The organism is Rhodovulum iodosum (assembly GCF_041020385.1).
GTDB lineage: Bacteria > Pseudomonadota > Alphaproteobacteria > Rhodobacterales > Rhodobacteraceae > Rhodovulum > Rhodovulum iodosum.
Genome location: NZ_JBEHHI010000001.1, coordinates 883869 through 993980, shown reverse-complemented (window position 1 = coordinate 993980; position 110112 = coordinate 883869). Strand labels below are relative to the sequence as shown.

At 67.7% G+C, this 110112-nt stretch carries 105 protein-coding genes, 1 tRNA gene and 3 pseudogenes (2 of these 109 running past the window's edge); 60 read left to right on the top strand and 49 right to left on the bottom strand.

Annotation, left to right across the window (positions count from 1 at the left end):
- From Ga0609869_RS04875 to Ga0609869_RS04820, 12 genes are all read left to right on the top strand, one after another.
- Positions 1 to 478: the end of a chlorophyllide a reductase iron protein subunit X gene (locus Ga0609869_RS04875; RefSeq protein ID WP_125406161.1), read on the top strand. The gene continues 527 nt to the left of window position 1, outside the view; 478 of the gene's 1005 nt are visible here — the last part of the coding sequence; its start codon lies off the left edge, out of view; the stop codon is at positions 476 to 478.
- On the top strand, positions 471 to 605 hold the full coding sequence (locus Ga0609869_RS04870) for a hypothetical protein (protein WP_281273283.1): 135 nt from the start codon (positions 471 to 473) through the stop codon (positions 603 to 605). The genes Ga0609869_RS04875 and Ga0609869_RS04870 overlap by 8 nt, the downstream gene beginning before the upstream one ends.
- Complete coding sequence (gene bchY / locus Ga0609869_RS04865) at positions 602 to 2182, top strand: chlorophyllide a reductase subunit Y (RefSeq protein WP_125406164.1); 1581 nt, start codon at positions 602 to 604, stop codon at positions 2180 to 2182. Before Ga0609869_RS04870 ends, bchY begins: the two co-directional genes overlap by 4 nt.
- Positions 2182 to 3666: a chlorophyllide a reductase subunit Z gene (bchZ, locus tag Ga0609869_RS04860; protein ID WP_125406167.1), complete on the top strand. Its 1485-nt coding sequence runs from the start codon at positions 2182 to 2184 to the stop codon at positions 3664 to 3666. The genes bchY and bchZ overlap by 1 nt, the downstream gene beginning before the upstream one ends.
- Entirely contained in the window at positions 3663 to 3884 is a 222-nt protein-coding gene (pufQ, locus tag Ga0609869_RS04855; RefSeq protein WP_125406170.1) for a cytochrome PufQ, read from the top strand. The genes bchZ and pufQ overlap by 4 nt, the downstream gene beginning before the upstream one ends.
- Before the next feature lie 129 nt (positions 3885 to 4013).
- On the top strand, positions 4014 to 4160 hold the full coding sequence (gene pufB / locus Ga0609869_RS04850) for a light-harvesting antenna LH1, beta subunit (protein WP_125406173.1): 147 nt from the start codon (positions 4014 to 4016) through the stop codon (positions 4158 to 4160).
- Positions 4161 to 4174: 14 nt separating this feature from the next.
- On the top strand, positions 4175 to 4336 hold the full coding sequence (pufA, locus tag Ga0609869_RS04845) for a light-harvesting antenna LH1, alpha subunit (protein WP_125406176.1): 162 nt from the start codon (positions 4175 to 4177) through the stop codon (positions 4334 to 4336).
- Between the two features lie 145 nt (positions 4337 to 4481).
- The gene (gene pufL / locus Ga0609869_RS04840; RefSeq protein WP_125406179.1) at positions 4482 to 5330 is read left to right on the top strand and encodes a photosynthetic reaction center subunit L; all 849 of its coding nucleotides are present in this window, start codon (positions 4482 to 4484) and stop codon (positions 5328 to 5330) included.
- Between the two features lie 2 nt (positions 5331 to 5332).
- Positions 5333 to 6301, top strand: a complete 969-nt coding sequence (pufM, locus tag Ga0609869_RS04835; protein ID WP_125406182.1) for a photosynthetic reaction center subunit M — start codon at positions 5333 to 5335, stop codon at positions 6299 to 6301.
- Position 6302: 1 nt separating this feature from the next.
- The gene (pufC, locus tag Ga0609869_RS04830; protein WP_125406185.1) at positions 6303 to 7391 is read left to right on the top strand and encodes a photosynthetic reaction center cytochrome PufC; all 1089 of its coding nucleotides are present in this window, start codon (positions 6303 to 6305) and stop codon (positions 7389 to 7391) included.
- A gap of 172 nt (positions 7392 to 7563) precedes the next feature.
- The gene (gene dxs, locus Ga0609869_RS04825) at positions 7564 to 9483 is read left to right on the top strand and encodes a 1-deoxy-D-xylulose-5-phosphate synthase (RefSeq protein ID WP_125406188.1); all 1920 of its coding nucleotides are present in this window, start codon (positions 7564 to 7566) and stop codon (positions 9481 to 9483) included.
- A 129-nt stretch (positions 9484 to 9612) separates the two neighbouring features.
- The gene (locus Ga0609869_RS04820; protein ID WP_211336810.1) at positions 9613 to 11376 is read left to right on the top strand and encodes a SulP family inorganic anion transporter; all 1764 of its coding nucleotides are present in this window, start codon (positions 9613 to 9615) and stop codon (positions 11374 to 11376) included.
- Here the strand turns inward: Ga0609869_RS04820 and Ga0609869_RS04815 are convergent.
- The 7 genes from Ga0609869_RS04815 to leuC all read right to left on the bottom strand — a co-directional run bounded on the left by Ga0609869_RS04815 (position 11373) and on the right by leuC (position 17570).
- Positions 11373 to 11981, bottom strand: coding sequence for an AAA family ATPase (locus tag Ga0609869_RS04815; RefSeq protein WP_125406191.1), 609 nt, complete (start codon positions 11979 to 11981; stop codon positions 11373 to 11375). The genes Ga0609869_RS04820 and Ga0609869_RS04815 overlap by 4 nt on opposite strands.
- A gap of 48 nt (positions 11982 to 12029) precedes the next feature.
- A tRNA-Pro gene (locus Ga0609869_RS04810) sits at positions 12030 to 12106 on the bottom strand.
- A gap of 66 nt (positions 12107 to 12172) precedes the next feature.
- Positions 12173 to 13279, bottom strand: coding sequence for a 3-isopropylmalate dehydrogenase (leuB, locus tag Ga0609869_RS04805; RefSeq protein ID WP_125406193.1), 1107 nt, complete (start codon positions 13277 to 13279; stop codon positions 12173 to 12175).
- A gap of 57 nt (positions 13280 to 13336) precedes the next feature.
- Positions 13337 to 14356 carry an endonuclease/exonuclease/phosphatase family protein gene (locus tag Ga0609869_RS04800; protein ID WP_245972294.1) on the bottom strand — a complete coding sequence of 340 codons (1020 nt, stop codon included), beginning with the start codon at positions 14354 to 14356 and terminating at the stop codon, positions 13337 to 13339.
- Between the two features lie 65 nt (positions 14357 to 14421).
- On the bottom strand, positions 14422 to 15228 hold the full coding sequence (locus Ga0609869_RS04795) for a hypothetical protein (protein ID WP_342772236.1): 807 nt from the start codon (positions 15226 to 15228) through the stop codon (positions 14422 to 14424).
- Between the two features lie 305 nt (positions 15229 to 15533).
- Positions 15534 to 16139, bottom strand: coding sequence for a 3-isopropylmalate dehydratase small subunit (gene leuD, locus Ga0609869_RS04790; protein WP_125406197.1), 606 nt, complete (start codon positions 16137 to 16139; stop codon positions 15534 to 15536).
- Between the two features lie 12 nt (positions 16140 to 16151).
- The gene (leuC, locus tag Ga0609869_RS04785) at positions 16152 to 17570 is read right to left on the bottom strand and encodes a 3-isopropylmalate dehydratase large subunit (protein WP_125406199.1); all 1419 of its coding nucleotides are present in this window, start codon (positions 17568 to 17570) and stop codon (positions 16152 to 16154) included.
- Between the two features lie 235 nt (positions 17571 to 17805).
- On the opposite strand from leuC, the gene Ga0609869_RS04780 reads away from it, so the two are divergent.
- The 10 genes from Ga0609869_RS04780 to Ga0609869_RS04735 all read left to right on the top strand — a co-directional run bounded on the left by Ga0609869_RS04780 (position 17806) and on the right by Ga0609869_RS04735 (position 29564).
- Positions 17806 to 19122, top strand: a complete 1317-nt coding sequence (locus Ga0609869_RS04780) for a mechanosensitive ion channel family protein (RefSeq protein ID WP_125406201.1) — start codon at positions 17806 to 17808, stop codon at positions 19120 to 19122.
- A gap of 60 nt (positions 19123 to 19182) precedes the next feature.
- Complete coding sequence (locus Ga0609869_RS04775; protein ID WP_125406202.1) at positions 19183 to 19797, top strand: SOUL family heme-binding protein; 615 nt, start codon at positions 19183 to 19185, stop codon at positions 19795 to 19797.
- A 150-nt stretch (positions 19798 to 19947) separates the two neighbouring features.
- A complete protein-coding gene (gene rsfS, locus Ga0609869_RS04770; protein ID WP_125406204.1) occupies positions 19948 to 20334 on the top strand; it encodes a ribosome silencing factor in 387 nt (128 codons plus the stop codon).
- Positions 20335 to 20805 carry a 23S rRNA (pseudouridine(1915)-N(3))-methyltransferase RlmH gene (gene rlmH, locus Ga0609869_RS04765; protein WP_125406206.1) on the top strand — a complete coding sequence of 157 codons (471 nt, stop codon included), beginning with the start codon at positions 20335 to 20337 and terminating at the stop codon, positions 20803 to 20805.
- A 148-nt stretch (positions 20806 to 20953) separates the two neighbouring features.
- On the top strand, positions 20954 to 22474 hold the full coding sequence (gpmI, locus tag Ga0609869_RS04760; RefSeq protein WP_125406208.1) for a 2,3-bisphosphoglycerate-independent phosphoglycerate mutase: 1521 nt from the start codon (positions 20954 to 20956) through the stop codon (positions 22472 to 22474).
- Positions 22471 to 23598, top strand: a complete 1128-nt coding sequence (locus Ga0609869_RS04755) for a murein hydrolase activator EnvC family protein (protein WP_125406210.1) — start codon at positions 22471 to 22473, stop codon at positions 23596 to 23598. The genes gpmI and Ga0609869_RS04755 overlap by 4 nt, the downstream gene beginning before the upstream one ends.
- A gap of 7 nt (positions 23599 to 23605) precedes the next feature.
- On the top strand, positions 23606 to 24946 hold the full coding sequence (locus tag Ga0609869_RS04750) for a S41 family peptidase (RefSeq protein ID WP_125406212.1): 1341 nt from the start codon (positions 23606 to 23608) through the stop codon (positions 24944 to 24946).
- Positions 24947 to 24986: 40 nt separating this feature from the next.
- Complete coding sequence (locus Ga0609869_RS04745; protein ID WP_125406214.1) at positions 24987 to 25481, top strand: RNA pyrophosphohydrolase; 495 nt, start codon at positions 24987 to 24989, stop codon at positions 25479 to 25481.
- Between the two features lie 191 nt (positions 25482 to 25672).
- Positions 25673 to 26218, top strand: a complete 546-nt coding sequence (locus Ga0609869_RS04740; RefSeq protein WP_125406216.1) for a PhnA domain-containing protein — start codon at positions 25673 to 25675, stop codon at positions 26216 to 26218.
- 397 nt (positions 26219 to 26615) lie between these two features.
- A complete protein-coding gene (locus Ga0609869_RS04735) occupies positions 26616 to 29564 on the top strand; it encodes an error-prone DNA polymerase (RefSeq protein WP_125406218.1) in 2949 nt (982 codons plus the stop codon).
- Between the two features lie 223 nt (positions 29565 to 29787).
- Here the strand turns inward: Ga0609869_RS04735 and Ga0609869_RS04730 are convergent, their stop codons facing one another.
- The 3 genes from Ga0609869_RS04730 to dapE form a co-directional block, all read right to left on the bottom strand.
- Entirely contained in the window at positions 29788 to 31053 is a 1266-nt protein-coding gene (locus Ga0609869_RS04730; RefSeq protein ID WP_125406220.1) for a lytic murein transglycosylase, read from the bottom strand.
- Between the two features lie 99 nt (positions 31054 to 31152).
- Positions 31153 to 33408, bottom strand: coding sequence for a ribonuclease R (gene rnr, locus Ga0609869_RS04725; RefSeq protein WP_125406222.1), 2256 nt, complete (start codon positions 33406 to 33408; stop codon positions 31153 to 31155).
- 31 nt (positions 33409 to 33439) lie between these two features.
- Positions 33440 to 34609, bottom strand: coding sequence for a succinyl-diaminopimelate desuccinylase (gene dapE, locus Ga0609869_RS04720; protein WP_245972298.1), 1170 nt, complete (start codon positions 34607 to 34609; stop codon positions 33440 to 33442).
- A 266-nt stretch (positions 34610 to 34875) separates the two neighbouring features.
- Between dapE and Ga0609869_RS04715 the strand changes: the two genes are divergently transcribed.
- Positions 34876 to 35961 carry a Hint domain-containing protein gene (locus tag Ga0609869_RS04715; RefSeq protein ID WP_125406226.1) on the top strand — a complete coding sequence of 362 codons (1086 nt, stop codon included), beginning with the start codon at positions 34876 to 34878 and terminating at the stop codon, positions 35959 to 35961.
- Positions 35962 to 35974: 13 nt separating this feature from the next.
- Here the strand turns inward: Ga0609869_RS04715 and Ga0609869_RS04710 are convergent, their stop codons facing one another.
- The 7 genes from Ga0609869_RS04710 to serB all read right to left on the bottom strand — a co-directional run bounded on the left by Ga0609869_RS04710 (position 35975) and on the right by serB (position 43616).
- Positions 35975 to 36616, bottom strand: coding sequence for an ABC-type transport auxiliary lipoprotein family protein (locus Ga0609869_RS04710; protein ID WP_369022838.1), 642 nt, complete (start codon positions 36614 to 36616; stop codon positions 35975 to 35977).
- Between the two features lie 2 nt (positions 36617 to 36618).
- Positions 36619 to 38358 (bottom strand): MlaD family protein, encoded by a 1740-nt coding sequence (locus Ga0609869_RS04705; protein WP_125406230.1) that lies wholly within the window; start codon positions 38356 to 38358, stop codon positions 36619 to 36621.
- A 9-nt stretch (positions 38359 to 38367) separates the two neighbouring features.
- Positions 38368 to 39153, bottom strand: coding sequence for an ABC transporter ATP-binding protein (locus Ga0609869_RS04700; protein WP_125406232.1), 786 nt, complete (start codon positions 39151 to 39153; stop codon positions 38368 to 38370).
- A 2-nt stretch (positions 39154 to 39155) separates the two neighbouring features.
- Positions 39156 to 40313 (bottom strand): MlaE family lipid ABC transporter permease subunit, encoded by a 1158-nt coding sequence (locus tag Ga0609869_RS04695; RefSeq protein ID WP_245972301.1) that lies wholly within the window; start codon positions 40311 to 40313, stop codon positions 39156 to 39158.
- Between the two features lie 279 nt (positions 40314 to 40592).
- Complete coding sequence (gene rlmN, locus Ga0609869_RS04690) at positions 40593 to 41825, bottom strand: dual-specificity RNA methyltransferase RlmN (protein ID WP_125406234.1); 1233 nt, start codon at positions 41823 to 41825, stop codon at positions 40593 to 40595.
- Between the two features lie 112 nt (positions 41826 to 41937).
- Complete coding sequence (locus tag Ga0609869_RS04685; protein WP_438826872.1) at positions 41938 to 42426, bottom strand: invasion associated locus B family protein; 489 nt, start codon at positions 42424 to 42426, stop codon at positions 41938 to 41940.
- 314 nt (positions 42427 to 42740) lie between these two features.
- Positions 42741 to 43616 (bottom strand): phosphoserine phosphatase SerB, encoded by an 876-nt coding sequence (serB, locus tag Ga0609869_RS04680; RefSeq protein ID WP_125406235.1) that lies wholly within the window; start codon positions 43614 to 43616, stop codon positions 42741 to 42743.
- A 597-nt stretch (positions 43617 to 44213) separates the two neighbouring features.
- On the opposite strand from serB, the gene Ga0609869_RS04675 reads away from it, so the two are divergent.
- The 4 genes from Ga0609869_RS04675 (at position 44214) to Ga0609869_RS04660 (ending at position 48388) form a co-directional block, all read left to right on the top strand.
- Positions 44214 to 44564: a CPBP family glutamic-type intramembrane protease gene (locus tag Ga0609869_RS04675; RefSeq protein ID WP_281273286.1), complete on the top strand. Its 351-nt coding sequence runs from the start codon at positions 44214 to 44216 to the stop codon at positions 44562 to 44564.
- A 153-nt stretch (positions 44565 to 44717) separates the two neighbouring features.
- Complete coding sequence (locus tag Ga0609869_RS04670) at positions 44718 to 45872, top strand: phosphoserine transaminase (RefSeq protein WP_125406236.1); 1155 nt, start codon at positions 44718 to 44720, stop codon at positions 45870 to 45872.
- 98 nt (positions 45873 to 45970) lie between these two features.
- A complete protein-coding gene (gene serA, locus Ga0609869_RS04665; RefSeq protein ID WP_125406237.1) occupies positions 45971 to 47566 on the top strand; it encodes a phosphoglycerate dehydrogenase in 1596 nt (531 codons plus the stop codon).
- An 81-nt stretch (positions 47567 to 47647) separates the two neighbouring features.
- On the top strand, positions 47648 to 48388 hold the full coding sequence (locus Ga0609869_RS04660) for a metallophosphoesterase (protein ID WP_125406238.1): 741 nt from the start codon (positions 47648 to 47650) through the stop codon (positions 48386 to 48388).
- 13 nt (positions 48389 to 48401) lie between these two features.
- Here Ga0609869_RS04660 and Ga0609869_RS04655 read toward each other — a convergent pair whose 3' ends face one another.
- From Ga0609869_RS04655 to lgt, 4 genes are all read right to left on the bottom strand, one after another.
- A complete protein-coding gene (locus Ga0609869_RS04655; protein ID WP_125406239.1) occupies positions 48402 to 49196 on the bottom strand; it encodes a Hint domain-containing protein in 795 nt (264 codons plus the stop codon).
- 535 nt (positions 49197 to 49731) lie between these two features.
- Positions 49732 to 50487: a peptidoglycan editing factor PgeF gene (pgeF, locus tag Ga0609869_RS04650; protein WP_125406240.1), complete on the bottom strand. Its 756-nt coding sequence runs from the start codon at positions 50485 to 50487 to the stop codon at positions 49732 to 49734.
- Positions 50484 to 51548 (bottom strand): class I SAM-dependent methyltransferase, encoded by a 1065-nt coding sequence (locus tag Ga0609869_RS04645; RefSeq protein ID WP_125406241.1) that lies wholly within the window; start codon positions 51546 to 51548, stop codon positions 50484 to 50486. The genes pgeF and Ga0609869_RS04645 overlap by 4 nt, the downstream gene beginning before the upstream one ends.
- On the bottom strand, positions 51545 to 52432 hold the full coding sequence (gene lgt / locus Ga0609869_RS04640; RefSeq protein ID WP_125406242.1) for a prolipoprotein diacylglyceryl transferase: 888 nt from the start codon (positions 52430 to 52432) through the stop codon (positions 51545 to 51547). The genes Ga0609869_RS04645 and lgt overlap by 4 nt, the downstream gene beginning before the upstream one ends.
- Positions 52433 to 52529: 97 nt before the next feature.
- Here lgt and Ga0609869_RS04635 point away from each other — a divergent pair, with 97 nt between their 5' ends.
- The 5 genes from Ga0609869_RS04635 to Ga0609869_RS04615 all read left to right on the top strand — a co-directional run bounded on the left by Ga0609869_RS04635 (position 52530) and on the right by Ga0609869_RS04615 (position 55759).
- The gene (locus Ga0609869_RS04635) at positions 52530 to 52775 is read left to right on the top strand and encodes an accessory factor UbiK family protein (protein WP_125406243.1); all 246 of its coding nucleotides are present in this window, start codon (positions 52530 to 52532) and stop codon (positions 52773 to 52775) included.
- A gap of 339 nt (positions 52776 to 53114) precedes the next feature.
- Positions 53115 to 53618 carry a type III secretion system chaperone family protein gene (locus tag Ga0609869_RS04630; protein ID WP_125406244.1) on the top strand — a complete coding sequence of 168 codons (504 nt, stop codon included), beginning with the start codon at positions 53115 to 53117 and terminating at the stop codon, positions 53616 to 53618.
- A 31-nt stretch (positions 53619 to 53649) separates the two neighbouring features.
- Complete coding sequence (gene proC, locus Ga0609869_RS04625; protein ID WP_125406245.1) at positions 53650 to 54471, top strand: pyrroline-5-carboxylate reductase; 822 nt, start codon at positions 53650 to 53652, stop codon at positions 54469 to 54471.
- Positions 54468 to 54806, top strand: coding sequence for a tRNA-binding protein (locus Ga0609869_RS04620; protein ID WP_125406246.1), 339 nt, complete (start codon positions 54468 to 54470; stop codon positions 54804 to 54806). The genes proC and Ga0609869_RS04620 overlap by 4 nt, the downstream gene beginning before the upstream one ends.
- Entirely contained in the window at positions 54806 to 55759 is a 954-nt protein-coding gene (locus tag Ga0609869_RS04615; protein WP_125406247.1) for a 2-hydroxyacid dehydrogenase, read from the top strand. The genes Ga0609869_RS04620 and Ga0609869_RS04615 overlap by 1 nt, the downstream gene beginning before the upstream one ends.
- Before the next feature lie 116 nt (positions 55760 to 55875).
- Here the strand turns inward: Ga0609869_RS04615 and Ga0609869_RS04610 are convergent, their stop codons facing one another.
- The 4 genes from Ga0609869_RS04610 to Ga0609869_RS04595 all read right to left on the bottom strand — a co-directional run bounded on the left by Ga0609869_RS04610 (position 55876) and on the right by Ga0609869_RS04595 (position 62128).
- Positions 55876 to 56586: a MipA/OmpV family protein gene (locus Ga0609869_RS04610; protein ID WP_170168823.1), complete on the bottom strand. Its 711-nt coding sequence runs from the start codon at positions 56584 to 56586 to the stop codon at positions 55876 to 55878.
- Positions 56587 to 56911: 325 nt separating this feature from the next.
- Entirely contained in the window at positions 56912 to 57493 is a 582-nt protein-coding gene (locus tag Ga0609869_RS04605) for a thymidine kinase (RefSeq protein WP_125406249.1), read from the bottom strand.
- A 4-nt stretch (positions 57494 to 57497) separates the two neighbouring features.
- Positions 57498 to 60725, bottom strand: coding sequence for a carbamoyl-phosphate synthase large subunit (gene carB / locus Ga0609869_RS04600; RefSeq protein ID WP_125406250.1), 3228 nt, complete (start codon positions 60723 to 60725; stop codon positions 57498 to 57500).
- 83 nt (positions 60726 to 60808) lie between these two features.
- Positions 60809 to 62128, bottom strand: coding sequence for a glycosyltransferase 87 family protein (locus Ga0609869_RS04595; protein WP_125406251.1), 1320 nt, complete (start codon positions 62126 to 62128; stop codon positions 60809 to 60811).
- 109 nt (positions 62129 to 62237) lie between these two features.
- Between Ga0609869_RS04595 and Ga0609869_RS04590 the strand changes: the two genes are divergently transcribed.
- The 3 genes from Ga0609869_RS04590 (at position 62238) to bchJ (ending at position 65281) form a co-directional block, all read left to right on the top strand.
- Positions 62238 to 62918 (top strand): CPBP family intramembrane glutamic endopeptidase, encoded by a 681-nt coding sequence (locus Ga0609869_RS04590; protein WP_125406252.1) that lies wholly within the window; start codon positions 62238 to 62240, stop codon positions 62916 to 62918.
- Positions 62919 to 63023: 105 nt separating this feature from the next.
- Positions 63024 to 64685, top strand: coding sequence for a magnesium-protoporphyrin IX monomethyl ester anaerobic oxidative cyclase (gene bchE, locus Ga0609869_RS04585; RefSeq protein WP_125406253.1), 1662 nt, complete (start codon positions 63024 to 63026; stop codon positions 64683 to 64685).
- Positions 64685 to 65281, top strand: coding sequence for a bacteriochlorophyll 4-vinyl reductase (bchJ, locus tag Ga0609869_RS04580; protein ID WP_125406254.1), 597 nt, complete (start codon positions 64685 to 64687; stop codon positions 65279 to 65281). Before bchE ends, bchJ begins: the two co-directional genes overlap by 1 nt.
- A 1-nt stretch (position 65282) precedes the next feature.
- On the opposite strand, the gene Ga0609869_RS04575 is transcribed toward bchJ, so the two are convergent.
- Positions 65283 to 66485: a class I SAM-dependent methyltransferase gene (locus Ga0609869_RS04575; protein WP_342772238.1), complete on the bottom strand. Its 1203-nt coding sequence runs from the start codon at positions 66483 to 66485 to the stop codon at positions 65283 to 65285.
- Positions 66486 to 66668: 183 nt separating this feature from the next.
- Between Ga0609869_RS04575 and aspS the strand changes: the two genes are divergently transcribed.
- Positions 66669 to 68444: an aspartate--tRNA ligase gene (gene aspS, locus Ga0609869_RS04570; protein WP_125406258.1), complete on the top strand. Its 1776-nt coding sequence runs from the start codon at positions 66669 to 66671 to the stop codon at positions 68442 to 68444.
- Positions 68445 to 68788: 344 nt separating this feature from the next.
- On the opposite strand, the gene Ga0609869_RS04565 is transcribed toward aspS, so the two are convergent.
- From Ga0609869_RS04565 to Ga0609869_RS04555, 3 genes and pseudogenes are all read right to left on the bottom strand, one after another.
- Positions 68789 to 69958 carry a CaiB/BaiF CoA transferase family protein gene (locus tag Ga0609869_RS04565; protein WP_125406261.1) on the bottom strand — a complete coding sequence of 390 codons (1170 nt, stop codon included), beginning with the start codon at positions 69956 to 69958 and terminating at the stop codon, positions 68789 to 68791.
- The gene (locus tag Ga0609869_RS04560; protein ID WP_170168827.1) at positions 69955 to 71169 is read right to left on the bottom strand and encodes an acyl-CoA dehydrogenase; all 1215 of its coding nucleotides are present in this window, start codon (positions 71167 to 71169) and stop codon (positions 69955 to 69957) included. The genes Ga0609869_RS04565 and Ga0609869_RS04560 overlap by 4 nt, the downstream gene beginning before the upstream one ends.
- A gap of 117 nt (positions 71170 to 71286) precedes the next feature.
- Positions 71287 to 71631: pseudogene (locus tag Ga0609869_RS04555) on the bottom strand (FAD-binding protein); the annotation flags it as partial.
- Between Ga0609869_RS04555 and Ga0609869_RS04550 the strand changes: the two are divergent.
- Positions 71588 to 71827: pseudogene (locus Ga0609869_RS04550) on the top strand (TRAP transporter large permease subunit); the annotation flags it as partial. The pseudogenes Ga0609869_RS04555 and Ga0609869_RS04550 overlap by 44 nt on opposite strands.
- A 42-nt stretch (positions 71828 to 71869) precedes the next feature.
- Here the strand turns inward: Ga0609869_RS04550 and Ga0609869_RS04545 are convergent.
- A complete protein-coding gene (locus Ga0609869_RS04545) occupies positions 71870 to 72052 on the bottom strand; it encodes a hypothetical protein (protein ID WP_125406270.1) in 183 nt (60 codons plus the stop codon).
- Between the two features lie 156 nt (positions 72053 to 72208).
- On the opposite strand from Ga0609869_RS04545, the gene Ga0609869_RS04540 reads away from it, so the two are divergent.
- From Ga0609869_RS04540 to Ga0609869_RS04530, 3 genes are all read left to right on the top strand, one after another.
- The gene (locus tag Ga0609869_RS04540) at positions 72209 to 72925 is read left to right on the top strand and encodes a GNAT family N-acetyltransferase (protein WP_125406273.1); all 717 of its coding nucleotides are present in this window, start codon (positions 72209 to 72211) and stop codon (positions 72923 to 72925) included.
- Positions 72926 to 73267: 342 nt separating this feature from the next.
- Complete coding sequence (mce, locus tag Ga0609869_RS04535) at positions 73268 to 73672, top strand: methylmalonyl-CoA epimerase (RefSeq protein WP_125406275.1); 405 nt, start codon at positions 73268 to 73270, stop codon at positions 73670 to 73672.
- Complete coding sequence (locus Ga0609869_RS04530) at positions 73672 to 73965, top strand: DUF1467 family protein (RefSeq protein WP_125406278.1); 294 nt, start codon at positions 73672 to 73674, stop codon at positions 73963 to 73965. Before mce ends, Ga0609869_RS04530 begins: the two co-directional genes overlap by 1 nt.
- Here the strand turns inward: Ga0609869_RS04530 and Ga0609869_RS04525 are convergent.
- Entirely contained in the window at positions 73922 to 74620 is a 699-nt protein-coding gene (locus tag Ga0609869_RS04525) for an EI24 domain-containing protein (RefSeq protein WP_125406281.1), read from the bottom strand. The genes Ga0609869_RS04530 and Ga0609869_RS04525 overlap by 44 nt on opposite strands.
- Positions 74617 to 75195, bottom strand: coding sequence for a nitroreductase family protein (locus tag Ga0609869_RS04520; RefSeq protein ID WP_125406284.1), 579 nt, complete (start codon positions 75193 to 75195; stop codon positions 74617 to 74619). Before Ga0609869_RS04520 ends, Ga0609869_RS04525 begins: the two co-directional genes overlap by 4 nt.
- Positions 75196 to 75293: 98 nt before the next feature.
- Here Ga0609869_RS04520 and Ga0609869_RS04515 point away from each other — a divergent pair, with 98 nt between their 5' ends.
- A complete protein-coding gene (locus tag Ga0609869_RS04515) occupies positions 75294 to 75551 on the top strand; it encodes a DUF167 domain-containing protein (protein ID WP_125406286.1) in 258 nt (85 codons plus the stop codon).
- Between the two features lie 186 nt (positions 75552 to 75737).
- On the opposite strand, the gene Ga0609869_RS04510 is transcribed toward Ga0609869_RS04515, so the two are convergent.
- Both Ga0609869_RS04510 and Ga0609869_RS04505 read right to left on the bottom strand, forming a co-directional pair.
- Complete coding sequence (locus Ga0609869_RS04510) at positions 75738 to 75977, bottom strand: DUF8831 family protein (protein WP_125406289.1); 240 nt, start codon at positions 75975 to 75977, stop codon at positions 75738 to 75740.
- 31 nt (positions 75978 to 76008) lie between these two features.
- Positions 76009 to 76380 (bottom strand): thiol-disulfide oxidoreductase DCC family protein, encoded by a 372-nt coding sequence (locus tag Ga0609869_RS04505; protein WP_125406292.1) that lies wholly within the window; start codon positions 76378 to 76380, stop codon positions 76009 to 76011.
- A gap of 135 nt (positions 76381 to 76515) precedes the next feature.
- Here Ga0609869_RS04505 and Ga0609869_RS04500 point away from each other — a divergent pair, with 135 nt between their 5' ends.
- Both Ga0609869_RS04500 and Ga0609869_RS04495 read left to right on the top strand, forming a co-directional pair.
- Positions 76516 to 76788 carry a DUF6455 family protein gene (locus tag Ga0609869_RS04500; RefSeq protein WP_125406295.1) on the top strand — a complete coding sequence of 91 codons (273 nt, stop codon included), beginning with the start codon at positions 76516 to 76518 and terminating at the stop codon, positions 76786 to 76788.
- 3 nt (positions 76789 to 76791) lie between these two features.
- Positions 76792 to 77052, top strand: a complete 261-nt coding sequence (locus tag Ga0609869_RS04495) for a DUF6455 family protein (RefSeq protein WP_125406298.1) — start codon at positions 76792 to 76794, stop codon at positions 77050 to 77052.
- Positions 77053 to 77056: 4 nt separating this feature from the next.
- Here the strand turns inward: Ga0609869_RS04495 and Ga0609869_RS04490 are convergent, their stop codons facing one another.
- Positions 77057 to 77560, bottom strand: a complete 504-nt coding sequence (locus Ga0609869_RS04490) for a DUF4405 domain-containing protein (protein WP_125406301.1) — start codon at positions 77558 to 77560, stop codon at positions 77057 to 77059.
- 153 nt (positions 77561 to 77713) lie between these two features.
- Here Ga0609869_RS04490 and Ga0609869_RS04485 point away from each other — a divergent pair, with 153 nt between their 5' ends.
- Entirely contained in the window at positions 77714 to 78958 is a 1245-nt protein-coding gene (locus Ga0609869_RS04485) for a glycosyltransferase family 87 protein (RefSeq protein WP_125406304.1), read from the top strand.
- On the opposite strand, the gene cutA is transcribed toward Ga0609869_RS04485, so the two are convergent.
- The 4 genes from cutA to Ga0609869_RS04465 form a co-directional block, all read right to left on the bottom strand.
- A complete protein-coding gene (gene cutA, locus Ga0609869_RS04480) occupies positions 78877 to 79182 on the bottom strand; it encodes a divalent-cation tolerance protein CutA (RefSeq protein ID WP_125406307.1) in 306 nt (101 codons plus the stop codon). The genes Ga0609869_RS04485 and cutA overlap by 82 nt on opposite strands.
- Before the next feature lie 217 nt (positions 79183 to 79399).
- The gene (gene rimO / locus Ga0609869_RS04475; protein ID WP_125406309.1) at positions 79400 to 80779 is read right to left on the bottom strand and encodes a 30S ribosomal protein S12 methylthiotransferase RimO; all 1380 of its coding nucleotides are present in this window, start codon (positions 80777 to 80779) and stop codon (positions 79400 to 79402) included.
- Between the two features lie 45 nt (positions 80780 to 80824).
- Positions 80825 to 81994, bottom strand: a complete 1170-nt coding sequence (locus Ga0609869_RS04470; protein ID WP_125406312.1) for a cation:proton antiporter — start codon at positions 81992 to 81994, stop codon at positions 80825 to 80827.
- Positions 81995 to 82018: 24 nt separating this feature from the next.
- Positions 82019 to 82615, bottom strand: coding sequence for a GcrA family cell cycle regulator (locus Ga0609869_RS04465; protein WP_125406314.1), 597 nt, complete (start codon positions 82613 to 82615; stop codon positions 82019 to 82021).
- Positions 82616 to 82762: 147 nt separating this feature from the next.
- Here Ga0609869_RS04465 and Ga0609869_RS04460 point away from each other — a divergent pair, with 147 nt between their 5' ends.
- The 4 genes from Ga0609869_RS04460 (at position 82763) to Ga0609869_RS04445 (ending at position 87666) form a co-directional block, all read left to right on the top strand.
- Complete coding sequence (locus Ga0609869_RS04460; RefSeq protein ID WP_245972305.1) at positions 82763 to 83566, top strand: ABC transporter permease; 804 nt, start codon at positions 82763 to 82765, stop codon at positions 83564 to 83566.
- A 198-nt stretch (positions 83567 to 83764) separates the two neighbouring features.
- Entirely contained in the window at positions 83765 to 84958 is a 1194-nt protein-coding gene (locus Ga0609869_RS04455; protein WP_125406317.1) for an aspartate aminotransferase family protein, read from the top strand.
- An 84-nt stretch (positions 84959 to 85042) separates the two neighbouring features.
- Entirely contained in the window at positions 85043 to 85969 is a 927-nt protein-coding gene (gene argF, locus Ga0609869_RS04450) for an ornithine carbamoyltransferase (protein ID WP_125406320.1), read from the top strand.
- Positions 85970 to 86052: 83 nt separating this feature from the next.
- Positions 86053 to 87666 (top strand): GMC family oxidoreductase, encoded by a 1614-nt coding sequence (locus Ga0609869_RS04445; RefSeq protein ID WP_125406322.1) that lies wholly within the window; start codon positions 86053 to 86055, stop codon positions 87664 to 87666.
- A gap of 3 nt (positions 87667 to 87669) precedes the next feature.
- Here the strand turns inward: Ga0609869_RS04445 and Ga0609869_RS04440 are convergent, their stop codons facing one another.
- The 3 genes from Ga0609869_RS04440 to Ga0609869_RS04430 form a co-directional block, all read right to left on the bottom strand.
- Positions 87670 to 88662 carry a fatty acid desaturase gene (locus tag Ga0609869_RS04440; RefSeq protein WP_125406325.1) on the bottom strand — a complete coding sequence of 331 codons (993 nt, stop codon included), beginning with the start codon at positions 88660 to 88662 and terminating at the stop codon, positions 87670 to 87672.
- 107 nt (positions 88663 to 88769) lie between these two features.
- The gene (gene hrpB, locus Ga0609869_RS04435) at positions 88770 to 91205 is read right to left on the bottom strand and encodes an ATP-dependent helicase HrpB (RefSeq protein ID WP_369022837.1); all 2436 of its coding nucleotides are present in this window, start codon (positions 91203 to 91205) and stop codon (positions 88770 to 88772) included.
- A gap of 351 nt (positions 91206 to 91556) precedes the next feature.
- Positions 91557 to 92567 (bottom strand): GlxA family transcriptional regulator, encoded by a 1011-nt coding sequence (locus Ga0609869_RS04430; RefSeq protein WP_125403098.1) that lies wholly within the window; start codon positions 92565 to 92567, stop codon positions 91557 to 91559.
- Between the two features lie 141 nt (positions 92568 to 92708).
- On the opposite strand from Ga0609869_RS04430, the gene Ga0609869_RS04425 reads away from it, so the two are divergent.
- The 6 genes from Ga0609869_RS04425 to gstA all read left to right on the top strand — a co-directional run bounded on the left by Ga0609869_RS04425 (position 92709) and on the right by gstA (position 98043).
- Positions 92709 to 93686: a homocysteine S-methyltransferase family protein gene (locus Ga0609869_RS04425; RefSeq protein ID WP_125403099.1), complete on the top strand. Its 978-nt coding sequence runs from the start codon at positions 92709 to 92711 to the stop codon at positions 93684 to 93686.
- A 207-nt stretch (positions 93687 to 93893) separates the two neighbouring features.
- Positions 93894 to 94109, top strand: coding sequence for a hypothetical protein (locus Ga0609869_RS04420; RefSeq protein WP_125403100.1), 216 nt, complete (start codon positions 93894 to 93896; stop codon positions 94107 to 94109).
- A 19-nt stretch (positions 94110 to 94128) separates the two neighbouring features.
- Positions 94129 to 95352 carry a flavin-containing monooxygenase gene (locus Ga0609869_RS04415; RefSeq protein WP_125403101.1) on the top strand — a complete coding sequence of 408 codons (1224 nt, stop codon included), beginning with the start codon at positions 94129 to 94131 and terminating at the stop codon, positions 95350 to 95352.
- Between the two features lie 22 nt (positions 95353 to 95374).
- Positions 95375 to 96004 carry a hypothetical protein gene (locus Ga0609869_RS04410; protein WP_125403102.1) on the top strand — a complete coding sequence of 210 codons (630 nt, stop codon included), beginning with the start codon at positions 95375 to 95377 and terminating at the stop codon, positions 96002 to 96004.
- 69 nt (positions 96005 to 96073) lie between these two features.
- On the top strand, positions 96074 to 97444 hold the full coding sequence (locus Ga0609869_RS04405; protein WP_125403103.1) for an MATE family efflux transporter: 1371 nt from the start codon (positions 96074 to 96076) through the stop codon (positions 97442 to 97444).
- The gene (gene gstA / locus Ga0609869_RS04400; protein WP_125403104.1) at positions 97441 to 98043 is read left to right on the top strand and encodes a glutathione transferase GstA; all 603 of its coding nucleotides are present in this window, start codon (positions 97441 to 97443) and stop codon (positions 98041 to 98043) included. Before Ga0609869_RS04405 ends, gstA begins: the two co-directional genes overlap by 4 nt.
- Before the next feature lie 59 nt (positions 98044 to 98102).
- Here the strand turns inward: gstA and Ga0609869_RS04395 are convergent.
- A pseudogene (locus Ga0609869_RS04395) lies at positions 98103 to 98417 on the bottom strand (methyltransferase domain-containing protein); the annotation flags it as partial.
- Between the two features lie 265 nt (positions 98418 to 98682).
- Between Ga0609869_RS04395 and Ga0609869_RS04390 the strand changes: the two are divergent.
- Together Ga0609869_RS04390 and Ga0609869_RS04385 are read left to right on the top strand one after the other, a co-directional pair.
- The gene (locus Ga0609869_RS04390; RefSeq protein WP_125403105.1) at positions 98683 to 99780 is read left to right on the top strand and encodes an alpha/beta fold hydrolase; all 1098 of its coding nucleotides are present in this window, start codon (positions 98683 to 98685) and stop codon (positions 99778 to 99780) included.
- 100 nt (positions 99781 to 99880) lie between these two features.
- On the top strand, positions 99881 to 100774 hold the full coding sequence (locus Ga0609869_RS04385; protein WP_125403106.1) for a DMT family transporter: 894 nt from the start codon (positions 99881 to 99883) through the stop codon (positions 100772 to 100774).
- Between the two features lie 248 nt (positions 100775 to 101022).
- Here Ga0609869_RS04385 and Ga0609869_RS04380 read toward each other — a convergent pair whose 3' ends face one another.
- From Ga0609869_RS04380 to Ga0609869_RS04360, 5 genes are all read right to left on the bottom strand, one after another.
- Positions 101023 to 101481, bottom strand: a complete 459-nt coding sequence (locus Ga0609869_RS04380; RefSeq protein ID WP_125403107.1) for a GNAT family N-acetyltransferase — start codon at positions 101479 to 101481, stop codon at positions 101023 to 101025.
- Positions 101482 to 101606: 125 nt separating this feature from the next.
- Positions 101607 to 102116, bottom strand: a complete 510-nt coding sequence (locus Ga0609869_RS04375) for an anthrone oxygenase family protein (RefSeq protein WP_125403108.1) — start codon at positions 102114 to 102116, stop codon at positions 101607 to 101609.
- 63 nt (positions 102117 to 102179) lie between these two features.
- Complete coding sequence (locus tag Ga0609869_RS04370; RefSeq protein WP_125403109.1) at positions 102180 to 102608, bottom strand: DUF4345 domain-containing protein; 429 nt, start codon at positions 102606 to 102608, stop codon at positions 102180 to 102182.
- Positions 102609 to 102633: 25 nt separating this feature from the next.
- The gene (locus Ga0609869_RS04365; protein WP_125403110.1) at positions 102634 to 103461 is read right to left on the bottom strand and encodes a Rossmann-fold NAD(P)-binding domain-containing protein; all 828 of its coding nucleotides are present in this window, start codon (positions 103459 to 103461) and stop codon (positions 102634 to 102636) included.
- 108 nt (positions 103462 to 103569) lie between these two features.
- Complete coding sequence (locus Ga0609869_RS04360; RefSeq protein WP_125403111.1) at positions 103570 to 104574, bottom strand: AraC family transcriptional regulator; 1005 nt, start codon at positions 104572 to 104574, stop codon at positions 103570 to 103572.
- 348 nt (positions 104575 to 104922) lie between these two features.
- On the opposite strand from Ga0609869_RS04360, the gene meaB reads away from it, so the two are divergent.
- From meaB to Ga0609869_RS04340, 4 genes are all read left to right on the top strand, one after another.
- A complete protein-coding gene (gene meaB, locus Ga0609869_RS04355) occupies positions 104923 to 105909 on the top strand; it encodes a methylmalonyl Co-A mutase-associated GTPase MeaB (protein WP_125403112.1) in 987 nt (328 codons plus the stop codon).
- 103 nt (positions 105910 to 106012) lie between these two features.
- Positions 106013 to 106303: a 50S ribosomal protein L28 gene (gene rpmB, locus Ga0609869_RS04350; RefSeq protein WP_125403113.1), complete on the top strand. Its 291-nt coding sequence runs from the start codon at positions 106013 to 106015 to the stop codon at positions 106301 to 106303.
- A gap of 205 nt (positions 106304 to 106508) precedes the next feature.
- Positions 106509 to 108524, top strand: coding sequence for an NADPH-dependent 2,4-dienoyl-CoA reductase (locus tag Ga0609869_RS04345; RefSeq protein ID WP_125403114.1), 2016 nt, complete (start codon positions 106509 to 106511; stop codon positions 108522 to 108524).
- Between the two features lie 172 nt (positions 108525 to 108696).
- On the top strand, positions 108697 to 109602 hold the full coding sequence (locus tag Ga0609869_RS04340) for a LysR family transcriptional regulator (RefSeq protein ID WP_125403115.1): 906 nt from the start codon (positions 108697 to 108699) through the stop codon (positions 109600 to 109602).
- A 268-nt stretch (positions 109603 to 109870) separates the two neighbouring features.
- On the opposite strand, the gene Ga0609869_RS04335 is transcribed toward Ga0609869_RS04340, so the two are convergent.
- On the bottom strand, positions 109871 to 110112 hold the end of the coding sequence (locus tag Ga0609869_RS04335) for an OmpA family protein (protein ID WP_125403116.1). 694 nt of this gene lie beyond the right edge of the window; only the last 242 of its 936 coding nucleotides appear in the window; its start codon lies off the right edge, out of view; its stop codon occupies positions 109871 to 109873.

Here is a 110112-nt window from a genome sequence, read left to right as displayed (position 1 = left end):
CATGGCGCAAAAGGTGATCCTGGTCGGATCGAACGACCTGCAATCGCTCTACGTGGCCAACAACGTCTGCTCGGCGGTCGAATATTTCCGCAAGCTCGGCGGCAATGTCGGCGTCGCGGGCCTGGTGATCAACAAGGATGACGGCACCGGAGAGGCGCAGGCCTTTGCCGATGCGGTGAACATCCCCGTTCTCGCCGCGATCCCGCAGGACGAGGACCTGCGCCGGAAATCCGCGAACTACCAGATCGTCGGAAGCTCTGAAAGCAAATGGGGCGATCTGTTTGCCGGGCTGGCCAGCGCGGTTGCCGAGGCGCCGCCGATCCGGCCTGCGCCGCTCGACCAGGACGGCCTTCTTGGCCTTTTCTCGCCCGAGGAAACCGGCGCCGGGTTCGAGTTGCAGCCCGCCTCCGACGAGGACATGCGCGGCAAGAACGCCAAGCCCAAGAAATCGCTGGAAGTGGTCTACGACGATGTTTGACCTCAAAGAGCTTTCCCGCTGGGACGCGGCGCTGGAGCGCCTTGCGCAGGACAAGACCCCCGCACCCGAGGCCCAAAAGGCGCCCGAAAAGGCGCCGGCGCCCGTGCGGGAGATGGAGGACGCATGACCGAAGAGGTCAAATACGATGAGGCCCACACCGCCGAGGTGATCGAGGGCGCCCCGCGCGCGGCCGAAGGCCAGCGCGACGGGGCCGACCCCGCCCTTGGCGACGGGATGGGCTGCCATGCCGGTGCCGCCGAGATGGACAAGGCCGCGCGCGCCGCCGGGAAATCCGAAATTCTCGATCAATACGCCAAGGACTACCCGCAGGGGCCCCATGACCGGCCGCAAAGCATGTGCCCGGCCTTCGGAAGCTTGCGCGTGGGCCTGCGGATGCGCCGCGTGGCGACCGTACTGTCGGGCTCGGCCTGCTGTGTCTACGGGCTGACCTTCGTCAGCCATTTCTACGGCGCACGGCGGTCGGTGGGCTACGTGCCCTTCAGCTCGGAAACGCTGGTCACCGGCAAGCTGTTCGAGGACATCCGCGACAGTGTGCACGAACTGGCCGATCCTGACCGGTTCGACGCCATCGTGGTCACCAACCTGTGCGTGCCCACCGCCTCTGGCGTGCCGCTGCGGCTGCTGCCGACCGAGATCAACGGCGTGCGGATCGTGGGTATCGACGTGCCGGGCTTTGGCGTACCGACCCATGCCGAAGCCAAGGACGTGCTGGCCGGCGCGATGCTGAACTACGCCCGGGCCGAGGCCGAGGCGGGCCCGGTGGCCGCGCCCGAGGGCGGCGTGTCCGACCGACCCACCGTCACGCTGCTGGGCGAGATGTTCCCGGCCGACCCGGTAATGATCGGCCGTATGCTCGACCCGCTCGGGCTTGCCGTCGGCCCCGTCGTGCCCTGCCGCGAATGGCGCGAGCTTTACGCCGCGCTCGACTGCGGCGCGGTTGCGGCGATCCATCCGTTCTACACCGCCTCGATGCGCGAATTCGAAGCCGCCGGCCGGCCCATCGTGGGCTCTGCCCCCGTGGGCCATGACGGCACCGCCGACTGGCTGGCAAATATCGGCGACGCCTTCGGCCTGCCGGCCGACAAGGTGGCCGCGGCGCAAAACGCCGTGCTGCCCGCCATCAAGGGCGCGCTGGCCGGTGCCCCCATCGACGGCACGATCACCCTGTCGGGCTACGAGGGATCGGAGCTTTTGGTTGCGCGCCTGCTGATCGAAAGCGGGGCGGATGTGCCCTATGTCGGCACCGCCTGTGCACGAACCAAGCAGTCCGAGGCCGACCGCGACTGGCTGGAGGCCCGCGGCGTCAAGGTCGTCTACCGCGCCTCGCTGGAAGACGACAAGGCGGCGATGGAAGCGATCAAGCCCGACCTTGCCATCGGTACCACACCCGTGGTGCAGGCGGCCAAGGAGTTGGCGATCCCGTCGCTTTACTTCACCAACCTGATCTCGGCGCGGCCCCTTATGGGCCCGGCCGGGGCCGGCAGCCTGGCGCAGGTCGTCAACGCCGCCATCGCCAACAAGGCCCGCATGGAGCACATGCGCGAGTTCTTCGAGGGCGTCGGCGCGGGCGACACCGCCGGCGTCTGGGAGGGCGACCCGAATCTGCACCCCGAGTTCCGCGCGGCTCACCAGAAGAAGCTGGACAAAAAACGCCGCGCCGAAAAGGCGCAGGAGATGATCTGATGCTGATCCAGGATCATGACAGGGCCGGGGGCTACTGGGGCGCGGTCTACGCGTTCACCGCCGTCAAGGGCCTGCAGGTCGTCATCGACGGGCCGGTCGGGTGTGAAAACCTGCCGGTGACCTCTGTCCTGCATTACACCGACGCGCTGCCGCCGCACGAGCTGCCCATCGTCGTCACCGGCCTGGGCGAGGAAGAGTTGGGCCGCGACGGCACCGAGGGCGCGATGAAGCGCGCCTGGAAAACGCTCGACCCGGCGCTGCCAGCGGTGGTCGTCACCGGCTCCATCGCCGAGATGATCGGCGGCGGCGTCACGCCGCAGGGCACCAATATCCAGCGCTTCCTGCCGCGCACCATCGACGAAGATCAATGGGAAGCGGCCGACCGGGCGATGACCTGGCTCTTCACCGAGTTCGGCATGACCAAGGGCCGGATGCCCCCCGAGAAAAAGCGCGAAGAAGGCGCAAAGCCGCGGGTCAATATCCTTGGGCCGATGTATGGCGTGTTCAACATGCCCTCGGACCTGGCCGAGATCCGCCGGCTGGTCGAAGGCATCGGCGCCGAGGTCAACATGGTGCTGCCCCTGGGCGCGCACCTGGCCGAGATGCGCAACCTGGTGAATGCCGACGCCAATATCGTGATGTATCGCGAGTTCGGACGCGGCCTCGCCGAGGTGCTGGGCAAGCCCTACCTGCAGGCGCCGGTGGGCATCGACTCGACCACCAAGTTCCTGCGCAAGCTGGGCGAGATGCTGGGCCTCGACCCCGAGCCCTTCATCACCCGCGAAAAGCATTCGACGATCAAACCCGTTTGGGACCTGTGGCGTTCCGTCACGCAGGATTTCTTTGCCACGGCCAGCTTCGCCATCGTGGCGAACGAGACCTATGCCCGCGGCATCCGGCACTTCCTGGAAACCGACATGGGCCTGCCCTGCGCCTTTGCCGTGGCCCGCAAAGCGGGCGCAAAGACCAACAACAACGAGGTTCGCGCGCTGATGGCACAGCATCGGCCGCTCGTCGTCTTCGGCTCGATCAACGAGAAAATGTACCTTGCCGAGCTCTCGGCGGGGCACGGTCCGAAGCCTGCGTTCATCCCCGCGGGCTTCCCTGGTGCAGCGATCCGCCGCGCGACCGGCACGCCTTTTATGGGCTACGGTGGGGCCACTTATCTGGTTCAGGAAGTCTGTAATGCGTTGTTCGACGCGCTTTTCCATATCCTGCCGCTCGGAGCCGAAATGGACTCTGCCGCGGCCACGCCGACAAAGCTGCGGCGCGACTTCCCGTGGGACGAGGACGCCCAGGCGCTTCTCGACAAGATCGTTGCCGAACACCCCATTCTCACCCGCATCTCTGCCGCCAAATCCCTGCGTGACGCCGCCGAGCGCGCCGCGCTGGAACAGGGTGCCGAGCGCGTGGTGCGGGAAACCGTCGAAGCCCTCAGGACCGGCGGAATCGAAAAGCTTTCAACAGGAGGACGGACATCATGACCGATCAGACTTCCGACATGCACATGGTGCGCACGCACCGTGCGCCCAGGGCGGAATTCACCGTCTATTTCGCCATCATCTTCTTGGCCGCTTTGCCCTTGGCGGTGATCGCCTGGGCGCTGGCGCTGGTCAAGCAGGGCGACCTGAACACCAAGGGGCCGATCTCGCGGGCATGGAGCCAGGCGCGGATCATCACGCCCATGATTTTCTCCGCCTGACCAAGGTCATGCGGACAAACGAAATTCGCCCATCCCCCCGGTTGGGCGAATACTGGCAGGGCACGAGGCTCTGTCGGAACCCGGCCGCCGGGGTGCGCGGCATCAGTCTGACGATCCGGAGGAAAGTTAATGGCTGAATCTGACGTGTCGTTCACCGGTCTGACCGACGAGCAGGCGCAGGAAATCCACGCTGTCTACATGAGCGGGCTTTGGTTGTTCGCAGCCGTTGCCGGTGTCGCTCACCTGGCAGTGTACATCTGGCGTCCGTGGCTCTGAGGAGGACCTGAGAAATGGCAAAATTCTACAAGATCTGGATGATCTTCGATCCGCGCCGTGTGCTCGTGGTGCAAGGCGTGTTTCTCATGCTGCTGGCGGTGATGATTCACCTCTTCGTGCTCAGCAACCCCTACTTCAACTGGCTGACCGTCGCTGCCGAGAAGGCCGCGGGCTAAACGCCCCGTCCTTAACGGCACCGGCATGGCCAGGTGACAAGAAAAATGCTGCGGGCGGGAGCCCCGATCTTCCGCCCGCAGCGATCTCAAGGACAAGGACGGCTGAGGCCCGGACGGACACGGCCGCCATTTGCGGAGACAGACGATGGCACTGCTCAGTTTTGAGAAGAAGTATCGCGTCCGTGGAGGGACGCTCATCGGTGGCGATCTGTTCGACTTTTGGGTGGGGCCTTACTATGTAGGCTTCTTCGGAGTAACGACAGTTTTCTTCGCTACCCTCGGTACCCTGCTTATCCTCTACGGCGCGTCCATGCAGGGGACTTTCAACCCGTGGGTGATTCATATCGCCCCCCCCGACCTCAGCTACGGTCTGGGGATCGCACCGCTCGCCGACGGCGGGCTATGGCAATTCATCACGGCGTGCGCCCTTGGCGCATTCATCAGCTGGGCCCTGCGCGAGGTGGAAATCTGCCGCAAGCTCGGGCTTGGTTATCATGTGCCGATCGCGTTCGGCTTCGCGATCCTGGCCTATATGACGCTGGTCGTCTTCCGCCCGTTGCTGATGGGCGCCTGGGGGCACGGCTTCCCGTACGGCATCTTCAGTCACCTCGACTGGGTGTCAAACACCGGCTACGCCTACCTGCACTTCCACTACAACCCGGCGCACATGCTGGCCATCTCGTTGTTCTTCGCAACGGCGATGTTCCTGGCGCTGCACGGCGCGCTGGTGCTCAGCGCCTGTAACCCCGAGGAAGGCGAAGAGGCGAAGACGCCCGACCATGAAGACGCGTTCTTCCGCGACTTCATCGGCTACTCGGTCGGCACGCTGGGGATTCACCGGGTCGGCTTCCTGCTGGCCATCAACGCGGTTTTCTTCTCCGCCGTCTGCATCATCATCTCGGGTCCGCTCTGGACCGAGGGGTGGCCTGAATGGTGGACCTGGTGGACCGACCTGCCGATCTGGCCGGATGCTGCCGCCGCTGGAGGGATGTAAAAATGGCTGAGTATCAGAACATCTTCACCCAGGTTCAGGTCCAGGGCCCGCCCGACTGGGGCATGGACAACGACAACAACATGATGGAGGAGCGCGTCGGCGGCATCGGCCATGTCGGGTTGCTCGGCTGGTTCGGAAACGCCCAGCTCGGTCCGATCTATCTTGGCTGGACCGGCATCGTCGGGCTGCTCTCGGGCTTCATGGCCATCTTCATCGTCGGGCTCAACATGCTCGCTCAGGTGAACTGGTCGCTGGTCGAGTTGCTGCGCCAGGGCTTCTGGCTCGCGCTCGAGCCTCCGGGGCCGGAATACGGTCTCGGCGTCCCGCCGCTGAGCGAAGGCGGCTGGTATCTGATCGCCAGCTTCTTCCTTCTGGTCTCGGTGATGACCTGGTGGCTGCGCGCCTATCTGCTCGCCCGCGAGCACAAGATGGGCAAGCACATTGCCTGGGCTTTCGCCGCGGCGATCTGGCTGTTCCTGGTGCTGGGCCTCATCCGCCCGCTCATGATGGGCAGCTGGTCGGAAATGGTGCCCTACGGCATCTTCCCGCACCTCGACTGGACCACGGCCTTCTCGATCCGCTACGGCAACCTCTACTACAACCCGTTCCACGCGCTCTCGATCGCGTTCCTCTACGGTTCTGCGCTGCTCTTTGCGATGCACGGCGGTACGATCCTGTCGGGCGCCCGCTTCGGTGCCGAACGCGAGCTGGAGCAGATCTACGACCGGGGCACGGCGGCCGAGCGGACGGCGCTGTTCTGGCGCTGGACGATGGGCTTCAACGCCACGATCGAAGGCATCCATCGCTGGGCGTGGTGGTTCGCGGTGCTGACCCCGATTACCGGCGGCATCGGCATCCTGTTGTCGGGCACCGTGGTCGACAACTGGTTCATCTGGGCCCAGGAGCATCACTTCGCGCCTGAGTATATCGCACCCTACGGCTACGAAGCCTATACTGGGCAAGGAGGCTGACATGCTGAGAATCCCCAAATGGTACAAACAATGGTCCGCGGATAATCCGACCAAGCTTTACGGCCCGGGGATCGTTGTCGGTACGATTGGCTTTGCGGTGATCGTCGCGGTGTCTGCGGTGGTCTTCACCAACCCCTACAAGACGACCGACTTCCAGACCGGTCCGCGGGGCATCGGGATGGCCGTGTCCAAGTTCGTCAAGGACAACCCGCAGGACGATCCCTACGCTGCGCAATACGTTGCCTACGAGCGTGTCGAGGTGCCGGAAGGCACCCCGACCGCGGCCGAGGCCTACGGTGACAGCGTGGTCGCCTTCGGTGACATGGACCAGGCCAACTTCGACCAACTCACCAAGGCTATGAGCGAGTGGACCGGTGCCGATATCGTGCTTTACGATAACGGCGAGGTTGACGCGAACATGCTCGAGGTGACCCAGAACTGCATCGAGCTGACGCAGTACCTGAACACCGACTGGGACGGTCACAACCTGGCCTCTGACGGGCGTGGCGTGAACTGCTACACCTGCCACCGGGGCGAGCCGATCCCGCCGCAGTCGTGGTTCAAGGCCGGTGCCGTGAACGCTTCGGCGACGGGCTGGGCGGCGATCCAGAACCGGGTGATGCTCGACAACAAATACACCCAGAGCGAGTTCACCTCGCTGCCGGTGGATGCCGTCGAAAAGTTCCTGCTCGATGGCGAGAGCATCAAGGTGCACGACCTGGAATCGAGGGTCAACACGTTGCCCGGCGATCCCACCTGGCAGAATGCCGAGCGTACCTTCTCGTTGATGAACCATCAGTCCAACTCGCTGGACGTGGGCTGTGTCTACTGCCACAACACCCGTGCCTTCTACGACGGCACCCAGGTGACGCCGCAGTGGTCCAGCACCATCACAGCGCAGCAGATGCTGATCGACATCAACCAGTATTACCTGGAACCGCGCGCCGAGCTTCTGCCGGCCTCGAGCCTGGGTGACGAGGGCGATGCCGGCAAGGCCAACTGCGCCACCTGCCACATGGGTGTCGTCAGCCCGCTGAACGGCCGGAACATGGTCGCCGAGTGGCCGGAACTGGCCGCGCCGCTCGAGTAAACGAACACGGCCGGGCGCGGGTTTCCGCCCCGGCCATATTCCATCGGGCCCTTAACGGGGTCCGATATTCGGGGCCTCCACACCCCGGTTCCCTTCCTGTCAGACACAGGACACTGGCGCCGTGTGGAGATACAAAACCACACGGCGCTTTTTTTATCGCGGGAGAAGAGAAATGAACACACCGCTGACCCCCACCCTGGACCGCGTCGCCGGTCCGGCCGACCTTCGCTCGATGAACCTGGGCGAGCTCTCCACGCTCGCCCGCGAGTTGCGACAAGAGGTGATTTCGGTGGTCAGCGAAACCGGCGGGCATCTGGGCTCGTCGCTGGGTGTGGTCGAGTTGACCGTGGCGCTGCACGCGGTCTTCAACACGCCCTTCGACAAGCTCGTCTGGGACGTCAGCCACCAGTGCTATCCGCACAAGATCCTGACCGGGCGGCGCGACCGTATGCACACCCTGCGTCAGGGCGGCGGCCTGGCGGGGTTCTGCAAGCGCACCGAAAGCGAGTTCGACCCGTTCGGCGCCGGCCACAGCTCGACCTCGATCTCGGCCGCGCTGGGCTTTGCCGTCGGCCGCGACATGGGCCTGCCCACAGGCGATTCCATCGCGGTGATCGGCGACGGTTCGATCAGCGCCGGCATGGCCTACGAGGCGCTGAACAACGCCGGCCACGAAAACCGCCGGCTGTTCGTGATCCTCAACGACAACGAGATGTCGATCGCCCCGCCCGTGGGTGCGATGTCGAAATATCTCTCGGGCCTTTACGCCGACACGCCGCTGGGCAAGCTGAAGGACATGGCCGAAGATTTCGAGGCCGCCCTTCCCGGCCCGATCCGCGAAGGCGCGCGCCGCGCGCGCCAGCTCGTCACCGGGTTCCCCGGCGGCGGCACGCTGTTCGAGGAACTGGGGTTCGACTATATCGGCCCGATCGACGGGCATGACATGAGCCAGCTCATGGCCGTGATGCGCGCCGCGCGGGCGCGCGCCGCGGGGCCGGTGCTGATCCATGTCTGCACCGTCAAGGGCAAGGGCTACCGCCCCGCCGAGACCGCGGCCGACAAGTATCACGGCGTGTCGAAATTCGACGTCGTCTCGGGCGCGCAGAAAAAATCGAAGGGCAACGCGCCCTCCTACACCTCGGTTTTCGGACAGACCCTGACAGACGAGGCCGCGCGCGAGTCGCGGGTGGTCGCGGTCACCGCGGCGATGCCCTCGGGGACCGGGCTGAACATCATGCAGGACCGGTTCCCGGCGCGCGTCTTCGACGTGGGTATCGCCGAACAGCACGCTGTGACCTTTGCCGGCGGCATGGCCGCGTCGGGGCTAAAGCCGTTCTGCGCGATCTACTCGACCTTCCTGCAGCGCGGGTACGACCAGTTGGTGCATGACGTCGTGCTGCAAAAGCTGCCGGTCCGCTTTGCCATCGACCGCGCGGGGCTGGTGGGCGCGGACGGATCGACCCATGCGGGTGCCTTCGACCTCAGCTATCTTTGCTGTCTGCCCGGTCTCACGGTGATGGCCGCGGGCGACGAGGCGGAACTCAAGCACATGGTCGCCACCGCCGCGGCCTATGACGAGGGGCCCATCGCCTTCCGCTACCCGCGGGGCGAAGGGCTGGGCGTCGAGATGCCCGAGCGGGGCGAGGTCCTCGAGATCGGCAAGGGGCGCATCCTGCGCGAGGGCAGCCAGGTCGCGCTGCTGTCGCTGGGCGCGCCGCTGGGCGACGCGCTTAAGGCGGCCGAGGCGCTGGAGGCGCGCGGCATCTCGGTTACCGTGGCCGATGCACGTTTCGCCAAGCCGATGGATACCGACCTGATTGCCCAACTGGTCGCTCATCATGCGGCGCTGATCACCATCGAGCACGGCTCGGAGGGTGGGTTCGGTGCGCAGGTGCTGCACTGGCTGGCACGCACCGGACGGCTGGACAAGGGGCTGGCGGTGCGCACCATGACCCTGCCCGATACCTTTATAGAGCAGGCCAGCCCGGCGGCGATGTATGCCGAGGCGAAACTGACCGCCGACGACATTGCCGACACCGCGCTCTCGGCGCTCGGCGTGGCCCCGGCCCAGTTCGGCACGGCCCGCGCCTGAGCCGCGCCACAGCCGAAAACGACCTCAACGGCGGGCCCCGGGGGCCCGCCGTTTTGTTGCCTGCCTCTTGTTTAATCGCTTCGCTCGCCTTAGTCGTATTTTAAATCGTGAATGTGAAAGCCCTGCGCCGTGCGCCTGCCCGCCTTCAAATCCGTCGCCCGCTACCTGCCGATTCTGGACTGGGGCCGCCACTACGGCATCGGACCGCTGACCAACGACATGGTCGCCGCGGTGATCGTGACGATCATGCTGATCCCGCAATCGCTGGCCTACGCGTTGCTGGCCGGTCTGCCGGCCGAGATGGGCCTTTATGCATCGATCCTGCCGCTCGTCGCTTACGCGATTTTCGGCACGTCGCGGGCGCTGGCGGTGGGCCCGGTGGCCGTGGTGTCGCTGATGACCGCCGCGGCGGTGGGCAACCTGGCATTGCAGGGCACGGCGGAATACGCGGCCGCGGCCATCGCGCTGGCCTTTCTGTCGGGGCTTTTCCTGATCCTGCTCGGTGTTTTCAGGCTGGGGTTTCTGGCCAATTTCCTCAGCCACCCGGTAATCGCGGGGTTCATCACCGCAAGCGGCATCATCATCGCCACCAGCCAGCTCAAGCACATCCTGGGAATCCCGGCCTCGGGCCATACCCTGCTCACGCTTCTCGGCTCGATCATGGGCAATCTCGGCCAGATCAACATCTGGACGGCGATCATCGGCATCGGCGCCACGGCGTTCCTGTTCTGGGTGCGCAAGGGGCTGAAACCGAAACTGCTGAAGGCGGGCCTGCCGCCGCGCCTGGCCGAGGTTCTGGCCAAGGCCGGGCCGGTGGCGGCTGTGGTCGTGACCACCTTCGTCACCTGGGCGCTGGGGCTCGGCAACCGGGGCGTGGCCATCGTCGGCGAGGTGCCGCAGGGCCTGCCGCCGCTCACCTTCCCCAGCTTCGACGCCGACCTGTGGACCAGCCTGATCGGCTCGGCCGTGCTGATCTCGATCATCGGCTTCGTCGAATCCGTCTCGGTCGCCCAGACGCTGGCCGCCAAGAAACGCCAGCGCATCGTGCCCGACCAGGAGCTGATCGGGCTGGGCGCGTCGAACATCGCCGCATCGGTCTCGGGCGGCTACCCGGTGACGGGGGGGTTCGCCCGTTCGGTGGTCAATTTCGATGCCGGTGCCGAGACGCCAGCGGCGGGCGCCTTTACCGCCATCGGCATCGCGGTCGCGGCCATGGCGCTGACGCCGTTGCTGTTCTTCCTGCCCAAGGCGACCCTGGCGGCGACCATTATCGTGGCGGTGCTCAGCCTCGTCGATTTCTCGATCCTGCGCACCACCTGGGGCTATTCCAAGGCCGATTTCGCCGCCGTCGCCGCGACGATCCTGCTGACGCTGGGATACGGGGTGGAAATCGGTGTCTCGGCGGGGGTCGCGATCTCGGTGGCGCTGTATCTCTACCGCACCTCACGCCCGCATATCGCCGAGGTGGGCGTGGTGCCGGGGACCGAGCATTTCCGCAACATCCACCGCCACGCGGTCGAGACCGACCCGGCTATCCTGACGATCCGCGTCGATGAAAACCTCTATTTCGCCAATGCCCGCTTCCTTGAGGATTACCTCTACGACCGGGTGGTGGGCGACGAGGCTGTCAAGCACGTCATCCTCATGTGCTCGGCGGTGAACGAGATCGACACCAGCGCGCTGGAATCGCTCGAGGCGGTCAATCACCGGCTGGGCGACATGGGGCTAAAGCTGCACCTGTCCGAGGTGAAGGGGCCGGTCATGGACCGCCTGAAAAAGACCCATTTCCTGCTGGACCTGACCGGCGACGTCTACATCTCGCAATACCAGGCATTCCGCGACCTCAGCCGCGTGCGCGAAAAGGCCGCCGAGGCCAAGGACGCCCCGGCCTAGTTGGTCACCACCAGATCGGCAGGCAGGCGGCGCGCATCCACCAGCCGCGCGTTGGCCATGTCGTTGCCTTCGGCCCGCGCGGCGGCCTCTTCGGGGGGCAGCCCATGGTCCAGCCAGCGCGCGGTGAGGCGGTGGCGCAGCGCCGCCTCGGGCACCGACAGGTAGACCGCGACGTCCCAAAAGGGCCTCAGGTCGCGCCAGACCGGCGCATCGAACAGCAGGTAGTTGCCTTCCAGAACCACGGTTCGGCACGCGGCCCCGACGCAGCCTGCCCCGGCAATGGCGATGTCGCGCGCGCGGTCGAAGACCGGGAAATAAACGTCCTCGGGCTCATGCAGCGCGCCGACCAGCCGCAGAAAGCCGCCCGCGTCGAAAGTTTCGGGCGCGCCCTTGCGCGGCAACAGGCCCCGTGCCGTCAGGATGCGGTTGTCGAGGTGAAACCCGTCCATCGGCACCACGCTCGCGCCAAGCGCCTCTGCCAGTGCCGAGGCCAGCGTCGATTTCCCGCTGCCGGGTGCGCCGGCAAGGGCGATCAGGCGGCGGGTCGCACATGGGGCGGGCAGCGCTGCCATGATCTGCCGCAGGGCACTGGTGTCCGGCGTCATGTCCAGGCCTCCCGAAGGGCTGCGAGGGGTGGGGAATTTGCGGCCAATTGGTCGGAGTGAGAGGATTCGAACCTCCGGCCCCTGCCTCCCGAAGACAGTGCTCTACCAGGCTGAGCTACACTCCGACCGAGTGCACGCCGATTACAGCGGCGTGCATTGATTTGCAAGGGGGCATTCGCCCCCTCGCGCCCTCAGAGGCTGGCGTCGAGCGCGGCCAGCACGGCATCGCCCATTTGGCGGGTCGAGGCGGGCGCGCCGCCCTCGGCCTGCATCAGGTCTGCGGTGCGCACGCCGTCGGCCAGCACCGTTTCCACGGCCTTTTCCAGCCGCGTCGCCTCGTCGCCCTGGTCGAAGGAATAGCGCAGCGCCATGGCGAAGCTGAGGATGCAGGCGCAGGGGTTGGCCTTGCCCTGGCCGGCGATATCGGGCGCCGAGCCATGCACGGGTTCATAGAGCGCCTTGGGCCGGCCGTTGGCCATAGGCGCGCCGAGGCTGGCCGAGGGCAACATGCCCAAAGAACCCGTCAGCATCGCCGCCACGTCCGACAACAGATCGCCGAACAGGTTGTCGGTGACGATCACGTCGAACTGCTTGGGCCAGCGGCAAAGCTGCATGCCGCCCGCATCGGCATACATGTGCGACAGCTCGACCTCGGGATAGCTTTCGTCATGGACCTTCTGCACCACCTCGCGCCAGAGGATGCCCGATTCCATCACGTTGGCCTTCTCCATCGAGCAGACCTTGCCCGCGCGTTTCTTCGCCAGCTCGAAGGCAGCCCGCGCCACGCGGTCGATCTCGGACTCGGTGTAGCGCTGCGTGTTGATGCCGACCCGTTCGTTGCCCTCTTCGAAGATGCCGCGCGGCTCTCCGAAATAGACGCCGGAGGTCAGCTCGCGCACGATCATGATGTCGAGGCCCGCGACGACCTCGGGCTTGAGCGAGCTGAAATCGGCCAGCGCGTCAAAGCACTGGGCGGGGCGGAGGTTGGCGAAAAGGTCCATCTCCTTGCGCAGGCGCAACAGGCCGCGCTCGGGCTTCAGGCTGAAATCGAGAGTGTCGTATTGCGGCCCGCCCACGGCGCCCAGCAGCACCGCGTCGACCTCTTGTGCCTTGGCCATGGTCTCGTCTGACAGCGGCACGCCGTGCACATCGTAGGCCGCGCCGCCGACAAGGTCTTCGGTGACGTCGAAGGCAAGGCCGCGCTTGGCGCCGAACCAGTCGATGATGCGGCGCACCTCGGCCATCACCTCGGGGCCGATCCCGTCGCCGGGCAGGATGAGAAGGGTGGGGTTGGTCATGGGCGGTGTCCTCGGCTGAAAGGCTGCACGAGGGCGTATCCGCTCGGCCCCGAGGGGTCAAGGCAGGGCGATGTCGACCCAGACCAGCCGGTGGCGCGAGGCGCGCGCGGCCTCCTCGGCCGCCGGTCCGTCGGCGGGCCAATGGACCCCGGCACCCAGCACGCGGAACGCGGCATCGGGCAAGACATAATCGACACGCAGGTTGCCCGGCCCGTCTTCGGGCCAGTCGACCGTGTCATGCGCCGGCTCGCCCCGCTGCCCGTCGCCCGCGCCGGCCTGCCGGGCGCCGTCGCTGCCGGGTAGCGGGTCCTGAAGGCGCGGATGGGCCAGCAGCGCGGCAATCGCCCCATGGCGGCCCGCGCCGTCGGCCGGGTCCAGGTTGGCATCGCCCATCAGCACCACGGGCCCCGCGGGCGCAGGCGCGCCGGGCAGTGCCCCGTCGAGATAAAGCGACCAGAGGCGCAGCTCGTCGCGGTTGCGCAGGCCGTTACGGTCCTCCGGCCCGTCAAAGACCGGGGGCGTGGCATGAAAGGCGAGGATGTGCAGCACCGTGCCGGCCACCTGCACCGGCACGTCCCAATGCGCGGTATTCGACAGGCGTTGCACCGACTGCGCCCCGGCGCTGGGAAAGGGCCGCCCGTCGAGCACGGGCAGGGTGGCGCCGGGCAGGTCGGCCCACAGGAGCGATGAGAAATCGCGCACCGCGCGCGGATCGACCGGATAGCGCGACAACAGCGCCAGCCCCCCCTGGCCGGGAAAATGCCCAAAGCCCTGCGCGTCGCCCGGCCCATGGCGCTGGCCATCGCCGTCGAGATCGGCGCCGCTGGGCTGTCCGCTGTTGGGAGGTCGCGCAAAGCGGTGAGCGTAGGGCGCGCCCTGCGCCGCCAGACGGTCGGCCAGTGCGTTCAGCGCGGCGCCGTCATGATCGTAATCGACCCCCTGCAGCAGCAGGATATCGGGGTCGGCCCGCGCGATCACCGCGGCGAGGGCGGCGACCTGCGCATCGTCGCCCGCGGCGATGTCGGCCAGCATGAGGCCGGGGCCGCGTCGGGAAAGCTCGGTGTTGTAACTTGCCACCCGCAGCGTGTCGGCAGCCGCTGGACCCAGCGCCAGCGCAAGCGCCAGCGCCAGCGCGGTGGCGCTCAGGCTGGCACGAAGGTGCCCTTTTCGTCGTCCTTCGCAGGCTCGGCCCGGCGGCGCTGATCCTCGATCAGTTCCGCGATGCGGCCGATGGCGATGCCGCGCATGAACAGGCTTGCGGGGAGAAGGGCCCATGCCGACACCGTCCAGATCATGGTCTGCGCACTGGTCAGCGTCACCGGGCTGAAGAGGTAGGACGACGCCTTGAACGCGACCGGGATCAGGAATGGCAGCAAAAACCCTAACGCCACGTTAAAACGGGCGTCGCGTGCCAGCCGCTTGACCACATCGCCGCCGGCGGTGGGGTCGAACGTGGGCAGGTTGACCCAGACGTTGAAGGTCATCTTGTGCGAGGGCCAGTGGCGCGCCCGTGCCAGGGCCACGAAGATGGCCAGCGAGAGCAGGGAAATCAGGTAAGCCAGGCCCGCGGCGGTGCGCACCAGCATCACCTGGTGGGCTTCGGTCCCCGGCGGCAACGCCAGCACCAGAAGCCGCACGGGGCTGTAGGGGAAGTCGGTGGCCTGCGCCACCAGGGCGCCGATGGCGGCCACGAATTCGGTAAAGGGCGTGGGCATGGATTGCCCGCGCGTGATGACGGACAACAGGAAGACCGTCAGGAACATCGTGACGAATCTGATCCGGTTGAACGGGGGCGCATCGCGGAATTCCACAAGGACCGGCGACTCGGCGGAGTATTCGAAGATCGTAAGGGCGGCCGCGAAGATCGCGACCAGGGCGACGACCTGCGTCGCATCGGCGGTGACGCCCGGCAATAGCAACGAGGGCGTGGCGATGAGCCAAACGACCAATGTTGCGCGCACAATTGTGCCTATCAGCTGACTGATCATTGCTCTGCCTCTCCGTCCTTGCCGGACGCGGACAGGCGCCACGTCGCGGCTTTCAGACGTGTTATTGAATTATGGCGCGTCGCCTTATCTTTGCCCACTTTTTGCCTTCTTTCATCTCTTCCAGCAAGACACGGGCTAAGGTTAACGATTCCAATCGGGCAATTTCGTGGAGAAACTGTCGCCGCTTTGCATCAATTCATGCACCAAAAAGGGGCTGCCCTGCAGGACAGCCCCTCTGGCCACATCATCTTGTGGTTGTTTGGAAATCAGACCCAAGGACGCTGTTGACCGGCCTGGGACTCGTAGGAATCGATGGAGGCGGCCTTTTCCAGGGTCAGCCCGATATCGTCGAGACCGTTAATCAGGCAATGCTTGCGGAACGGGTCGACCTCAAACGAAATGACCTCGCCATCCGACGTGGTGATGGTCTGCGCCTCAAGATCGACGGTCATCCGGGCATTGGCGCCCTTCTCGGCATCCTTCATCAGGATATCCACCTTCTCCTGCGGCAGCGGGATCGGCAGGATGCCGTTCTTGAAGCAGTTGTTGAAAAAGATGTCGGCAAAGCTGGGCGCGATGACGCAGCGGATGCCGAAATCCTTGATCGCCCACGGCGCATGTTCGCGCGACGAGCCGCAGCCGAAATTCTCGCCCGAGACGAGGATCTCGGCCTCGCGGTAGGCCGGCTGGTTCAGCACGAAATCGGGTTTTTCGTTGCCCTGTTCATCATAGCGCATCTCGTCGAAGAGGTTCACGCCCAGCCCGGTGCGCTTGATCGTCTTGAGGTACTGCTTGGGGATGATCATGTCGGTGTCGACATTGACCTGCGGCAGCGGTGCGGCGATGCCGGTGAGTTTCTCGAACTTGTCCATCGTTGCGTTTCCTTACACCGTTTCCGCCGTCAACTCGCGCACATCCGTCAGATGCCCCGTCACCGCAGCCGCCGCGGCCATGACCGGGCTCATCAGATGGGTGCGCCCGCCGCGGCCCATGCGGCCCTCGAAATTGCGGTTGGAGGTCGCCGCGCAGCGTTCGCCCGGGGCCAGTTGGTCGGGGTTCATGCCCAGGCACATCGAACAGCCCGCAAGCCGCCATTCGAAGCCAGCGTCCGTGAAGATGACGTCCAGCCCCTCTTCCTCGGCCTTGGCGCGGACAAGGCCCGACCCCGGCACGACCATGCCGCGCACGCCGTCGGCCAGCTTGCGGCCCTTCAGAACCTCGGCCGCGGCGCGCAGATCCTCGATGCGCCCGTTGGTGCACGACCCGATGAAGACCGCGCCGATCTTGATGTCCTGCAAGGGCGTGCCGGGGGTCAGCCCCATGTAGTCGAGCGAGCGCCGCACCGCATCGACCTTGCCGCCCGCGAAATCCTCGGGCGCGGGCACCTTTTCGGTGATCGGCAGCACGTCTTCGGGCGAGGTGCCCCAGGTGACCACCGGCGCGATATCCTCGCCGCGGATGGTGACGACCTTGTCCCAATGCGCGTCGTCGTCGGAATAAAGCGTCTTCCACCACGACAGCGCGGCCTCCCACTGCGCGCCCTTGGGCGCGTGAGGCCGGCCCTTCACATACTCGAAGGTCTTTTCGTCCGGCGCGATCAGACCCGCGCGCGCGCCGCCCTCGATCGCCATGTTGCAGACGGTCATCCGCCCTTCCATCGACAGCGCGCGGATCGCCTCGCCGCAATACTCGATCACGTAGCCGGTGCCGCCGGCGGTGCCGGTCTTGCCGATGACCGAGAGCGTGATGTCCTTCGCGGTCACGCCGGGCGGCAGTTGCCCGGTGATCTCGACCTTCATGTTCTTGGACTTGCTCTGGATCAGCGTCTGCGTGGCCAGCACATGCTCCACCTCGCTGGTGCCGATGCCGTGGGCTAGCGCGCCGAAGGCGCCGTGGGTGGCGGTGTGGCTGTCGCCGCAGACCACGGTCATGCCCGGCAGGGTCCAGCCCTGTTCGGGGCCGACGATATGCACGATGCCCTGACGGATGTCGGAGACCGGGTAGTAATTGATCCCGAAATCGCGCGCGTTCTTGTCCAGCGCCTCGACCTGGATGCGGCTTTCCTCGGTCATGTTGGCCACGATCTCGCGGCCTTGCGTGGTGGGCACGTTATGGTCGGGCACGGCGATGGTCTTTTCCGGCGCGCGCACCTGCCGGCCGGCCATGCGCAGCCCCTCGAAGGCCTGCGGGCTGGTCACCTCGTGCACCAGGTGGCGGTCGATATAGATCAGGCAGGTGCCGTCCTCGGCGTGATCTACCAGGTGGGCGTCCCAGATTTTGTCGTAAAGTGTCTTGCCGGTCATGGATGTCTCCGCGGCTTGTCTTCGGTCATTGGGTCATGTCGGGGTGTGCACCGCCTCATAGGCGGGCCAGCACCGAATGCGTCGCGCCGAAAAAGCGCCAGGGCAGGCGCGCGCGGTCGTCCATGTCAAAGATGCGTTTCATGTCCGATCAGATACGCCTTTGCCCGTTGCCGATCAAGGGCGCGCGCTTGTCGTGCCCGCGCCCGCCATGCGATGCTGCGCCAAAGGACACCGGATGGAAATCGACCCGACCCCCATTCTCGATCAGCTCATGGCGTTCGCCGACCAGGCCAGCGCATTCGCCGACAGCCTCACGCGCCCCGGTTGGCGCCTCTATCAGATCGCGATTGTCGTGGGGCTGGCGGCGCTCGCGCAGGGCCTTGCCTGGGCGCTGCAGACCCCCGCGCATGAATGGCTGCGCAGCCGCGAGGGCTGGCCCAGGTGGCGGCTGCGCGTCGCCCTGATCCTGCTCAGGCGACTTCGGCTGATCCTGTTCGTGGGCCTGGCCTGGATGCTGGTCTGGATCATGCGCGAGGTGACATGGCCCTCGCGCAGCTACCTGGTCGGCATCGCCGCGACGCTGGCCGCGGCCTGGCTTGGCGTCGGGCTCGCCGCGCGGCTGGTGGTCAACCCGGTGCTCCGGCGGATCGTCACCTGGGGGCTGTGGGTCTATGTGACGTTCTACGTTCTCGGCATTACCGAAAACGCCGCCTCGGTGCTTGAAAACCTCGCGGTGGATCTCGGCGGCACCCGCCTCTCGGCGCTGACGCTCTTGAAAGCGGCGGTCCTTACCGGGCTGCTGTTCACCGCCGCCCGGCTGATCGCACGCAATTCGGCCGCGCGCATCCGCGCCGACGAGACGATCTCGCCCTCCATGCAGGTGCTGATCGTCAAGGTGATGCAGGTCTCGCTCTATGCCGCGGCGGTGTTCCTCGGGCTCGAGGCGGTGGGAGTGGACCTTACGGGGCTTGCCTTCCTGTCCGGGGCGATCGGCGTGGGGCTCGGCTTCGGCCTGCAAAAGGTCGTGTCCAACCTCGTCTCTGGCGTCATCATCCTGCTCGACAAGTCGATCAAGCCCGGCGACGTGATCAGCCTGGGCGAAACCTTTGGCTGGATCAACGCGCTGGGCGCGCGCTACGTCTCGGTCGTCACCCGCGACGGCAAGGAATACCTGATCCCCAACGAGGACCTGATCACCAGCCAGGTGGTCAACTGGTCCCATTCCAACGAGTTCGTGCGGCTCGATATCCATTTCGGCACCGCCTATGCCAACGATCCGCATCTGGTGCGCAAGGTCGCGGTCGAGGCGGCCGGATCGGTGCCTCGCGTCCTCGGCGCCCGCCCGCCGGTTTGCCACGTTGTGGGCTTCGGCGACAGCTCGGTCGACTACATCCTGCGGTTCTGGATTACCGACCCCACCGAGGGGCTGACCAATGTCCGCGGCGCGGTGTTCCTGGCGCTTTGGGATGCCTTCAAGGCCGAGGGCATCGCAATCCCCTTCCCCCAGCGCGAGGTGCGCCTGCTCGACCGCGACGGCGCGCCGGACGGGTAGGGGCCTTGTCTGGCCTCGACGCCGCCCCATCTCTTCGGCGGAACGCGACGGGAGGCGGCGATGAACGCTCACTGGACGGCGCCGTGGCTGCTGGCGGCGCTGGTTGCGACATGGGGCGCGACGACGATGGCATTCGCACAGACGACCTATCGCGGCTACGAGGCGCCGCCCTATACAGTCGAGGCCCGGGACGGGCCGGTAGAGCTGCGCGATTACGCGCCCTTCACGGTGGCCGAGGTCACCGTCAGCGGCCGCCGCGGCCCGGCGATCCAGACCGGCTTTCGGATTCTCGCCGGCTATATATTCGGACGAAACCAAACGCCCGCGGGCGCGTCGGAAAAGATCGCCATGACGGTTCCGGTGACCCAGGCGAAGGCCGAAGAGGGCTGGGTGATCCGCTTCATGATGCCCGCGGGCAAACGCCTCGACGCGCTGCCCGCGCCCGAAAACGCCGCGGTCCGCCTGACCCGCACCGCACCCGAACGGATGATCGTCATGCGCTTTTCGGGCCGCGCGACCACCCGCGCATTGACCGAGCAGGCCGAGCGCCTCGCCGCCTATGCGCGCGCGAACGACCTCGAAATCACGGGCGCGCCGCGGTTCATGTTCTACGACGATCCCTTCACCCTGCCGTGGCGCCGCCGCAACGAGGTCGGGCTTGTTCTCGCCGATTGAGAAAGAGCCGCTACCGCGCCGCAGCCGCTGTCATTGAGATTTCGCACAGGCGATGCTACCTTATGTGTGTGCCCGGCGCCGGGGCTTTTGGATCGGCGTGCCACGAAGGAGGACGATGTCCTGTCTAACATTGCAGAGGCGGTCAACCTCATGACCGCACCGAACGCAGCCATGACCGGGCTTCCCACGGATGTGTCGAGCGAAGACTTGCTTGATTTCATTCTCGCTTCCCTCAGCGACGACAAGGCCGAAGACATGATCTCGATCGACTTGCGCGGCAAGTCGTCCATGGCCGATTACATGGTGATCTGTTCGGGCCGCTCCACCCGCCAGGTGGCGTCGATCTCGGAGAAGCTGAAAGACCGGCTCAAGCAGGAACTCGGCCGTGGGGCCAAGCTGGAGGGCAAGGATCAGGGCGACTGGGTCCTGATCGACGCGGGCGACGTGATCGTCCATGTCTTCCGCCCCGAGGTGCGCGAGTTCTACCAGCTCGAAAAGATGTGGATGCCTGCCGGCGCCGCCACCGCGCGCGCCTGAATGCGTCTTGCCATCTGCGCCGTGGGCCGCCTCAGGGCGGGGTCCGAGCGCGCGCTCGTCGATGACTACCTCGCACGGGTCGACCGCACCGGGCGGGCGCTGGGCCTCGGGCCCGCCACCGTCACGGAGGTGGACGACCGAAAGGGCGGCGGCAAGGCGGCCGAGGCGCAGCTCATATCCCGCGCGCTGCCCGAGGGCGCCCGGCTCTGCGTGCTCGACGAACGCGGCAAGACGCTCAGCTCCCCCGGTTTCGCCGACCTCCTCGCGCGCTGGCGCGACGAGGGCCAGGGCACCGCGGCCTTCGTGATCGGCGGGGCCGACGGGCTCGACCCCGCTCTGGTTGCCCGGGCCGATGCCACGCTTTCCTTCGGGCCCATGGTGTGGCCGCATATGCTGGCGCGCGTGATGCTGGCCGAACAGCTTTACCGCGCCACGGCGATTCTCGCCGGCACCCCCTATCACCGCGTCTGATCTTCTTCTTGGCCCAAATACCCGATCCGCGCCCGGGAACCGGGCGCCCGGAAAAGGCGTGGCCCGAAGGGCCGCAATCTGATGGCCGGCGGTTGTCCTCCCCCGGCCCGCCGCCTAGAACGGGCGCAACCGCGAAAGGGCCCCTTCCATGACCGCACCCAAACCCGTTGTGCTTTGCATCCTCGACGGCTGGGGCCTCGGCCCCACCCATGACGACAACGCCCCCGAACTGGCCGAGACGCCCAATTTCGACCGGCTGATGGCCGGCTGTCCCCATGCAACGCTGACCACCCACGGCCCCGCTGCCGGGCTGCCCTCGGGGCAGATGGGCAATTCCGAGGTGGGCCATACCAATATCGGCGCCGGCCGCGTGGTGGCGATGGACCTGGGCCAGATCGACCTCTCCATCGAGGATGGCAGCTTTTTCAAGACCCCCGCGCTGAGGGGCTTCATCGACAAGGTCAAGGCGGCCGGCGGCACGGCGCACCTGATGGGGCTGGTCTCCGACGGCGGCGTGCACGGCCATATCCGCCACATCCTCGCCGCGACCCGTGCCATCGCCGGGGCAGGCGTGCCGGTTGCGATCCACGCCATCACCGACGGGCGCGACGTGGCGCCGAAATCGGCCGACCGCTTCATCGCCGAGTTGCAGCAGGGGCTGCCCGAGGGCGCCCATATCGCCAGCGTCATCGGGCGCTACTACGCGATGGACCGCGACAATCGCTGGGCCCGCGTGCAGCTTGCCTATCACGCCATGGCCAGCGGCCTGGGCGAAGAGGCGGACACGCCCGTCGAGGCCGTCACCGCCGCCTACGCGCGGGGCGAGACCGACGAGTTCATCGAGCCCTCCGTCATCGACGACGCACCGGGCATCGCCGATGGCGACGGCCTGTTCTGCCTCAACTTCCGCGCCGACCGGGCGCGCGAGATCCTGCGCGCCTTTGCCCAGCCCGATTTCGACGATTTCGAAACCGGCAAGCGGCCTGAACTCTCGGCGATCCTGGGCATGGTCGAGTATTCGACCGACCACAGCCGTTGGATGGACACGGTGTTTCCCAAGCGCGAGCTCGTCAACACGCTGGGCGAATGGGTGGCCAAGCAGGGACTGCGGCAGTTTCGTTTGGCCGAGACCGAGAAATACCCCCATGTGACCTTCTTCCTGAACGGCGGAAAGGAAGACCCCGAAGAGGGCGAAGACCGGTTCATGCCGCCCAGCCCCAAGGTCGCCACCTACGACCTGCAGCCCGAAATGAGCGCGCCCGCCGTCACCGACAAGCTGATCGAGGTGATCGGCGCGGGCTACGACCTGATCGTGGTGAATTACGCCAACCCCGACATGGTGGGCCATACCGGCGTGATCGAGGCCGCGGTCAAGGCGTGCGAGGCGGTCGACAGCGGCCTGGGCCGGGCGCTCGCCGCGCTGAAATCCGCCGGCGGCGCGATGATCGTGACCGCCGACCACGGCAATTGCGAGACCATGGTCGACCCCGAAACCGGCGGCCCCCATACCGCGCACACGCTGAACCCGGTGCCGGTGATCCTGGTCGGCGGGCCCGAGGGCGCACGGCTGCATGACGGGCGGCTTTGCGATCTGGCGCCGACCATCCTGCAACTCATGGGGCTGCCCCAGCCGCCGGAGATGACCGGCGAAAGCCTGATCGAGCCATGAGGGCGGGGCGCGGCCTGCTGGCGGCGCTGGCCCTGGTGCTGGCCGCGCCGGGGGGCCTCGCGGCGGCCGACCCGGCGGCAGAGGCGCGTGCCGCTGCCGAGTCGCTGCGCGCGGCGGGCAATCTGCTGTCCGGGGCCGAAGAGGCCAAGGACCGCGTCGCCGCCCTGACCGAGACCGTGCGCGCCTACGAGGCGGGGCTTGCGTCGCTGCGCGCGGGGCTGCGCCGGGCGACGATCCGCGAACGCGCCATCGCGCGCGGGCTGGAGGCGCGGCGGCAAGAGCTGGGCCAGCTGCTGGGTGTGATGCTGGGGATGGAACGCACGCCCGAGGCGTTGCTGCTGCTGCACCCGTCGGGCCCCGTGGGCACCGCGCGCGCCGGCATGATGCTGGGCACGGTGACGCCCGCTTTGCAGGCCGAGGCCGAAATTCTGCGCGCCGAACTTGAGGAGATCGCCACGCTGCGCGCCCTGCAAGAGGCCGCCGCCGGGGCGCTGGCCGACGGGCTGGCCGGCGTGCAGACGGCCCGCACCGCGCTGTCGCAGGCGGTCGCCGAACGGCGCGAGCTGCCGCGGCGCTTCGCCGCTTCGCCCGATGCGCTCAAGAGCCTTCTGGAAAATAGCGACACGCTCGACAGCTTTGCCGCCGGCTTGGCGCGGGACAGCGGGCAGGGCCCGGCCGAGCCCGGCTATGCCTTGCCGCCGCTGCCGTTGCCGGTCAACGGCACGCTGCTGCGCGGCTATGGCGAGACCGACGCCGCCGGCATCAGCCGCCCCGGCGTGGTGCTCGCCACGCGCCCGCTGGCGCTGGTCACCGCGCCGGCGCCGGCCACGATCCTTTATCGCGGCCCGCTGCTGGACTACGGAAACGTGATCGTGCTTGAGCCCGCGCCTGGCATTCTGATGGTGTTTGCGGGGCTTGCCGAGGTCTATGGTGCGACGGGAGAGGTGGTTCCGGCGGGGTCTCCAGTGGGCCTGATGGGCGGTGCCGCCCCCGATGCCGCGGCCTTTCTGAAGGCGGCGACAGAAGGCGGTGGTTCTTCACAGCCGGAAACGCTTTATATAGAGGTGAGAGAGGGCGACACGCCCGTTGACCCCGCCGGGTTGTTCGAACTGGACAAGGATTGACGACGCCATGAAGAAATTCGTGATGGCCGCGCTGGGCGGCACCCTCGCCGGGGCGGTTCTGGCCACGCAGGTGGCAGGCCCGCTCGTCGCGCAGGAAGCCAGCCGCAAGAGTTCGGTCTACGAGCAGCTCGATCTTTTCGGCGACATCTTCGAGCGCATCCGCGCGCAATATGTCGAACCCGTCGAAGAGGCGGAATTGATCGAGGCGGCGATCAACGGGATGCTCACCTCGCTCGACCCCCATTCCAGCTATTTGCCGCCGAAGGATTTCGACGACATGCAGGTGCAGACCCGGGGCGAGTTCGGGGGGCTGGGCATCGAGGTCACCCAGGAAGAGGGCTTCGTCAAGGTCGTCTCGCCGATCGACGGCACGCCCGCAGACGAGGCTGGCATCGAGGCCGGCGATTTCATCACCCATGTGGACGGCGCAAGCGTTCTGGGCCTGACGCTCGACGAGGCGGTCGAGCTGATGCGCGGGCCCGTGGGCAGCGAGATCCTGATCACCGTGGTGCGCGAGGGCGTGGACGAGCCCTTCGAGGTGACCATCATCCGCGATACGATCAAGCTGACCGCCGTGCGGTCGCGCGTCGAGGGCGACACGGTCGTGCTTCGCGTGACCACCTTCAACGACCAGACCTATCCCAACCTGAAAGAGGAGTTCGAGCAATCCGTCGAAGAGCTGGGCGGGTTGGAAAGCGTGAACGGCATCGTTCTCGATCTTCGCAACAACCCCGGCGGGCTGCTGACCCAGGCGATCAAGGTGTCCGATGCCTTCCTCGATGCCGGCGAGATCGTGTCGACCCGCGGCCGCAACCCGCAAGACAGCGACCGCTACAACGCCCGCGACGGCGATCTGACCGAGGGCAAGCCGATGGTGGTTCTGATCAATGGCGGCTCGGCCTCGGCCTCGGAAATCGTGGCCGGCGCGCTGCAGGATCACCGCCGCGCCATCGTGGTGGGCACCAAGAGCTTCGGCAAGGGCTCGGTCCAGACGGTGATGCCGCTCAAGGGCGACGGCGCGATGCGCCTGACCACCGCGCGCTACTACACGCCCTCGGGCCGCTCGATCCAGGCTTTGGGCGTGTCGCCCGACATCGTGGTACAACAGCCGCCCACCCGTCCGACCGACGATGAAGAGGACGAGGCCGCACCGCGCCGCGGCGCCCGCTCCGAGGCCGATCTGCGCGGCCGGCTGGACAATGACAGCATCACCGAGGACGAGCGCCGCCAGCTCGAGGAAGAGCGGGCCAAGGCCGAGGCCGCGGCGAAGCTGCGCGAAGAGGATTACCAGCTGGCCTATGCCATCGACATCCTCAAGGGCCTCTCGGCGCTGGGCACCGAACAGTAACGGGGGAGGGCCGGCCGCAACGGGCCGGCCCGTCGAATCGATGACACCTGAAGAGGCCGAAAAGCTGCCCTATCGCCCTTGCGTGGGCGTGATGCTGACCAATGCCGAGGGCCGCGTCTTCGTGGGCCAGCGCAACGATTACGAGATGCCGGCGTGGCAGATGCCCCAGGGCGGCATCGACGCGGGCGAAACGCCCGAGGCCGCCGCCCTGCGCGAGCTGTGGGAAGAGACCGGGGTAAGCGCCGACCTGGTCGAGGTGGTCGGCCGCACCTCGGACTGGGTGCATTACGACCTTCCGCCCGATCTCTTGGGCAAGCTCTGGAAGGGGCGCTATCGCGGGCAGAAGCAGATCTGGTTCCTGATGCGCTTTCTCGGCACCGATGCGCAGATCAACATCGCCACCGAGCATCCCGAATTCGTCGAATGGGCCTGGCTCGACCCGGCGCATCTGGTCGAGAGCATCGTGCCCTTCAAACGCGACGTCTACGCCCATGTGGTGGGCGAACTGGTGCCCAAGATAGCTCCGACGGGGTAGGGCGGCGCAGAGCTTTCGGAAAAGGCCGGCGATGCCGCGCGCCAGCGTCGGTTTGACAGGCGGCATGACGCGTCCATACGAAATATGCCCGTGACCCCGCCGCCCGGCGGGAGCATTCGCCGCACTGGCGCTGCGGCCTTGCCGCGGGCTAGGGTCCGCCGCGACAGCCCCCAGCGAAGGATTTGCCCGCGATGGACGATGCGTTGACGACCCGCTGCGGCGGGGCTTGCGAGCTCTGCGGCGCCACCGAGGGGCTGACCGCCGCGCCCGTCGCCCCCCGCGAAGACGCGGTCGCCCTCTGCACCGCCTGCACGGCACAGGTGGCGGGCGGCGAGCTCGACCCCCCGCACCTGCGCTGTCTGCAATCGGCGATGTGGAGCGAGGTGCCCGCCGTGCAGGTCGTGGCCTGGCGGTTGCTGACCCGCCTCTCCGATACGGAAGGCTGGGCGCGCGAGGCGCTGGAGATGCTCTATCTCGACCCCGACCTTCAGGCTTGGGCCGAGGCGGGACTGGCCCCGACAGGCTCCGGCCACCGCGACAGCAACGGCGCCGAGCTGGCCCAGGGCGACACGGTGGTTTTGGTCAAGGACCTGCCGGTCAAGGGCGCAGGTTTCACCGCCAAGCGCGGCACGGCGGTGCGGGGCATCGCGCTGGTGCCCGACAATCCCGACCAGATCGAGGGGCGGGTCGAGGGGCAGCGCATCGTGATCCTCACCAGGTTCGTCAAGAAGCGCTAGGCCGGATCGCTCGGCCGCTGCGCGCCGCCTTTGGGCGGTCAACTCGAAGTTGGCGACGCAGTCGAAGCGCGCGGTCTTGCCGGTCGTGAGCGTCCAGAGATACCCGAAATGCAGCGCCACCCCATCGCCGTCTCGGGTGCAGTCGAAGACGTGGCGCAGCGTGGTGGCCGCCCGGCCTCGTCACAGCAAGGCCGCTGGCCGATACGGCGGTTCGCGATCAGGCCCCGGCCCGGTATCGCCCTGCGGGGCGGGCGTAATGGACCGAGATAGGCCGGGCGCGGATCATGCGGGGCATCTGGGCCGGGGCCGGTCAATCCGGTGCCCGGCAGGGCATTGACAAGCGCGCCGCGCGCGCCAGACTTGCGAGAGAACAAATAGAGAACACACCCGAGTCGCCATGGGCTTTGCCGAACTCTCCGCCACCTCGAACTTCACCTTCCTCACGGGGGCCTCGCACCCCGAAGAGTACATGAACCGTGCCGCGCTGCTGGGGCTGGGGACGCTGGCCATTGCCGACGAGAATTCGGTGGCCGGCATCGTGCGCGCCCATACCGCCGCGCGCGAGATCGCGCGGCAGGTGCGCCTGCGGCAGGCGGCGGACAAGGACCCCATCGGCCCGCCCCGGCCGGCGCATGTCCCCGCCCCGCCCGGCGCGCCGATCTACATGGTGCCGCGCCTGATCCCCGCCGCGCGGCTGGTCCTGACCGACGGCTTCGCCGCCACCGCCCTGCCGCGCGACCGCGCCGCCTGGGGGCGGCTCTGCCGGATGCTGTCGGCAGGCCGGCTCAGGGCCGACAAGGGCGCCTGCCAACTCACCTTCGACGACCTGCTGGAATGGGAATGGGGTGCGGGGCTCGACTTCCTGCTTCACCCGCCACGGGCGCAAACGATGCAGGGCGGCGCGGGCGCGTGGCCGACACAGGCGACCCGGCTGGCGCGCCGCTTTCCCGGTCAGGTGTCGCTGGCGATGGCGCCGGCCTATGACGGGCAGGACGCTGCCCGCTTCGCCCGCCTCGCCGCGCTTGCTGCGCGGCTGGGCCTGCCCGCCGTCGCCACGGCCGCGCCGATGATGCACCATGGCCGCCGCCGGCGCCTCGCCGACGTGCTGACCGCGATCCGCACGGGCACAAGGGTCGACGACCTGGGCCGCGCGGCGCTGGCCAATGGCGAACAGCGGCTGCGCAGCGAGGCCGAGATGCTGCGCCTTTTTGCCGGTCACGAGGACGCCGTGCATCGCAGCGGCGAGATCGCCGCGCGCTGCGCCTTCTCGCTGGACGAACTGCGCTACGAATACCCCTCGGAGCTGACCGGGGACGAAACCGCCGCCGGGCGCCTGTCACGCCTCGCCCGTGCGGGGCTCGGCTGGCGCTACCCCGCCGGCGCGTCCGATCGGGTGCAAAAGATGCTTGAGCACGAACTGGCGCTGATCGCCAAGCTCGGCTACGAGCCCTATTTCCTGACCGTCCACGACATCGTCCAGTTCGCGCGGGGCCGCGGCATCCTCTGTCAGGGCCGCGGCTCGGCGGCCAATTCGGTCGTGTGCTACGCGCTGGGCATCACCTCGGTCTCGCCCGAGATCGGCACCATGGTCTTCGAACGCTTCGTGTCAGAGGCCCGCGACGAGCCCCCCGATATCGACGTCGATTTCGAGCATGAGCGCCGCGAGGAGGTTATCCAGCATATCTATGCCCGCTACGGCCGCCACCGCGCCGGGCTCTGCGCCACGGTAATTCATTACCGTGGCAAGCGCGCGGTGCGCGAGGTGGGCCGCGCCATGGGCCTGTCGGAAGACACGCTGGCCGCGATGTCGAGCCAGATCTGGGGCTGGGGCTCGGGCCGGATCGAGGGCCACCGCCTGCGCGAGATCGGGCTCGACCCCGCCGACCCGCGCCTCAAGCGCACATTGGCGCTGATCCATGAGATCCAGGGCTTTCCCCGGCACCTGTCCCAGCATGTGGGCGGCTTTATCGTCACCGAGGGGCGGCTCGACGAACTGGTGCCGATCGAGAACGCCACGATGGAGGACCGCACCGTCATCTGCTGGGACAAGGACGATATCGACGCCCTTGGCATCCTCAAGGTCGACGTGCTGGCGCTGGGCATGCTCACCTGTATCCGCAAGGCGTTCGAACTGATCGCGCACCACCAGGGCCAGCGCTTCGACCTCGCCTCGCTGCCGCCCGAGGATCCGGCGGTCTACGACATGCTCTGCAAGGCCGATTCCTTAGGCGTCTTCCAGGTGGAAAGCCGGGCGCAGATGAATTTCCTGCCCCGGATGCGGCCGCGCAGCTTTTACGACCTGGTGATCCAGGTTGCGATCATCCGCCCCGGCCCGATCCAGGGCGACATGGTCCACCCCTACCTGCGGCGCCGCAACGGGGAGGAGTCGGTGAAATTTCCCTCCGACGCGCTGGGCCGGGTGCTGGGCAAGACCCTGGGCGTGCCGCTCTTCCAGGAACAGGCGATGCAGATCGCGATCACCGGCGCGGGGTTCACCCCCGAAGAGGCCGACCGCCTGCGCCGGTCGCTGGCCACCTTCAAGAAGCATGGCAATGTCAGCGAGTTCCGGGGGCGCTTCCTGAAAGGCATGGCCGCAAACGGCTATGACCGCGACTTCGCCGAACGCTGTTTCAGCCAGATCGAGGGCTTCGGCTCCTACGGCTTTCCCGAAAGCCACGCGGCGAGTTTCGCGCTTCTGGTCTACGCCTCGGCCTGGATCAAGCGCCACCACCCGGCGGTCTTCGCCTGTGCGCTGCTCAATTCCCAGCCCATGGGGTTTTACGCCCCGGCCCAGATCGTGCGCGACGCGCGCGAGCACGGGGTCGAGCTGCGCCCCGTCTGCATCAACGCCAGTTTCTGGGACAACACGGTGGAACCCGACGGCGCCGGCGGGCTGGCGCTGCGCCTCGGCTTTCGCCAGATCAAGGCCCTGCCCGAGGCCGAGGCCGCCTGGATCACCGCCGCCCGCGGCAACGGCTATCGCAGCGTCCAGGATGTCTGGCGCCGGGCCGGCCTCGCGCCGGCGCTGATCGCGGCGCTGGCCGAGGCCGACGCCTTCGCCGCGCTCGGCCTGTCGCGCCGCGCCGCCCTCTGGGCCGCCCGCGGCCTGACCGCACCGACGCCGCTGCCGCTCTTCTCCGCCGATCTCGACGGCGAAGCGGCCGACGAGCCCCGGGTCGCGCTGCCCGCGATGAGCGAGGGCGAAGAGGTGGTCGAGGATTACCTGGCGCTGCGCCTCACGCTGCGCGCCCACCCGGTCGCGCTGCTCCGGACCCGGCTGACGCCGCCCTTGCGCCCGGCCCCGCCCCGCCCCAAGGCCGCGCCCGTGACCTGCGCCGCGCCATAGATTTCATGCCTCCGGCGGGGATATTTTCGGCCAGAAGAAGCAAGGGATCATTAACCATGCCGTGTCACTCTGGTCACGCGGTACAGGCGGGGACGCCGATGACCGCGCCAGGAGAAAGCCCCTGTCCCCACGCCGGGGGCGGGGGCTGACGCCTCCTGCTTCTTCTGGCCGAAAATATCCTCGCCGAAGGCAGCCGACGCAGTCGGCTCCCGACGCGCCGCCCTCACCGCAGGCGCTTCAGCAGATCGAGGCTGGCATAGCCGTCGGGCACGATGCCCACCGCGCTTTGGTAGGCGCGCACCGCGGCGATGGTGTTGGGCCCGATCTTGCCGTCGATGCCTTGCGTGCTGAAACCCGCGCGGGTCAGGCGTTCCTGCAACTCCTTGCGCTCGACAAAGCGCAGGGCGCGGTCGCCCCGGGGCCACTCGGCCTGGATCGGCGGGCCGCCCTTGATCCGGTCCGACAGGTGCCCGACGCCGATCACATAGGCGTCCGCGGTGTTGTACCGCTCGATCACCGCGAAATTGTCGAAGATCATGAAGGCCGCGCCCCGCGCGCCGGCGGGCAAGAGGATCGAGGCGCGGCCGTGATCGGGCACAACGCGCCCGGCCATGTCGCGCACGCCCATCGCGGCCCAGTCGCTGGGCATCCGCAAGGTGCTGCGGCTGGCGAGCCTGTGGTCGAAGCCGCGGGGCAGCTGCACCTCGACCCCCCAGGGCTGGCCCTTGCGCCAGCCAAAGCGCGCGAGGTAGGCCGCCGTCGAGGCCAGCGCGTCGGCCGGATCATCGGCCCAGATGTCGCGCCGCCCGTCGCCGGTGAAATCGACCGCATAGGCCAGAAAGGAGGTGGGGATGAACTGGGTATGCCCCATCGCCCCGGCCCAGGAGCCGGTCATGTTCCGCGGCCGCGTATCGCCCGATTGCAGGATCTTCAGCGCCGCGATCAGCTGGGCCTCGAAAAACCGCCCGCGCCGCCCGTCATAGGCCAGCGTCGCCAGTGCCTCGACGATCGGGGTCGTGCCGCGATAGGCGCCATACGCGCTTTCCAGCCCCCAGACCGCGACGACCACCTCCTTGTCGACGCCGTAGCGCGCCTCGATCTGCTCCAGCACCTGCCGGTGCTGCACGAGCGCGGCCTTGCCGTTCTCGATCCGCGTCTCAGAGGCGGCGCTGTCGAGGTAATCCCAGATCGTCTTGGTGAATTCCGACTGGTTGCGGTCTTTCTGGATTACGTCGGTGTTGTAGCGCACGCCTTCAAAGGCCGTGTCCAAGACCCGGGGAGAGATGCCCTGAGCCTGTGCCCGGCCGCGAAAGCCCTCGATCCAGCGTTGAAAGCCGCGATTGGCGGTGGAGATCTGCGTGGTCACCAGCGGCTCCTGTGCAGCCGGCCGCGGTTCGGGGCGGGGTGAGGCGGGCGTGTTGGCCAACGCCGCCGAAACCGCCATCACGAGCGCCACGGCGGCGCCGGTCGCAAGTCGTATCACAGTCATGAAGCCCCCTGCTCGCTCGGGTCCGCTTTTTGCGCAAGTGTACCCTTTGACGCGCCAGTCGCAAAGCGGGGATCGTGGCGGTCCGCCGGTTTCCGCCGCTCAGCGGCGCTTGCGGATGACCTTGCGCTTGGCCTTGGCGGCGGCCTTTTTCGCCTTGGCCGGCGCGCGGCGGGCGGGTTTTCCGCGCGTGCGGGCCGGACCACGGCCCAGCGTCTTGCCCTCGATATCCAACAGCTCCAGCGTCAGCCCGCCGGTGACCGGCACCGCCTCGGACAGCCGCACGGTGACGCGCTGGCCGATGCCGATTTCCAGCCCGGTATCGGCGCCCATCAGGGTCTGCGCCTCTCGGTCGAAATGGAAATACTCGTTGCCCAGCTCGCGGATCGGGACAAGCCCGTCGGCCCCGGTCTCGTCGAGCTTCACGAAGACGCCGAAGCGCGCGATGCCCGAGACGCGGCCGGTGAATTCGTTGCCCACCCGTTCCGACAGGTAGGCGGCGAGGTAGCGGTCGGTGGTGTCGCGTTCCGCGGCCATCGAGCGACGCTCGGTGTCGGAGATATGCTCGGCCGTGGCCTCCAGCGTCTCGATTTCGTCGGGGCTCAGCCCGTCCTTGCCCCAGCCATGCGCGGTGATCAGCGCGCGGTGCACGATGAGGTCGGCATAGCGGCGTATCGGCGAGGTGAAATGGGCGTAAGAACGCAGCGCGAGGCCGAAATGGCCCAGATGTTCGGGCGAGTAATAGGCCTGGGTCATCGAGCGCAGGGTCGAGAGATTGATCAGCTCGGAAAACTCGGTGCCCATCGCCTGGTCCAGCAGGTCGTTGAGGTGCCGGGTCTGCAAGACCTGCCCCTTGGCCAGCGTAAAGCCCGAGGCCGAGGCGACCTCGCGCAGCGCGTCCAGCTTTTCGGGCGAGGGTTCCTCGTGCACGCGGAACAGCAGCGGCCGGCGCAGGCGGGTCAGTTCCTCGGCGGCGGCGACATTGGCGAGGATCATGAATTCCTCGATCAGCCGGTGCGCGTCCAGCCGGTCGCGGAACTTGACCGAACTGACATGGCCGTCCTCGGAAAGCTCGATCCGCCGCTCGGGCAGGTCCAGGTCGAGCGGCTGGCGCGCCGCGCGGGCCCTGGTCAGCGCCTCGTAGGCGGCATAGAGGGGGGCGATCACGTCAGCCATCAACGGCGCGGTGCGCTCATCGGGCCGGCCGTCCTGCGCCGCCTGCACATCGGCATAGGCAAGTGCGCCGGCCGATTGCATCAGGCCGCGGGTAAAGCGGTGGCCGATCTTGGTGCCATGGGCGTCGATCTTCATTCGCACGGCCACGCAGGCGCGCGGCACGCCTTCGTGCAGGGAACACAGATCGCCCGACAGCCGGTCGGGCAGCATCGGCACCACCCGGTCGGGAAAATAGGTTGAGTTGCCGCGCTTGCGCGCCTCGCGGTCCAGGGCGGTGCCGGGCCTGACGTAATGGGCCACGTCGGCGATGGCGACCCATATGACATAGCCGCCCCCGTTCTTCGGGTCGTCGTCGGGCTGGGCCAGCACCGCGTCGTCGCGGTCGCGGGCGTCGGGTGGGTCGATGGTGACGAGCGGCAGGTGGCGCAGGTCTTCGCGCTCGCCCAGCCCGGCGGGCTTGGCCCGGTCGGCCTCGGCGATCACGTCGTCGGGGAAGGCGTCGGGGATGCCGTGCTGGTGGATGGCGATCAGGCTGACGGCCTTGGGCGCGGTGGGATCGCCCAGCCGCTCGACGATGCGGGCGCGGGGCAGGCCCATGCGGGCGCGCGGCCCGGCCTGTTCGGCCTCGACGAGCTCGCCGTCCTTGGCGCCGTGGGTGGCGCCGGCGGCGACCTGCCATTCCTTGTCGGCGCCCTTGTCGATGGGCAGGATCCGCCCGCCCTCGGCCCCCTTGCGGAAGATGCCGAGGATGCGCGCGGGGTTGGTGCCGATCTTGCGGATCAGCCGCGCCTCGTACTGGTGCTCGTTGCCTTTCACCTCGGCCAGCCGCGCGAGGATGCGGTCGCCCGCGCCCAGCGCCGGGTCGGTCTGGCGTGCGATATAGAGCACCCGCGGCTCGGCCCCCTCTCCATGCCATTCCAGCGGCTTGGCGAAGAGGTCGCCATCGTCGTTGGGCGGCAACACCTGCAGCACGCTGACCGGGGGCAGCTTTTCGGGGTCGCGGTAGGTCTTGCCCTTCTTCTGAAGGTGCCCCTCTTCCTCGAGCTCGCGCAGGATGCGCTTGAGGTCGATCCGGTCGGCACCCTTCACCCCGAACGCCTTGGCGATATCGCGCTTCGAGGTCTGGCCGGGATGGTCGGCGATCCAGTCGAGGATCTGGGGTTTCGAGGGGATCTGGCTCATGCCCCCAGACTATCACGCGGGCCGGATCGCGTCAGCCGGAAAGCGCCGCAGAGCCGTTGAAATAGCCCGCCAGGATGCGCCGGTAGATGCCGGTCAGCGCCTCGATCTGGGCCACCTCCACCCGCTCGTCGACCTGGTGCATGGTCTTGCCGACCAGCCCGAACTCGACCACCGGGCAATGGTCCTTGACGAAACGCGCGTCCGACGTGCCGCCCGAGGTCGAAATCTCGGGGCGCTGGCCGGTTTCGGCCTCGACCGCGCTGGCCACCAGCGCCGAGAGCGGTCCGGGGGGCGTGAGGAAGCTTTCGCCCGAAACCTTCACCTCCATCTCGATTGTCGTGCCGGTCTCTTCGGTGACGCGCGCGGCCTCGGCCCGCAGCCAGTCGCTCAGGCTGTCCGAGGAATGCGCCTCGTTGAAGCGGATGTTGACCGTGGCATGACAGAGGCCGGGGATGACGTTGTTGGCCGGGTTGCCGGTGTCGAAGGTGGTCACGGCCAGCGTGGAAGGGTCGAAATGCTGGCTGCCCTCGTCGAGGCGGTAGGCCGACAGCCGCTCGACCAGCCGCGCCAGCGCCGGGATCGGGTTGTGCGCCCGGTGCGGGTAGGCCGAATGGCCCTGCACCCCGTGGGCCGCGAAATAGGCGGTCATCGAACCGCGCCGGCCGATCTTCATCATGTCGCCCAGCGTCTCGCGCGAGGTGGGCTCACCCACCAGGCAGACGCTCATGTGCTCGCCCTCATCCGCCATCCAGTCGAGGATCGCGGCGGTGCCATCGACCGCGTCGCCCTCTTCGTCGCCGGTGATCGCCAGCACCACGGCGCCGTCCGGCGGCGTTTCGGTCACGAAGGCGGTGGCGGCGGCCACGAAGGCGGCCACGCCCGATTTCATGTCGGTGGCCCCGCGCCCCCAGAGCCAGCCGTCACAGACCGCGCCGCCGAACGGGTCGGATGTCCAGGCGGCGGTGTCGCCGGCGGGCACCACGTCGGTGTGGCCGTTGAAGCCAAAGCTTTTCGGATGCCCCCTGGCGCCCCAGCGTGCGAAAAGGTTGGACACCTCGCCGCGGTCGGCTCGATGACACTCGAACCCCGCGGCCGTGAGCGCCGCCTCGAGCAGGCCAAGCGCGCCGCCCTCGCGGGGCGTGACCGAGCGGCAGCGGATCAGATCGGCGGTGAGGTCTGTCGGGTCGATGGGTCTGGCCAAGGGTTCTGTCCTTTGCATGGGGTGCCCAAGCGATAAACCGCGGCGGCGCGCGGGGCAATGTTGCAGCGGCGTAACACGCGCCGCGGCGGCGGAGAGGTTCGAAAACAATGGCTTAAAATGTCCCTCGTTTTGGGCCATGGTCGCGAAAAAGAACAACAGCCGAGGCAGAAGAGGGCCATGCGACACCCTGCGGCCCGATCGGGCGTGACGCGCCCCCCTTTTTCGGGGGTCTTTTCGTGTGGCCCGCCGGCAAAGGGGCGCCCGCGATGAACTGGATCGCCCTGTCCACCCCCGAGAACGTGCCTCTCCCGCCGGGACCTGCGGCGGCGCATGCGGCCTGCCCGCCGCGCGACGGGCTGATCCCGCGGGGCGGGCTGGTGATGGAGGTCGATCTCGGCCGCGACACCGGGGCCGAAGAGACCCTCTTGCTGCTGCACCGGCAGGGCGACCTGATTAGCCACGTTTCGTTTCACCGCGCGCCCGGAGGGCAGTTTGCCTTCGCCCAGCGGCTGGGCAAGGAACGGCGCCAGCAAGTGCTTGCCGTGCCCGCACCGCGCTGCGTCGGGTCCGCCCGCCTGACGCTGAGTTGGGATTGCGCCAGTGGCCGTGGCCTCTTCGCGCTGGAGCTGTTGCAGGAGGGCACTCTGGTTCGGCGGGTCTTTGCCAACCCCTTGCCCTGGCGCCGCGCCGACATTGCCGAGCTGGAGCAGGGCGGGCCCGGCGCGCACGTGGGCCCGGCGATCGGGTATTTCGGCCTGTCCGACCGGCCGCTGCCGGTGGGGCTGGCCCCCAGCCTGGCCACGGGCACGCCGGTGCGCACCGCGGAAGGCTATGTGCCGGTCGAGCGGCTGCGCCCCGGCGACATGATCGAAACGCTCAGCCACGGGCCCCTGCCGCTTTGTCACACCCACGGGTGGGAGCTGCCGGCCCGCGGCCTGTTCCGGCCCGTGCGTCTGTTGGCGCCGTTCATGGGGCTCAGGCGCGATGTGATGGTCGCAGCCGGGCAGCGGCTGGTACTGGGCGGGGCCGATGTCGAGTACATGTTCGGCGCCGAGGCGGTGCTGGTCGAGGCGCGGGCGCTGGCCGGCACCATCGCCGCGCACGAGGAAGGCCAGGCCCGCACGATCCGCTATCACCATGTCCTGCTCGAACAGCACGCGGTCCTCGACGTGGCCGGCTGCGCGATGGAAAGCCTTTACATGGGCGGCGTCAGCGGCCAGCCAGAGCTCCTGGCCACCAGCTTTCTCGGCGGTCTCGCCCCCGAGGCGCTGCCGCGCCATGACACCGACGATCTGCGCACGCTCAGCGATTACGAGGCCGCCGCCCTGCTGGCGGCGATGTCGCGGCTCTGACAGGCGTCGGGCGCTAGCTGGGGCCGGTGGCCACGCGTCGCGTCGCCAGCACCCATTCGGTGAGATCCGACAGCACGCCGCCCGCCGCGGTATCGTACCCGGCAAGGATGCTCTCGTTGCCGAGGTCGGCCACGGCCACCTCTGCGGAAAAGCGTCGGGTGGCCACCACCGAGGCGGCGTCTTCGCGCACCAGCCGCGCGATCAGGGTCACGCGCACCACCGCGCTCTCGGTGCCGGGCACCAGCGCGGCATGGAAATCCGTCAGCCTCGTCACCAGCGCCACGTCCCCGGATGTCGATAGCGGCCGGCGCCCGACGAAGCGAAACGCGCCGGTGCGCTCGAACCCGTCGACCATGGCGGTCTGCAGCATCACGGGCGCGTTCTCGCTCCACCGTGCGTCGGGCAGGTACTGGATCTGGGTCGGGCTGGGGCGCACCATGATGCTTTCGGTGTCGAGCGCGCCGCTGGCTGCGGGAACCTCGACGACGAAATCGATCGCCTGTGCCCGGCCGCGCGCGACCGGCAGCGTGGCGGGCGCGCGGATTTCGTAGACATTCTGCGGCACGTTCGTCCGGCTGAGCGCCCCGACGGCGGCACAGCCCGAGAGCGACACGGACAAAGCGAGACAGAGAATAAGCAGGCGCAGCATAAGCATCCCTAACGTCTGAAGACCGGGTCTTCGCGCCCGAGAAAGTAGCGGGCGGGATCGCGGTCGATCCGGGTAACGAGGCGGTCGAGATTTGTTACAAGCTCGCGCATCTCGCGTGCGAGCACGGTGTATTGCGGCAACCCGCCATCGGCAAAGGCCCTCAGCGGCGGACCGAGGCTGGCGGCGGTGCGCTGCACCTCGTCGGCGGCGGCGGTGGCGCGTTCGGCGGTTTGGCGCAGCTCGTTCGTGATCGCCGGCACATCGTCGGAGACCTGCGCGATGGCGTCATCCAGCCGCGAAAGCGTGTCGCGCAACTGGGTGGTCATCTCGCCGACATCCTCGTTCAGCACCTGGTCGGCCGAGGTAAAGGCGCGGTCGGCGGCGGCCAGCGCGGCATCCCCGGTCTCCAGCGCCGTGTTGAGGCGGGCAAGCGTTTCGTTGGCGTTCGAAAATGTCTCGGTCACGGTCTCCAGCGAGGTCGACAGCTCGGCCGAAATGCCGTCGATCCGGCCGGCCGCGGCCGAGAGATCGGTGCCCACCGTGTCGACCACGCCCGCCGCTGTCTCGGTGGCGTCGCGGATATCGGCGACGATTGCGGGCAGGTCGTTCTCGGCAAAGGTCGCCGCCGATGCGACCACGCGCCCGGCCTCGGCGATCAGCGACCGGGCCTCGGCGACCAGCGCGGTGCCGTCGACCGCGAGGAACGTGTCGAACCGCTCGGCGGCGGTATCGATGCTGGTCATCGTGCGCGACATGTCGGCCAACATGACGTCGGCGGCCTGCAATGTCGATTCCGCCTGTGCGAGCCGCGCCGAGGCCAGCGTGCCCGTGGAGCGGAATTCCTGCAGCATCGCGCGGGCGTCGGCCCCGATCTCGTCGATCTGCCGGCGCACGCCGTCGGCGGCCTCGGTCATGTCGCTCACCAGGCGCGGCAGGTCCTCGCGGATGAAGACATCGGCGGAATCGAGCGCCGCGCGCCCGCTTTCCAGCGTGGCATCGCCTGTCTCTAGCGACTGCTCGGCCCGCTGGGCAAGGTCGGTCACCGCCACGAGGGTGGTGTCGGCGGTATCCAGCATATCCACCGCGGCCACCGATATCGCCTCCAGCCGGCTGGTGAAGGCGGCGATTTCCTCGCTCGACGTGGCGATCGTGTCGGTCACCGACGAGAAATCGTCGAGCGCGCGGCCCAGATCGCCCGAGGAACGTTCGAGGTTTTCCAGGATCGACGTGATGCGCGCCTGGTTTTCGGGGCCGAGCAACTCGGTCAGTTGACGGGTCAGTGCCAGCACCTCTTCGATGATCGCGGGGGCGTCCTCGCTGAGGGTCTGCAGCACAGATCGTCCGGCGGGTATGACCGGGATTTCCTCTTCCGTCTGCGCCTTCAACAGCGGGTCGCCCTGGTCGCCGGCGGAGAGGCTGACAAAAGACAGCCCCGTGACGCCCTGGGATTCGATGGTCGCCACCGTGCTGGTGCGCACGGGCGTGTCGGCCTCGACCTCGATGCGCACCCTGATGTTGCCGGTCTGTTCAGGCGACAGGCGCACGTCCACCACCTGGCCCACCGGCAGCCCGCTAAAGCGCACCTCGGACGCGGTCGACAGCCCCGAAACGGTGGGAAACTCGATATCGTAATAGGCGAATTGCCGGTCGAGCTCGACCCGCGCGAACCACATGAAAAACAGCAAGAGGCCGACAAAGCCGGCCAGCGTAAAGGCCCCGATCAGGACGTAATTCGCACGGGTTTCCATCTGGATCGCTTACTCCCTTGCCGAATGCGCCGCAATCGCGTCGCGCGCGGCGCGCGCGCGGGGGCCGCGAAAATACTCCTGCACCCAAGGATGGTCGACATCGAGCATCGAGTCGATGGTGCCGGTCACGAGCACACGCTTTTCGGCCAGAACCGCGATCCGGTCGCAGGTGGCATAAAGCGTGTCGAGGTCATGGGTGACCAGGAACACGGTCAGCCCCATGGTGCGCGAAAGGCTGCGGATCAGGTCGTCAAAGGCAGCCGCCCCGATCGGGTCGAGCCCGGCCGTAGGCTCGTCGAGAAAGACGACCTCGGGGTCGAGCGCCAGAGCGCGTGCCAGCCCCGCGCGCTTGCGCATGCCCCCCGACAACTCGGCCGGGTACTTGTCGCCGGCGTTCCACGGCAGCCCCGACAGCGAGATCTTGAGCCGCGCCAGCGCCTCGCGCGTCTCTGCGGTCAGATCCGGAATCGCCCTCAGCGGGACCTCGACATTCTCGACCACGCTCAGCGATGAAAACAGCGCGCCGTCCTGGAACATCACGCCCACGCGTTCGCTCAGGGTCTGAAGCTCGGCCTCGCGTGCGCGGTAGACATCGGTGCCCAGCATCCTGACCTCGCCCGCCGCCGGGGCCTGAAGCCCCGCGATGGTGCGCAGCAGCACCGACTTGCCGGTACCCGAGCCGCCCACCACGCCCAGAACCTCGCCGCGGTAGACGTCGAGATCCAGCCCGTCATGCACGACATGCGTGCCGAACTGGTTGCGCAGGCCGCGGACCTCGATGACCGTCTCTGCCATGCCTAGAGCCCGATCTGCTGGAAAAAGATGGAAAACAGCGCATCGGCCAGAATCACCGCGAAGATCGCGGCCACCACCGCCGACGAGGTCATCCGACCCAGCGACTCGGCGGTCTTGCCCACGGCCAGCCCCGCCTGGCAGCCGATCACCCCGATCAACAGCGCGAAGACCGGGGCCTTGACCAGGCCCACGAAGACATTGGCCACATCGGTGCCTTCGACCAGCCGGGTCATGAACATCGCCGGCGAGATGCCGAGCTCGATCCACGACATCAGCGCGCCGCCGAACAGGCCTGCAAGGTTGGCGATCAGCCCGAGGATCGGCAGCATCAGGATCAGCGCCAGCACGCGCGGCACGATCAGCGCGTGGCCCGGATCGATGCCCAGCGTGCGCATCGCGTCGATCTCTTCGCGCATCTTCATCGACCCGATGGCCGCGGTAAAGGCCGAGGCGGTGCGGCCGGCCACGATGATCGCGGTCAGCAGGATGCCCAGCTCGCGCAGGATAGAGATGGCGATGAGGTCGACCACGAACACCTCGGCGCCGAACTGGCGCAGCTGCGCCGAGCCCTGAAAGGCCAGAACCACGCCGATCAGGAAGGCCATCAGCGACACGATTGGCACCGCCTGAAGCCCCACCGTTTCGCAGTGATGGGTCAGGGCCGTCAGGCGAAACGCGCGCGGACGGGCGATAATCTGGGCAAGGCGGCTGAGAAACAGGCCAAGTACGCCGGAGAACTCGGTCATGGCCAGGCGCACGCCCACCACCTGCTGGCCGAGCCCGGCAAGTATGGCGATCAGGGCACCGGGGGCCTTGGCCCGTGCCTCGGGGGCGGGCAGCGCCTCTGTCACGGTGTCGAGGATCTGGCCGATGTCGCGCGAGGCGCCGACGATCTCGGCCCGCCGTCCATCCTCGGCGCGGGCCTTTTGCGCCGTGGCGATGGCCCAGGCGATGCTGGTGTCGATCTGCGTTGTGCCCGACAGGTCGAAGACGAGCCCGTGATCGGGCGCGACCTCGGACAGGGCACGGTGAAAGTCCGGAAACTCGTGCAGGCCGAGCGTGCCGACAAGCACCGCGCGGGCGGCGTCGGGCTCGGTCTCGATCGTGAAAGAGCCCTCTACCGGGCGCGCCGAGTGTTCCATCAGGGGCTTTTCTTGCATGGACCGGGGCCGCATGAAACAGAATGTTGTGACAATGGCGCCGCTTTGGCTGGGTGCCCGGTCCTGATCTGTGCGCCGGGGCAAGGAGGGCGGAGCGCCCGGCGGTCGTTTCGGCTGGTGCCTTCCGCGCCGGGTTCGGTCATTCGTGCCTCGTATCCCGGACAGGTCCGGGGCGCGTGCGGCTGTTCCAACCGGCAGGTGCAGGCGGGTCGCGGTCAAGAGCTCGCCTCGGGCGATAATAGGACCAGAGGCCACAAAGACCGGTCTGCGCCACCCGCGCTAATGCGCGTCGGGCGCGTCGGGGCGGCGGACGATGCGCTCGGGCTGCGGCAGGCCGGCCTCGGCCGCGATCTCGAAGCGGTTCTTCCGCGACCGCTCGGTGGCCGACTTGAGCTGCCCGCAGGCGGCCATGATGTCCTCGCCGCGCGGGGTGCGGATGGGCGAGGCGTAGCCGGCCTTGTAGACGATGTCGGCGAAGGCCTCGATCCGGTCCCAGTCGGACCGCTCGTAGGGGGCGCCGGGCCATTCGTTGAAGGGGATGAGGTTGATCTTGGCGGGGATGCCCGAAATCAGCCGGATCAGGCGGCGTGCGTCTTCGTCGCTGTCGTTGACGCCCTTGAGCATCACGTATTCAAAGGTGATCCGCTCGGAATTGGACAGTTTCGGATAGGCCCTGAGCGCGTCGAAGAGCTGGGCCAGCGGGTATTTGCGGTTGATCGGCACCAGCGTGTTGCGCAACTCGTCGGTGGTGGCGTGCAGGCTGACGGCCAGCATGCAGCCGATCTCGGTCCCCGCCCGCGGGATTTCGGGCACGATGCCGGATGTCGAGAGCGTGATCCGGCGGCGGCTCAGCGAAATGCCTTCGCCATCCATGGCGATCTGCATCGCGTCGCGCACTGCCTCGAAATTATAAAGCGGCTCGCCCATGCCCATCAGCACGATGTTGGAAATCAGGCGGGTCTCGTCCTTGGGGTGGCGCCCCGGTTCGGGCCATTCGCCGAGGTCGTCGCGGGCCAGCATGATCTGGCCGACGATCTCGCCGGCGGTCAGGTTGCGCACCAGCCGCTGGGTGCCGGTATGGCAAAAGGTGCAGGTCAGCGTGCAGCCCACCTGGGACGAGATGCACAGCGTACCACGGTCGGCCTCGGGGATGTAGACCACCTCGACCTCGTGACCCCCGGCGATGCGCACCAGGTATTTGCGCGTCCCGTCGGCCGATACGGTGCGGGTGACGACCTCGGGCAGCGCGATCGTGAACCGTTCGCGCAGCAGGGCGCGATAGTCTTTCGCAAGGTTGGTCATCGCGTCGAAGTCGCGCACGCCCTTTTGGTAGACCCACTGCCAGAGCTGGACCTCGCGCATACGCGCCTGTTTCTCGGGCGTGCCGGCGGCCACGAGGGCCGCGCGCAACTGGGGCCGGGTGAGGCCGACGAGATTGGTCTTGCCGTCCGCGGTCGCGGCGTTTCGCGGAATCGTCCTGGCCTCGGGCGTGATCGGGGTCGGGGCCGTCATGGGGCGCGTCTCCATCTTCGGGATGGGCTTTGATATAGGATTCGCGCGGGAAATGAAACAAGGGCCCCGGCATGTGCCGCCGGGGCCATCAGGCGCCGTGCCGGTCGCGGGCTCAGCCGCCGCAGCGTGTCTCGGCCTCTTCCGTCGCCGCGGTGAAGCCCAGAAGCGAGAACGTGTCTTCGGTCTTGGTGCCGCGCGACGACAGGCCGGTGAGGGTCGCCGCCGTGCCGCGCTTCATCTCGGTCAGGATCTTGGCGTCGTCGGCCTTGGAGGCGGGCCAGGCCCATTCGCCCTCGGTAAACAGCTCGTAGCTTGAGTCGCCTATGTCCATCTTGACGGTCGATCCGTCGGCGAAGGGATAGCCGCCGGTGAACGACACCTCGCCGGCCACGCCCGAGCCCGGACGGAAGGACACGAACAAAAGGATTTCGCCCCGGCGCACGGCCACCACCCGGCCGTCGCGGGTGTTGACGGTTTCCTTGGGCGCAGAGACCGCCCAGCATTCGGTCGGGTCGTCTTCGACGAAGACGCTCCAGTCGGTTTTCGCGGCGACGCGGTTGGTGGATTCCTGCGCCTGCGCGGCCCCGGCGGCCAGCATCATCGCCCCGCCGATCACGCCGCACCGCATCCAATTGGTGATGTTCACTGCAGCCTCCAGCTGTCCTTGCCTCGGTGCCCGCCGGCCGGCGTTTTGCGCCGGCCCGTTCGTGCCGCGGGCGGTGGTTGTCCCGATGGCGCGAACCTAGCGTGAAACCGCTGTGGCGTAAAAGCCCTGATCGCGGAAAATTGCCCAGCCCCGGCGGTGCGTGGGCGGATGCCGCAGGCGCCCGGCCCGCACCGTGGCCCCGCGCGGGCGGCATCGGCCCGTCCGGCCTGCGCGGGCCGGCGGTGATCCGCCCCAAGTCGCGCCCGCTCTCAGGCGGCGAAATCGGATCGTGCGTAGCCTTGCAGGTACAACAGCGCGGTCAGGTCGCCGTGATTGATGCGGATATCGCACTGGGCGGCGACGGCGGGCTTGGCGTGCAGCGCGACGCCCGCGCCGGCCAGCCCCAGCATCCCGAGGTCATTGGCCCCGTCGCCCACGGCCATCACCTGGTCCAGCCCGATGCCGCGGTCGGCGGCGACGCGCCTCAGCGCCTCTACCTTGGCCTCGCGGCCGAGGATCGGCTCGGCCACCTTGCCGGTCAGCTTGCCGTTCGCCACCTCCAGCGTGTTGGCCTGATGCGCGTCAAAGCCCAGCACCTTGGCCACCCGTGCCGCGAAATTGGTGAACCCGCCCGAGACCAGCAGGCAATGGGCGCCACTTGCCTTCATCGTGGCGATCAGCGCGCGCCCGCCGGGGGTATAGCTGATCCGGTGTGCCAGCACGCGGTCGATCACGCCCGCGTCGAGCCCGGCCAGAAGTCCTACACGCTCGCGCAAGGCGCCTTCGAAATCCAGCTCGCCATTCATTGCCCGCGCGGTGATCTCGGCCACGCGGGGGCCGATGCCGGCCTCGGCGGCCAGTTCGTCGATGCATTCCTGCTGGATCATCGTCGAATCCATGTCGGCGATCAGCATCTTCTTGCGCCGTCCCTCGGCCGGCTGGGCGACCAGGTCGATGCCTGTTGCCTGAAGTTCGTCCCAGATGTCCCAGAAATTGCCCGGTACGCGGTCCACGGCGAATTCCGCAGCCACTCCGGGGGCCAGCCAGGCCGCGTCGCCCCCGCCCCAGGCGTTGCGCAGCGCCTCGATGGCGGCGGGCTCCAACGACGGCCGGGCCGGGTTGGCGATGAGCGTGACGACGTGCATGGGCGGCTCTCGGTGCGGCTATCGGCTGCCCGCCTTTAAGCACGGGCTTTCGCCGAGGGCCAGAGGGCCGAAACGCGGCAATTGACCCTGATCAAGCAGGGGCCGCCGCGTTTCGGCGTAGTGCGCGCCCTGACCTTATGACGGAAATCGCCCATGCCGCCCGAGCCGAAAACCGATCTTTCGATGCGCGCCCTCCTGCCGTTCCTTGGGCTTACTTGGTTTTGTCCTGGGGCATTCTGGCATTTTGGCTGGCCATACCGGTGACGCTGGCCGCGCTGTTCGGGCCGCTCAGCGGCACCAAGCGGCTGTTCCTGCTCGCCGTCTACGCACCGGCCTTTGCCGCGATCGCGCTGGTGCTGGGCCATGCCGGATGGCGGGGGCTTGGCCGCTACCTCGCGCGCCTTCTGCTCTGGCGCGGCCATTGGGGATGGTATGCCGTGCTGATCGTCGGGTTGCCCGCGGCGTTTGCTCGTCAAGGGCGTCCCGCTTGGTGTGCCCTTTGCCGATGGCTGGGCCGGGCTTGCGGCGCTCGTTCTGGTGCGCAGCCTGACCGGCCCGGTCGAGGAAATGGGCTGGCGCCGGGTGTAGCAGCCACTCTTGCAGCGGCGCATGGCCCCTCTCTGGGCAGGGCTCGTCGTCGGCGCGATCTGGGGGCTGTGGCATCTTCCGGCGTTCTTCCTCAGCGGCACGCCGCAGAGCGCCTGGGGGTTGCTGCCCTTCCTCGCAGGGACCGTTGCGACAAGCGTCATCATCACCGGCCTCTTCAACGCCGCTCGGGGCAGCCTGCTTTTGCCGGTGCTGGCCCATGCCCGGCGCAACAGCCCGCTCTGGCCCGACGCCCAGCCGCACGACAGCTGGTTCTTCGTGGGCCTCGCCGTCCTTGTCGTGGGGCTGAACCTGCGCGCCTTCACCCGGTGCGATGGCGCGGCCACGGCGGTGATCGACTAGCTGCAAGCGCCCCGGCGCCGCCATGTCGCACCCGCGGTCCGTGCTGCCGCATATGCGCTGTTTTTGCACTTGCCGCGACGCGGGAACGGGCGTATGCGCGGCGGTGGGACACCCCTCCCCAACGAGGGGCGCATATCTGGAAGGATAGCACCAATGGTCATCGAGACTCCGGCGACGCGGCCGGCAAACCCGCGTTTTTCCTCTGGCCCCTGCGCCAAGATTCCCACCTTTACCCTCGACAAGCTGAACGACGCCGCCCTCGGTCGGTCGCACCGCGCCGCGGTGGGCAAGGCCAAGCTGAAGGCCGCGATCGAGACCACGCGCGAGGTTCTCGGCGTGCCGGCCGACTACAGGATCGGCATCGTGCCGGCCTCCGATACCGGCGCGGTGGAAATGGCCATGTGGTCGCTTCTGGGCGCCCGCGGGGTCGAGATGCTTTCCTGGGAAAGCTTCGGCGCGGGCTGGGTGTCGGACGTGGTCAAGCAACTCAAGCTCGACGCCACCGTGCGCGAGGCCGGCTATGGCGAGATCGTCGATTTCGGCCAGGTGGATTTCGACAAGGACGTTGTCTTTACCTGGAACGGCACCACCTCGGGCGTGCGCCTGCCCAACGGAGACGCGATCCCGGCCGATCGCGAGGGCCTGACCATCTGCGACGCGACATCGGCCGCCTTTGCCCAGGACCTGCCCTGGGACAAGCTGGATGTGACCACCTTCAGCTGGCAGAAGGTGATGGGCGGCGAGGCCGCGCACGGCATGCTGATCCTGTCGCCCCGCGCGGTGGAGCGGCTGGAAAGCTACACCCCCGCCTGGCCGCTGCCGAAAATCTTTCGCCTGACCAAGGGCGGCAAGCTGATTGAGGGCATCTTCGAGGGCGCCACGATCAACACCCCCTCCATGCTGGCGGTCGAGGACTACCTCGTCGCGCTCGACTGGGCCAAGGGCCTCGGCGGCCTGCCGGCGCTGATGGCCCGCGCCGATGCCAACGCCGCGGCGGTGCAGGCCTTCGTCGACGCCAGGGACTGGATCGAGAACCTCGCGGTCGATCCGGCGACGCGGTCCAACACCTCGGTCTGCCTGAAATTCACCGACGCGCGCATCGCCGACGGCGCGGCCTTTGCCAAGGCCGTGGCCAAGCGGCTGGAGGCCGAGGGCGTGGCGCTGGATGTCGGCGCCTATCGTGACGCGCCCCCGGGCCTCAGGATCTGGTGCGGCGCCACGGTCGAGACCTCGGACATCGAGGCCTTGATGCCCTGGATCGAATGGGCCTTCGAGGCCGCGATCGCGGCGCAGACCGAAGCGGCCTGACCCAGCGCGGTGGGTTCACACCCGCCCCACATCGACGCGCCGTAGGGTGGGTGTAAACCCACCCTCGTTTCCCAGACAATCAGACAAGGACCATTGACATGGCCCCCAAAGTTCTCGTTTCCGACAAGCTGTCGCCGACCGCCGTGCAGATCTTCCGCGACCGCGGCATCGAGGTCGATTTCGAACCCGATCTCGGCAAGGACAAGGACCGGCTGGCCGAGGTGATCGGCCAGTATGACGGCCTCGCCATCCGCTCGGCCACCAAGGTGACCGAAAAGATCCTCGAGGCCGCCGAAAACCTCAAGGTCGTCGGCCGCGCCGGGATCGGCGTCGACAATGTCGACCTTCCGGCCGCCTCGAAAAAGGGTGTGATCGTGATGAACACGCCCTTCGGCAACTCGATCACCACTGCCGAGCACGCGATTTCCATGATGATGGCGGTGGCGCGCCAGATCCCCGAGGCCAACGCCTCGACCCATGCCGGCAAGTGGGAGAAATCCCGCTTCATGGGGGTCGAGCTGACCGGCAAGACGCTGGGCCTGATCGGCTGCGGCAATATCGGCTCTATCGTCGCCGACCGCGCCATCGGGCTCAAGATGAAGGTGCTCGCCTATGACCCCTTCCTCAGCCAGGAGCGTGCCGACAAGCTGGGCGTGCAGAAGGTTGAGCTCGACGAGGCCCTGAAGCGTGCCGATTTCATCACGCTCCATGTGCCGATGACCGAGAAAACGGCCAACATCCTGTCGAAAGAGAACCTCGCCAAGACCAAGAAGGGCGTGCGCATCGTCAACTGCGCCCGCGGCGGGCTGGTCGACGAGGCCGCGCTGGCCGCGCTTTTGCAGGACGGCCATGTCGCGGGCGCGGCCTTCGACGTGTTTGCCGAGGAGCCGGCCAAGGACAACGTGCTGTTCAACCTGCCCAACGTGGTCGTCACGCCCCATCTCGGCGCCTCGACCAGCGAGGCGCAGGAGAACGTGGCCCTTCAGGTGGCCGAGCAGATGTCGGACTACCTGCTGACCGGCGCGGTGACCAACGCGATCAACATGCCCTCGATCACCGCCGAAGAGGCCAAGGTGATGGGCCCGTGGATCGCGCTGGCGGGCCATCTGGGCGCCTTCGTCGGCCAGATGACCGACGAGCCGATCAAGGCGATCAACATCCTGTATGACGGGGTGGCCGCCGAGATGAACACCGCGGCGCTGAACGCCTCGGCCATCTCCGGGGTGCTGAAACCGGCAAATCCCGAGATCAACATGGTCTCGGCGCCCATCGTGGCCAAGGAACGCGGTATCGCCATGTCGACCACGACGCAGGGCAAGTCGGGCACCTTCGACGGCTACGTCAAGCTGACCGTCGTGACCGCGACGCGCGAACGCTCCATAGCGGGCACCGTGTTTTCGGATGGCAAGCCGCGCTTCATCCAGATCAAGGGCATCAATATCGACGCCGAGATCGGCGAGCACATGCTCTACACCACCAACAAGGACGTCCCCGGCATCATCGGGGCGCTGGGCGCCACGATGGGGGCGCATGGCGTGAACATCGCCAACTTTACCCTGGGCCGCACCAAGATCGGCGACAGCGCGATCGCGCTTTTGTATCTCGATCAGCCGATCCCGGCCCACGTGGTCGAAGAGCTCAAGGCCACCGGCCTGTTCCAGCAGGTGCGCCCGCTGGAATTCGAGGTCGGCTGAGCCGCGCTCCTTGAATCCCGAGGGGCCCCCGCCGCATATCGGTGTGGGGCCCTTGTCATGTTTTTGCGATAGGACCGCAGGATGCGAAGCTATGCGATCGGCGATATCCACGGCCACCTGGACAAGCTTCTGGAGGTGCAGGACCGCGTGGCCGCCGACAAGGCGCAGGTGGGCGACCGGTACGCGCCGGTGGTGCATCTGGGCGATTTCGTCGATCGGGGGCCCGACTCGGCGGGCGTGCTGACGCATCTGGCCCGCGGCGTGGCCGCGGGCGCGCCCTGGGTTTTGATGAAGGGCAATCACGACCGGCTGATGCGGCTCTTCCTCTACGAAGATCCGCGGCCCGACCCGGCGCGCCCCGGCGTGATTTGGCTGGACCGGTCGGTAGGCGGGCGCGAGACGCTGGCCTCTTACGGCATCGACGTCTCGCCCGACGTCCCGATTGCCGAGATCCACGCCCAGGCGCTGGCCCGCGTGCCGCAGGACCATGTCGATCTGCTTGACGCGCTCAAGCCCGGCTTTCGCTATGGGGGGGTGTTCTTTTGCCATGCGGGCATCCTGCCCGGCGTGGCACTGGAGGCCCAGATCGAGGACGACCTGATCTGGATCCGCGACCTGTTTCACATGGACCGCCGCGACCATGGCGCGCTGATCGTGCACGGCCACACGCCGATCAAGGCCGTCACCCATTACGGCAACCGGGTCAACCTCGACACAGGGGCCGCCTATGGCGGGCCGCTTTCGGCGGTGGTGATCGAGGGCGGCGCGGTCTTTGTGCTGACCGAAGACGGGCGCCGCCCGTTGTTGCCCAAGGGGCGTTGATCGGCGCCCGCCCTCAGCGGTTGCGGATCTGCTCGAACTCGAAGGCGGTCAGGCGGGGCAGCGTCATCGGCCCGAAATCCGCCAGCGTCTCGACATGCGGAAAGAGCGACAGGAACAGCGTCCGCGTGTCGAAATCCATCATCTCGCCGGCGGTCGGGCCGGGATGGAAGCTTTCGACCTCGACCCCGTTGGCCAGCAGGATCTGCTGTCCGGCAAGCGCCAGGTGAAAGACCGTCAGCGGTGCCGCCGGATTGACTGCAACGGTGCTGATCCCGTCGACAAAGGCGGTGGCGGGCGCGACGGCGGAGGGGCTGCCGAGCATATCCTCGCACCCCTCGTGGCGGAACAGCAGCCGCGCACGCGGCCCCAGCACCAGATCGGGGCTGGGCCGGCCAAATCCCATGCTGTCGGTGGTGAACCGGGTCAGGCGCAGCGCGTTTTCCGGTCGGTCGGGCAGGCGCGGGTAGAAGACGGTAGACCCCACCCACATCAATTGCCGCGCGCCGGCGGCTGTCTCGACCGCCATGCCGGGGTGCAGATCCTCGATGGCCACGGGGCCTGCGGGGGTTGCGATCAGCGTGCCGCGGGCAAAGGCCGCAAAGGCGTCTTCGAAGGCTGGCGTGGCGGGCGCCCGGCGGATGAAATCGACGACCTCGCCGGCGGCGGTGATCCCCGAGATCTCGTATCGGCGCATCAGCGGGGCAGAGCGTGGCGGGCGGCGGTCGCCGCGCGCTGCGGGAAACGCGCTGGATTTGGGCGCGGTGTAGTCCGCCACCATTTCGGCGGCGAAGATATCGGTGCGGGCCATGCGATCAGTCCTTCCGGTCTGGTCACATCTGCAAAGGCCCCCACCCGGCTGCAGAGAGACCCCTACTGTTTGCCTTTTAGATACGGCCGATGTCAAAGCCTTTGATCCATTCGCCGGTATTGCGCTTCAATCCCTGGGGCGCGGCCCGGTTTGTTGCGTTTTGGCCATCACGGTTGCCACATTTGCCACGCGATTGTGGCAGCCTGCCCGAATCGAAAACCCCCGCCGAGGGGCGGAGGTTTGCGGGTCGGCCGGCGGTGCGTGCTCAGGCGGCGGCGCGGCTCAGGCGACGCTTGCGCGCGCCGCGGTCCCACGGCAGCTGTACGGTGGTCTGTGCGGTTTCTTCCAGAACCCAGCTCATCCAGCGGCGCTTGGTTTTCATGTCTTTTCTCCTTGCTCTGCCTCTTCCGGCGCGTGTCTGGCCGGTGTTTCTACCGTCCCTCGGCCGTGACCGGCCTTGGGTACAGACTGGCAGGGGTTAGCGGCAGGTTTTGGGCAGGCGCGGGGCCGGATTCGGGCCTTGTCGCGCCGGGGGTCAAAGCCGGATGGCAGAGACCAGGCGCCCATAATCGGCCTCGCCCGCATGGACGCTGCGCCGGTAAGAAAAGAATCTCTGGGCGTCGGAATAAGTGCAATGCCGCGTCCACTGGGCCTGGCCCACGCCCGCCGCGCGCAGGCGGAAAAGGCCGAAGGCGGGCAGGTCGAAGAGCATACGGTCGCCTTGGCCCTGCGCGAAGAACCGGCCATAGGCCGACTCCGCGGCCATGAAGGTTTCGAAGAATTCGGGGCCCACCTCGTAGGCGCGCTGGCTGATCGTCGGACCGATCACGGCCACGGTGTCCTGCCGCCGGGCGCCCAGCGTTTCCATCGCGTCGAGCGTGGTTTCCAGCACACCGGCCAGCGTGCCGCGCCAGCCCGCATGGGCGGCGCCGATCACCCCCGCCGCGGCATCGGCGAACATCACCGGCTGGCAATCGGCGGTCAGGATCGCCAGAGCCAGCCCCGGCGTCGCCGTCACCATGGCATCGGCGCGCGGCGGCGTCTGCGGCGGCGCATCTAGGATGACAGCGTCGGCCGAATGGACCTGGTTGAGCGTGATCAGCTCTGCCGGGGCGACGCCCAAGGCGGTCGCCACGCGGGTGCGGTTGATGCGCACCACCTCCGAGAGGTCGGACGAGCCGTTGCCGCAGTTGAGCCCGGCGAAGATCCCCGACGAGGCACCGCCGCGCCGGGTGAAAAACCCGTGGCGGAGCGGGGCGAGGGTGTCGGAGGTCAGGATTTCCAGCGTCATGGGCCGACTCCGGGCGGGGCGGGGCAGCCCTTGGGCACAAGGGCCAGCGTCTTGAAGAACGTTCCCATTTCCTGCGGATGGGTCAAGCGGCGATGTGCGGCGATATGACTTTCCAGCGCCGGGCCGGTCAGCCCGCGTGCCAGCGCCTGCGCCCGCGCGGTGATGCCCAGCCGTTCGAGGAACACGCCCTGGGGGGTCATGGGCCCGGCCTCGACCCCCGCCGCGGCGCGGGCCAGCGCCTCGAAATCCACGTGGGCGGTCAGGTCGGCGGCACCGGGATGGGCCAGCACTGGCTCGGGTTTGTGGCCTCGCACCGCCTGCAGCGTGTCGCCCAGCGAATGCCAGCCGCCATAATCGACGATCAGCGCCGCGCCGCCATGGGCGGCGATCCGGGCCGCGAGCGTCGCGGCGATGGGCTCGGCCGCGGCGCAGGTCTCGACGATGTCGCCCGGTTCGGTGTCGTCCAGCCGGTGGTCGAGCGCGGCCAGGGGCGCCGGGGCCGACAGCCCGAGGGCCAGCGCGCCGTCCGCCAGCCCGACCTGCCGCTCGCGCCAGCCCGCCGCGTCGCGCTGGAACTGGCGGATCGGCAGCGCGTCGAAGAACTCGTTGGCGACCAGGAAAAGCGGTGCCTCGGGCAGGGCGCCGGCGCGGTCGGCCCAGGTCACGTCCAGCCCGGCGAGCGCGGCGCGCTGCGCGGCGCGCAGCACGGGCGAGCCCTCGACCAGATGCACGCGCATCGCGGCGTGAAACCCCGGCACGGCGCGGGTGGCGCGCAGAGCGTCGGCCATCAGCGTGCCACGGCCCGGCCCAAGCTCGGCCAGGGTAAAGGGCGACGGCGCGCCCTGGTCCATCCAGGCCTGCGCCAGCCACAGCCCGATCATCTCGCCGAACATCTGGCTGATCTCGGGGGCGGTGGTGAAATCGCCCGCCGCGCCGAACGGGTCGCGCGTGGTGTAATAGCCATGCGTGGGGTGCATCAGGCACTCGGCCATGTATTCGGCCAGGCTGATCGGCCCGGTGGCGGCGATGCGCCGGATCAGGATCTCGGCAAGCGGCGTCATGCCCGCCGGCGCGCGATCGCCAGAAAGATCAGCCCGACCGCCACCATCGGCAGCGACAGCAGCTGGCCCTGCGTCAGGCCGATGCCGTCCCAGTGCACCGCATAGCCCATCGGGTTGTCCGGCGCGACGAACTGGAAATCGGCCTGCCGGAAGAATTCGACGCAAATCCGCGCCAGCCCGTAGCCGATGAAGAACACGCCCGCGACCCATCCCGGCCGCTTGAGCGCATCGCGCCGCCAGGCAAGCCACAGCACCACCGCACCCAGCACGAGCCCCTCGAGCGCGGCCTCGTAAAGTTGCGAGGGGTGGCGGGCGCAAGGCACCTGGTCCCAGCCAGGGCAGTATTGCGCCAGCTCGCCCGGAAACACGACCGCCCAGGGCACGTCGGACGGGCGGCCCCAGAGCTCGGCATTGATGAAATTGGCGATGCGGCCGAACAACAGCCCCGGCGGCGTGGCCATCGCCAGCGCGTCGGAGGCCGAAAGAAGCGGAATGCCATTGTGCCGCGTGAACAGCACCAGCGCCACAATCACCCCCAGGAGGCCGCCGTGAAAGGCCATGCCGCCCTGCCAGAGCATCGGGATCTCCCAAGGGTGGCTCAGGTAATGCCCCGGCTTGTAGAAGATGACAAAGCCCAGCCGCCCGCCGAGGATCACGCCCAGGATCACCCAGGTCAGCAATTGCTCGACCTGCGCGGGCGTCATCGGCGCCTGGTCGCCGGGCCAGAGCCGCGGTGCCTTGACCGCCGCCACCACCAGGCGCCAGCCCAGCAACAGCCCCGCGATATAGGCCAGCGCGTACCAGCGCAGGGCGAACTCGATGCCGAAGAGCGACACCGAGAACAACTCGGGGCTGAGGTCGGGGAAATTCAGGATGGCCTGCATGGCTGCCTCTCTGCCTACCGCGCTGCGGCGAAGTCAAGCTTGAGCTTGCCGCGCCTGCGGCCCATATAAGGGGCGAATGTAAATGTCAGAGGCCGCCATGCAGACCCAGAACAAATTTCTCGACGACATGTCCAAGCTGATGACCAACGCGATGGGCGTGGCCCAGGGCGCGCGGGACGAGGCCGAGACGGCGATGAAGAGCATGATCGACCGTTGGCTGGCCGACCGCGATTTCGTGACCCGCGAAGAGTTCGACGCGGTGCGCGCCATGGCCCAGAAGGCGCGCGAAGAGAACGAGGCGCTGAAAGCGCGCATCGACGCGCTGGAGGCCGCGGCCAAGTAACGGCCCGACCCGATTTTCTGCGCGAGGGGCGCGTCCGGGAAAACCGGGCGCGCCCCTTTGCATTCGCCGGACGCGCCTGCGGCGCGGGTGGGTATTTTTGCCAAGAAGAAGCGGGCAGGGCGCGCGTTGGGGGCGCGCGCGCCACGCCTACGAGCCGTGAACGCGCCTACAACATGTTGCGGGCTGGCGCGAAGCTGTCACAAAAATACTGCTTTACAGGCGCGGCCATTGCCGACACGATATTTAGTGAGGCCGCATGTTTTTCATGCCGGACCTAGAGCAGGCACCTAAGCCTTGTGGGCTGCCACCCACGCAAGGCTACAACCAAAGAGGCCGGGCATGTCGCTTTCCGAAGACTATCTTCAGACCGAGGAACTGCACCCCATCGACATCGTCGAGCATCTGGCCGAGCACCATGAGTGGGAGTTCGACCGCGTCACCGACGACCAGATCGCCATGGCGGTCGAGGGGCAGTGGCGGACCTACTCGATCACGCTGGCCTGGTCGGCGGCCGACGAGACGCTCAGGCTGATCTGCACCTTCGAGATGGAGCCGCCCGAGGACGCGCTGCCGGCGCTTTACGAGACGTTGAACCAGACCAACGACATGTGCTGGGCGGGCGCCTTTACCTATTGGCAGGCGCAGCAGCTGATGGTCTGGCGCTACGGCCTGGTGCTGTCGGGCGGGCAACTGGCCAGCCCCGAACAGATCGACCGGCTGATCGGCTCGGCCGTGCTGACCTCCGAGCGGTTCTACCCGGCGTTCCAGCTGGTTGCCTGGGCGGGCCAAAGCCCCGAAGAGGCGCTTCAGGTGGCCATTGCCGAGGCCTACGGGCGCGCCTAACCTGCCCCCCGAAACCACAGGGGGCTTTGCGATGGATATGGACGAAGTCCGCCGCCGGGGGCTGGTGCTTCTGGGCTGCGGCAAGATGGGCTCGGCGCTGCTTGAGGGCTGGCTGGCGGGTGGCCTGCCTGCCGGATCGGTGTGGGTCGAAGACCCGGCGCCCGGGCCGCGGCTGGAGGATCTGGCGGCCGGGGGGCTGCATCTGAACGCCGAATTGCCCGAGGCGCCGGCGATCGTGTTGCTGGCGGTCAAGCCGCAGATGATGGATGCGGCGCTGGGCCAGGTGGCCCGGTTCGGCGGGGGCGGCACGGTGTTCGTTTCGGTCGCCGCGGGCAAGACGCTGCGCTATTTCGTGGAACGGCTGGGTAGCGGGACGCCGGTGGTGCGCACGATCCCCAACACGCCGGCGGCGATCGGCCGGGGGGTGACGGCATTGATCGGCAATGCCGAGGCGGGGGAGGCGGGCGTGGCCCTGGCCGAGGACCTGCTTTCGGCGGTGGGCCAGACCGTGCGGCTGGACGATGAGGACCAGATGGATGCGGTGACGGCCGTTTCCGGCTCGGGGCCGGCCTACGTGTTCCACCTGATCGAGGCGCTGGCCGCGGCGGGCGAGGCGCAGGGGCTGCCGGCCGAAATGGCGATGAAACTGGCCAGGGCGACGGTGGGCGGCGCCGGGCAACTGGCCGAGGATGCAAAAGAGAGCCCGGCCGAGTTGCGCGTCAACGTGACCTCGCCCCAGGGCACCACGGCCGCCGCGCTGGAGGTGCTGATGGACCCCGAAAGCGGCTTTCCGCCGCTTCTGCGCCGGGCGGTTGACGCTGCAACGCGGCGGAGCAAGGAATTGGGGTCATGAGCGAGATTTCCTTCGACGACTTTCTCAAGGTGGACATAAGGGTCGGCCGGATCACGCGGGCCGAGCCCTATCCGGAGGCGCGCAAACCGGCGATCAAGCTATGGGTCGATTTCGGCCCCGAGATCGGCGAGAAGAAAAGCTCGGCCCAGATCACCGCCCATTACGCGCCCGAGGATTTGCCGGGCAAGCAGGTGATGGCGGTGGTCAATTTCCCGCCGCGCCAGATCGGCAAGGTCATGTCCGAGGTGCTGGTGCTGGGCGTGCCCGACGCCGATGGCGAGGTCGTGTTGTTGCGCCCCGACCTGGAGGTGCCATTGGGCGGACGGCTGTACTGATGGCGCGGATACTGATCACGCGGCCCCTGCCCGAGCGGGTGATGGAGGCGGCCTATGCCCTGGGCGATATCGAGCTGCGCGAGAGCACGGCGCCGATGAAACCCGGCGAGATGCGCGCGGCGCTGGCGATCTTCGATGCGGTGCTGCCGACGCTGGGCGACATGTTCTCGGCCGAGGTCTTCGCCGAGGTGCCGCACCCCCGGGCGAAGCTGCTGGCCAATTTCGGGGTCGGCTACAACCATATCGACGTCGAGGCGGCGCGGGCCGTGGGCGTGGCGGTCACCAACACGCCGGGGGCCGTGACCGACGCCACCGCCGATATCGCGCTGACGCTGATCCTGATGAGTTGCCGACGGGCGGGCGAGGGCGAGCGGCTGGTGCGCGCGGGCAAGTGGACGGGCTGGCACCCGATCCAGATGCTGGGCCAGCACGTGACGGCCAAGACCGTTGGCATCATCGGCATGGGCCGCATCGGGCAGGCCGTGGCGCGGCGGTGCCACCACGGGTTCGGCATGGAGGTGGTGGCCTTCAACCGATCGCCGATCGAGACCGATCTGCCGGTGCGGCAGGTGGCGACGCTGGCCGATCTGGCCGCGGCGGCCGACGTGGCGGTGGTGGCGGTGCCGGGCGGGCCCGAGACCCGTCACCTGATCGGGGCCGAGTTCTTCGCCGCGATGAAGCCCAGCGCGCATATCGTGAACATCGCCCGCGGCGACGTGGTCGACGAGGTCGCGCTGGTGGCCGCGCTGCAGACCGGCCAGATCGCCGGTGCCGGGCTGGATGTCTACGAGTTCGAGCCCAAGGTACCGCAGGCGCTGATGCGGATGGACAATGTCACCCTTCTGCCCCACCTGGGCACTGCCGCGCTGGAGGTGCGCGAGGCGATGGGCATGATGGCGGTGGACAACATCCGCGCCCATCTCGCCGGGGAGACGCTGCCGAACGTTGTTTAGGGGCGCGGAATCGCGGTCGCCGCCGCACCCGGCAGGCTGTCCATATGCGGCAGGCCGATCAAAGTTCGACCTACCGTGTGAAACGGCGTTTGATCTATTTCCCGAACAGGGACCGCTTAGCGCCCGAAGGAAAAGCGTCGCATCAGCACCAGCGACACCGAAAAGCTATCGTCCGACTGAACGATGGGCGAATCCGCTGCGTCGCCCATCAGGCGCTCCCATGTCACGGTGCCGTCAAGGCTCCATTCGGGCGTAAACTGATAGGTCGCACCGAATTCGATACCGGCGCCAACGAGCCCTTCTCCTGGTGAATAGGCCGAAAAAGCAGAGCTTGATGCTTCGGCCGGCGACACGCCAAAATAGGTTGAGGTGTAGCTATCCGAGCCCCAAAGCGCCCGCGGCCCAACCGTTAGGGTAAGCTCGGTCGTCGGGCGAAAAATCGCGTCTGCGCCCACTTCCGCCACCCAGCTTTCATGGCCTATGACACCGTATCTGACGTCGGCAAAGGCCAGAAAGCCGTTGGTCTGATAGCCGATACCGCCGCCCAGTTCGACGCTGAGATCAACATCGTCCAGTCCCGCCAATTCCGAGTAATCCGAGTCGTTTCGCGGTCCGATCAGGCGAAAAGAGCCGCGTGGCCGCAACCCCATGGCCACGGCGTTGGGGTCGGGATCGCCGAATTCCAACTTGCCAATGCGCAGATGCCCGAACTCGAACCCGCCGGTCACACCTGCCTCGTAATCTTCGGATCCGAAGTACTCCGGGGCGACGATACCGCCGAGACCCGCCGAGAACGACAACCCAACGCCGGATTCGGCAGAGGCCATAAGCGGCGTGATCGAAATGACCGTAGCGAACAAAGCGGTTCTCATATGATACCTGTGCCTTTCGGATGCGCGGCAAAAGTCGCAAGATTTATTCTCTAGCTAGAAACCTAGCGTGTCGCATCAGCAAATAAAGTGTGAATCGTCTTCCGCGAAACGGCAGGGCCGCACGCATACCTATTGTCCGAGTGTCCGGTCTTGCCGCGCACGGCAGAAGGCCCAGAGGTCGCACGGCAGTGACCGATGGCCTACGTCCGCAGAGGGCCGGAATTCGCCTCCACGCCTAAGCTTGCACCTCGAAAGGCAACCTTGCGCCGCGCAGCGGCCCCTAACCGTCGCCCATCGCCTCGCGCCAGTGGCGCCGGCAAAGCGACAGGTAGGTTTCGTTTCCGCCGATCTGCACCTGGGCGCCGTCCTTCGCCGGCTGCCCGTCGGGGCCCATCCGCACCACCATCGTGGCCTTTCGCCCGCAATGGCAGATCGTGCGCACCTCGCGCATCTCGTCGGCCAGCGCCAAGAGCGCGGCCGAGCCCGGGAACAGATCGCCCCTGAAATCGACGCGCAGCCCGTAGCACATGACCGGCACGTTCAGATCATCCACCGCGCGGGCCAGTTGCCAGACCTGGTCGCGGGTCAGGAACTGGGCCTCGTCGATAAAGGCGCAGGCGCAAGGGCCCCGGGCCAGACGGCTCTCGATTATGTCAAAGAGGTCGTCCGCGGGGCCGAAGGTCTGGGCCGGCTCGCCGATGCCGATGCGCGAGGCGATGCGGCCCGGCCCCGCGCGGGTATCCAGCCGCGCGGTCAGCAGCAGCGTCTCCATCCCCCGCTCGCGGTAATTGTGCGACGCCTGCAGCAGGATCGTCGACTTGCCCGCGTTCATGGTGGAGTAGTGGAAGTAAAGCTTGGCCATGGCCTCAGCCTTGCAGGCTTTCCACCCCGAGCTCGCCCTCTTCGCGCGATTTCATCGCCAGCGCCGCGGCGTGGCTGGCGGCGGCGGTGGTGAAATAGGGGATACGGTCCGACAGCGCCACCGCGCGCATCGAGCGCGAATCCGACACCGCCTGCGTGCCCTCGGTGGTGTTCATCACCAGGTGCACCAGCCCGTCCTTCATCACGTCGACGATGGTGCGCCCGCCCTCGTAGGCCTTGTTGACGATCTCGGTCTCTATCCCGTTGGCGGCAAGGAACTTGGCCGTGCCGCGGGTGGCGAGAATGGAAAAGCCCAGGCCGGTCAGGATGCGGGCAGTCTCGGACAGTTGCGGTGTCTTGTCGGCATCCTTGATCGACAGGAACACGCAGCCCTGGTGCGGCAGGTCGGTGCCCGCGCCCATCTGCGCCTTGAGAAAGGCGCGGGCAAAGCTGTGGTCGTAGCCCATCACCTCGCCGGTCGAGCGCATCTCGGGGCCGAGCAGCGTGTCGACGCCGGGGAAGCGGGCGAAGGGCAGCACTGCCTCTTTCACGGCAAAGCCCTCGATCTGCGGGTCGACCAGGGTGAATTCGCTCAGCTTTTCGCCCGCCATCAGCCGCGCGGCAATCGACGCGATGGGCGAGTTCACCGCCTTGGCCACGAAGGGCACCGTGCGGCTGGCGCGCGGGTTGACCTCGATCAGGTAAACATCGCCATCCTTGACCGCGTATTGCACGTTCATCAGGCCGACCACGCCCAGCTCCAGCGCCAGCGCGCGGGTCTGGCGCTTGAGTTCGTCGACGATCTCGGGGGCCAGCGAATAGGGCGGCAGCGAGCAGGCCGAGTCGCCCGAATGGACGCCCGCCTCTTCGATGTGCTGCATGATGCCGGCGACGTGTACGTCGGCCCCGTCGCACAGAGCGTCGACATCGACCTCGGTCGCCCCAGACAGGTAGCTGTCCAACAAAACCGGCGATTTGCCCGAGACCACGACGGCCTCGGAGATGTAGCGTTCCAGTTGCGCGGTGTCGCGGACTATCTCCATCGCCCGGCCGCCGAGCACGTAGGAGGGCCGGATCACCAGCGGGTAGCCGATGGCCTCGGCCGCCTCCATTGCCGCCTCGGCCGAGGCGGCGATCGCGTTCTTGGGCTGCTTGAGGGCCAGCTTGTGCACCAGCGCCTGGAACCGCTCGCGATCCTCGGCCAGGTCGATGGCGTCGGGCGAGGTGCCGAGGATCGGGATGCCCTCGGATTGCAGCGCATCGGCCAGCTTGAGCGGGGTCTGCCCGCCGAACTGCACGATCACCCCGTGCAGCGTGCCGCGGTCTTGTTCGACCCGCAGGATTTCCATCACATGTTCGAAGGTCAGGGGCTCGAAATACAGCCGGTCCGAGGTGTCGTAGTCGGTCGACACGGTCTCGGGGTTGCAGTTGATCATGATCGTCTCATAGCCCGCGTCGGTCAATGCGAAGCAGGCGTGGCAGCAACAATAGTCGAACTCGATGCCCTGGCCGATCCGGTTGGGCCCGCCGCCCAGGATCACCACCTTCTTGCGGGTCGAGGGGCGCGCCTCGCACTCGACCTCGCCCATCACCGGGGATTCGTAGGTCGAGTACATGTAGGGCGTCTGCGCCTCGAACTCGGCCGCGCAGGTGTCGATCCGCTTGAAGACGGCGGTAACGCCCAGATTGAGCCGCGCCCGGCGCACCTGCGCCTCTTCGCGGCCGGTGAGCGTGGCCAGCCGCGCATCGGTAAAGCCCAGCATCTTGAGCTGCCTGAGGCCCTCTTCGGTGACCGGCAGCCCCTCCTTTCGGATGCGCTCTTCGGCCTCGACGATTTCGCGGATGCGCGACAGGAACCACGGATCGAAACTGGTGGTGGCCTGGATGTCGTCATCCGACATGCCATGACGCATCGCCTGGGCGATCAGACGCAGGCGGTCGGGCGTCTGTTTCGACAGCGCGGCGACGATCCGGGCGTGGTCCGGGGCGCCCTCGATGGCGATTTCGTCAAATCCGGACAGGCCGGTTTCAAGCGAGGCCAGCGCCTTTTGCAGCGACTCGTGGATCGTGCGGCCGATCGCCATCGCCTCGCCGACCGATTTCATCGCGGTCGTCAGCTCGGCCTTGGCGCCGGGGAATTTTTCGAAGGCAAAGCGCGGGATCTTGGTGACCACGTAGTCGATGGTCGGCTCGAAACTCGCGGGCGTGACCTTGGTGATGTCGTTGTCCAGTTCGTCCAGCGTGTAGCCCACGGCCAGCTTCGCGGCGATCTTGGCGATGGGAAAGCCCGTCGCCTTGGAGGCCAGCGCCGAGGATCGCGAGACGCGCGGGTTCATCTCGATCACCACCATGCGGCCGTCTTCGGGGTTGATCGCCCATTGCACGTTCGACCCGCCTGTCTCGACCCCGATCTCGCGCAGCACGGCGATGGAGCCGTTGCGCATCATCTGGTATTCCTTGTCGGTCAGCGTCAGCGCGGGCGCCACGGTGACGGAATCGCCCGTGTGCACGCCCATCGGGTCGACGTTTTCGATGGAACAGACGATGATCGCGTTGTCCGCCTTGTCGCGGACCACCTCCATCTCGAATTCCTTCCAGCCCAGCAGGCTTTCGTCGATCAGGATCTGTTTGACCGGCGAGGCATCCAGCCCGGTGCGGCAGTAATGCTCGAACTCCTGTCGGTTATAGGCCACGCCGCCCCCGGTGCCGCCCAGTGTGTAGGCGGGCCGGATGATCGCCGGCAGGCCGACATGTTCCAGCGCGGCCATGCATTCTTCCATCGTGTTGGCGATGGTGGCCTTGGGGTTTTCCAGCCCGATGCGGTCCATCGCCTCGCGGAACAGCTTGCGGTCCTCGGCCATCTCGATGGCGGCGCGGTTGGCGCCGATGAGTTCGACCCCGAACTTGTGCAGCACGCCCATGTCGGCCAGTTTCAGCGAGGTGTTCAGCCCGGTCTGCCCGCCCATGGTCGGCAACAGCGCGTCGGGGCGTTCCTTTTCGATGATCTTGGCGACGACTTCTGGCGTGATGGGCTCGATATAGGTGGCATCGGCCAGCCCCGGGTCGGTCATGATCGTGGCGGGGTTCGAGTTGACCAGGATCACCCGGTAGCCCTCTTCCCGCAGCGCCTTGCAGGCCTGTGCGCCGGAATAGTCGAATTCGCAGGCCTGACCGATGATGATGGGCCCCGCGCCGATGATCATGATCGATTTGATATCGGTTCTCTTCGGCATGGCCCGTCCCCCGGAATGGCAAATCCTCGCGGGTTATAGACAAGCGGGATGGGCGCGCAAGGGTGGGACGCGCTTTTTCGCACTCAGCCCGGCGGAGCGGCCCAGGCGGGCGCGGCACGCCCCTCCGGCGGGGCCGGTCGGGCCGCCGCCCGTGCCATGCGAAGCGCGATCAGCCCCAAGAGCCCGGCCAGCAGCGGCACCGTCAGAAGCACCGGCAGATGCGCGCCCTGCGGCAGCGCAATGAGCGTGCGAAAGGCGGCAAAAGCGGTGGCCACCGCGAACAGAAACAGCAGAGCCGCGCCACGCCACGCCGGAAACACCCCGACCAGGCCGGGCATCAGAAAGAGCGCGGTCAGGTAGTAATGCGCCCAGGCAAGCGGCGCGCAAAGCGGCGCCAGCAGGCAAAGCGCAAGCACCGGCAGGCGCACCCGGTCGGGGCCCGGCGGCAGGGCGCGCCCGACGAACAGGAGATAGGCCAGCCCGGCGGCCAACACCGCCTTGACGGCGAGGCCGACCCACAGCGGCTCTGCGATGAGATCCTGCTTGCCGACCGCCAGCTCCGGCAGGCCGCCGCCGATCAACTGCGACGTCTTGATCAGGAAAACCTCCAGCGAGAAATTCGTGACCGCCGGCGCCACCGCGCCGCTGATCTGCGACAGCCGTTCGGCGAATTCGGCATGCAGCCCGTCGGGCACCAGCGCAAGGCTGAGCGCGGCAAGGCCGGCGAGGCTGACCGCGAACCCGGCCAGCGCCCGGCGGCTGCCGGAAATCAGGAAGACCAGCGCAAAGACCGCCGGGGCGAGCTTCAGCGCCGCGGCCAGCCCCAGGACGGCCCCGGCCAGCCCGGCCCGGCCGGCCAGCAACCGCTCCATCGACAGCAGCACGAGAAAGCTGACCAGGATCTGCGGCTGGTTGAGCGAGATCGCGTAGCCCGAGATGAACGAGGTCTGCAGCATCGCGACCGAGATCAGCGCCCAGCCCCAGCGCGGCAGCCAGACCGGCCGCATGATCCGGGCGGCAAGCGCGACGCTGGCCGCCATCGCCGCGATGTTCAGCACCTGCGCGCCGTTGAAAAAGCTTTGCGGCCCGACCGCGTGGGCCAGCGGCGCCAGCAAGACGGCCCAGAGCGGCGGATAGACGTAAGGCACGGCCAGTTCGTCGGGATGGCCCATATCGGCCACCGCCTGCGCCCAGAGCGGCGGCATGTCGCCCACCAGGATACCCGGCGGCGCGGCATAGACCTGACCGGGCAGGCCCGCGCCCTGGAACCACGCGGCGAAATAGACGGCGGAAAGATCCAGCCCCCAGATATTCCAGCTCGCCTGGATCGCCAGCACCGCCCAGGCGGCCAGAATGAATGCCGCGGCGAGCCGGTCGCGCTGGTCTTTGCCTGTCCGTGTCATCGGCCCTCTCGACAACGTGGTTTGCGTTTCGGCGACAATATTGGCGATTTGTGCCCATTATGCGGCGCGGCTGTGGAACCGCGCGGGCCGCGGGCCTATCTCAAGCTGCATGTCCAAGACCGACCCCATGCCTGCCACCGCGCCCGGCGAAAGGGCGCGACAGCGCCTGTGGGCCGAGTTCGCGCTGCTTTTCGTGGCTGCGCCGCTGGCCATGGCGCTGGCGCTGCCGCCTGCGGCGCTGTTTCCGGCGCTTTTCACGCTGACCGCCTTGGGGCTGGGCCTGTTGCACGTCACCGAAGGGTTTCACTGGCGCGAGCTGGGGCAGGGGGTGCGGCGGATCGACTGGCGCGCGGTGCTGATCTTTGCCGCGGTCACGCTGGCCGTGGCGCTGGCGGTGGTCTTCGCCACCGCGCCGTCCAGCGCGTTTTCGCTGGTCCGGGAGCGCCCGGTCCTGTTCGCCATGATCGTCCTGCTCTACCCGCCGCTTTCGGCCTTGCCGCAAGAGATCGTCTTTCGGCCGCTCTTTTTCCGCCGCTACGGCGCGCTCTTGCCCGGCCTATGGCCGGCGATAGCGCTCAACGCCGGGCTCTTTTCGCTGGCGCACCTGATGTACTGGAGCTGGATCGTCGCGGCGATGACCTTTTGCGGCGGGCTCGCCTTCGGCTGGGCCTACGAGGCGCGGCGGAATTTCCCGATGGCGGTGGCGATGCACAGCATTGCGGGCTGGGTCCTCTTTGCCGTGGGGCTTGGCGTTTTCTTCTATTCGGGCAATGTCACCCGCCCGTTCTGACGCAGGCCGAACTGTCACAGCCAAGCTGACAGTTTTTTGACTTGTGTCAATTCTGATTGACAGTGGATGTGTCATGTTCCGCTCCGAACCACGGGGAGTCGATCCATGCGTATTGTCTTTATCCATCCCAACTACAAGTCCGGCGGCGCCGAGATCGCGGGCAACTGGCCGCCGGCCTGGGTGGCCTATCTCACCGGGTCGCTGCGGATTGCGGGATACGACGATATCACCTTCCTGGACGCGATGACGCACAACCTGTCGGACGACGACATCCGCGCCAAGCTGAAGGACCTGCAGCCCGATGTCGTGGCGACGACCTCGATCACGCCGTCGATCTACGCCGCCGAGCGCATTCTGGAAATCTCGAAGGAAGAGGTGCCCAGCGCGGTGCGGGTCCTCGGCGGCATCCACGCCACTTTCATGTTCAAGCAGGTGCTGTCCGAGGCACCCTGGGTCGACGTGATCTGCCGCGGCGAAGGCGAAGAGATCGTCGTCGAGCTGATGAACGCGATCCGCGACAAGCGCTGGCCGGAATGCCGCCGCGACATCAAGGGCCTGGCCTTCCTCGACGGCGACGAGATCGTTGCCACGCCGGCCGCGCCCACGATCAAGAACATCGACGCGCTCAAGCCCGACTGGAATATCCTCGACTGGGAAAAATACATCTACATCCCGCTGAACTGCAAGGTGGCCATCCCCAACATGGCGCGCGGCTGCCCGTTCACCTGCTCGTTCTGCTCGCAGTGGAAGTTCTGGCGCGACTACCGCATCCGCGACCCCAAGCTGGTGGTCGACGAGATCGAGGACCTGGTGAACAACCACGGCGTCGGCTTCTTCATCCTTGCTGACGAAGAACCGACCATCAACCGCAAGAAATTCATCGCCTTCTGCCAGGAGTTGATCGACCGCGGCCTGCCCGACAAGGTGAAATGGGGCATCAACACCCGCGTCACCGACATCCTGCGCGACGAGGAATACCTCTCGTTCTACCGCAAGGCGGGGCTCGTGCACATCTCGCTCGGCACCGAGGCGGCGGCGCAGCTGAAACTCGACCAGTTCAACAAGGAAACCCGCGTCGAGGACAACAAGCGCGCGATCCAGCTCTTGCGCGAGGCCGACATCCTGACCGAGGCGCAGTTCATCGTGGGGCTCGACAACGAAACCCCCGAGACGCTGGAAGAGACCTTCCAGCTCTGCTGGGACTGGCAGCCGGACCTGGCCAACTGGGCGATGTATACGCCCTGGCCGTTCACGCCGCTCTTCCAGGAGTTGCACAACAAGGTCGAGGTCTTCGACTACTCGCGCTACAACTTCGTAAACCCGATCATGAAGCCCGAGGCGATGGACCGTGCCGAGCTTCTGGACCGGGTGATGAACAACTATCGCCGGTTCTACAGCCGCAAGGCGCTGTTCCACTATCCATGGCGCGGCACCGGGTTCCGCCGCCGGTATCTGCTGGGTTGCCTCAAGGCGTTCCTCAAGGCCGGCGTGCAGCGCTCGTTCTACGATCTGGGCAAGAACAACTACTGGGGTCCGCAATCCAAGGACAAGGTCAAGTTCGACTTCGACATGACCCGCCAGCCCGCTCAGGCGCAGATTGATGACTGGGTGTCGAACGCCGACAAGGCCGCGCAGGCCGCGGCCAAGCGCAAGTCCAAGGATGCCAGCTTCAAGATGCCCGTGGACGATGCCAAGACCAACGCCGCCAAGCAGGCGGCCGAGGCCAAGGTCTGCGGCGGCGGCGACCAGCAAATGGAAGACGCCTGATGTTCGACGATCCGACCGGGCGCGCCGGCCGGATCGGCCCCAATGCCGTGCTCCAGCTTCTCCCTGTGCTGGAGCAGGCGGGTGGCGCGGCGCTGCGCGACGACATGCTGCAAGAGGCGGGGCTGAACGAACCCCCGTCGGATACCGGGCTGATGGACGAGGGTCCGGCCGCCGCCATGCATGCCGCGCTGCGCCGCAGCCTTCCCGAGCAGGCGCCCGCCCTACTCCGCGAGGCGGGCGCCCGCACCGGGGAATATATCCTCGCCCACCGCATTCCGGCCTTTGCCCAAATCATCCTGAAGATTTTGCCGGCCGCGCTGTCGGCGCCGATGCTGGCCAAGGCCATCGCCAAGCATAGCTGGACCTTCGCCGGCTCCGGCGCGTTTCAGGTGGTCTCGACCCGGCCGCTGGTGTTCGAGCTGACCAACAATCCTCTGATCCGCGGCGAGGTGGCCAACGCGCCGCTGTGCGTCTGGCACGAGGCGGTGTTCGACACCCTGTTCCAGACCCTCGTCGACAAGCGCCTGACCACGCGCGAAACGACATGCGCGGCTGCGGGCGGGCGCATCTGCCGGTTCGAGATTTCCCGACGCTGAGCTACTGCGCTGCGATCGACGTGCGCGCCTCGGCGGGGCCGATGTAGTCGCGCGTCAGCGGCACCGCGTCGGCGCGTTTCGCCAACTGCATCTGGAACACCCCCTGCCGGTCGACCTCGAAGGTAGCCTGGCAGGCTATCAGGTAATACCGCCACATCCGTATGAACCGCTCGTCATACGCCGCGCGCACCTGGTCCAACCGGGCCTCGAACCGGTCGCGCCACGCCGCCATCGTGCGCGCGTAATGCAGGCGCCAAACCTCGAGATCGGTCAGCCAAAGATCGGCGCGCTCGACCGCGCGCGTCGCCTCGGACAGCGAGGGCACATAGCCACCGGGAAAGATGTATTTCTGAATCCATCCCGCGGTGGTGTGCGGCGGCGTCGACCGCCCGATCGTGTGGATCAGCGCCACCCCGTCGGGCGTCAGCAGATCGCGCACCTTGGTGAAATAGGTGGCGTACTGGGGCAGGCCCACATGTTCGAACATGCCCACGCTTACGATCCGGTCGAAAGGCCCGTCGAGTTTGCGGTAATCCATCAGGCGCAGATCGATCCGGTCGGACAGCCCCGCCGCCGCCACGCGCTCGCGCCCCAGCGCCAGCTGGTTTTCCGACAGCGTCACCCCGGTGACCCGCGCGCCGTAATCGCGCGCCAGCGTGATCGCCATGCCGCCCCAGCCGCAGCCGATATCGAGCACGCGCATGTCCGGCTCGATCAGCAGCTTGGCCGCGATATGCGCCTTCTTGGCGGCCTGGGCCTCGTCCAGCGACATGTCCGGCCGGGCGAAATAGGCGCAGCTATACTGCATGTCGTCGTCCAGGAAGAGCCGGTAGAGATCGTTCGACAGGTCGTAATGATGGGCGACGTTGGCGCGCGCCGATCGCGGCGTGTTGCGCTGCACGAAGGCCCTGACGGCATAGCGCGCGGCATCGGCCGTGCGCGCCCAGCGGGGCAGCCCGCCAAGCTGCCGGTTGCGCAGCAGGAATGTCATCAGATCGTGCAGCCGGTCGCCCTCGATGGTCAGCCGCCCGTCCATGTAACCCTCGCCAAGGGCCATCTCGGGATCACGGCAAAGCGCGCGGACGAGGGCCTCGTCGTGCAGCCTGATCCGAAGCGACAAACCACCCCCCGGGCCGTAGCGCCGCCGCGTCCCGTCGGGATACTCGGTTTCCAGTTCGCCCTCGCGGATAAAGCGCGAAAGCATTCTATCAAAAAGCGTTTGCCACATCGCAAAACCCACCCGAATTGTTGGTTCCGTGGCGATACCCTGTTTCTAAAATAACCCGAATCGGCGGCTGCGCCAAATCCCTGCTCGCGCGTCCCTTGACTTCGGTGTCCATCGGGGGTGTATCGGCGCCGATCCGACCCAACCCGTAAGGAATGCCCGATGCACCCGTTTCGCAGCCATACCTGCGCCGATCTGAACAAATCGAACGTGGGCGAGACCGTGCGCCTGTCGGGCTGGGTGCATCGCGTGCGCGACCACGGGGGCGTGCTGTTCATCGATTTGCGCGACCATTACGGCATGACCCAGGTGCTGGCCGACCCCGACAGCCCGGTGTTTTCGCAGGTCGAAAAGGTGCGCAGCGAATGGTGCATCCGCATCGACGGCGCGGTGAAGGCCCGCGACGAGAGCCTGATCAACCCCAGGCTGCCCACCGGCGAGATCGAGGTCTATATCCGCGACATCGAGGTTCTGGGCGCCGCGCAAGAGCTGCCGCTGATGGTGTTCGGCGATCAGGAATACCCCGAGGAGACGCGCCTGCGCTATCGCTATCTCGACCTGCGCCGCGAGGCGATGCAGCAAAAGATGATGCTGCGCTCTGACGTGGTGGCCTCGATCCGCCGTCGGATGTGGGACCAGGGCTTCCGCGAGTTCCAGACGCCGATCATCACCGCCAGCTCGCCCGAGGGCGCGCGCGATTTCCTGGTGCCCTCGCGCCTGCACCCGGGCAAGTTCTACGCGCTTCCCCAGGCGCCGCAGCAGTTCAAGCAGCTCTTGATGGTCTCGGGCTTCGACAAGTATTTCCAGATCGCGCCCTGCTTCCGCGACGAAGACCCGCGCGCCGACCGCTCGCCCACCGATTTCTACCAGCTCGACATGGAGATGAGCTTCGTCACGCAAGCGGACGTGTTCGACACCGTCCAGCCGGTGCTGGAGGGCGTGTTCGAGGAATTCGGCGGCGGCCACAAGGTCGACAAGCACTGGCCGCAGATCCGCTTTGCCGACGCGATGAAATGGTACGGCACCGACAAGCCCGACCTGCGCAACCCGATCAAGATGCAGGACGTGTCGGATCATTTCCGCGGTTCGGGCTTCGCGATCTTCGCCAAGCTCTTGGAGCAGGACCGCACCGAGATCCGCGCCATTCCGGCGCCCGGCGGCGGGTCGCGCAAGTTCTGCGACCGCATGAACAGCTATGCCCAGAAAGAGGGCCTGCCGGGGATGGGCTATATCTTCTGGCGCGACGGCGAGAACGGCATGGAGGCCGCGGGGCCGCTGGCCAAGAATATCGGCCCCGAGCGCACCGAGGCGATCCGCAGCCAACTGGGCCTCGGCAAGGGCGACGCGGCGTTCTTCCTCGGCGGCAAGCCCTCGGCCTTCGAGGCCGTGGCGGGCCGCGCGCGCAACGTGATCGGCGAAGAGCTGAACCTCACCGAGCAGAACCGCTTTGCGTTTTGCTGGGTCGTCGATTTTCCGCTCTACGAAAAGGACGACGAGACCGGCGCGATCGACTTTTCCCACAACCCGTTCTCGATGCCCCAGGGCGGGATCGAGGCGCTGGACGGCGACCCGCTCGAGGTGCTGGGCTACCAGTACGACTGTTCCTGCAACGGCTACGAGATCCTCTCGGGCGCGATCCGCAACCACCGCCCCGAGATCATGTTCAAGGCGTTCTCGCTGGCGGGTTACAGCGAAGACGACGTGCGCGCGCGCTTCGGCGGCATGGTCAGCGCGTTCCAGTACGGCGCTCCCCCCCACGGCGGCTGCGCGGCGGGTATCGACCGGATCGTGATGCTCTTGGCCGACGAGTCGAACATCCGCGAGGTTATCCTGTTCCCGATGAACCAGCGCGCCGAAGATCTGATGATGGGCGCCCCGTCCGAGCCTACGAACGAGCAGTTGCGCGACCTGAGCCTGCGCGTGATCGATCAGGAATAGGGCAGGCACGGTCGTGCCGGGGTGTCGCGCAATCGCCGGTCAGAGCCCTTTGCGGCCATCGGTTTTGCCCCGCTTCGCAACGCGACCGGCCGGGGGCCTTGCCCGGTCGCCATTGCCAGTCGGACCAATAGCGCGACAATGGCGACCGCATGGGTATTTGGACCAAGAAGAAGCAGACAGCGGTTTCTTCTGGCCGCAAATATCCCGGGGGGAGTCCGAAGGACGGGGGGCAGCGCCCCCCATGCGCCGCTGCAATGCCGGTGCCCGCTCCGTCCGAATCCCAGACATTGCCGACGACCCCGCCCGCCTTGTCGCACGCGGCGATCAGTCGGCCACCGGCGCCCTCAGTCCTCCTCTGCCGTTCCGGCCCACCCTCGGGCGCGGATCGTGGCCCCGTCCGCGTCGAGCGGGGGCGCGGAGCGATCGAGCGACAGCCGGCTTTCGGAAAAGCGCAGCGGCGTGCGCACGCCTGGGATCCCCTGCGGGTCGATCTTCAGGCGCCGCGCCACGACCTGTGGGTCGGCGAAGACATCGGCCATGTCGTTGATCGGCGCCGAGGGGACCACGGCCTGTTCCAGCCGGTCCAGCAGCACGGCGCGCGTCCAGCCGGCCAGCGCCGATGACAGCGCGCCGATCAGCGTCGCGCGGTTGTCGACCCGGTCCCGGTTCGTGCGGTAGCGCGGATCGTCGGCCAGCTCGGGCTGGCCGATCACCTGGCAGAGCCTGCGGAACTGCCCGTCATTGCCCGCCGCGATGATCACCTGCCCGTCGGACACCGGGAAGACCTGGTAGGGTACGATATTGGGGTGCTGGTTGCCCATGCGCCCCGGCGCCACGCCGGTGGCAAGGTAGTTCATCGCCTGGTTCGCCATCAGCGCCGTGGCGCTGTCCAGCAGCGACACGTCGATATGCTGTCCGCGCCCGGTGCGCGCCCGTTCGGCCAGCGCCGCCTGGATGCCGATCACGCCATAAAGCCCCGAGACGATGTCGGTGACGGCCACGCCCACCTTCATCGGTTCGCCCTCGGGGCTGCCTGTCACCGACATCAGCCCCGACATGCCCTGGATCAGGTAGTCGTAGCCCGCCCGCGCCGCATAGGGCCCGTCCTGCCCGAAGCCGGTGATCGAGCAGTAGACCAGCCCGGGGTTGGCCGCCGAGAGGCTGGCGTGGTCGAGCCCGAACTTGGCCAGGCCCCCGAGCTTGAAATTCTCGATCAGGACGTCGGCCTCGCCGGCCAGCCCGCGCACCAGCGCCAGGTCCTCGTCGGAGCGGAAATCGGCCGCGACAGACCGTTTGCCCCGGTTGGCGGAATAGAAATAGGCCGCGCTCGGGTGCTCTTCCCCGCCTTCGGGTCGCTTGATGAAGGGCGGGCCCCATGTTCGCGTGTCATCGCCCGCCGGGCTTTCCACCTTTATCACGGTGGCGCCCAGATCGGCGAGGCACTGGCCGATCCACGGACCGGCCAGGATGCGCGCCAGCTCCAGGACCTTGAGGCCCTCCAGCGGCCGGCTCATGCGAAGGCCTGAAGCCCTGTCTGCGCCCGTCCGAGGATCAGCGCGTGGACATCGTGGGTGCCTTCGTAGGTGTTCACCGTCTCCAGGTTCTGCGAATGCCGGATAACGTGGTAGTCGGCCATGATCCCGTTGCCGCCATGCATGTCGCGCGCCAGCCGGGCGATATCCAGCGCCTTGCCGCAATTGTTGCGCTTGATCAGGCTGATCGTCTCGGGCGCGGCCAGCCCCTCGTCCATCATCCGGCCCACCCTGAGCGCGGCCAGCAGGCCAAGCGCGATCTCGGTCTGCATGTCGGCCAGCTTTTTCTGGAACAGCTGGGTCTGGGCCAGCGGGCGTTTGAACTGGGTGCGCTCAAGCCCGTATTGGCGCGCGCGGTGCCAGCAATCCTCGGCGGCGCCCATCACGCCCCATGCGATGCCGAACCGCGCCCGGTTGAGACAGCCGAAAGGCCCTTTCAGGCCCTCGACACCGGGCAACAGCGCGTCTTCGCCGACCTCGACATCCTTCATGACGATCTCGCCGGTGACCGAGGCGCGCAACGACAGCTTGCCGCCGATCTTGGGGGCCGAAAGGCCCTTCATGCCCTTTTCCAGGACGAATCCCTTGATCTTGCCGCCATGGGCCTCGGATTTCGCCCACACCACGAAGACATCTGCGATGGGGCTGTTGGAAATCCACATCTTGGCGCCGTTCAGCACATAGCCGCCCTCGGTCTTTTTGGCGACGGTCTTCATCCCGGCGGGGTCGGAACCCGCATCGGGCTCGGTCAGGCCGAAACAGCCGATCCACTCGCCCGTGGCGAGCTTGGGCAGGTATTTGTGCTTTTGCTCTTCGGTGCCGTAGGCATTGATCGGGTACATCACCAGCGAGGACTGCACGCTCAGCATCGAGCGATAGCCTGAATCGACCCGCTCGACCTCGCGCGCGGCAAGGCCGTAGGTCACGTAGCCGGCACCAAGCCCGCCGAATTCCTGCGGAATGGTGATGCCCAGCAGGCCCATCTCACCCATCTCGGCAAAGATCTCGGGCGCGACGGTTTCGTTCAGGTAGGCGTCGGTGACGCGCGGGGCCAGCTTGTCGGCGGCATAGGCGGCGGCGCTGCCGGCCACCATGCGCTCGTCTTCGCCGAGCTGCGCGTACAGGTGGAACGGGTCCGCCCAGTCGAAATCCGAAAGCGAGGGGCCCAATCCCTTGGCCTGTCCGTCTGCCATGTCCTGTCTCCTTGTCTCTTGCTGGCGGGTCCGGTCCCGCACGCTCCCCGCGATCCGGCCTGGGACCACCGCGCCGAGCAGCCCGTTGCCCGAAAGATAGCCCGCATCGGCGGCGCCGGAAACGCCGCGGGCTGCGCCGCCGACCGCGTAAGCATTGGGCAGCGCCACGCCGTTCTTGTGCATCAACCGGGCGCGGTCGTCCACCGCCAGCCCGCGCTGGGTGTGAAACAGCGCCCCCGTCACCCGGACCCCGCAATATGGCGGGGCGGGCGGCGTGGCGGGAAAGGACCGGCCGAATCCGTCCTGCCCGCCCGCCGGGATCGCGGCCAGCGTGCGGGCGACGGCGTCGGGCGGCAGGCCCAGCGCCCCGGCCGGAGATTGGGGCGTATCGGCGGTCTTGATCGCGCCCTGCGCCTCGGCCGCAAGCCCGGGTTTCGATCTGATATGGTTCGGCCTGATCATGCTGCTGGCGCTGGAAATCAGCTTTGCCACGCCGCCCTTCGGCCTGCTGCTCTTCGTGATGAAGGGTATGTCGCCGCCCGGAACGACGATGCGCGACATCTACATGTCGGCGATTCCGTTCATCCTGTGCGCGCTGGTGCTGGTGGCCCTGCTGACCGGTTTCCCGGCGCCGGCATCCTGGCTGCCAAGTCTCTGAGGGGGTCGAGAGAGGGGGATGTGTCCGCAGCCGGACGCCGCGTCAAAGCGCGTCGACGGTGACCGCGATGCCGGCCTCGACCATCCCGCCCGGGCCGTCTTCGTTCGGGAACAGGGTGCCGGCCAGTGCGACGGCCAATGACAACACGCCCGCCATCAATACACCCCAGTTCAGGGCCGCGCGCAGGCGGCTGGAGGCAAAGCGGACTCGGGCGGGCATCGTCATGGCGGGGCTCGTTCTGGTCTGACACTGTAGGCTGTGCCGAGGCTGCCCACGGAAATCGGCGGAAATGGGGCACCTCGCGGGCGGCTTGCGGGCGATTTGCGCCTTTCGCGCTGCTGAGGTTTTCGGCTAGACCGCCCGGTATCAGGAGCCTCTGCAATGACCGACCCCGCCCCCCTCGGGCCCCGCGTGCCCGGATGGCGCCCGCCCCCGCGCCCGCCCCGGCAGGCGCTGACGGGGCGCTACGTGACGCTCGAACCGCTATCGGCCGAGGCGCACGCGGCCGAGTTGCACCGCGCCAACAGCGCCGATGCGGCGATCTGGACCTATCTGCCCTACGGGCCCTACGCCGACGAGACCGCCTTTGCCGCATGGATGCGCGGCGCCACCGCGGGCGAAGACCCGGTGTTTTACGCGGTTCGCCCGGCCGCGACCGGCCGCGCCGAGGGCGTACTCAGCTTTCTGCGCATTGCGCCCGAGGCCGGCAGCATCGAAATCGGCCATGTCAATTTCTCGGCCGGGCTTCAGCGCAGCCGCGCCGCCACCGAGGCGTTGACGCTGGCGGTGGGCTGGGCGTTCGAGGCCGGCTATCGCCGGGTGGAATGGAAATGCAACGCGCTGAACCTGGCCTCGCGCCGGGCGGCCCAAAGGCTGGGGCTCAGCTACGAGGGGGTGTTCCGCCAGCAATCGGTGGTCAAGGGGCGCAACCGCGACACCGCCTGGTTCGCCGCCGTGGATGGGGAATGGCCAGCGCTGAAGGCGGCCTACCGGGCGTGGCTGGACCCGGCGAATTTCGACGCGGAGGGGCGGCAGCGCGTGGCGCTTGGCGCGCTCACCGCTCCGGTGCGGGCGGCGTCTGACCCGATGTTGGGCTGAGGGGTGCGGCGCCAGTCTTGCGCAGCGCAGAGGTGCCGCCGGTTGACCGTGACGGGGCGCTCTCTTCGAGGCGCGATAGGAAAGGGCGCCTTGTCACCCACGCTCTGACATTGGACAGACGATGGTTTCGGCACCAAAAGGCACGCCGCTCGGCCTTTGCCGCGCCTGCCCACGGGCAGGTGCGGCGCGGCTCCGGTTGCGACCGGGAGAACGGCGGGACTGTCCCGCCAAGCTGATTGACATGGTTCGGGGCGACCGCTTCGGGAAGCCGCGAACATCTCGGCCCTTGCGCCCCCGTCCGGCAAATCCGATAACCGCCCAAACCCGCCAGGAGGAGACCCCATGATCGGCCGTTTGAACCATGTCGCCATCGCCGTGCCCGACCTGAAGGCCGCCGCGGCGCAATATGCCGATACGCTGGGCGCCAAGGTCGGCGCGCCCCAGGACGAGCCCGACCACGGCGTGACCGTGGTGTTCATCGAGCTGCCCAACACCAAGATCGAGCTGCTGTACCCGCTGGGCGAGGCGAGCCCGATCAACGGGTTTCTGGAAAAGAACCCCGCGGGCGGCATCCACCATATCTGCTATGAGGTCGACGATATCCTGGCCGCCCGCGACCGGCTGAAGGCGCAGGGCGCCCGCGTGCTGGGCAGCGGCGAGCCCAAGATCGGCGCCCATGGCAAGCCGGTTCTGTTCCTGCACCCCAAGGATTTCAACGGCACCCTGATCGAGCTGGAACAGGTCTGATGGGGATCACGTCCGCGATTGTCCTGTTCGCGGTGATCTGGTTCATGGTGCTTTTCATCGTGCTGCCGATCAGGCTGACGACCCAGGGCGAGGCCGGCAAGGTCGAGCCCGGCACGCCCGAAAGCGCCCCCGCTGCACCGAACCTCAAGCGCAAGGTCCGCATCGTCACGCTGATCGCCGTGCTGATCTGGGCCGGGGTGGCGGGTGTCATCCTGTCGGGCGCGGTCACCGTGCGCGACATCGACATCTTCAACCGGATGGATCCCCCGCCAGCCGATGGTAGAGGTGGGTGAACACCGCCGCGCCCAGGATCGGGATCACCAGGTTGACGAGCGGCAGCGACAACGGCACCGCCATCAACAGGCCGGCGGCAAAGATCGTGCCCCGGTGACGCTTGCGCAGGGCGCTGGCCGCCTTGCGCCCGATCCGCCGCATCGCGGCCATCTGGAAATACTCCCGCCCCAGCAAGAACCCGTTGACCGCCCAGAACAGCAAGGGCGCAAGCGGCCCGACGAGGAAATAGAGCACCAGCGCGACAAGGTTCACCGCCACCAGAACGCCGAGAAAGCTGAGGCTGTCGCCAATCTGGTCGAGAAACGGGGGACTTTCAGCCGGGGGCAGGTCGGGGTAATGCCGGGCCTCGACCGCCTCGGCCACGTCGTCGAGAAAGATGCCCATGAACGCCGCCGCGACGGGCACCATCAGAAACACCGACAAGACAAGCATCAGCACCAGCGAGGCGCCCGAGAGCAATTCGTCGACCCAATGCACCTCGCCCAGCCAGGGCAGGGAAAAACTGTCGGGCACGACCCAGCCGATCACGCCGAAGATCAGCGCGTAGATGCCGAAGAGCAGCGCCACGGTCAGCCCCAGTCCCAACAGCAGCACCCGCAGGAAACGCCGGTCGCCGACCTGGCCGAGGGTCTTGAGAAACGCGCCGAAGATCATTGCCGCACCCAATTCGTTATGGCGTCGAGGTCGGGGCGCGGCCGGTCGGGCGGTTCGGCGGTCTCGGTCCCGATATGGATGAAACCCGCCACCTGTTCGTGTGCGCCCAGCCCGAGGCCCTGTTCGAGGAAGGCGCGGTCATGCGCAGGCCAGCCCGACAGCCAGTTCGCCCCCCAGCCCGCCGCCAGCGCGGCATTCAAAAGCGCCAGGCACACCGCGCCCGCGGAATAGAGCTGTTCGATCTGGGGGATCTTGTCGCTGGGTTTGGGGGCGGCGATCACCGCCACGGCCAGCCCGCTTTGGGCAAAGGCGGCCTGCGCCTTGTCCACCGTCGCCGGTTCAAGCTCCAGCGCGCGGCCCCGGTCGGCGGCCAGCTCGCCCAGCCGCGCCAGCGCCGCACGCTCCAGCACGATAAAGCGCCAGGGCACCAGCTTGCCGTGATCGGGTGTGCGCGCCGCCGCGGTCAGGATCGGCCGCAAGGCGTCGCGGTCCGGCACCGGGGCGCGCAGCGTCTTGGCGGGCCGCGACCTGCGGGTCAGCAGAAATTCCATCACGTCGGGTCGCGGGGCGGGCATCGGCGCTCTCCTCTGGTCTGCCACTGATGTCGGCCATTGCGCGGCCCGGTTCAACCCCGGCTTGACGCCCGCCCGCATGGCGGGTCAAGTCTCGTGTCATGTCTGCGACCGACCTGACCCATCTTGCCGCGCCCGGCACCGAGATCGCCGTGCGGGTAACGCCCAAGGCATCGCGCAACGCGATCACGCCGCAGGACGGCCGGCTGCGCGTCTACGTCACCACCGTGCCCGAGGCCGGCAAGGCGAACGCGGCGGTGGTCAAGCTGTTGTCGAAGGCGCTGGGCGTGCCGAAATCGCGGCTGGTGCTGGTGCGCGGGCAATCCGCGCGGGACAAGCTGTTTCGCGTGCTGGGGTAGGGCCCACGCGCGCCAGGGCCGGTTCCGGGCGGTTGCGCCCCCTGGTCGTGCCGTACCCGGCACGGCACCCGCCGGGGGCGCCGCCCCCGGACCCCCGGGGGTATTTGGACCAAGAAGAAGCAGCCGGCGGCGACAGGTTGGAGACGTGGCGCCCGAGTTCGCCGCGCGCCGCAGGCGCGCTCCGGCCTAGCGCTTTTTCCGCGCCGCCCTGTAGACGCCTTCGGGCAGGTCGAGCGCCGCGGCGAGTTCGGTGATCTGCGACAGCGACAGGGTGATCGTCTGCACCCGGTCGGTGCGCGGGTCGAGCTGTTCGACGGTCACGCAATCCTCGAAGGCGTTGATGGTGACGTCTTCCTGCAAATGCTGGCCACCCTCGTCGATGAGGGTGATCACGGTGGCGTCGAAATCGTGCTCTATGGTGAACATGACGCCACGCTAGCGCGGGCCGCGCCCGCCCTCAACCGCGTTCGGTCCGCCGGCGGTGCATCGCGTAGAGCAGCGGTGCGGCGATCCGGTCATAGCCCAGCCGGGCCAGCGGAAACACCACCGGCAGCGAGACAAGCCGCGCGAGCCAGCGAAACCGCGGCATCTCGCGCCAGAGCGCGACGAAGGCGGGCAGGCCCGCGATCAGCCGCCCGTCGCGGACCACGTGAAAGCGACGCGCCGCCTGCGCTTCGCTCAGCCCCAGCCGCGCCCGTTCGGCGCTGCCCAGCCCGTGATAGCGAATGGGCAGCCCCCTGCTGTCGCTGTAGCGGCGATAGCCCGACACCTCGCGCGCACAGATCGGGCAGGTCTCGTTATAGATGACGTCGATGTCTTGCGTGCTCATGCCGCAGCACATAGCGGGGCGCGCCGGCGGGAAAACCCCGGGACCGCGCGATTACGCCGATTTGACACGAATCAAGGCGGCCCCGCGCGGCTTGCCGGTATCCATGGCCTTAACGCGCAGCAACAGGAGGGCGTCATGTCCGGCCAGAGCAAATTCGACGAACATGCCGATCTGGTCCAGAAGATGGCCGAGGCCTTGGGTATCGACCTGACCGAGGCGATGATGGCGGGCAACTGGACCCCGGAAGACATGCAGGCCACGGTCAAGCGCTGCCTGGGCTGCACCGACCCCGCCCATTGCAAGGGCTGGCTGACGGACAATGCCGCCGGCAGCGAAGAGACCCCGGGCTATTGCCGCAACAAGGACCTTCTGGAGGCGATGCGGGTGCGCCTGACGCCCGCCTCTTAAGCGATGGATGACAGCGGCAAACTCTCGACCCATTTCTGGCTGGCTCAGGGCATGGCGCGGACCGTCGGGCTCAAGCTGCCGGCGGAATTGAAGGCAGGCCGGCTCGACCGGTCGGACCTGGCCCATTTCGTCGCCGAATGCTGCTGCTGCGACCGGACCGATCATTGCATCTCGTGGTTGGCCGTTCAGGCCAGAGGTGCCGAAACGCCGCCGGTCTGGTGCGCGCTGAAGCCGCGGATCGAGGCGCTGAAAGAAACCGCCTGACCGATCAGCCCTCCGCCTGGCGGCCGATGAGAACCGCGATCAGACGCATCTGTGCGCCGCGTTCGCCATGGGCGAGATCGGAGATCGTGCTGTCGGCCGTGGCCCCGTCATAACCTGCCTGGCGCAGCCGCGCGGTCAGCGTTTCGGGGGATTCGTCCAGCACGGCGGCCACCGCGCCGAGGGGGGCCTCTTCGATCGCGTGGAGCAGCGCGAAATCGGGGCGGCCGCCGCCGGTCCCGCCCGCCAGCGGCAGGAACGAAAGCCCCAGTGCCAGCGCGAATACGGCAACCGCCGCCTGCCCGCGCGCGCGTTTCATATGCGCGGTGAAGGGGCGCAGGTTGACGAAGACGTGCAAGAGCGCGGCGGCGACGAAGATCAGCCCGACCCATTCGTGGACCACCTTGTTCGTCATCGTGGAGGCGTGAAAGAACATCAGGAGTCCGGTGACGGACATCAGGAGGAAGGCGCCGATGGTCAGCGGCGTGGCGAATTTTCGGACAAGAGGCATCGGTCGAACCTTTCGATATGTGCGATGCCCGTGTCACGCTGTGGTGCCAAATATCCGTCGTCTCTGCGACGCGGTGGCGCATCGGCAGCGAACTGTACTATCCTAGGCTGCGCCCCATAATCCGCCGCTTTATCGAGATTTGCCTTGGCTTTCGTGACCCGTGACCGCGTGCGGTTGTTTCCTCGCATCATCCTTTTCGGATATTTGCTCGCCGCCTGCCTGACGATCGGGTTCTGGTTTGCCCAGCCGCTCTCGGGGGTATCGCATCCGGGGGGCGACTTCATCGCGTTCTATGCCGCGGGCAAGCTGGCGGCGGCAGGGCAGGCGACGGCCGCCTATGACATGGCGTACTTGCGCGAGACCTATATGGGCGTTCTGCCCGGCGTCGACGGCTATATCGGCTGGTACTATCCGCCCAGCTATTTCCTTCCTTTCCATTTTCTGTCGGGCCTGCCCTATTTCGGTGCGCTGGCGCTCTGGCTGGGGGCAACCGCGGCCGCCTTTGTTGTCGCCGTCCGGCCGTTGATCCGCAGCGCGCGCGAGGCCTGGGTCGTCGCTGCCGCGCCGCCGCTGTTTTACAACATGTTCGACGGTCAGAACGGCTTTCTGACCGCGGCGCTGATGGTGTGGCTTTACCGTGCGCTGCCGGCCCGGCCGGTGGCGGCCGGCGTCGCGCTGGGTCTATTGGCGGTCAAGCCTCATCTCGCGCTGCTTTTCCCGGTGCTGCTGATCGCGTGGCGGCAATGGCGCGCGCTGGCCGCGGCGGCGGCAACGGTTGCGGCGACGACCCTGGTGTCGGCCGGTCTCTACGGGCCCGAGCCCTGGGTGGTGTTCTTCACCGAAAACCTCAACGGCCTGTCGCGCCTGCATCTCGATGCCCAGGTCTTTCAGATCACACGGATTTCCTCGCCCTTGTCCTTCGCGCTGTCGCTGGGCTGGAACGCCACGGCGGCGCGGGCGTTGCAAATCGGGTTTGCCGCTGCGGTCGTCGCGGTGCTGGTGCTGCTGGTCCGGCGGGGGGCGGATCGCCGCCTGGTCTTTGCGGTGACGGCGGTGGCGGCGGTGCCGGTGGCGCCGCACAATTTTCTGTACGACTGGGTGATCCTGGTGCTGCCGATGCTGATCCTGTGGCGCGCGGTCGAGGCGTCGGGCCTTCGCCGGTTCGAGATGCCGGTGATCCTTGTGGTCTACGCGGCGGCCCTGCCGCTGGGCAGCCTGCCGCGGCACTGGCCGGTGTCGTTCGGGTTCCCGATTCTTCTGGCATTCCTGGCGGTGCTGGTCCGGCGCGCCTGGTGCGATGCGAACGCCGGGGCCGGTCAGGCGGTCTCGGTCGCCAGCCAGCGCGCGGCCTCGTCGGTGGTGCCCACCAACTCCCATGTGATGACCGGCAAATCGTAAGGGTGATCGGCCTCGATCAGGGCCACGAGGTCGGCGCGTCGGGCCTCTGTCGTCTTGAAGGTGACCTGGACCTCTTGCTCCTCCTGCACCGCGCCGTCCCAGTGAAACAAGCTGAGCACGACGGGCGTGATGTTGGCGCAGGCCGCCAGCCTGCCGGCCAGCGCGTCGGCGGCAAGGCTGCGGGCGGTGTCGAGATCGGGGCAGGTGGTGGTGAGGTGGAGCATGGGAGCCTCTTGGGTCTTGAGCGGGTGGAGTTGCGCGGCGCGACCCCGTCATTGAGGCGCATGGGCTCAGGGTATCGCAAGGTCGAATGAAGGCCGTGGCGAGGGCGGCCGGCGGGCGGCTTGGCCGAGCGCGGCGGTCGTTCGGCCCGCCGCAGGGCAGGCGGAACGAGCTGCCGGGCCTGGTAACGCGCCCGCACGGGCCCGGCGCGCAGGGCGTTTATGCGTCCGCGGGTTTGCCCCACAGATCGTACTCACCCGCCTCGTCGACCTCGACGGTCACGATTTCGCCGGGGCGCAGCCCCTCGGCGCCCTCGTCGATGAACAAACACCCGTCGATCTCGGGCGCGTCGGCCTTGGTGCGGCAGGTGGCGATGCCGTCGGCGTCGACCTCGTCGACGATCACCTCCAGCTGCCGGCCCACCTTGGCCGCCAGTTTCGTTTCGGAAATCGCCTGGGCCTTTTCCATGAACCGGTCCCACCGGTCCTGCTTTACCGCGTCCGGGACGTGGTCGGGCAGGGCGTTGGCCCGCGCCCCGGCGACGTCTTCGTATTGAAAACAGCCGACCCGGTCGAGCTGGGCCTCGTCGAGCCAGTCGAGCAGGGTCTGGAACTCGGCCTCGGTTTCGCCGGGAAAGCCAACGATGAAGGTCGAGCGCAGCGCGATATCGGGGCACACCGCCCGCCACGCCGCGATTTCGTCCAGCGTCTTGGCCGCGGCGGCGGGGCGGGCCATGCGTTTGAGCGTGTCTGGGTGGGCGTGCTGAAAGGGGATGTCGAGATAGGGCAGGATCAGCCCCTCGGCCATCAGCGGTATCAACTCGCGCACATGGGGGTAGGGATAGACGTAATGCAGCCGCACCCAGGCGCCCAGCCCCCCCAGATCGCGGGCCAGATCGGTGATATGGGCGCGGTGGCCCTTTTCCGCGGCATGTTTCATGTCGACGCCGTAGGCCGAGGTGTCCTGGCTGATCACCAGGAGTTCCCTAACCCCGGCCTCGACCAGTTTTTCAGCCTCGCGCACCACCGCATGGGCCGGGCGAGAGACCAGCCGGCCGCGCATGTCCGGGATGATGCAGAACCGGCAATGGTGGTTACAGCCCTCGGAAATCTTGAGATAGCTGTAGTGGCGCGGGGTCAGGCTGACGCCAGCGGCCGGCAACAGGTCGATGAACGGGTCGGGGTCGGGCGGCACGGCGGCATGCACCGCGTCCAGCACCTGTTCGTACTGGTGCGGCCCGGTGACGGCCAGCACGGTGGGATGGGCGCCGGTGATGTAATCGGGCTCGGCGCCGAGGCAGCCGGTGACGATGACCCGGCCGTTTTCGTTCAATGCCTCGCCGATGGCCTCCAAACTTTCCGCCTTGGCGGAATCGAGAAAGCCGCAGGTGTTCACGATCACCGCGTCGGCGCCGTCATAGTCGGGACTGATCGCATAGCCCTCGGCCCTGAGCCGCGTGAGGATGCGCTCGCTGTCGACCAGCGCCTTGGGGCAGCCGAGGCTGACCATGCCGATGGTCGGCTGGCCGGGGCGGCGGGGCTCGGCGAGGCGGGCGCGCGGTGCGAGGTCGGGGCGGAGGTCGGGCGGGTTTTGCGGCATGGCGCCGCTAATAGCCGGTTCCGGCCGCCTGCGGAAGGGGCCGGGTCAGGTGGGGCGCCGTGTCTCGCCCGCGCGGGCCAGCGCCAGCCGCGTCAGAAGCGGCCCGACAAGTTCGAAAACGATGGTGGTGGTGATCGTGACCGAGAGCAGGAGCTGGCCCAGCTCCGGCAGGGCTTTGCTGGCCACCAGCGCCATGCCCAGCGCGACGCCGGCCTGCGGCGTCAGCGCGACCCCGATCCAGCCTGCCTGCCTGGGCGACAGCCCGCCCAGCCGGCCGCCGATCCAGCCGCCCGCCAGCCGTCCTGCCAGGCGCAGCACGACGACCCCGGCAGCCAGCGGCAGCGCCGCGTCGGCCGCGCGCAGGTCGACCGCGGCGCCGGCCAGCACGAAGAAGAGGGTCAGGAAGGGCCAGCTTATGTGCTCGATCTCGTGGAACGCATAGCTATGGTGGCGGGCGAGGTTGACGATCACCGCACCGGCCGCCATCCCCGCCAGGAGAAACGACACCCCCAGCCACAGCGAGAGCCCCGCGCAGAGCAGGACGAGCCCCAGCGCCTCGGCCAGCGTCGGTTCGCCGGGCCGGATGCGGCCCGTGGCGTAAGAGGCTGGCAGCCCGAGGGCGAGGCCCAGCGCCAATGCCAGCCCGACCTCGGCCAGCCCGTCGGCCAGCCCCGCGCCGAGCCCGGCCGCGCCGCCGAGCAGTAGCCCAAGAAGCACGCTGAAGACGATCACGCCCCAGGCGTCGTCTATGGCGACCACGCCCATGAGGGTCTGCGTCATCGGCCCGCGTGCGCCGGTCTGGCGGACAACATCATGGGTTGCCGCCGGGTCCGTGGCCAGCCCGATGCCCCCCAGAAGCAGCGCCAGAGCGACGGGCATCCCGGCCAGCCAGAGGCCGCCGGCGATGATCGCGAGGCTCAGGCCGGCCACCGCCAGCGACACCGCGAGAATCGCGCCGCTGCGGGCGCGCAGCGCCTTGCGCGAAAGCTCGCCACCGAGAAGGAAAGCCACCATGGTCAGCGCCAGATCGGCGGTGAGCGCCTGCCATCTCTGCGCGTCGATCGGCAGAAGGTCGGCCCCGGTGGGCCCGATCGCCAGCCCGAACAACACCAGCAGCGTGATGCGCGGCAGCCGCGTCAGCCGGCCCAGCGCGTCAAGGGCGAGGCTCGCAAGCAAGAGCACGCCGAAGGTGATCAGAAGCAGGCTCTCGGTCATGTCGGGCGGGCGGCTGCCGGGGCCTTACCGCTTGCGGTCGCGCCGCGAACTCATGGGCTGGAAGGCGACGCCGACATGGGCCTCGCAATAGGGCTTGCCCGGCTGCACCGGCAGGCCGCAGAACCAGAAATCAGGGGTCGCGGGGTCGCCGATGGGCCATTTGCAGGTCCGCTCGGTCAGCTCCATCAGGCTCAGCTTCTTGGCCGATTTCTCGATCTCGCGGACCGAGGCCAGCGCCTCGGGGCTGATCTCGTTGGCCGAGGGCTGCGGCGGCAGGGGCTGGCCGGCGGGCACGATCTGCTTGCGCGCCGAGGCCCCGGCGGGTGCCTCGGCGGCGGCGGGCTTGACCGGTTCGGCAGGCGGGGCGGTCTCGGCCGCGGGGGCCGGTTCTTCAGCCCTGGCCGCGGGCTTGTCCTTGGCGGGCGCGGGGGCGGCCGGTTTCGCCGCCGGTGAAGCCGCCGCCGGAGCCGCGCCGGCGCGGTTCGAAAGGCCCAGCCGGTGAACCTTGCCGATCACCGCGTTGCGCGTGACGCCGCCCAACTCCTTGGCGATCTGGCTGGCCGATTGCCCCTCGGCCCACATCCTCTTCAGCGTCTCGACGCGTTCTTCGGTCCAGGACATCCTGCATTCCTTGGGCTTATTCAACGGCTGGCCGCCGCAGGCGATACCGCCCGCCGCGCGCCCCGTCTTGGAGAATTCCACTTGGCCCCTATTCTAATAGGGGCCGGCACCGGGTTACAAGCGCATCGCGTCACATGGGGGACAGGCATGGAAAATACAACGGGCATGGGCGTGCGCCGCTTCGGCCAGGTCAACTGGCTGGGCCTCTACACGCTCGCCGCGCGCGAGACCAGCCGCTTTCTGGGGGTCTGGACCCAGACGCTCGCCGCGCCGCTGGTGACCGCCGCGCTGTTTCTCGGGGTCTTCTCGCTGGCCATCGGTCCCGCGCGGGGCGAGGTGATGGGCGTGCCCTTCATCGAATTTCTCGCACCGGGCATCCTGATGATGACGGTGATCCAGAACTCGTTCGCCAACACCTCGTCGTCCATCGTCATTTCCAAGGTACAGGGCAACATCGTCGACACGCTGATGCCGCCGCTTTCGGCGTGGGAGCTCGTGGCGGGCTACACCGTGGGCGGCGTGGCGCGCGGGCTGTTCGTGGCGCTGGCGATCGGTGCGCTGATGGGGGCGGTGCTGGGCATGGGCGTGGCGCATCCCGTCTGGGCGCTGGTCTTCGTGCTGCTCGGCGCGTCGTTCCTCTCGGGGCTCGGCATCGTGGCCGCGATCTTTGCCAACAAGTTCGACCAGATGGCCGCGATCACCAATTTCATCATCACCCCGCTCAGCTTTCTCTCGGGCACCTTCTACTCCATCGAACGCCTGCCCCCGGCGATGCAGGTCATCACCCATCTCAACCCGGTCTTCTACCTGATCGACGGGGTGCGCTACGGCGTGATCGGACAGTCCGACAGCTCACCCTGGCTGGGGCTGGCGGTCTGCACGCTGTCCACCGCGCTGGTGCTGACGCTCTGCTGGCACTGGTTCCGCCGCGGCTACCGGATGAAGCCCTGAACGGCACTGGACAGCGGCGCGCGACCCCGCTAAGAGCGGCGCCATGGCACAGCCCCTTCACACCGCGCCGCTGCGACGCCGACGCCCCCGCGTCTGACGTCCCCCGCGCGCCTGCGCCACCACGCCCCCTTTTGCATCGTTGACACCGGCCCCGTGCCTCGGGCACCTCTTGGGCTTCTATTCGAAGGATTTCCTGCGATGATCCCGTCCGTCCTGCCGACCTACAACCGCGCGCCTCTCCGCTTCGAGCGGGGCGAAGGTACCTGGCTGATCGCAGAGGACGGCACCCGATATCTCGACCTCGGGGCGGGCATCGCGGTCAATGCGCTGGGCCATGCCCACCCCGCGCTGGTCGAGGCGCTGACCGAACAGGCCGGCAAGCTCTGGCACCTGTCCAACCTCTACGAAATCCCCCAGCAGCAGGCGCTGGCCGATGCCCTGGTCGAGCAGACCTTTGCCGACACGGTGTTCTTCACCAATTCCGGCACCGAGGCCTGCGAACTCGCCGTCAAGATGGCGCGCAAGTACTGGTCCGACAAAGGCAGCCCCGAGCGGGTGAACATCGTTACCTTTTCCGGCGCCTTCCACGGCCGCTCGTCCGCGGGCATCGCCGCCGCGGGGTCGGAGAAGATGACCAAGGGCTTCGGCCCGCTCTTGCCGGGTTTCGTCCACCTGCCCTTCGGCGTCCACGGGTCGGTGCTGAGCAACGCCATCGACGACACCGTTGCCGCGATCCTGGTCGAGCCGATCCAGGGCGAGGGCGGCATCCGCCCGCTGCCCGACCCCTGCCTCAAGGGGCTGCGTGACCTCTGCGACGACACCGGCACGCTCCTGATCTTCGACGAGGTGCAATGCGGCATGGGCCGGACCGGCAAGCTCTTCGCCCATGAATGGGCCGGCATCGCGCCGGACATCATGATGGTGGCCAAGGGCATCGGCGGGGGCTTCCCGCTGGGTGCCGTGCTGGCGACGGAAAACGCCGCCGCCGGCATGACCGCGGGCACCCACGGCTCCACCTATGGCGGCAACCCGCTGGCCTGTGCGGTGGGCGCCAGGGTGCTCGAGATCGTCGGCGATCCGGCCTTCCTCGACGCGGTCGACCGAAAGGCCGGCGGCCTCAGGCAAAAGCTCGAAGGGCTCGTGGCCAACCATCCCGACATTTTCGAGCTCGTGCGCGGCACCGGTCTGATGCTGGGCCTGAAATGCCGGGTGCCCAACGGCGATGTCGTCCAGGCCTGCTATGCCCAGAACCTGCTGACGGTGCCGGCGGCCGACAACATCGTCCGCCTGCTGCCGCCGCTCACCATCACCGACGAGGAGATCGCCGAGGCCGTCGCCCGGCTCGACGCCGCCGCCGCCGCCCTGGCCGCGACCACTGCGGCAGAGAGCTGACGCCCTTCCTTCTTCTGGCCGAAAATATCCCGGGGGGTCCGGGGGGCTGGCCCCCCGGCGCCGCCAAGAAACGAAAGCGATCCGATGCCCCATTTCCTCGACATCGACATCACCCCGGCCGGCGACCTGCGGGCCATGATCGACCAGGCCCACGCGATGAAGACCGCGCGCGCGGGTCAGCCCAGGGGCGCGCCCGACGCCGTCCAGCCGCTCGCCGGCCAGATGGTCGCGCTGATCTTCGAGAAACCCTCCACCCGCACGCGGGTCAGCTTCGATATCGGCGTGCGCCAGATGGGCGGCGAGAGCATGGTACTGTCGGGCCAGGACATGCAGCTCGGCCATGGCGAGAGCATCGCGGACACCGCGCGCGTGCTGTCGCGCTATGTCGATCTCATCATGATCCGCACATTCGAAGAGGCCACCCTGAAAGAGATCGCCGAGTATGCCACCGTACCGGTGATCAACGGGCTGACCAACCGCAGCCATCCCTGCCAGATCATGGCCGACATCCTGACCTTCGAGGAAAACCGCGGCCCCATCGCGGGCAAAAAGGTGGTCTGGTCCGGTGACGGCAACAACGTCTTCGCCAGCTTCGCCCATGCCGCCGCGCCCTTCGGCTTCGATCTCACCTTCACCGGGCCCGAAACGCTCGATCCCGAGCGCGCCATCATCGACGCGGCGCGTGCCAAGGGCGCGACGGTCGAGATCGTCCGCGATCCGGCCACGGCCGTGAAAGGCGCCGACCTGGTGGTCACCGATACGTGGCTGTCGATGCACGACCCGCAATCGGCGCGCGAACGGCGGCACAACCAGCTGCGCCCCTACCAGGTGAACGACGCGCTGATGGCCCATGCCAAACCCGATGCGCTCTTCATGCATTGCCTGCCGGCCCATCGCGACGAAGAGGCGACCAGCGCGGTGATGGACGGCCCGCATTCGGTGATCTTCGACGAGGCCGAAAACCGGCTGCACGCGCAAAAGGCCATCCTGCGCTACTGCCTGGGCGTCTGATCGTGGCGCCCGCCCGTGGACAGGGCGGGCGCATCCGGGCTTAACTGCGCCCGGCCCGTGGTTGTTGAGGGAGGGCGGGGCCGATGGCCGAAACAGCCGAGTATTTCGGAGAGTACGACTACGTCGTGGTTGGCGCGGGCTCGGCGGGCTGCGTGCTGGCCAACCGCCTCAGCGCCGACCCGAAGGCCCGGGTGCTGCTGCTCGAGGCCGGCGGCAGCGACAACCGGCTGTGGGTGCATGTGCCCGTCGGCTATCTTTATGCGATGGGCGACCCCAGCCTCGACTGGTGCCTGAAAACCGAGCCCGAGCCGGGGCTGAACGGCCGCGCGCTGAACTATCCCCGCGGCAAGGTGCTGGGCGGCTGTTCCTCGATCAACGGCATGATCTACATGCGCGGCCAGGCGCGCGATTACGACCAATGGCGGCAGATGGGCAACCCCGGCTGGGGCTGGGACGACGTGCTGCCCTATTTCCGCCGGTCCGAGCGGTATCACGGCGGCGAGGACGAGCTGCACGGGGGTGCGGGCGAACTCAGGGTCGAGCGTCAGCGCCTGAATTGGCCGATCCTCGACACGGTGATTTCGGCGGCCGAAGAGCTGGGCATCCCCCGCACCGACGATTTCAACCGCGGCGACAACGAGGGCGCCGGTTATTTCGAGGTCAACCAGAGGGGCGGGCTGCGCTGGAACGCGCGCCGTGCCTTCCTCGACCCGGTCAAGGGCCGCGCCAACCTGCGCATCGTCACCGGCGCCGAGGTCGAGCGGCTGACCTTTCAGGGTCGCCGCGTGACCGGGCTGGTCTTCCGCCAGGACGGCCGGCTTTGCCGGGTGACCGCCGGGGGCGAGGTCGTGCTGGCCGCCGGGGCCATCGGGTCGCCGAAAATCCTCGAACTATCCGGCATCGGAAATCCCGATGTGCTGCGCGCCCACGGCATCGACATGCTGCACGAGTTGCCCGGCGTGGGCGAAAACCTGCAGGACCATCTGCAGATCCGCACCATTTTCCGCATCACCGGCGCCAGGACGCTCAACGATCTCTATGCCAGCCCGCTTGGCCGGCTGCGCATCGCCGCCGAATATGCCCTGAAACGCTCGGGCCCGATGGCCATGGCGCCCAGCCAGCTGGGCATTTTCACCCGCTCGGGCGCGCAGCACGAGACCCCGAATATCGAATACCACGTCCAGCCCCTGTCGCTGGAAAAATTCGGCGAGCCGCTGCACAGCTTTCCCGCGCTTACGGTGTCGGTCTGCAACCTGAGGCCCGAAAGCCGGGGTGCGTGCCATATCCGTGGCGCCGACCCCGGGGCCGCCCCCACGATCCGGCCCAACTACCTCTCGGCGCCGGCCGACCGGCAGGTGGCGGCCGACAGCATCCTTCATGCCCGCCGCCTGATGGCGACCCGGGCGATGGCCCCTCACGACCCGCAAGAGATCAAGCCCGGCCCCGAGATCACCTCGCAGGACGACCTTGCGCGCGCCGCCGGCGACATCTCGACGACGATCTTCCACCCGGTCTCGACCGCGCGCATGGGCACCGACCGGATGGCCGTCGTCACGCCCGAACTGACGGTGCACGGCGTCGCGGGGCTGAGCGTCGCCGACGCCTCCGTCATGCCGACGATCACCAGCGGCAACACCCACGCGCCCGTCACGATGATTGCTGAAAAGGCGGCCGAGATGATCCGCGCCCGCGCCTGAGCCTCAGGCGGCCGCGGCGGCGGTGCCGCGGTCGGGTTTCGGGAAGGGCACCAGCCGTTCGCGGTCTTCGTCCCAGAGCTTGAGCGTGAAACTGCGCAGCGCCTCGGGCCAGCCGATCACCGGCAGGTCGTAGTCCGCACGCAGCGCCCGGTGCGCCCGGCGCAGGTTGTAGCCGGGAATGCGCGCATTGAAGTGGTGGATGTCGTGATAGGCGATGTTGCCCGTCGCCAGGTCGAACCACCAGCCGAGGTCGAGCGCCGAGGACCCCTGCAACGCCGCCCGCGCGGCGTCGTGCTCTGGCTTGCGGTCCCACCACGTATCTTCGAAATTGTGCTGCAGGTAGACGAGGAACACCCCCGTGACGGCGGCAACCGAAACCGTGGCGCCGTAAACGGCCAGCCCGGCCCACCCCGCCAGCAGGTAGATCGCCCCCACCCAGCCCGCCAGCGCCGCGTCATGGGCCAGCACCCCGCCCGCGCCCGCCTTCATCGCGTTGCGCGGCCAGCGGTAGCGCAGCACGTAGACAAAGAGCCCGCCCACCGGCAACAGAAACAGCGGGTGGCGGTAGATGCGATAGCCCAGCCGCCGCAGCGGCCCCGCGGCCTGCCATTCCCTTAGCGTCATCGTATGGATCTCGCCCGCCTCGCGCGCGGCGAGGTCGCCGATATGGGCGTGGTGCAGGTTGTGATTGTATCTCATCGCCGCGTAGGGCGTCAGCGTGAAGGTCGACAGCGCGTGGCCCGCGAGGTCGTTCCACCGCCGCCCGGCAAACAGCGAGCCGTGCCCGCAATCGTGCTGCAACACGTAAAGCCGTACGCCGGCCAGGGCGTTGACGATCACGAGCGTCCCGACAAGCGGCCAGACCCCGAGGCATTGCACCGCCAGCCAGAGCGTTGCGAAATAGACCGCGAAACTCGTCAAAAGGCTGAGCGCCGCCTTGCGGTCGTCCCGCTCGGTATAGCGGCGCAGCGCCGCCCTGATCGTCGCCTCCGGCATGGTCCCACCTGCCCGCCCGTTCGGTCGCGGCACCAGATCAACTCGGCCTCAGGATAGCCGAGATTGCCTTTCGGTTCCATCATGGCATGGCGGTTGCGGTGCGGGACTCACCCCTTCCGTTTCGCCCTCAGGGTCGGGGCGGCGACGGTCGGGTCCTCGGGCCAGGGGTGCCGGGGGTAGCGGCCGCGCATGTCCTTGCGCACATCGGCGTAGGAACTCGCCCAAAAGCCGGGCAGATCCATCGTCGTCTGCACCGGCCGCCCGGCGGGCGACAAGAGCGTGACGCGCAGCGGCAGGCGGCGGGGCCCCACCGTGGGGTGAACGGTTACGCCGAACATCTCTTGCAGGCGCAGCGCGATCTCTGGGGCCTCGGCGCCATAGTCGATAGGCACCCTGCGCCCCAGCGGCGTTTCGAAATGGGGGGGCGCGAGGCGGTCGAGGGTTTGCTGCTGGTCCCAGTTCAGCGCGGCCTTCAGCGCCGGGGTCAGGTCGAGCCGCTTGAGGTCTTCGGCGGTGCGCAGTCCGTCCAGGTGGGGTAACAGCCATTCCTCCAGCCCTGCCATCAGGCCCGCGTCCGAGAAATCGGGCAGCTCGGCGCCTTGCCCGCGCATCAGTTCCACCCGCGCCTGCAGGCGCCGCGCGGCGTCGGTCCAGGGCAGGCCCAGCTCGCGCACGCCCTCCAGCATCGCGCGCGCCACGGCCTCGGCCGGCGCGTCCTTCCACTGGCGGTCCTCCAGGATGAGCGCGCCAAAGCGTTCCTGCCGCCGCGCGATCACCCGGCGCTCGCGCCGGGACCAGTCGCAGACCGCCTGCCAGGCGATGGCGTCGCCATGCACCGCGCGAAGCTCTCCTTCGCTCAGAGGCGCGGCAAGCCGCACCTTGGCCTCGCGGGCATCGCCGTCAAGGTCGAGCGCCACGATCAGCCGCGCGCCCGCCAGCGGGTCGTCCGCCGCCAGAACCGCGCCCTTGCCGCCCGACAGCACGTAGCGCGGATCGTCGCCCTTGCGGCGCAGGCCCACACGGTCGGGATAGGCCAGCGCGGCCATCTCGCCCGCGCTCAGCTCGCGCGGGGCCGCGGGGGCCAGCCGCGCCAGGCGCCGGCCCTCGGCGCGGATCCGCTCCAACGCCGGGCGGGCCGGGGCGGGCGCCGATCCGGGGTCGCGCAACGCGTCGAGGCGCCGGGCCACGTCCGCCCCCGCGCCCAGCAGCGGGTCGCGCTCTTCCAGCAGCGCGGCGAGGGGGGCCGCGGCCGGGCCGGCCAGCGCCAGCATGTGCCCCAGCCGCGGATGCACCGGCAGCGCCGCCAGCGCCCGGCCATGGGCGGTGATCCGGCCGGCGGCATCGAGCGCGCCGAGGCCCTGCAACAGCGCCGTCGCCTCGGCCCAGGCGCCGGGGTTGGGCGGCGTCAGAAAGGCCAGATCGCCCGGCCCCGACGCCCCCCAAAGCGCCAGTTCCAGCGCCAGCCCCGTAAGGTCGGCAACCTCGATCTCGGCGGGCGGGAAGGCCGCCAAGGCGCCCTCTTCGCCTTTCGTCCACAGCCGGTAGCACGCGCCCTCGGCCACCCGGCCCGCGCGGCCCCGGCGCTGGTCCGCCTCGGCCTTGGTCACCCGTTCGGTCACCAGCCGGGACATACCCGAATTGGGGTCGAACCGCGCCCGCCGCGCGCGCCCCGCATCGACCACCACGCGGATATCCCGGATCGTCAGCGAGGTCTCGGCGATGGCGGTGGCGAGCACAACCTTGCGGCCCGCCCCGCCCGGCGCGATGGCCGCACGCTGGGCGGCGAAGGGCAGGGCGCCGTAAAGCGGGCGAAGCTGGCAGTCGCCGGGCAGCACGCCCTGCAACAACGCCTCCACGCGCCGGATTTCCCCCTCGCCGGGCAGAAAGACCAGCACGCCGCCCACGGTTTCGGCCACGGCGCGGGCCACCAGGTCGGCCGCCGCCTCGGGCAGGCGCCGGCCCTTGGGCAGGGGTTTGTCCAGCCAGCGGGTGTCCACCGGGAAACTGCGCCCCTGCGAGGTGATGACCGGGGCGCCGTCCATCAGTGCGGCCACCGGGGCCGCGTCCAGCGTGGCCGACATGACCAGCACGATCAGGTCGTCACGTAGCGCGCCGCGCAGCTCCCATGTCAGGGCAAGGCCCAGATCGGCGTTGAGCGAGCGTTCGTGGAACTCGTCGAAGATCACCGCGCCGACGCCCGAAAGCTCGGGGTCGGACTGGATCATCCGGGTCAGGATACCCTCGGTGACCACCTCGATGCGCGTGGCCTTGCCAGTCTTGGCCTCGCCGCGGATGCGGTAGCCGACGGTTTGGCCGACCTTTTCGCCCAGCGTCTCGGCCATCCGCTCGGCGGCGGCGCGGGCGGCCAGCCGCCGGGGCTCCAGCATGACGATGCGGCCCCGGGCGAGCCCCGCATCGAGCAGCGCCAACGGCACCCGCGTCGTCTTGCCCGCGCCGGGGGGCGCCTGCAGCACCGCGCGGCCCGCATCGCCAAGGGCGGCGATGAGCCCGGGCAGGGCACTGTCTATGGGCAAGGCGGTCATGCCGCCCTTATCGGCGATCGCGGCGGCGGGGGCCAGAGGCGGGGCGGGGGGCGGATCGGGTGCGGCGCGATCCAAAGCGGCCGGCGCGCGTTGCGGTGCGTCCGCAGTGCGGGACAATCCCGCCTTTCCGTTTGCCGAAACGAACGTCGGCTCCACAGGTATTTCCGGACATTTATGGGGACTGCACACAGCATGCACATGAGGACCCGAAAAACGTGGAGCCTGAGCGGCGAGTTTGTCCGATCCTCCATGGGCGCTGTGCACGACAGCACGGCTTGCGAAACTGCGTTTCAAGGCAACTGAGAGTTCCTTGACCGTCTGGTTTTCCGACAGAGCCCATTGCCGCGATCCTCAGGCGTGCACTGGCGCAAGAGCCTGCCACTTCTTTCGGTAGGCCGACGCGGAGATGCCAACGCGCTTTCGAAAGGCCGAGCGGAAACTCGATGGTTCAGAGTAGCCGACCTCGGCGGCGATCTCGTCGATCGGCGTGGCGGTGGTTTCAAGAAGCTGCTTGGCCTCTTCGATCCGAAGGGTCTGGATGTAGTCACCCGGCGCCTGACCTGTCACCTTCTTGAAGCGGCGATGGAATCCGCGTTCGGTCATGCCGCTGCGTTCCGCCATGGCGGCGACGGGGCTCGGCGTTTCGTAGTGCTGCGCCGCCCAGACCTGCGCCTGCGCGATCAGATGATCCTCGTGCTGGCGCGCAGTGGTCAGCGACGCGTAGGTCAATTGCCCGTCCAGATGCGGGTCGATCAGGTAGATCTTGGCGATCCGGCGCGCTTCGTCGGCCCCTGCGAAACGCGCGATCAGGTACAACATGAGGTCGGCCCAGGCCGAGGCGCCGCCCGCGGTGACGATGCGGTGTCCTTCCCCGGCCGGCACGAGAATGCGGTCCCGGCAGACTTTCACCTCGGGATAGTTACGATCCAGCATGTCGGCGAAGCCCCAATGTGTCGTGGCCTCCTTTCCGTCAAGCAGGCCGGTCGCGCCGAGCAGCATGGTGCCGGAACAGACAGAAGTGACGATTGCGCCACGCGCCTCGGCCGCCCCGATCCAATCGGCGACAGGCTTCATGTCATCGGGCACGCCTGCGTTTGGATCGATATGCAAATCGGGCACGATAATGAGGTCGGGCGCCGGCGCTTCGCTCAGCATCGCATCGGGCGTGATCTTGCGCCCGTTGATATCCCAGTAAGGCGCACCATCGGAAGTCCTGAGGCTGACGTCGAAGACCGGGACCTTCGACGGAAGACCGTGCAGCATTTCCCAGTCTCGACCGACAGAAGCCAGGATATCAAGGATCGAGAACAGCGTTGATGTGCCAGCGTAGCGTGATCCGATTACCGTCGTATTGATGGTCATTTCGCTCTCCTACAGGCTGTTCTCGTCCGATTATCACCGATTCAGTCTTTTCTTCTTCTAACTCGACTCGGGCATCGGGTCCATGACCCTGCACATGAAATCGGCCGATCAGGCCAATCCATCGTGAGCAAGGATCAAATGATGACCATTCAAAACCAAATCGCGGCCTTCCACACTGACCCGACCCGCAGCTACCTCGCCGACCCGCGCACCTATCTGACCGATGGCGGGTTTGAGACCTCCATGCTGTTCCTCGAAGGGTTCGACCTGCCGGCCTTCGCGGCCTGCGTCCTGCTCGAAGACGAGGCCGCCCGTGCGGCGATGGACCGGTACTTCGACCGCTTTCTCGCGATGGCCCAGACGGCCGGAACCGGTTTCGTTCTCGACACCAACACCTGGCGCTCCGGGACGCATTGGGCCGACGCTGTCGGCCGGTCGCCCGCCCAGATGGAGGACCTCACCCGTGAGGCCGTCAGGTTTGCCCTGGCGATCCGCGCACGGTGGCAGGATCGCGTTTCGCCGATCCTGGTGAATGGCGTGATCGGACCCGCCGGCGACGCCTATGACGGTACGCTCGCCCTGGATGCGGCCGCCGCAGAGGAAATCCACGCACCGCAGATCGCATTGCTCGCGACATGCGGGGTCGATCTGGTCAGCGCGCTGACCTTCGGCAGCATGCCGGAGGCGATCGGGTTTGGCCGTGCAAGTGTCAATGCGGGTGTGCCCGTTGCGATCTCCTTCACGGTGGAGACGGACGGACGTTTGCCGGATGGAACGCCGCTTTCGCGCGCCGTGCTGGAGACGGATGCCGCAACCGGGGGTGCACCGCTCTACTACATGATCAATTGCGCGCATCCCGAGCATTTTCGCGACGTTCTGAGCGATGACGCCTGGTGCCGCCGCATCCGCGGTGTCCGGGCGAACGCATCGCGGCTGAGCCATGCGGAACTCGACGAGGCGGAGACCCTGGACGACGGCGATCCCGAAGAGTTCGGCGCGCTGCATGCCGAGCTCTCCCGAAAGCTCCCGGCGCTGAAAGTCGTCGGCGGGTGCTGCGGCACGGATCACCGTCATGTCGGCTGCATGGCAGACGCCATGCTTCCCCCGACCGCGGCCTGACCTCCTCCCTCCGTCCCGGTCCGCACGGAACCGAAATTGATCGGTCATTGCGGGCCGCGCCTGGGCGCAGTGCGGGGCGTCGAAACCGCCGGGGAGTGCCGCGCTGAGACCGGCTTCGCCCGGTCGGGACGCTCCGCCTGCCGCACGACGACCTCAACGCCCGCTTCATCGCCCGCACCTGAGCGGGCTCCAACAAGGACGAATGACATGACCATGATTTACATCCACGCCGGCGCAGCGCGCCGACACCCTTCGAGCATCGCAAGGGCGCTCCTCGACCGGCTGGCAAAAGCCGCGAAGCGGCGGCGCATCCGCAAGGAGATGAAAGAGCTGTCTCGGCTCCCCCGCCACCTCCTCCGGGACATGGGCCTCGAGCAATACGCATCGCCCGATGTCCCGACGTTCCCGAACCACTGGCGCTAAACCTCGGAAAGGAAAGACAATGAACACCATGAGACCCGGCAGTACGCTGGTGATCGGCGCGGGGCTTTCGGGCCTCGCCACCGCACACGCCCTGGCCGAACGCGGGCTGCCCGTTACCGTGCTCGAGGCACGGGACCGGGTGGCAGACCCCTGGCGCAACCGCCATCCGGCGCTTCGGCTCAACATCCACCGCAAGTTCGCCGGGCTTCCGGGACAGGCGGCGCCGAAATCGGACGGTACGTACCTGAAGCGCGACACGGTGGTTGCGCATCTGGAGCGCTACGCCGCACGGTTGGAGGCACCGATCCACTTCGGCGTTGCCGTGACGGCTGTCGAACCCGACGAAACTGGATGGCGAGTCACGACCGACGCCTCGGAGTACGGGGCGGAGAACGTGGTCATTGCGACGGGTCGGGAAAGCATTCCCCACATCCCTGACTGGCCGGGGCAAGACGCCTTTGCCGGGCAGCTCTTGCACGTGGCCGATCTCGGCGACGTTTCCCGCTTCGATGGCCAGCGTGTGCTGGTCGTGGGCGCGGGCAACTCCGGCACGGACGCGCTGAACCACTTGGCGCGGCACAATCCGGCTGAGGTGATGGTGTCGGTCCGCTACGGACCGGCGGTCGTGCCGAAGAGCATCTTCGGCTATCCGATCCACGGGCTGGCACGTGTCTTCGCGGCACTGCCGAATGCGGTGCTAGACCCGGCCTTCAAGCTGACCGAGCGGCTCTTTCTCGGAGACCTCCGGCGCTATGGGCTCACCAGTCACCCCGAAGGCGGAAGCACGCGGCTCTTGCGCGATGGCGTGACCTTCGCCATCGACGACGGCTTCGTTGCGGCCCTGAAGGCAGGACGGTTCCGGATCGTGCCGCGCGTCGAGGGTTTTTCCGGCGACAATGTCGCTCTGGCCGATGGATCGGTCTGCCGACCGGATGTCGTGATCGCGGCCACCGGGTATCGCACGGGGCTCGAGCCGCTTCTGGGACATCTTGGTGTGCTGGATGAGAACGGCCGCCCGCACCATCCGATGGGCGAGCGTGATCCAGAGATGCCGGGCCTCTGGTTCGCCGGTTTCAAGCCGATCTACACCGGCTTCTTCGACGCCGCGGGCATCGCTGCCGGGCGCATCGCCAGCGGTGTGGCTGCCGACGCAAGCCGCGGCGCGCCCTCCGATACGCTCGACATGCACGCATCGCATGTCGCCCACCAGCGCCCCGCACCCGCGGACGCATCTCTTTCATGAAACTCCAGAAAGGACTATTCGCATGAAACACACGACCCTTGTTTTCGCCGCCGCCGTCGCGGTCATGCCCTTCGCCGGAAACGCCGGAGAGCCGCTTGCGGCCTTGGATGTTGCCGAGGATATCTCCCGCTTCGTCTTTTCCGCGGCACCCGTCTTCGACGACGGCATGCCTGCCTATGGCAACGCCTTCATCACGCAGGGCTATCTCTACCCCGCCGGCACGCTCGACGGTGGCGTCGAGGGCACTCTGCCGAACGGCGATCCGGCCTTCCCGGACCTCGTGATCGGGGAATGGACCTGTGACGGGTATTTCATCGGCGACGGGATGCGCACGGAAACGGGCGCCCTCGTCATGACCCGGCAGGTTTACCGTTTCAACGACGGCGATGTGCTGATCAGCCATGGCGCCGAGCTTGTCGATGCCGGCGTGACCGTCACGCGCGCCGTCACGGGCGGGACCGGCGACTATGCCGATGCCCCGGCCGAGATCGACCAGGTGCTGCTGGGCATGAGCGACGGCTACGGCGTGCGGCTGCAGATCGAACTGGGCGGTGGGTCCGCGGACGCCTACGGCGACGAGGACCACACGGAATGGGAGTCCGGCTTTCCAGTCGGGCCCATTCCGACCTCGGGCTCCCATGAGGCCGGCTGAGGCCAGTCTGGCGATACCGGAAAGGGGCGGTGGTTCCGCTCCGCGTCTTCCACTGCAAAGGGCGAACTCATGACCTATTTTGAATTGCCGCGCGCAACAGGCGACCCCTTCAGACATGCCGCTCGAAACGTGAGCAAGGCCGAAGCATGGGCCGTCCTGCGGCTTGCCGCGCCGTTGACCGGTCTAGCGCTGGTCAACATGGCGATGAGCGTCACCGACACGCTGATGACGGCCGCGTTCGGAGTGGAAGCCCTTGCCGCCGTCGCCGTCGCAAGCGATTTCTATTCGATCCTCTTCTACCTCGCCGTTGGCTGCATCGGCGGTCTCGGACCGCTCTATGCGGCCGCCCATGCGGCGGGCGATGCGGATCGGTTGGCGCGGCTTAGAACGGCGGGGACCATCACCTGCGCCCTGCTGGCCTTGCCGATCTGCGGCCTGCTCTGGCAGACGCCGGCGCTATTGGGCCTGCTCGGCATCGATCAGGACCTTGCTGATGCAGGCACGGGCTACGTCCGGGCGATGGCACTCACACTGATCCCGATGCTGGCGGTGGGCGTCCTGCGCACGCGCCTGACGGCCATCGGACGTCCAGGCGTGATGCTGCGGATCACGCTGTGTGCGGTGCCGCTCAATGCCGTCTTCAACTACGTGCTCATGTATGGCGCCTTCGGTCTGCCGGAACTTGGCGTGACCGGCGCGGGCGTGTCGTCCCTGCTGGTCGGCCTGCTGACGCTTGCCGCCTTGTTGCGAGAGGCGCACCGCGTCGGCGACAGCGGGTCGGGTCGCGTGGAACCGGAGCATATCGCGGCGATCTTCCGCATCGGCGTGCCCATCGGGATCGCGACGCTGGCCGAAGTCGGCCTCTATCTGGGGGCCACGATCTATGCCGCCTCGCTATCCGTCACGGACGCGGCTGCCCATTCAGTCGCGATCCGACTGGCCGGTATCGGGTACGCTTTCTATTTCGGCCTGCAGCAGGCCTCGATGACCCGGCTGGCACGGGTCGATCCCAAGTCGGGCCGCGAAGGTGATGTCGTTGCCACCACGATGGTGCTTGGAATGGCCATCGGTCTGTCGATTTGCACCACCCTCCTGGTCGTCGCCGAGCCGATCGCCAACTATGCGCTGCGGGGCTCGACGCCCGGCGCCGTCGGCGCTGCGATTACCGTGATCGGCGTGCTCGCCTTGACGGAGCTGTACGGTCCGGCCGGTGCAGGCGCCGCGGGATTGTTGCGGGCGAGGGAAGTGACGCGCCCGGTCATGGTCTATTCCCTGATCGGGAATTGGCTGGTTTCGGCCCCCCTGATCGCTGTCTTCACGGTCGTCTTCGACATGGGAGCGGTCGGGATCTGGATCGCGATGGCCACCGGAACGGTCGTCTATTCGGGCCTGTGCGTTCAGGCACTTCGAAACTTGCCCGCGGCGGGAGGCGAGACATGACGCTCTATTTCATGCCCGGCGCCTGCTCATTGGCACCCCACATCGCCCTGCGCGAAGCGAACCTGGAGTTCGACCTCGTCGAGGTGGACTACCGGACGCGGCGAACCGACACCGGGACCGACTATCGCGCGGTTAATCCGAAGGGCACTGTCCCGGCCCTGCGGATTGCCGATGGCGAGGTCCTGACCGAAGTTCCCGTGATCCTTCAGTTCCTGGCTGACGGAGCACCCGATGCGGGGCTGCTGCCTGCCTCCGGCCTGCGGCGTCTGCGGGCGCTGGAATGGTTGAACTTCATTTCGACCGAGATCCACAAGAGCTTCAGCCCGCTGTTCCGACCGACGACACCGGACGGCTTTATTCAGCCGGGCAAAGCCCATCTGCGTAGCAGGCTGGTCATTGTCGAGCGTCACCTGTCCCAGCACACCTACCTTATGGGCGACGATTTCTCGCTGGCTGATGTGTTTTTGTTCACCGTTTGCCGCTGGCTTGCGGACCAGGACATTTCCCTTGCTGACTGGCCGGCCTTGAAACTGCATTCCGAGAGAATTCGGCTTCGACCAAGTGTCCGGAAGGCTCTGGATCGGGAGGGGTGTCCATGATGGGTCGACAGAGAGGGCCGATAGCCGAGCGGCCGCGACACCCGGCGGGTGATCCGCCCGCCCGGTCGCAGAACGCGGCGCGCCTCCGCCACGACGCGGGGTGGCTCGGGCACGTGCGGCATGCCGAAGCCGACGGTCACCGCGTCGAAGCTGGCATCCGGAAACGAAAGCTGCATCGCGTCGCCATTGACGAAACGCGCCCCCGGCACCGCTGCACGGGCAAGCTCGAGCATGGCAGCGGAGAAATCGAGGCCGGTCACCCGCGCTCCGGCCGCGACAAGGCCCGCATAGACGTTGCCGTGCCCGCAACAGAGGTCGAGCGCATCCGTGTCCGGCCCCGCATCCACGGCGGCGACAAGGTGCGGCACGACCATATCCGAGGCTTTTGCGAACCCGCTCGCATAGGCACCGGCGACGCCCGGTTCCGACCATTCCCGCTTTTCCAACTCTGCAAAGGCTCTCGTATCTCCCACGACCCGTCGTCGCGTTCTGGCACGCGCGTGCGCCCAATCCACTACTGTGCGGCGCCGCCAAGATCCTGATCGGAGGTTACCAGATTTTTCCGCACTCCGCCGACAGCCCTGGCACGCACGACATTCCTCATCACAGGATCGGTTCGTCGCTGATATGATTGGCACCATGACCGACTCTGACCGCCTCCCGCGCCAAGAGATTTCCTTCGTGTCCTCCGTCGACGGCACCCGAATCGCGGTCGCCGCGATGGGCGAAGGGCCGGTCATCCTGCGGGCCGCGCATTGGCTGAGCCATGTGTCCAAGGACATCGAAAGCCCGGTCTGGCGCCCTTGGCTGTCCCGGTTGTCAGCGCGCAACCGGATGATCCGATATGATCTGCGCGGCTGCGGCCTGTCCGATCGCGACGTCGACGAGATCGGGTTCGACGCCTGGCAGGCGGACCTGGAGGCCGTTGCGTCCACGATCAGTGAACCATTCGTTCTCATGGGCATGTCGCAAGGCGCTGCACTTGCGATCGCCTATGCCCTGCGTCATCCGGACCGGGTCTCCAGCCTCATCCTCATCGGCGGATACGCTCGGGGTTTGCTGGCACGCGGCACGGACGACGCCACGCGGATGGAGGCCGAGACCCTGTCGAACCTCATGCTACTCGGCTGGGGCAAGCAGGGGTCTGCCTTCTCGCATGTGTTCACGCAGCTCTTCGTCCCGAATGGAACAGCGCAACAGGTCGGCTGGTGGGAGGACCTGCAACGCTTGTCCGCTTCGCCTGATGTCGCCGCGCGGACGCTGGACGTTCTGCACCGAATCGACGTCATCGAGGAGGCGCGGCGATTGGCGCTGCCCGTGCTGGTCATGCACAGCCGCCACGATGCGCGCATTCCGTTCGAGCAGGGCCGTCAACTGGCGGCAGCGATACCCGGCGCGTCCTTCGTCGCCTTGGAGAGCGCGAACCACGTCCTGCTGGAACAGGAGCCCGCATGGGACCAGATGTGGCGCGAAATCGACGCATTTCTGGGTAACGGCGCGCCAAGACCGGATATTGCGTCCCGCCCTGCCCAGGCGATCTCCGATCTGTCGCCGGCGGAGCGAGACGTGCTGGGCTGTTTGACCGAGGGGCTGGGCAATTCGGAAATCGCAGCACGGCTGGGAAAATCCGAAAAGACGGTGCGCAACCAGGTCTCGACCATTCTCGGAAAGCTCGGGGCCCGGAGCCGATCCGAAGCGATCGTCCAGGTTCTGTCCGGACGTCAACGGGACATTTGACCCGACGTCGCCTGAAATAGTCGGGCGAGGGGGGACACACGCCTCATGACCCAATCAATCCGATGCAGTTTCCTCGCTCACAGTAAAAGAGGAGACGACCATGCAGATGACCGAGGCACCCGATCGCAGTGCGGTCCCGGCCATGGCGGCCCTGACCCTCGCCGCATTCTTCTGGTCCGGAAACTTCATCGCCGGACGCGCGCTTGGGGGAACGATCCCGCCTCTGGAGTTGAATGTCATCCGCTGGGCGCTCTGCCTGGCGCTGCTGTTGCCGCTCGCCGTGCCGGCGCTTGTGCGATGCCGCGCCGAACTGGCGGAGCATTGGCGGTTGATCGTCCTGCTGGGCCTGACCGGCATCGCCGCGTTCCACACCATGGTCTACCAGGCGCTGACGCTGACGCCGGCGGTCAATGCCCTGCTCATCCTGTCGCTCGCGCCGGTTGTCACCGTCATCGGTGGCGCGATCTGGAACGGATTTCGACCGGGAAAGGCACAGTTTGCCGGACTTGCGATCTCGGCCGTCGGTGCGGGCATCATCGTGGTTTCGGGGCGCGGGAACATGCGTGCCGGCTTCGCGGATGCAGGGTCACTGTGGATGCTGGGCGCGATCCTGGTCTGGGCGGCCTATTCCCTGTTGCTGCGCCGGCGACCCGCCACGTTGCCACAGGACGTGACGCTGACGGCCAGCGTCATCGTCGGGCTATGCGTCATGGCACCGCTGCTTGCCATTCAGGGCGTTCAGCCCATTCCGATGACTGGCCCGATCATCGCAGCTCTTGGCTACATCGCCTTGTGCGCATCACTTCTGGGGTTTCTGCTTTGGTCGTGGGGGCTCGACCGGATCGGACCCGAACGTGCGGGACAATTCCTGCACCTGATGCCGGTTTTCGGCACCGTTCTCGCCGTCGCGCTGTTGGGCGAACGGCTGACACTGACCCATGTCTCCGGAGGGGCTCTCGCCGTCTGTGGGATAGTTCTGGTCAATCGCCGATGATGAGATGGGAGTGTCCGTCGTCGAATGCCTTGAAACTGGACAGCACGGATCAGATCCACACGTCGACGGAGCACGGCCAGAGTATTGCGAATCCTGGGTGCGCGCCTTCAAGATCGGCCCATAGCTTTCGTTTGTGCGACCAGCTTTATGCTGCGCTGCGGCCCGCCAGACCGGACGTACGCCCTAGGGGCGCCAACCTCGCCGCACCTGCGAGTGCCCCAGCGTTCAGGGTGGTTCGCTGCCCCTCCTTAGATCTGTAGCTTGTATCCAATATGGGTCGGTTCAAAACCCAGACGTTCATAGAAGCGATGGGCGTCCGGGCGGGCCTTGTCGGTGGTGAGCTGAACCAACGAACACCCGTGTGCCCGGCATTCGCTGATCGCCCACGCAAACATCGCTTCACCAAGCTTGCCGCCCCGACGGTCGCTCGCGATCCGCACCGCCTCGATCTGTCCTCGCTTGGTGCCATTGCGAGAGAGACCCGCGATGAAGGTGAGCTGCAAGGTTCCAACAATCTGCTGCTCCTCCTCGACCACACAAAGAAACTGGTTCGGGTCGGCATCAATCTCCGCAAATGCAGCCCGGTAGCAATCGTCTACGGCTGGCGAAGCGTTTTCCCGCGACGCACCAAGCACGTCATCGGCCAGCATCGCGACAATCGCCCCCAGGTCCGCTGCGGTTGCTCGGCGGTAACGCGGGTCACCCATGAGTATCCTCCTCTCTTCATTGCCGACCGCTTCCATAGGAACTGCGGGTCGTGAACGAACGTGCCGGCGGACAGGCGCCGCTGTGCTTCGTTGCGCAGGTCGGCGCCCTGATGCGGCTCGGTTTTTCAAGCCGCCTGTGCCTGAGACTGCGCCGCCCAAGCGAGCGAGAACAGCAGCAGGGCCGCAGACAGTCCGCAGGCGACGGTTCGGACGGTATTCCAGAAGCTCCAGCGGGGCAGATAGGTGCGGGCCCAGTAGTCCAGGGTCGCATCCGCGGAGGCCTCCATGCCCGCGAGGGCTTCATTCATCGGCACGTTGAAGAACACCGTTACCCCGAAGCATCCGACGAAATATGTCAGGCCCGCCAGCATCATCACGGTTCCCGGACCGTGTGCGACGACTATTGCGCCATAGGCCGCGATCAGCAGGGATACCGGCGCCAGCCCGAGGAAGAGCACCATGAAGACCCAGCGGAACACCTCTCGGTTTATGGCCTGCATCGCCTCCGCGCCACCCTGACCGCTGGTCACGGACAGGGCGCGCATGATGAAATCCGAGAAGGCGAGAAAGACGCCGCCGACCAACGCATAGGCGAGGACGGTGAGGTGGGCGAGGTAGAAGAGAACAGGGGACATGGGGACGAGTTCCTTGGATTGGGGCGGCGGCAGGGCATCAAGCGCCACGCCGCCGCGGCAGGCTCAGCGCGCGGGCTGCACCGTGGAGAGGCCGGGCGCCGGCTGCCAAAGGCGCCGGCGGAAGGCTGCGAGGCAGAGCGCGGCGATCATCAGTTCGATGACGAGGGCGCCGATGACGTTGCCGGACGGCATCCCGTCCAATGCAAGCCCGACCAGCCGTCCGGCCGGAAAGGCGGTAAAGACCGTCAGGGCCGCCGCCATGCCAACGGGCCGGACCGCGTGCCGCCAGATGCCGAGCAGCATCAGAAAGCCGAACCCCGCGAGTCCGGCGCCTGGGGCGCGCAATTCGCTCAGCAGGTTGGCGTCTTCGCCGAGCGTGATGCCGGAGCTGGCGTAGAAGACGTGCGGCGCGAACAGGATGAAAGCGCCGATGGTAAGCGCGGTGAGGCCGGAGAGACCGAGCGCGATCTTCTCGAGCAGGGTGGGTCTCATGACATGTTCCTTTCGATGGGGGGTGTCAGGCGGCGGTTGTCCAGGCGCCGGTTTGGGCGGCGGCGCGGGCGAACTCCGCAAAGTCGCGGGCGCCGCGGCCGAGCGCGCGCATCACGCCGTCCGTGGTGTGGGCGTTGCGCCCGTCCAGCGTTTCGCGCGCGATCGCGGTGAAGACGTCGGCGACGAAGGGGCCGCCAGCCTCGGCGATGTTCGCGTGGAACGCCTCGAAACTGATCGGGATATGCCGGATCTCGCGGCCGGTGGCCCGCGAGAGTTCACCCGCCATGTCCGCGAAAGTCATCAAGCGCGGGCCCGTCACCTCGTAGAGTTCGCCCTTGTGGCCTTCTTCGGTCAGGGCCGCGACTGCGACATCGGCAATATCGTCGATGTCGATGATGGGCTCGGCGACATCGCCGCCGGGCATTGGAAGAACGCCGGCCAGGACCGGATCGCGCAGGTAGCCTTCGGAGAAGTTCTGCGCGAACCAGGCGGCCCGGATGATGGTGAAGTCGACGCCGCAATTGCGCACCACCTCTTCGCCCAGCCGCGCATGATGCTCGCCGCGGCCGGACAGCAGCACGAGGTGCTCGACGTCCACGTCGCGGGCCGTCTCGCAGAGAGACTCGAGCTTTTCCACGGCTCCGGGAAAGGCGAGATCGGGAAAGTAGGTGACATAGGCCGCACGGGTTCCGCGCAGGGCCGGCGTCCAGGTCTCCGGCGCGTCCCAGTCGAAGGGTGTTGCGGACCTGCGCGAGCCGCGGCGCACTGGCAGGCCCCGCGCCTCGAGGCGGCTGGCGACGCGGCGGCCGGTCTTGCCGGTTGCGCCGATGACGAGGATCGGTTGGTCTTTCATGGGGTATCTCCCTGGCTTCGGTATCGGTAGCCAAGGGATAGGCGCAGGGGTGCTGCGCGGTCTTGACCGGCGATGCCAGCCTTTTGACCGCCGTCGCCAATGCGCGCGTCAGCGCTGGGAGATATCCTTGCGGTAGGTCGCGGGGGTCGTGCCGACCCAGCGCTTGAACGCGCGGGTAAAGGCGCTCTGCTCGGAGAAACCGGTGAGGAACGCGATTTCGGCCAGAGAATGGCTCTCGTCCCGCAAGAGCCCCTCGGCGAGGTCGCGGCGGGTTTCCTCGGTGAGGCTCTGAAAGGTCATGCCGTGCTCTGAGAGGCGCCTGTGGAAGGACCGCGCACTGAGCCCGAGGCCGCGGGCGATCTCGGCCATCCTCGGCGCCCCCTCGCTGAGGGCCTGGGCGATTGCGGCTTTCGCCTGCGTGACAAGCGCCGGCTCCCGGGTGATCTCGGACAGTTCCGCGTCGAGATGCGTGGTGAGGTATTTCGATATCCCCTCGTCCCCGAGGATATTGGGCCGGGCCAGCACCTCGTCGGCATAGAGGATCGCGTCGAGTTCGGCGCCGAAGCGCACCGGGCAGCCGAACCACTCCTCATGCGCGGCGACCCGGCGCGGGGCGGGATGCCGGACCAGCACTTCCACGGGCGCGAGCGGCACCGGGCAGACCTGCCGTGCGATGGATACCGCGCTCGCAAGGGTCGCCTCGTTCGACAGCCGCATCCCGAGGCGCCGTTCGCCCGCCCGGTGCAGGATGAAGAGCGTGCCCCCGGTCGCCGGCCGCAGCTCGTATTCCACAACGCTGGACCACAGGCGCGCATAGCGTTCCACCCGCGCGTAGGACGCCCCGAGCGTCGTCGCCGCCTTGAAGGCAAGGCCAAGCGCACCGTATTCGTCCAGCCGCATCGAGGCGCCCGTGCGCACCGGCAGGTCGGTCACGTCGATCTGATCGGCGATCCTTTCGAGCATGTCGTAGTAGCGCTCGGCCGGAACCATCCTTCCGGCATCCCAGGGATCATCGGGGGCGATCCCGACGCTGGCCAGCATCGCCGCAGCATCGATTTTACCGCCCGCCGCGGCGACCACCTTGCGCGCGAAGAGCGACGTGACATACCCCATGCCCGGCATTCTACGGTGCGCGTGGTGAACGGCCAACCTCGCGGTGGAACCGGGCGCGCGCTGAACTGGATGTCCGCTGTTCGTTCAACCTCGCATCCAACGTGCACGAGTAGAGAAGGTCGGCGTCCCGCCCCGTCCACCGGATTGTCGCGACCCGCCCGTGGCGTCGCCCGTGGCGCAGGCGATGAAGGTCTGAAATTCACTCTCACCGGCGCATCGGCACAGGATCGCGCCGCTGCGGCATGGTGCGCGGCAGAGGGCGGTCGCCCCCCGAACCGGGCTCCGGGGCTGGACACCCATCCGCGCGCGCGGCAAGAGGGGCACCATCCCAGACGACCGGAGGCGCCCATGGACATCGCCGATCTCGCCACCCGCATCACATCCGGCGACCGCCGCGCGCTGGCCCGCGCGATCACCCTGGTCGAAAGCGGGCGGGCCGATCACCGCGAACGGGCGCAGGCGCTCTTGGCCGCGCTTCTGAGCAACGGCCGCCAGGCGCTCAGGATCGGGCTGTCAGGCACGCCGGGCGTGGGAAAATCGACCTTTATCGAAAGCTTCGGGATGATGCTGATCGGCAAGGGGCTGAAGGTGGCCGTGCTGGCCGTCGATCCCAGCTCGGCCCGCTCGGGCGGCTCGATCCTGGGCGACAAGACCCGGATGGAACGGCTGTCGCGCGACCCCAAGGCCTTTATCCGCCCCTCGCCCAGCCAGTCGACGCTGGGCGGCGTGGCGCGCCGGACCCGCGAGGCCGTCAGCCTGTGCGAGGCGGCCGGGTTCGACGTGGTGCTGATCGAGACCGTGGGCGTGGGCCAGTCCGAAACCATGGTGGCCGAGATGACCGACCTCTTCGTGCTGTTGATGGCACCCGGCGGCGGCGACGAGTTGCAGGGGGTCAAGCGCGGCATCATGGAAATGGCCGACCTGATTTTGGTAAACAAGGCCGATGGCGACCTGGAACCGGCCGCGCGCCGCACCTGCGCCGATTACGCCGGCGCGCTGCACCTGCTGCGCCGCCGCCCGCAGGACCCCGAGGGCTTTCCCAAGGCGATGTGCGTCTCGGCGCTGTCCGAGGCCGGTCTGGAAACCGCCTGGGACGAGATGCAGGCGCTGGCCGACTGGCGGCGCGAGCACGGCTTTTTCGATGCCCGCCGGGCCGACCAGGCGCGGTTCTGGTTCGGCGAGGAGGTCCGGCGCGGGCTGCTGGCGCGTCTCGACCACGATCCGGCGCTGCGCCAGCGGATGGAAACGCTGGGCACGGCCGTGGCGGCGGGCGAGGCGACCGTGGCGGGCGCCGTGGCCGAGATTCTGGCCGAGATCGGCGCGCGCGGGGGATGAATCGCTTGACGCCTCCGCGCTTTGGCCGTAAAGGAGCCGGACGAATTTCGCGGCGTCGCCCTTGCGGCGCCGATCCGCTTTATCGAGACAAGGAAAACAAGCCATGTCGCGCGTCTGTGAACTGACCGGTAAGGGTCCGATGGTCGGCAACAATGTCAGCCACGCCAACAACAAGTCCAAGCGCCGGTTTCTGCCCAACCTGAACGACGTGACGCTGATTTCCGACGCGCTGGGCCAGTCGTACAAGCTGCGCGTCTCGGCCTCGGCGCTGCGCACGGTCGACCATCGCGGTGGCCTCGACGCTTTCCTCGTCCGCGCGAAGGACGCCGATCTTTCGGAAAAGGCGCTGAAGATCAAGAAAGACATCGAGAAGGCCCAGGCCACCGCCGCCTGATCTCTCTCTCTCTCTCTCTCTCACGATCGCTCTGTCGGGCCCTGCCGGAAACGGCGGGGCCCTGTCTTTTCCGGGTCCGGTCTTTCCGTCGCTTCCAAGGCGCGCGAACGGTGCGCTGCCGCGACCGGCTGTCCTTGCTTTGACGTTTGGTCAAGGGGTGACAGGCGCCCTCGGGCGCAGCACTCTGGCCCGCGGGGAGGACGACATGACCGACTACCCGCACCTGTTGGCCCCGCTAAAGGTCGGGCCCGTGACGCTGAAAAACCGCGTCATCATGGGCTCGATGCATACCGGGCTGGAAGAGCGCCGGGACTGGGACCGCGTTGCCGCCTTTTATGCCGCGCGGGCCCGCGGTCGTGCCGGGCTGATCGTGACCGGCGGCATGGCGCCCAATGCCGAGGGCGCGCTCTTTCCCGGCGCGGCGGGTCTATTTACGCCCGAGGACATGGCCGGCCACGCCCGTGTCACGGCGGCCGTGCACGAGGCGGGCGGGCTGATCGCAATGCAGATCCTTCATGCCGGGCGCTACGCGGCGGTGCCCGACTGCGTGGCCCCCAGCGCGCTCAAGGCGCCGATCTCGCCCTACATGCCCGTGGCGCTCGACGCCGCCGGTATCGAAAAGCAGATCGCCGACATCGCCACCGCCGCGGCGCGGGCCCGCGAGGCTGGCTATGACGGGATCGAGATCATGGGCTCGGAAGGCTATCTCATCAACGAGTTCCTGGCCCCCCGCACCAACCGGCGCGAGGATGACTGGGGCGGCTCTTGTGAAAACCGGATGCGGTTTGCGCTGGAGGTCGTGCGGCGGGTGCGCGCCGCGGTGGGCCGCGATTTCCTGTTGATCTTCCGCCTCTCGGTGATCGACCTCGTGCCCGAGGGCTCGACCTTCGACGAGGTGGTCATGCTGGCGCGGCGGCTGCAGGACGCGGGGGCCGATCTGCTCAATACCGGTATCGGCTGGCACGAATCGCGGGTGCCCACCATCGCAACCTCCGTGCCGCGGGCGGGCTTTGCGTGGGTGACCGCGCGGCTGGCGCGCGAGGTGTCGATCCCGGTCGTGGTGTCGAACCGGATCAACACGCCCGAGCTGGCCGAGCGCCTGTTGGCCGAGGGCGCGGGCGATCTGGTGTCGATGGCGCGCCCCTTCCTGGCCGATGCCGATTTCGTGGCCAAGGCGGCGGCGGGCCGGGCCGACGAAATCGCGCCCTGCATCGCCTGCAACCAGGCCTGCATCGACCATACGTTCCTCGGCAAGATATCGACCTGCCTCGTCAACCCGCGCGCGGCCTACGAGACCGAGTTGCGCCCCGTCCCCGCCGCGCAGCCCAAACGGATCGCGGTGGTGGGCGCGGGGCCGGCGGGCCTGTCGGCGGCGCTGGCCGCAGCGGGGCGCGGCCACGCGGTGACGCTGTTCGAGGCGTCCGGCCGGATCGGCGGGCAGTTGACCATGGCCTGCGATATACCGGGCAAGGAAGAGTTCCGCGGCCTGCTGCAGTGGTACGAGACGATGCTGGCCAAGGCGGGCGTGGCGCTCAGGCTGGGGCACCGGGCAGAGGCCGACGACCTGGCCGGGTTCGACGCGGTGGTGCTGGCCACCGGCGTCCGGCCCCGCGACCCGTCCATCCCCGGCCAAAACCTGCCCCATGTGCAGAGCTATGTCGACGTGCTGGCGCGCAAGGCACCGGTCGGCGCCCGCGTTGCGGTGGTGGGCGCGGGGGGCATCGGCTTTGACCTGGCCGAGTACCTGGTGACTGGCGACAGCCCCACCGAAGACCCCGCCGCCTGGCGCGCCGAATGGGGTGTGGGCGACCCGGCGCGCGACCGAGGCGGGCTTGCCCCCGGCGGACCCCGGCCCAGCCCGCCCCTGCGCTCGGTCACGCTGATGCAGCGCCGCGCCGGCAAGCCCGGCAAGGGGCTGGGCAAGACCACGGGGTGGATTCACCGCGCCGCGCTGAAGGCCAAGGGCGTCGAAATGCTGTCGGGCGTCGCCTACGAGCGGATCACGCCGGAGGGACTCGAGATCTCGCAGGACGGTGCGCGGCGGCTGATCGCGGCCGACACCGTGGTCCTCTGCGCCGGGCAGGAGCCCGAGAACGAACTGGCCGGAAAGCTGGAGAGCCGCGGTGTTTCCTGCCACGTTATCGGCGGGGCCGAGCGCGCGGCCGAACTGGATGCCAAAAGGGCTATAAACCAGGGCACGAGGCTTGGGTTTTCCCTTTGATTGCAATGCCTTGATGTGCCCTTGCCCAAGGCCTGCCACCTTGGTGTCTTGTTTCCACCACGATAACGATCCGTCTTTTACCCAACTATTGTCGGGCGTCTTCCGCAATCTCGCCTGAATTCGCACCGAGTATCCAACCCATCGCGGCGGGGGTGTGAGTTAAGGTGGTACGATGGACCGACTGACGGAAATGGAGGCGTTCGCGACCGTGGTGGATCAGGGGGGATTCACCGATGCTGCCAAGAAAATGGGGATTTCGAAATCTGCCGTTTCCAAGCATGTGTCCTCGCTTGAGGCGCGCCTCGGCGCGCGCCTGTTGAACCGGACGACCCGGCGGGTAAGCCCGACCGAGATCGGCCTTGCCTATTACGATCGCGCGCGGCGCGTGCTGAACGATGCCGGAGAGGCCGACGCGCTGGTCACCTCGATGCAATCGGCCCCGTCGGGGCTTTTGCGCATATCGGTGGCGACCGATTTCGGGGTCAATCATCTCTCGCCGGTGCTGGGCGATTTCCTGCGCGAATATCCCGATATCACCGTGAACATGGTGTTGAACAACCGCTATGTGGAGCTGATCTCGGAAGGATTCGACATGGCGATCCGCGTGGGCGAGTTGGAAGACAGCAGCCTGCGCGCCCGCAAGCTGACCGAGACGACCAAGCGGATGATCGGCTCGCCCGCCTATTTCCAGAAATTCGGCCGGCCGCAGAAGATCGACGATCTGAACGAGCACAAGCTTTTGCACTATTCCAACCAGTCCAGCGGCAACGTCTGGAAGCTGACCGCCCCCTCGGGCGAAAAGCGCCAGGTGCGCACGGCGGGCTGGTTGACGGTGAATGACGGCCAGTCGCTGTTGAATGCGGCGATCTCGGGCCTTGGCATCGCCTACCTGCCGAGCTTCCTGTTTCTGGAGGCGATGAAAGAGGGCCTCGTGGAAGAGGCGATCCCCGACTTGCCGGCCGAAAAGCTGGGCATTTACGCAGTCTACCCGCCGGGCCGGTTCACTCAGCCCAAGGTGCGCGCCTTCATCGACTTCCTCGTCGATGTCTTCGCCGACGCGGGCCCCGACGAGTGGTAAGGCGATAGGCAGACCGCTCTGCCCCTCGGGGCAGGGCCGTGTTCCATTGCACATCAAGTCCGAAGCGGGGCGCCCAGCGCCCCGTCGGTCGTGCGCCGGCCCGCGCATGGGCGCTGCCTGCATGGCCCGGTGACGCTCGTCCATGCACCAGCGGCCAGGCGATCCGCGCCCGAGCGAGCGTGGTCTTGCCGGCGTCGTTTCTCGTGAACCGAAACCATTGCCGCGCGACCGGACGGGCCGTGCGGGCATCGCCTGCCGGAGAGATCGTTCAGCGCGTCGAAGAGACGATCGCCTCGACCCGCCGGTTCAGCGTGCGCCCGGTCTCGGTCAGGTTGCTGGCGAGCGGCGCAAGAAAGCCCACGCCCTCGGCCGCCAGCTGCCCGGCGGGCACGCCCAGCCGGCCGATCAGGTGGTCCATCACAGCGCGGGCCCGTTCGCGCGACAGCGCCACGTTGCTGGCCAGCCCGCCCTCTGCATCGGTATGGCCCACCAGCACCACCGAGCGGTCGG

What these genes read in the sequence shown, in the direction of transcription:
- Ga0609869_RS04870 (WP_281273283.1), top strand. Translation starts at nt 471, where the DNA reads ATGTTTGACCTCAAAGAGCTTTCCCGCTGGGACGCGGCGCTGGAGCGC.
- bchY (WP_125406164.1), top strand. Translation starts at nt 602, where the DNA reads ATGACCGAAGAGGTCAAATACGATGAGGCCCACACCGCCGAGGTGATC.
- bchZ (WP_125406167.1), top strand. Translation starts at nt 2,182, where the DNA reads ATGCTGATCCAGGATCATGACAGGGCCGGGGGCTACTGGGGCGCGGTC.
- pufQ (WP_125406170.1), top strand. Translation starts at nt 3,663, where the DNA reads ATGACCGATCAGACTTCCGACATGCACATGGTGCGCACGCACCGTGCG.
- pufB (WP_125406173.1), top strand. Translation starts at nt 4,014, where the DNA reads ATGGCTGAATCTGACGTGTCGTTCACCGGTCTGACCGACGAGCAGGCG.
- pufA (WP_125406176.1), top strand. Translation starts at nt 4,175, where the DNA reads ATGGCAAAATTCTACAAGATCTGGATGATCTTCGATCCGCGCCGTGTG.
- pufL (WP_125406179.1), top strand. Translation starts at nt 4,482, where the DNA reads ATGGCACTGCTCAGTTTTGAGAAGAAGTATCGCGTCCGTGGAGGGACG.
- pufM (WP_125406182.1), top strand. Translation starts at nt 5,333, where the DNA reads ATGGCTGAGTATCAGAACATCTTCACCCAGGTTCAGGTCCAGGGCCCG.
- pufC (WP_125406185.1), top strand. Translation starts at nt 6,303, where the DNA reads ATGCTGAGAATCCCCAAATGGTACAAACAATGGTCCGCGGATAATCCG.
- dxs (WP_125406188.1), top strand. Translation starts at nt 7,564, where the DNA reads ATGAACACACCGCTGACCCCCACCCTGGACCGCGTCGCCGGTCCGGCC.
- Ga0609869_RS04815 (WP_125406191.1), bottom strand. Translation starts at nt 11,981, where the DNA reads ATGACGCCGGACACCAGTGCCCTGCGGCAGATCATGGCAGCGCTGCCC.
- leuB (WP_125406193.1), bottom strand. Translation starts at nt 13,279, where the DNA reads ATGACCAACCCCACCCTTCTCATCCTGCCCGGCGACGGGATCGGCCCC.
- leuD (WP_125406197.1), bottom strand. Translation starts at nt 16,139, where the DNA reads ATGGACAAGTTCGAGAAACTCACCGGCATCGCCGCACCGCTGCCGCAG.
- leuC (WP_125406199.1), bottom strand. Translation starts at nt 17,570, where the DNA reads ATGACCGGCAAGACACTTTACGACAAAATCTGGGACGCCCACCTGGTA.
- Ga0609869_RS04780 (WP_125406201.1), top strand. Translation starts at nt 17,806, where the DNA reads ATGGAAATCGACCCGACCCCCATTCTCGATCAGCTCATGGCGTTCGCC.
- Ga0609869_RS04775 (WP_125406202.1), top strand. Translation starts at nt 19,183, where the DNA reads ATGAACGCTCACTGGACGGCGCCGTGGCTGCTGGCGGCGCTGGTTGCG.
- rsfS (WP_125406204.1), top strand. Translation starts at nt 19,948, where the DNA reads ATGACCGCACCGAACGCAGCCATGACCGGGCTTCCCACGGATGTGTCG.
- rlmH (WP_125406206.1), top strand. Translation starts at nt 20,335, where the DNA reads ATGCGTCTTGCCATCTGCGCCGTGGGCCGCCTCAGGGCGGGGTCCGAG.
- gpmI (WP_125406208.1), top strand. Translation starts at nt 20,954, where the DNA reads ATGACCGCACCCAAACCCGTTGTGCTTTGCATCCTCGACGGCTGGGGC.
- Ga0609869_RS04755 (WP_125406210.1), top strand. Translation starts at nt 22,471, where the DNA reads ATGAGGGCGGGGCGCGGCCTGCTGGCGGCGCTGGCCCTGGTGCTGGCC.
- Ga0609869_RS04750 (WP_125406212.1), top strand. Translation starts at nt 23,606, where the DNA reads ATGAAGAAATTCGTGATGGCCGCGCTGGGCGGCACCCTCGCCGGGGCG.
- Ga0609869_RS04745 (WP_125406214.1), top strand. Translation starts at nt 24,987, where the DNA reads ATGACACCTGAAGAGGCCGAAAAGCTGCCCTATCGCCCTTGCGTGGGC.
- Ga0609869_RS04740 (WP_125406216.1), top strand. Translation starts at nt 25,673, where the DNA reads ATGGACGATGCGTTGACGACCCGCTGCGGCGGGGCTTGCGAGCTCTGC.
- Ga0609869_RS04735 (WP_125406218.1), top strand. Translation starts at nt 26,616, where the DNA reads ATGGGCTTTGCCGAACTCTCCGCCACCTCGAACTTCACCTTCCTCACG.
- Ga0609869_RS04730 (WP_125406220.1), bottom strand. Translation starts at nt 31,053, where the DNA reads ATGACTGTGATACGACTTGCGACCGGCGCCGCCGTGGCGCTCGTGATG.
- rnr (WP_125406222.1), bottom strand. Translation starts at nt 33,408, where the DNA reads ATGAGCCAGATCCCCTCGAAACCCCAGATCCTCGACTGGATCGCCGAC.
- Ga0609869_RS04715 (WP_125406226.1), top strand. Translation starts at nt 34,876, where the DNA reads ATGAACTGGATCGCCCTGTCCACCCCCGAGAACGTGCCTCTCCCGCCG.
- Ga0609869_RS04710 (WP_369022838.1), bottom strand. Translation starts at nt 36,616, where the DNA reads ATGCTTATGCTGCGCCTGCTTATTCTCTGTCTCGCTTTGTCCGTGTCG.
- Ga0609869_RS04705 (WP_125406230.1), bottom strand. Translation starts at nt 38,358, where the DNA reads ATGGAAACCCGTGCGAATTACGTCCTGATCGGGGCCTTTACGCTGGCC.
- Ga0609869_RS04700 (WP_125406232.1), bottom strand. Translation starts at nt 39,153, where the DNA reads ATGGCAGAGACGGTCATCGAGGTCCGCGGCCTGCGCAACCAGTTCGGC.
- Ga0609869_RS04695 (WP_245972301.1), bottom strand. Translation starts at nt 40,313, where the DNA reads ATGCAAGAAAAGCCCCTGATGGAACACTCGGCGCGCCCGGTAGAGGGC.
- rlmN (WP_125406234.1), bottom strand. Translation starts at nt 41,825, where the DNA reads ATGACGGCCCCGACCCCGATCACGCCCGAGGCCAGGACGATTCCGCGA.
- Ga0609869_RS04685 (WP_438826872.1), bottom strand. Translation starts at nt 42,426, where the DNA reads ATGATGCTGGCCGCCGGGGCCGCGCAGGCGCAGGAATCCACCAACCGC.
- serB (WP_125406235.1), bottom strand. Translation starts at nt 43,616, where the DNA reads ATGCACGTCGTCACGCTCATCGCCAACCCGGCCCGGCCGTCGTTGGAG.
- Ga0609869_RS04670 (WP_125406236.1), top strand. Translation starts at nt 44,718, where the DNA reads ATGGTCATCGAGACTCCGGCGACGCGGCCGGCAAACCCGCGTTTTTCC.
- serA (WP_125406237.1), top strand. Translation starts at nt 45,971, where the DNA reads ATGGCCCCCAAAGTTCTCGTTTCCGACAAGCTGTCGCCGACCGCCGTG.
- Ga0609869_RS04660 (WP_125406238.1), top strand. Translation starts at nt 47,648, where the DNA reads ATGCGAAGCTATGCGATCGGCGATATCCACGGCCACCTGGACAAGCTT.
- Ga0609869_RS04655 (WP_125406239.1), bottom strand. Translation starts at nt 49,196, where the DNA reads ATGGCCCGCACCGATATCTTCGCCGCCGAAATGGTGGCGGACTACACC.
- pgeF (WP_125406240.1), bottom strand. Translation starts at nt 50,487, where the DNA reads ATGACGCTGGAAATCCTGACCTCCGACACCCTCGCCCCGCTCCGCCAC.
- Ga0609869_RS04645 (WP_125406241.1), bottom strand. Translation starts at nt 51,548, where the DNA reads ATGACGCCGCTTGCCGAGATCCTGATCCGGCGCATCGCCGCCACCGGG.
- lgt (WP_125406242.1), bottom strand. Translation starts at nt 52,432, where the DNA reads ATGCAGGCCATCCTGAATTTCCCCGACCTCAGCCCCGAGTTGTTCTCG.
- Ga0609869_RS04635 (WP_125406243.1), top strand. Translation starts at nt 52,530, where the DNA reads ATGCAGACCCAGAACAAATTTCTCGACGACATGTCCAAGCTGATGACC.
- Ga0609869_RS04630 (WP_125406244.1), top strand. Translation starts at nt 53,115, where the DNA reads ATGTCGCTTTCCGAAGACTATCTTCAGACCGAGGAACTGCACCCCATC.
- proC (WP_125406245.1), top strand. Translation starts at nt 53,650, where the DNA reads ATGGATATGGACGAAGTCCGCCGCCGGGGGCTGGTGCTTCTGGGCTGC.
- Ga0609869_RS04620 (WP_125406246.1), top strand. Translation starts at nt 54,468, where the DNA reads ATGAGCGAGATTTCCTTCGACGACTTTCTCAAGGTGGACATAAGGGTC.
- Ga0609869_RS04615 (WP_125406247.1), top strand. Translation starts at nt 54,806, where the DNA reads ATGGCGCGGATACTGATCACGCGGCCCCTGCCCGAGCGGGTGATGGAG.
- Ga0609869_RS04610 (WP_170168823.1), bottom strand. Translation starts at nt 56,586, where the DNA reads ATGGCCTCTGCCGAATCCGGCGTTGGGTTGTCGTTCTCGGCGGGTCTC.
- Ga0609869_RS04605 (WP_125406249.1), bottom strand. Translation starts at nt 57,493, where the DNA reads ATGGCCAAGCTTTACTTCCACTACTCCACCATGAACGCGGGCAAGTCG.
- carB (WP_125406250.1), bottom strand. Translation starts at nt 60,725, where the DNA reads ATGCCGAAGAGAACCGATATCAAATCGATCATGATCATCGGCGCGGGG.
- Ga0609869_RS04595 (WP_125406251.1), bottom strand. Translation starts at nt 62,128, where the DNA reads ATGACACGGACAGGCAAAGACCAGCGCGACCGGCTCGCCGCGGCATTC.
- Ga0609869_RS04590 (WP_125406252.1), top strand. Translation starts at nt 62,238, where the DNA reads ATGTCCAAGACCGACCCCATGCCTGCCACCGCGCCCGGCGAAAGGGCG.
- bchE (WP_125406253.1), top strand. Translation starts at nt 63,024, where the DNA reads ATGCGTATTGTCTTTATCCATCCCAACTACAAGTCCGGCGGCGCCGAG.
- bchJ (WP_125406254.1), top strand. Translation starts at nt 64,685, where the DNA reads ATGTTCGACGATCCGACCGGGCGCGCCGGCCGGATCGGCCCCAATGCC.
- Ga0609869_RS04575 (WP_342772238.1), bottom strand. Translation starts at nt 66,485, where the DNA reads ATGCTTTCGCGCTTTATCCGCGAGGGCGAACTGGAAACCGAGTATCCC.
- aspS (WP_125406258.1), top strand. Translation starts at nt 66,669, where the DNA reads ATGCACCCGTTTCGCAGCCATACCTGCGCCGATCTGAACAAATCGAAC.
- Ga0609869_RS04565 (WP_125406261.1), bottom strand. Translation starts at nt 69,958, where the DNA reads ATGAGCCGGCCGCTGGAGGGCCTCAAGGTCCTGGAGCTGGCGCGCATC.
- Ga0609869_RS04560 (WP_170168827.1), bottom strand. Translation starts at nt 71,169, where the DNA reads ATGGCAGACGGACAGGCCAAGGGATTGGGCCCCTCGCTTTCGGATTTC.
- Ga0609869_RS04545 (WP_125406270.1), bottom strand. Translation starts at nt 72,052, where the DNA reads ATGACGATGCCCGCCCGAGTCCGCTTTGCCTCCAGCCGCCTGCGCGCG.
- Ga0609869_RS04540 (WP_125406273.1), top strand. Translation starts at nt 72,209, where the DNA reads ATGACCGACCCCGCCCCCCTCGGGCCCCGCGTGCCCGGATGGCGCCCG.
- mce (WP_125406275.1), top strand. Translation starts at nt 73,268, where the DNA reads ATGATCGGCCGTTTGAACCATGTCGCCATCGCCGTGCCCGACCTGAAG.
- Ga0609869_RS04530 (WP_125406278.1), top strand. Translation starts at nt 73,672, where the DNA reads ATGGGGATCACGTCCGCGATTGTCCTGTTCGCGGTGATCTGGTTCATG.
- Ga0609869_RS04525 (WP_125406281.1), bottom strand. Translation starts at nt 74,620, where the DNA reads ATGATCTTCGGCGCGTTTCTCAAGACCCTCGGCCAGGTCGGCGACCGG.
- Ga0609869_RS04520 (WP_125406284.1), bottom strand. Translation starts at nt 75,195, where the DNA reads ATGCCCGCCCCGCGACCCGACGTGATGGAATTTCTGCTGACCCGCAGG.
- Ga0609869_RS04515 (WP_125406286.1), top strand. Translation starts at nt 75,294, where the DNA reads ATGTCTGCGACCGACCTGACCCATCTTGCCGCGCCCGGCACCGAGATC.
- Ga0609869_RS04510 (WP_125406289.1), bottom strand. Translation starts at nt 75,977, where the DNA reads ATGTTCACCATAGAGCACGATTTCGACGCCACCGTGATCACCCTCATC.
- Ga0609869_RS04505 (WP_125406292.1), bottom strand. Translation starts at nt 76,380, where the DNA reads ATGAGCACGCAAGACATCGACGTCATCTATAACGAGACCTGCCCGATC.
- Ga0609869_RS04500 (WP_125406295.1), top strand. Translation starts at nt 76,516, where the DNA reads ATGTCCGGCCAGAGCAAATTCGACGAACATGCCGATCTGGTCCAGAAG.
- Ga0609869_RS04495 (WP_125406298.1), top strand. Translation starts at nt 76,792, where the DNA reads ATGGATGACAGCGGCAAACTCTCGACCCATTTCTGGCTGGCTCAGGGC.
- Ga0609869_RS04490 (WP_125406301.1), bottom strand. Translation starts at nt 77,560, where the DNA reads ATGCCTCTTGTCCGAAAATTCGCCACGCCGCTGACCATCGGCGCCTTC.
- cutA (WP_125406307.1), bottom strand. Translation starts at nt 79,182, where the DNA reads ATGCTCCACCTCACCACCACCTGCCCCGATCTCGACACCGCCCGCAGC.
- rimO (WP_125406309.1), bottom strand. Translation starts at nt 80,779, where the DNA reads ATGCCGCAAAACCCGCCCGACCTCCGCCCCGACCTCGCACCGCGCGCC.
- Ga0609869_RS04470 (WP_125406312.1), bottom strand. Translation starts at nt 81,994, where the DNA reads ATGACCGAGAGCCTGCTTCTGATCACCTTCGGCGTGCTCTTGCTTGCG.
- Ga0609869_RS04465 (WP_125406314.1), bottom strand. Translation starts at nt 82,615, where the DNA reads ATGTCCTGGACCGAAGAACGCGTCGAGACGCTGAAGAGGATGTGGGCC.
- Ga0609869_RS04460 (WP_245972305.1), top strand. Translation starts at nt 82,763, where the DNA reads ATGGAAAATACAACGGGCATGGGCGTGCGCCGCTTCGGCCAGGTCAAC.
- Ga0609869_RS04455 (WP_125406317.1), top strand. Translation starts at nt 83,765, where the DNA reads ATGATCCCGTCCGTCCTGCCGACCTACAACCGCGCGCCTCTCCGCTTC.
- argF (WP_125406320.1), top strand. Translation starts at nt 85,043, where the DNA reads ATGCCCCATTTCCTCGACATCGACATCACCCCGGCCGGCGACCTGCGG.
- Ga0609869_RS04445 (WP_125406322.1), top strand. Translation starts at nt 86,053, where the DNA reads ATGGCCGAAACAGCCGAGTATTTCGGAGAGTACGACTACGTCGTGGTT.
- Ga0609869_RS04440 (WP_125406325.1), bottom strand. Translation starts at nt 88,662, where the DNA reads ATGCCGGAGGCGACGATCAGGGCGGCGCTGCGCCGCTATACCGAGCGG.
- hrpB (WP_369022837.1), bottom strand. Translation starts at nt 91,205, where the DNA reads ATGACCGCCTTGCCCATAGACAGTGCCCTGCCCGGGCTCATCGCCGCC.
- Ga0609869_RS04430 (WP_125403098.1), bottom strand. Translation starts at nt 92,567, where the DNA reads ATGACCATCAATACGACGGTAATCGGATCACGCTACGCTGGCACATCA.
- Ga0609869_RS04425 (WP_125403099.1), top strand. Translation starts at nt 92,709, where the DNA reads ATGACCATTCAAAACCAAATCGCGGCCTTCCACACTGACCCGACCCGC.
- Ga0609869_RS04420 (WP_125403100.1), top strand. Translation starts at nt 93,894, where the DNA reads ATGACCATGATTTACATCCACGCCGGCGCAGCGCGCCGACACCCTTCG.
- Ga0609869_RS04415 (WP_125403101.1), top strand. Translation starts at nt 94,129, where the DNA reads ATGAACACCATGAGACCCGGCAGTACGCTGGTGATCGGCGCGGGGCTT.
- Ga0609869_RS04410 (WP_125403102.1), top strand. Translation starts at nt 95,375, where the DNA reads ATGAAACACACGACCCTTGTTTTCGCCGCCGCCGTCGCGGTCATGCCC.
- Ga0609869_RS04405 (WP_125403103.1), top strand. Translation starts at nt 96,074, where the DNA reads ATGACCTATTTTGAATTGCCGCGCGCAACAGGCGACCCCTTCAGACAT.
- gstA (WP_125403104.1), top strand. Translation starts at nt 97,441, where the DNA reads ATGACGCTCTATTTCATGCCCGGCGCCTGCTCATTGGCACCCCACATC.
- Ga0609869_RS04390 (WP_125403105.1), top strand. Translation starts at nt 98,683, where the DNA reads ATGACCGACTCTGACCGCCTCCCGCGCCAAGAGATTTCCTTCGTGTCC.
- Ga0609869_RS04385 (WP_125403106.1), top strand. Translation starts at nt 99,881, where the DNA reads ATGCAGATGACCGAGGCACCCGATCGCAGTGCGGTCCCGGCCATGGCG.
- Ga0609869_RS04380 (WP_125403107.1), bottom strand. Translation starts at nt 101,481, where the DNA reads ATGGGTGACCCGCGTTACCGCCGAGCAACCGCAGCGGACCTGGGGGCG.
- Ga0609869_RS04375 (WP_125403108.1), bottom strand. Translation starts at nt 102,116, where the DNA reads ATGTCCCCTGTTCTCTTCTACCTCGCCCACCTCACCGTCCTCGCCTAT.
- Ga0609869_RS04370 (WP_125403109.1), bottom strand. Translation starts at nt 102,608, where the DNA reads ATGAGACCCACCCTGCTCGAGAAGATCGCGCTCGGTCTCTCCGGCCTC.
- Ga0609869_RS04365 (WP_125403110.1), bottom strand. Translation starts at nt 103,461, where the DNA reads ATGAAAGACCAACCGATCCTCGTCATCGGCGCAACCGGCAAGACCGGC.
- Ga0609869_RS04360 (WP_125403111.1), bottom strand. Translation starts at nt 104,574, where the DNA reads ATGGGGTATGTCACGTCGCTCTTCGCGCGCAAGGTGGTCGCCGCGGCG.
- meaB (WP_125403112.1), top strand. Translation starts at nt 104,923, where the DNA reads ATGGACATCGCCGATCTCGCCACCCGCATCACATCCGGCGACCGCCGC.
- rpmB (WP_125403113.1), top strand. Translation starts at nt 106,013, where the DNA reads ATGTCGCGCGTCTGTGAACTGACCGGTAAGGGTCCGATGGTCGGCAAC.
- Ga0609869_RS04345 (WP_125403114.1), top strand. Translation starts at nt 106,509, where the DNA reads ATGACCGACTACCCGCACCTGTTGGCCCCGCTAAAGGTCGGGCCCGTG.
- Ga0609869_RS04340 (WP_125403115.1), top strand. Translation starts at nt 108,697, where the DNA reads ATGGACCGACTGACGGAAATGGAGGCGTTCGCGACCGTGGTGGATCAG.